Origin of the sequence: Corynebacterium ulcerans, from assembly GCF_000767685.1 — a bacterium.
Classification (GTDB): domain Bacteria; phylum Actinomycetota; class Actinomycetes; order Mycobacteriales; family Mycobacteriaceae; genus Corynebacterium; species Corynebacterium ulcerans.
Genome location: NZ_CP009622.1, coordinates 2,304,367 through 2,419,709 on the forward strand (window position 1 = coordinate 2,304,367; position 115,343 = coordinate 2,419,709).

General features: G+C 53.3%; 92 protein-coding genes, 3 rRNA genes and 3 pseudogenes (2 of these 98 only partly in view). 45 read left to right on the top strand and 53 right to left on the bottom strand.

Translation table 11 applies throughout. The features are described from left to right. Together CULFRC11_RS10335 and msrA are read right to left on the bottom strand one after the other, a co-directional pair. A protein-coding gene (locus CULFRC11_RS10335; RefSeq protein WP_014526399.1) for an L-lactate dehydrogenase crosses the window boundary here: on the bottom strand, positions 1 to 523 show its 5' portion. It extends 428 nt beyond the left edge of the window; the window shows 523 of its 951 coding nt (coding positions 1-523); the start codon lies at positions 521 to 523; the stop codon falls past the left edge of the window. Positions 524 to 797: 274 nt separating this feature from the next. Next, the gene (msrA, locus tag CULFRC11_RS10340) at positions 798 to 1,472 is read right to left on the bottom strand and encodes a peptide-methionine (S)-S-oxide reductase MsrA (protein WP_013912569.1); all 675 of its coding nucleotides are present in this window, start codon (positions 1,470 to 1,472) and stop codon (positions 798 to 800) included. Positions 1,473 to 1,846: 374 nt separating this feature from the next. Between msrA and CULFRC11_RS10345 the strand changes: the two genes are divergently transcribed. Further along, positions 1,847 to 2,449: a superoxide dismutase gene (locus CULFRC11_RS10345; RefSeq protein WP_014526400.1), complete on the top strand. Its 603-nt coding sequence runs from the start codon at positions 1,847 to 1,849 to the stop codon at positions 2,447 to 2,449. A 332-nt stretch (positions 2,450 to 2,781) separates the two neighbouring features. After that, a complete protein-coding gene (locus CULFRC11_RS10350) occupies positions 2,782 to 3,366 on the top strand; it encodes an NADPH-dependent FMN reductase (protein ID WP_023636494.1) in 585 nt (194 codons plus the stop codon). Here CULFRC11_RS10350 and CULFRC11_RS10355 read toward each other — a convergent pair. Next, positions 3,341 to 4,300, bottom strand: coding sequence for a LysR family transcriptional regulator (locus CULFRC11_RS10355; RefSeq protein ID WP_181878572.1), 960 nt, complete (start codon positions 4,298 to 4,300; stop codon positions 3,341 to 3,343). The genes CULFRC11_RS10350 and CULFRC11_RS10355 overlap by 26 nt on opposite strands. Before the next feature lie 57 nt (positions 4,301 to 4,357). On the opposite strand from CULFRC11_RS10355, the gene CULFRC11_RS10360 reads away from it, so the two are divergent. Beyond that, positions 4,358 to 5,578, top strand: coding sequence for an MFS transporter (locus CULFRC11_RS10360; protein WP_023636496.1), 1,221 nt, complete (start codon positions 4,358 to 4,360; stop codon positions 5,576 to 5,578). On the opposite strand, the gene CULFRC11_RS10365 is transcribed toward CULFRC11_RS10360, so the two are convergent. Both CULFRC11_RS10365 and CULFRC11_RS10370 read right to left on the bottom strand, forming a co-directional pair. Beyond that, positions 5,575 to 6,945 carry a glycosyltransferase 87 family protein gene (locus CULFRC11_RS10365; RefSeq protein WP_023636497.1) on the bottom strand — a complete coding sequence of 457 codons (1,371 nt, stop codon included), beginning with the start codon at positions 6,943 to 6,945 and terminating at the stop codon, positions 5,575 to 5,577. The genes CULFRC11_RS10360 and CULFRC11_RS10365 overlap by 4 nt on opposite strands. A gap of 42 nt (positions 6,946 to 6,987) precedes the next feature. Then, positions 6,988 to 8,535, bottom strand: a complete 1,548-nt coding sequence (locus CULFRC11_RS10370) for a TM0106 family RecB-like putative nuclease (protein ID WP_023636498.1) — start codon at positions 8,533 to 8,535, stop codon at positions 6,988 to 6,990. 163 nt (positions 8,536 to 8,698) lie between these two features. On the opposite strand from CULFRC11_RS10370, the gene CULFRC11_RS10375 reads away from it, so the two are divergent. After that, complete coding sequence (locus tag CULFRC11_RS10375; protein ID WP_014836927.1) at positions 8,699 to 9,331, top strand: DUF6474 family protein; 633 nt, start codon at positions 8,699 to 8,701, stop codon at positions 9,329 to 9,331. 540 nt (positions 9,332 to 9,871) lie between these two features. After that, positions 9,872 to 10,192, top strand: a complete 321-nt coding sequence (locus tag CULFRC11_RS10380) for a histone-like nucleoid-structuring protein Lsr2 (protein ID WP_013912582.1) — start codon at positions 9,872 to 9,874, stop codon at positions 10,190 to 10,192. 55 nt (positions 10,193 to 10,247) lie between these two features. Here the strand turns inward: CULFRC11_RS10380 and CULFRC11_RS10385 are convergent, their stop codons facing one another. Together CULFRC11_RS10385 and CULFRC11_RS10390 are read right to left on the bottom strand one after the other, a co-directional pair. Beyond that, positions 10,248 to 10,886 (bottom strand): response regulator, encoded by a 639-nt coding sequence (locus CULFRC11_RS10385; RefSeq protein ID WP_013242864.1) that lies wholly within the window; start codon positions 10,884 to 10,886, stop codon positions 10,248 to 10,250. Positions 10,887 to 11,021: 135 nt separating this feature from the next. Continuing rightward, complete coding sequence (locus tag CULFRC11_RS10390; RefSeq protein WP_023636499.1) at positions 11,022 to 12,347, bottom strand: sensor histidine kinase; 1,326 nt, start codon at positions 12,345 to 12,347, stop codon at positions 11,022 to 11,024. Between CULFRC11_RS10390 and CULFRC11_RS10395 the strand changes: the two genes are divergently transcribed. Then, entirely contained in the window at positions 12,346 to 12,918 is a 573-nt protein-coding gene (locus CULFRC11_RS10395) for a DUF2020 domain-containing protein (RefSeq protein WP_013912584.1), read from the top strand. The genes CULFRC11_RS10390 and CULFRC11_RS10395 overlap by 2 nt on opposite strands. A 75-nt stretch (positions 12,919 to 12,993) precedes the next feature. On the opposite strand, the gene CULFRC11_RS11330 is transcribed toward CULFRC11_RS10395, so the two are convergent. Both CULFRC11_RS11330 and CULFRC11_RS10405 read right to left on the bottom strand, forming a co-directional pair. Further along, entirely contained in the window at positions 12,994 to 13,146 is a 153-nt protein-coding gene (locus CULFRC11_RS11330; protein WP_023636500.1) for a hypothetical protein, read from the bottom strand. Next, on the bottom strand, positions 13,147 to 14,034 hold the full coding sequence (locus tag CULFRC11_RS10405) for a class E sortase (protein ID WP_031270702.1): 888 nt from the start codon (positions 14,032 to 14,034) through the stop codon (positions 13,147 to 13,149). A gap of 176 nt (positions 14,035 to 14,210) precedes the next feature. Between CULFRC11_RS10405 and yidC the strand changes: the two genes are divergently transcribed. Beyond that, positions 14,211 to 15,422 carry a membrane protein insertase YidC gene (yidC, locus tag CULFRC11_RS10410; protein ID WP_031270703.1) on the top strand — a complete coding sequence of 404 codons (1,212 nt, stop codon included), beginning with the start codon at positions 14,211 to 14,213 and terminating at the stop codon, positions 15,420 to 15,422. Here the strand turns inward: yidC and CULFRC11_RS10415 are convergent. After that, positions 15,419 to 16,045, bottom strand: coding sequence for a TetR/AcrR family transcriptional regulator (locus CULFRC11_RS10415; protein ID WP_095076252.1), 627 nt, complete (start codon positions 16,043 to 16,045; stop codon positions 15,419 to 15,421). The genes yidC and CULFRC11_RS10415 overlap by 4 nt on opposite strands. Before the next feature lie 179 nt (positions 16,046 to 16,224). Between CULFRC11_RS10415 and CULFRC11_RS10420 the strand changes: the two genes are divergently transcribed. Further along, complete coding sequence (locus CULFRC11_RS10420; RefSeq protein ID WP_023636503.1) at positions 16,225 to 16,953, top strand: queuosine precursor transporter; 729 nt, start codon at positions 16,225 to 16,227, stop codon at positions 16,951 to 16,953. A gap of 58 nt (positions 16,954 to 17,011) precedes the next feature. Here the strand turns inward: CULFRC11_RS10420 and CULFRC11_RS10425 are convergent, their stop codons facing one another. The 3 genes from CULFRC11_RS10425 to CULFRC11_RS11335 form a co-directional block, all read right to left on the bottom strand. After that, entirely contained in the window at positions 17,012 to 17,269 is a 258-nt protein-coding gene (locus tag CULFRC11_RS10425) for a GlsB/YeaQ/YmgE family stress response membrane protein (protein ID WP_013912590.1), read from the bottom strand. A gap of 351 nt (positions 17,270 to 17,620) precedes the next feature. After that, positions 17,621 to 18,520: a universal stress protein gene (locus CULFRC11_RS10430; protein WP_023636504.1), complete on the bottom strand. Its 900-nt coding sequence runs from the start codon at positions 18,518 to 18,520 to the stop codon at positions 17,621 to 17,623. Positions 18,521 to 18,734: 214 nt separating this feature from the next. Next, a complete protein-coding gene (locus CULFRC11_RS11335) occupies positions 18,735 to 18,878 on the bottom strand; it encodes a hypothetical protein (RefSeq protein ID WP_014836934.1) in 144 nt (47 codons plus the stop codon). Here CULFRC11_RS11335 and CULFRC11_RS10435 point away from each other — a divergent pair. Next, a complete protein-coding gene (locus tag CULFRC11_RS10435; protein WP_038620872.1) occupies positions 18,871 to 19,854 on the top strand; it encodes a pseudouridine synthase in 984 nt (327 codons plus the stop codon). The two genes, CULFRC11_RS11335 and CULFRC11_RS10435, sit on opposite strands and share 8 nt — an antisense overlap. A gap of 156 nt (positions 19,855 to 20,010) precedes the next feature. Here the strand turns inward: CULFRC11_RS10435 and rrf are convergent. The 3 genes from rrf to CULFRC11_RS10450 form a co-directional block, all read right to left on the bottom strand. Further along, positions 20,011 to 20,127: ribosomal RNA gene (gene rrf / locus CULFRC11_RS10440) — 5S ribosomal RNA — on the bottom strand. Positions 20,128 to 20,241: 114 nt separating this feature from the next. Continuing rightward, positions 20,242 to 23,327 (bottom strand): 23S ribosomal RNA (locus tag CULFRC11_RS10445). Between the two features lie 370 nt (positions 23,328 to 23,697). Further along, a 16S ribosomal RNA gene (locus CULFRC11_RS10450) occupies positions 23,698 to 25,218 on the bottom strand. Together the 16S, 23S and 5S rRNA genes form the textbook arrangement of a ribosomal RNA operon. A gap of 939 nt (positions 25,219 to 26,157) precedes the next feature. Here CULFRC11_RS10450 and CULFRC11_RS10455 point away from each other — a divergent pair. Further along, the gene (locus CULFRC11_RS10455; RefSeq protein ID WP_038620874.1) at positions 26,158 to 31,098 is read left to right on the top strand and encodes a DEAD/DEAH box helicase; all 4,941 of its coding nucleotides are present in this window, start codon (positions 26,158 to 26,160) and stop codon (positions 31,096 to 31,098) included. Between the two features lie 18 nt (positions 31,099 to 31,116). Here the strand turns inward: CULFRC11_RS10455 and CULFRC11_RS10460 are convergent, their stop codons facing one another. Next, on the bottom strand, positions 31,117 to 31,491 hold the full coding sequence (locus tag CULFRC11_RS10460; RefSeq protein ID WP_023634705.1) for a GntR family transcriptional regulator: 375 nt from the start codon (positions 31,489 to 31,491) through the stop codon (positions 31,117 to 31,119). Between the two features lie 250 nt (positions 31,492 to 31,741). Here CULFRC11_RS10460 and CULFRC11_RS11490 point away from each other — a divergent pair. Together CULFRC11_RS11490 and CULFRC11_RS11495 are read left to right on the top strand one after the other, a co-directional pair. Next, a pseudogene (locus CULFRC11_RS11490) lies at positions 31,742 to 32,311 on the top strand (NYN domain-containing protein); the annotation flags it as partial. Between the two features lie 471 nt (positions 32,312 to 32,782). Beyond that, positions 32,783 to 33,124, top strand: a pseudogene (locus CULFRC11_RS11495) (NYN domain-containing protein); the annotation flags it as partial. Between the two features lie 105 nt (positions 33,125 to 33,229). Here CULFRC11_RS11495 and CULFRC11_RS10470 read toward each other — a convergent pair. Then, positions 33,230 to 34,102 carry a PspA/IM30 family protein gene (locus CULFRC11_RS10470; RefSeq protein ID WP_023634707.1) on the bottom strand — a complete coding sequence of 291 codons (873 nt, stop codon included), beginning with the start codon at positions 34,100 to 34,102 and terminating at the stop codon, positions 33,230 to 33,232. 618 nt (positions 34,103 to 34,720) lie between these two features. Then, positions 34,721 to 35,089 (bottom strand): thioredoxin, encoded by a 369-nt coding sequence (gene trxA / locus CULFRC11_RS10475; protein ID WP_013912598.1) that lies wholly within the window; start codon positions 35,087 to 35,089, stop codon positions 34,721 to 34,723. 225 nt (positions 35,090 to 35,314) lie between these two features. On the opposite strand from trxA, the gene CULFRC11_RS10480 reads away from it, so the two are divergent. The 4 genes from CULFRC11_RS10480 to CULFRC11_RS10495 all read left to right on the top strand — a co-directional run bounded on the left by CULFRC11_RS10480 (position 35,315) and on the right by CULFRC11_RS10495 (position 40,502). After that, positions 35,315 to 35,518 carry a heavy-metal-associated domain-containing protein gene (locus CULFRC11_RS10480; protein ID WP_013912599.1) on the top strand — a complete coding sequence of 68 codons (204 nt, stop codon included), beginning with the start codon at positions 35,315 to 35,317 and terminating at the stop codon, positions 35,516 to 35,518. Between the two features lie 134 nt (positions 35,519 to 35,652). After that, positions 35,653 to 37,944: a heavy metal translocating P-type ATPase gene (locus tag CULFRC11_RS10485; RefSeq protein WP_023634708.1), complete on the top strand. Its 2,292-nt coding sequence runs from the start codon at positions 35,653 to 35,655 to the stop codon at positions 37,942 to 37,944. Positions 37,945 to 38,169: 225 nt separating this feature from the next. Then, entirely contained in the window at positions 38,170 to 38,844 is a 675-nt protein-coding gene (locus CULFRC11_RS10490) for a hypothetical protein (protein WP_038620877.1), read from the top strand. 305 nt (positions 38,845 to 39,149) lie between these two features. Then, the gene (locus tag CULFRC11_RS10495) at positions 39,150 to 40,502 is read left to right on the top strand and encodes an MFS transporter (RefSeq protein ID WP_014526418.1); all 1,353 of its coding nucleotides are present in this window, start codon (positions 39,150 to 39,152) and stop codon (positions 40,500 to 40,502) included. 7 nt (positions 40,503 to 40,509) lie between these two features. Here CULFRC11_RS10495 and dnaB read toward each other — a convergent pair whose 3' ends face one another. From dnaB to CULFRC11_RS10540, 9 genes are all read right to left on the bottom strand, one after another. After that, positions 40,510 to 41,988 carry a replicative DNA helicase gene (gene dnaB, locus CULFRC11_RS10500; protein WP_013912603.1) on the bottom strand — a complete coding sequence of 493 codons (1,479 nt, stop codon included), beginning with the start codon at positions 41,986 to 41,988 and terminating at the stop codon, positions 40,510 to 40,512. A gap of 82 nt (positions 41,989 to 42,070) precedes the next feature. Next, positions 42,071 to 44,044, bottom strand: a complete 1,974-nt coding sequence (locus CULFRC11_RS10505) for a glycoside hydrolase family 15 protein (protein WP_023634709.1) — start codon at positions 44,042 to 44,044, stop codon at positions 42,071 to 42,073. 644 nt (positions 44,045 to 44,688) lie between these two features. Continuing rightward, entirely contained in the window at positions 44,689 to 45,141 is a 453-nt protein-coding gene (gene rplI, locus CULFRC11_RS10510; RefSeq protein ID WP_013912605.1) for a 50S ribosomal protein L9, read from the bottom strand. A gap of 100 nt (positions 45,142 to 45,241) precedes the next feature. Beyond that, a complete protein-coding gene (locus CULFRC11_RS10515; RefSeq protein ID WP_014526422.1) occupies positions 45,242 to 45,808 on the bottom strand; it encodes a single-stranded DNA-binding protein in 567 nt (188 codons plus the stop codon). Between the two features lie 145 nt (positions 45,809 to 45,953). Beyond that, complete coding sequence (gene rpsF, locus CULFRC11_RS10520) at positions 45,954 to 46,241, bottom strand: 30S ribosomal protein S6 (protein WP_013242888.1); 288 nt, start codon at positions 46,239 to 46,241, stop codon at positions 45,954 to 45,956. A 306-nt stretch (positions 46,242 to 46,547) separates the two neighbouring features. After that, positions 46,548 to 46,730, bottom strand: a complete 183-nt coding sequence (locus CULFRC11_RS10525; RefSeq protein WP_023634711.1) for a hypothetical protein — start codon at positions 46,728 to 46,730, stop codon at positions 46,548 to 46,550. Continuing rightward, positions 46,730 to 48,271 (bottom strand): glycosyltransferase family 87 protein, encoded by a 1,542-nt coding sequence (locus tag CULFRC11_RS10530; protein WP_023634712.1) that lies wholly within the window; start codon positions 48,269 to 48,271, stop codon positions 46,730 to 46,732. The genes CULFRC11_RS10525 and CULFRC11_RS10530 overlap by 1 nt, the downstream gene beginning before the upstream one ends. A 224-nt stretch (positions 48,272 to 48,495) precedes the next feature. Further along, entirely contained in the window at positions 48,496 to 50,769 is a 2,274-nt protein-coding gene (locus CULFRC11_RS10535) for a transglycosylase domain-containing protein (protein ID WP_023634713.1), read from the bottom strand. A 193-nt stretch (positions 50,770 to 50,962) separates the two neighbouring features. Continuing rightward, a complete protein-coding gene (locus CULFRC11_RS10540) occupies positions 50,963 to 51,349 on the bottom strand; it encodes a DUF5318 family protein (protein ID WP_023634714.1) in 387 nt (128 codons plus the stop codon). Between the two features lie 230 nt (positions 51,350 to 51,579). Between CULFRC11_RS10540 and CULFRC11_RS10545 the strand changes: the two genes are divergently transcribed. From CULFRC11_RS10545 to CULFRC11_RS10560, 4 genes are all read left to right on the top strand, one after another. Continuing rightward, positions 51,580 to 52,041, top strand: a complete 462-nt coding sequence (locus CULFRC11_RS10545; protein ID WP_023634715.1) for a MarR family winged helix-turn-helix transcriptional regulator — start codon at positions 51,580 to 51,582, stop codon at positions 52,039 to 52,041. Between the two features lie 83 nt (positions 52,042 to 52,124). After that, complete coding sequence (locus CULFRC11_RS10550) at positions 52,125 to 53,102, top strand: universal stress protein (protein WP_023634716.1); 978 nt, start codon at positions 52,125 to 52,127, stop codon at positions 53,100 to 53,102. Positions 53,103 to 53,146: 44 nt separating this feature from the next. Then, positions 53,147 to 53,815 carry an SDR family oxidoreductase gene (locus CULFRC11_RS10555; RefSeq protein ID WP_023634717.1) on the top strand — a complete coding sequence of 223 codons (669 nt, stop codon included), beginning with the start codon at positions 53,147 to 53,149 and terminating at the stop codon, positions 53,813 to 53,815. Between the two features lie 31 nt (positions 53,816 to 53,846). Next, the gene (locus CULFRC11_RS10560; RefSeq protein WP_023634718.1) at positions 53,847 to 54,320 is read left to right on the top strand and encodes a hypothetical protein; all 474 of its coding nucleotides are present in this window, start codon (positions 53,847 to 53,849) and stop codon (positions 54,318 to 54,320) included. Between the two features lie 9 nt (positions 54,321 to 54,329). On the opposite strand, the gene trhO is transcribed toward CULFRC11_RS10560, so the two are convergent. Then, positions 54,330 to 55,259: an oxygen-dependent tRNA uridine(34) hydroxylase TrhO gene (gene trhO / locus CULFRC11_RS10565; RefSeq protein ID WP_038621038.1), complete on the bottom strand. Its 930-nt coding sequence runs from the start codon at positions 55,257 to 55,259 to the stop codon at positions 54,330 to 54,332. Between the two features lie 245 nt (positions 55,260 to 55,504). Here trhO and CULFRC11_RS10570 point away from each other — a divergent pair, with 245 nt between their 5' ends. Together CULFRC11_RS10570 and CULFRC11_RS10575 are read left to right on the top strand one after the other, a co-directional pair. Next, positions 55,505 to 56,164 carry a DedA family protein gene (locus CULFRC11_RS10570; RefSeq protein ID WP_013912616.1) on the top strand — a complete coding sequence of 220 codons (660 nt, stop codon included), beginning with the start codon at positions 55,505 to 55,507 and terminating at the stop codon, positions 56,162 to 56,164. A 234-nt stretch (positions 56,165 to 56,398) separates the two neighbouring features. Further along, entirely contained in the window at positions 56,399 to 58,606 is a 2,208-nt protein-coding gene (locus CULFRC11_RS10575) for an HtaA domain-containing protein (protein WP_038620880.1), read from the top strand. Between the two features lie 98 nt (positions 58,607 to 58,704). On the opposite strand, the gene dps is transcribed toward CULFRC11_RS10575, so the two are convergent. Next, positions 58,705 to 59,196: a DNA starvation/stationary phase protection protein Dps gene (gene dps, locus CULFRC11_RS10580; RefSeq protein ID WP_023634721.1), complete on the bottom strand. Its 492-nt coding sequence runs from the start codon at positions 59,194 to 59,196 to the stop codon at positions 58,705 to 58,707. 74 nt (positions 59,197 to 59,270) lie between these two features. Between dps and CULFRC11_RS10585 the strand changes: the two genes are divergently transcribed. Together CULFRC11_RS10585 and CULFRC11_RS10590 are read left to right on the top strand one after the other, a co-directional pair. Continuing rightward, positions 59,271 to 60,080 (top strand): Fpg/Nei family DNA glycosylase, encoded by an 810-nt coding sequence (locus CULFRC11_RS10585; protein WP_235424592.1) that lies wholly within the window; start codon positions 59,271 to 59,273, stop codon positions 60,078 to 60,080. A 63-nt stretch (positions 60,081 to 60,143) separates the two neighbouring features. After that, complete coding sequence (locus CULFRC11_RS10590) at positions 60,144 to 61,646, top strand: bifunctional ADP-dependent NAD(P)H-hydrate dehydratase/NAD(P)H-hydrate epimerase (protein WP_023634722.1); 1,503 nt, start codon at positions 60,144 to 60,146, stop codon at positions 61,644 to 61,646. Here CULFRC11_RS10590 and CULFRC11_RS10595 read toward each other — a convergent pair. Both CULFRC11_RS10595 and CULFRC11_RS10600 read right to left on the bottom strand, forming a co-directional pair. Further along, on the bottom strand, positions 61,643 to 62,164 hold the full coding sequence (locus CULFRC11_RS10595; protein WP_031269778.1) for a VanZ family protein: 522 nt from the start codon (positions 62,162 to 62,164) through the stop codon (positions 61,643 to 61,645). The two genes, CULFRC11_RS10590 and CULFRC11_RS10595, sit on opposite strands and share 4 nt — an antisense overlap. Before the next feature lie 177 nt (positions 62,165 to 62,341). Next, positions 62,342 to 64,285: a YhgE/Pip family protein gene (locus tag CULFRC11_RS10600; RefSeq protein ID WP_023634724.1), complete on the bottom strand. Its 1,944-nt coding sequence runs from the start codon at positions 64,283 to 64,285 to the stop codon at positions 62,342 to 62,344. Positions 64,286 to 64,822: 537 nt separating this feature from the next. On the opposite strand from CULFRC11_RS10600, the gene CULFRC11_RS10605 reads away from it, so the two are divergent. Further along, a complete protein-coding gene (locus CULFRC11_RS10605) occupies positions 64,823 to 65,332 on the top strand; it encodes a hypothetical protein (protein WP_023634725.1) in 510 nt (169 codons plus the stop codon). Between the two features lie 69 nt (positions 65,333 to 65,401). On the opposite strand, the gene leuS is transcribed toward CULFRC11_RS10605, so the two are convergent. The 5 genes from leuS to CULFRC11_RS10630 form a co-directional block, all read right to left on the bottom strand. Beyond that, positions 65,402 to 68,254 (bottom strand): leucine--tRNA ligase, encoded by a 2,853-nt coding sequence (gene leuS / locus CULFRC11_RS10610; RefSeq protein WP_038621042.1) that lies wholly within the window; start codon positions 68,252 to 68,254, stop codon positions 65,402 to 65,404. 308 nt (positions 68,255 to 68,562) lie between these two features. Further along, positions 68,563 to 68,841: a hypothetical protein gene (locus CULFRC11_RS10615; protein ID WP_023634726.1), complete on the bottom strand. Its 279-nt coding sequence runs from the start codon at positions 68,839 to 68,841 to the stop codon at positions 68,563 to 68,565. Positions 68,842 to 69,553: 712 nt separating this feature from the next. After that, the gene (locus CULFRC11_RS10620) at positions 69,554 to 70,237 is read right to left on the bottom strand and encodes an ABC transporter ATP-binding protein (protein WP_023634727.1); all 684 of its coding nucleotides are present in this window, start codon (positions 70,235 to 70,237) and stop codon (positions 69,554 to 69,556) included. Beyond that, on the bottom strand, positions 70,234 to 71,286 hold the full coding sequence (locus CULFRC11_RS10625) for an ABC transporter permease (protein ID WP_023634728.1): 1,053 nt from the start codon (positions 71,284 to 71,286) through the stop codon (positions 70,234 to 70,236). Before CULFRC11_RS10625 ends, CULFRC11_RS10620 begins: the two co-directional genes overlap by 4 nt. A 190-nt stretch (positions 71,287 to 71,476) precedes the next feature. Beyond that, complete coding sequence (locus CULFRC11_RS10630) at positions 71,477 to 74,023, bottom strand: choice-of-anchor M domain-containing protein (protein WP_038620886.1); 2,547 nt, start codon at positions 74,021 to 74,023, stop codon at positions 71,477 to 71,479. 218 nt (positions 74,024 to 74,241) lie between these two features. On the opposite strand from CULFRC11_RS10630, the gene CULFRC11_RS10635 reads away from it, so the two are divergent. Both CULFRC11_RS10635 and CULFRC11_RS10640 read left to right on the top strand, forming a co-directional pair. Beyond that, positions 74,242 to 75,489 carry a sensor histidine kinase gene (locus tag CULFRC11_RS10635; protein ID WP_031269783.1) on the top strand — a complete coding sequence of 416 codons (1,248 nt, stop codon included), beginning with the start codon at positions 74,242 to 74,244 and terminating at the stop codon, positions 75,487 to 75,489. Next, a complete protein-coding gene (locus CULFRC11_RS10640) occupies positions 75,486 to 76,085 on the top strand; it encodes a response regulator (RefSeq protein ID WP_014836967.1) in 600 nt (199 codons plus the stop codon). Before CULFRC11_RS10635 ends, CULFRC11_RS10640 begins: the two co-directional genes overlap by 4 nt. On the opposite strand, the gene CULFRC11_RS10645 is transcribed toward CULFRC11_RS10640, so the two are convergent. Both CULFRC11_RS10645 and CULFRC11_RS10650 read right to left on the bottom strand, forming a co-directional pair. Beyond that, a complete protein-coding gene (locus tag CULFRC11_RS10645; RefSeq protein WP_031269785.1) occupies positions 76,082 to 77,116 on the bottom strand; it encodes a hypothetical protein in 1,035 nt (344 codons plus the stop codon). The genes CULFRC11_RS10640 and CULFRC11_RS10645 overlap by 4 nt on opposite strands. A gap of 76 nt (positions 77,117 to 77,192) precedes the next feature. Further along, on the bottom strand, positions 77,193 to 77,687 hold the full coding sequence (locus tag CULFRC11_RS10650) for a VanZ family protein (RefSeq protein ID WP_046096675.1): 495 nt from the start codon (positions 77,685 to 77,687) through the stop codon (positions 77,193 to 77,195). 541 nt (positions 77,688 to 78,228) lie between these two features. Here CULFRC11_RS10650 and CULFRC11_RS11405 point away from each other — a divergent pair. Next, positions 78,229 to 78,414: a hypothetical protein gene (locus CULFRC11_RS11405; RefSeq protein ID WP_230478228.1), complete on the top strand. Its 186-nt coding sequence runs from the start codon at positions 78,229 to 78,231 to the stop codon at positions 78,412 to 78,414. Positions 78,415 to 78,752: 338 nt separating this feature from the next. Here CULFRC11_RS11405 and CULFRC11_RS10660 read toward each other — a convergent pair whose 3' ends face one another. The 6 genes from CULFRC11_RS10660 to CULFRC11_RS10685 form a co-directional block, all read right to left on the bottom strand. After that, positions 78,753 to 82,055 carry a choice-of-anchor M domain-containing protein gene (locus tag CULFRC11_RS10660; protein ID WP_038620891.1) on the bottom strand — a complete coding sequence of 1,101 codons (3,303 nt, stop codon included), beginning with the start codon at positions 82,053 to 82,055 and terminating at the stop codon, positions 78,753 to 78,755. 379 nt (positions 82,056 to 82,434) lie between these two features. Next, positions 82,435 to 83,214, bottom strand: a complete 780-nt coding sequence (gene nagB / locus CULFRC11_RS10665; RefSeq protein ID WP_014526444.1) for a glucosamine-6-phosphate deaminase — start codon at positions 83,212 to 83,214, stop codon at positions 82,435 to 82,437. A gap of 12 nt (positions 83,215 to 83,226) precedes the next feature. Next, positions 83,227 to 84,378, bottom strand: a complete 1,152-nt coding sequence (locus CULFRC11_RS10670; protein ID WP_023634734.1) for an amidohydrolase family protein — start codon at positions 84,376 to 84,378, stop codon at positions 83,227 to 83,229. A 12-nt stretch (positions 84,379 to 84,390) separates the two neighbouring features. Next, positions 84,391 to 85,080 (bottom strand): N-acetylmannosamine-6-phosphate 2-epimerase, encoded by a 690-nt coding sequence (locus CULFRC11_RS10675; RefSeq protein WP_031269787.1) that lies wholly within the window; start codon positions 85,078 to 85,080, stop codon positions 84,391 to 84,393. Positions 85,081 to 85,118: 38 nt separating this feature from the next. Beyond that, positions 85,119 to 86,033, bottom strand: a complete 915-nt coding sequence (locus CULFRC11_RS10680) for an ROK family protein (protein ID WP_023634735.1) — start codon at positions 86,031 to 86,033, stop codon at positions 85,119 to 85,121. Beyond that, positions 86,030 to 86,803 carry a FadR/GntR family transcriptional regulator gene (locus tag CULFRC11_RS10685; RefSeq protein ID WP_013912637.1) on the bottom strand — a complete coding sequence of 258 codons (774 nt, stop codon included), beginning with the start codon at positions 86,801 to 86,803 and terminating at the stop codon, positions 86,030 to 86,032. Before CULFRC11_RS10685 ends, CULFRC11_RS10680 begins: the two co-directional genes overlap by 4 nt. 374 nt (positions 86,804 to 87,177) lie before the next feature. On the opposite strand from CULFRC11_RS10685, the gene CULFRC11_RS10690 reads away from it, so the two are divergent. From CULFRC11_RS10690 to CULFRC11_RS10710, 5 genes are all read left to right on the top strand, one after another. Then, on the top strand, positions 87,178 to 88,800 hold the full coding sequence (locus CULFRC11_RS10690) for an ABC transporter substrate-binding protein (protein ID WP_013912638.1): 1,623 nt from the start codon (positions 87,178 to 87,180) through the stop codon (positions 88,798 to 88,800). A gap of 413 nt (positions 88,801 to 89,213) precedes the next feature. After that, on the top strand, positions 89,214 to 90,179 hold the full coding sequence (locus CULFRC11_RS10695; RefSeq protein WP_013912639.1) for an ABC transporter permease: 966 nt from the start codon (positions 89,214 to 89,216) through the stop codon (positions 90,177 to 90,179). After that, positions 90,179 to 92,212, top strand: a complete 2,034-nt coding sequence (locus CULFRC11_RS10700) for a dipeptide/oligopeptide/nickel ABC transporter permease/ATP-binding protein (protein WP_013912640.1) — start codon at positions 90,179 to 90,181, stop codon at positions 92,210 to 92,212. The genes CULFRC11_RS10695 and CULFRC11_RS10700 overlap by 1 nt, the downstream gene beginning before the upstream one ends. Beyond that, a complete protein-coding gene (locus tag CULFRC11_RS10705) occupies positions 92,209 to 93,042 on the top strand; it encodes an ABC transporter ATP-binding protein (RefSeq protein ID WP_013912641.1) in 834 nt (277 codons plus the stop codon). Before CULFRC11_RS10700 ends, CULFRC11_RS10705 begins: the two co-directional genes overlap by 4 nt. Positions 93,043 to 93,068: 26 nt before the next feature. Then, a complete protein-coding gene (locus CULFRC11_RS10710; protein WP_023634736.1) occupies positions 93,069 to 93,992 on the top strand; it encodes a dihydrodipicolinate synthase family protein in 924 nt (307 codons plus the stop codon). A 114-nt stretch (positions 93,993 to 94,106) separates the two neighbouring features. On the opposite strand, the gene CULFRC11_RS10715 is transcribed toward CULFRC11_RS10710, so the two are convergent. The 3 genes and pseudogenes from CULFRC11_RS10715 to CULFRC11_RS10725 form a co-directional block, all read right to left on the bottom strand. Continuing rightward, positions 94,107 to 94,523 carry a hypothetical protein gene (locus CULFRC11_RS10715; protein WP_023634737.1) on the bottom strand — a complete coding sequence of 139 codons (417 nt, stop codon included), beginning with the start codon at positions 94,521 to 94,523 and terminating at the stop codon, positions 94,107 to 94,109. 449 nt (positions 94,524 to 94,972) lie between these two features. Continuing rightward, a pseudogene (locus tag CULFRC11_RS10720) lies at positions 94,973 to 95,691 on the bottom strand (aromatic amino acid transport family protein); the annotation flags it as partial. A 153-nt stretch (positions 95,692 to 95,844) separates the two neighbouring features. Further along, positions 95,845 to 96,564 (bottom strand): aldose epimerase family protein, encoded by a 720-nt coding sequence (locus CULFRC11_RS10725; protein WP_023634738.1) that lies wholly within the window; start codon positions 96,562 to 96,564, stop codon positions 95,845 to 95,847. Between the two features lie 113 nt (positions 96,565 to 96,677). Here CULFRC11_RS10725 and CULFRC11_RS10730 point away from each other — a divergent pair, with 113 nt between their 5' ends. Continuing rightward, complete coding sequence (locus CULFRC11_RS10730) at positions 96,678 to 97,316, top strand: hypothetical protein (RefSeq protein WP_023634739.1); 639 nt, start codon at positions 96,678 to 96,680, stop codon at positions 97,314 to 97,316. Between the two features lie 119 nt (positions 97,317 to 97,435). Here the strand turns inward: CULFRC11_RS10730 and CULFRC11_RS10735 are convergent, their stop codons facing one another. From CULFRC11_RS10735 to CULFRC11_RS10755, 5 genes are all read right to left on the bottom strand, one after another. Then, positions 97,436 to 98,929, bottom strand: coding sequence for a DUF1846 domain-containing protein (locus CULFRC11_RS10735; protein ID WP_013912655.1), 1,494 nt, complete (start codon positions 98,927 to 98,929; stop codon positions 97,436 to 97,438). Positions 98,930 to 99,122: 193 nt separating this feature from the next. Beyond that, positions 99,123 to 99,302 carry a YegP family protein gene (locus tag CULFRC11_RS10740; RefSeq protein ID WP_013912656.1) on the bottom strand — a complete coding sequence of 60 codons (180 nt, stop codon included), beginning with the start codon at positions 99,300 to 99,302 and terminating at the stop codon, positions 99,123 to 99,125. A 161-nt stretch (positions 99,303 to 99,463) separates the two neighbouring features. After that, positions 99,464 to 100,570 carry a DUF4272 domain-containing protein gene (locus CULFRC11_RS10745; RefSeq protein ID WP_023634740.1) on the bottom strand — a complete coding sequence of 369 codons (1,107 nt, stop codon included), beginning with the start codon at positions 100,568 to 100,570 and terminating at the stop codon, positions 99,464 to 99,466. A gap of 94 nt (positions 100,571 to 100,664) precedes the next feature. Then, positions 100,665 to 101,576, bottom strand: a complete 912-nt coding sequence (locus CULFRC11_RS10750; protein ID WP_038620896.1) for a DUF4862 family protein — start codon at positions 101,574 to 101,576, stop codon at positions 100,665 to 100,667. A gap of 160 nt (positions 101,577 to 101,736) precedes the next feature. Beyond that, on the bottom strand, positions 101,737 to 103,059 hold the full coding sequence (locus tag CULFRC11_RS10755; RefSeq protein ID WP_023634742.1) for a dicarboxylate/amino acid:cation symporter: 1,323 nt from the start codon (positions 103,057 to 103,059) through the stop codon (positions 101,737 to 101,739). A gap of 514 nt (positions 103,060 to 103,573) precedes the next feature. Here CULFRC11_RS10755 and CULFRC11_RS10760 point away from each other — a divergent pair. The 11 genes from CULFRC11_RS10760 to CULFRC11_RS10810 form a co-directional block, all read left to right on the top strand. Further along, positions 103,574 to 104,707: a squalene/phytoene synthase family protein gene (locus CULFRC11_RS10760; RefSeq protein ID WP_023634743.1), complete on the top strand. Its 1,134-nt coding sequence runs from the start codon at positions 103,574 to 103,576 to the stop codon at positions 104,705 to 104,707. Between the two features lie 57 nt (positions 104,708 to 104,764). Further along, positions 104,765 to 106,396 (top strand): phytoene desaturase family protein, encoded by a 1,632-nt coding sequence (crtI, locus tag CULFRC11_RS10765; protein WP_031269793.1) that lies wholly within the window; start codon positions 104,765 to 104,767, stop codon positions 106,394 to 106,396. A 51-nt stretch (positions 106,397 to 106,447) separates the two neighbouring features. Continuing rightward, complete coding sequence (locus tag CULFRC11_RS10770) at positions 106,448 to 106,921, top strand: SdpI family protein (protein WP_031269796.1); 474 nt, start codon at positions 106,448 to 106,450, stop codon at positions 106,919 to 106,921. A gap of 206 nt (positions 106,922 to 107,127) precedes the next feature. Continuing rightward, on the top strand, positions 107,128 to 108,747 hold the full coding sequence (locus CULFRC11_RS10775; RefSeq protein WP_038620899.1) for an anthranilate synthase component 1: 1,620 nt from the start codon (positions 107,128 to 107,130) through the stop codon (positions 108,745 to 108,747). After that, entirely contained in the window at positions 108,744 to 109,391 is a 648-nt protein-coding gene (locus CULFRC11_RS10780) for an anthranilate synthase component II (RefSeq protein WP_023634747.1), read from the top strand. The genes CULFRC11_RS10775 and CULFRC11_RS10780 overlap by 4 nt, the downstream gene beginning before the upstream one ends. Before the next feature lie 44 nt (positions 109,392 to 109,435). Next, entirely contained in the window at positions 109,436 to 110,461 is a 1,026-nt protein-coding gene (gene trpD / locus CULFRC11_RS10785; protein ID WP_023634748.1) for an anthranilate phosphoribosyltransferase, read from the top strand. Further along, positions 110,451 to 111,941: a bifunctional indole-3-glycerol-phosphate synthase TrpC/phosphoribosylanthranilate isomerase TrpF gene (gene trpCF / locus CULFRC11_RS10790; RefSeq protein WP_023634749.1), complete on the top strand. Its 1,491-nt coding sequence runs from the start codon at positions 110,451 to 110,453 to the stop codon at positions 111,939 to 111,941. Before trpD ends, trpCF begins: the two co-directional genes overlap by 11 nt. A gap of 423 nt (positions 111,942 to 112,364) precedes the next feature. After that, positions 112,365 to 113,615, top strand: a complete 1,251-nt coding sequence (gene trpB, locus CULFRC11_RS10795) for a tryptophan synthase subunit beta (RefSeq protein ID WP_038620902.1) — start codon at positions 112,365 to 112,367, stop codon at positions 113,613 to 113,615. A 2-nt stretch (positions 113,616 to 113,617) separates the two neighbouring features. Continuing rightward, on the top strand, positions 113,618 to 114,457 hold the full coding sequence (trpA, locus tag CULFRC11_RS10800; RefSeq protein WP_023634751.1) for a tryptophan synthase subunit alpha: 840 nt from the start codon (positions 113,618 to 113,620) through the stop codon (positions 114,455 to 114,457). 245 nt (positions 114,458 to 114,702) lie between these two features. Then, positions 114,703 to 115,053, top strand: a complete 351-nt coding sequence (locus tag CULFRC11_RS10805; RefSeq protein WP_031269800.1) for a Rieske (2Fe-2S) protein — start codon at positions 114,703 to 114,705, stop codon at positions 115,051 to 115,053. A gap of 54 nt (positions 115,054 to 115,107) precedes the next feature. Further along, positions 115,108 to 115,343 carry the 5' end (the start) of a bile acid:sodium symporter family protein gene (locus tag CULFRC11_RS10810; protein ID WP_023634753.1) on the top strand. It continues 733 nt past the right edge of the window, so the window shows 236 of its 969 coding nt (coding positions 1-236); it begins with the start codon at positions 115,108 to 115,110; its stop codon lies off the right edge, out of view.

Consider the following 115,343-nt stretch of genomic DNA (forward strand, 5'->3'; position numbering starts at 1 on the left):
TATAAGCGTGGATCGAGCTGGGCGCGACTTCATAGCGCTCACCAAGCATGTAGCGGAAGCGTGCGGAGTCGAGGACCGTGCCCGAGCCAATCACGCGGCGCCAATCCAGCCCCGAGTACTTCCATGCAGCGTAAGCCAGGATATCCACAGGATTAGAAGCCACAAGAAGGATGCCATCGAAGTTATTGGCCATGATCTCGTCGACGATGGACTTCATGATCTTCATGTTCTTGTCCACAAGCTGCAGGCGGGTCTCACCGGGCTTTTGTGCAGCTCCCGCGCAGATCACAACCATGGCTGCATCTTCACAGTCCGCATAGGTGCCCTTGGTAACCCTGGTGCGGGAGGAAGCCCACACAACGCCATGGTTGAGGTCCATGACGTTACCTTCGAGCTTCTTTTCATCAATATCGATGATGGCGAGGTGATCTACCGTACCCTGGTTGACCAGTGCGTATGCGTAGGCGACTCCCACGTCGCCCGCTCCAATGAGAACGACCTTGTTTCCGACGATGTTCTTCATGGCCACCTTCCTTAGCGCCCCCACCAGAGGCGAATCGTGTGAGTTTCTCTAGCCTTCCACTGCCAATTATGCCCGATATTGTGAGATCATGCCCGGTATGATACTTATTTCACACTATTGAGTTCCGTTCGAGTTCCGTTTTCACCCATTTTCATCGAGCTTGCAGCCCCACCCTAACAAGCTTCTCGACGCCCCTCCAGACCCAACACCTCCATAGCAAAAGCCACCCCGACATCTTTTTCTATCGGGGTGGCGACAAGGCAAAACTCAGGATTTATGCCTGTGGAATCCCACAGGCAACACCCGTGGAATGATGCGGGCAATAACCTGCCGGGTTTTTGTATAGGTACTGCTGATGCTCATCTTCAGCCCTGTAATATGTGCCGGCGGGAGTGTCCGCAAGCGGGAGGATCTCTGTGGTGATACGTCCGAGGCCGGCGTCGGCAAGCTTGCGGGCGTAGTGTTCTGCGATCTCCCGGGCGCGCGCGGCCTGCGCAACAGCGTTGGGCCCGGCCGTATAGATGGCAGACCGATACTGCGTTCCCACGTCATTCCCCTGGCGATAACCTTGCGTAGGATCGTGGGCTTCCATTGCTTTGACCACGAGCTCGTCAAAGCTCACCACGGCCGGATCATAAACAATTTCCACGATCTCGGTGTGGTTGGTGCGCCCGCTACACACCTCGCGATAGGTGGGATTCGGGGTAATGCCGCCGGCAAAGCCTACAGACGTGGACTCAACCCCTGGGGTCTCCCAGAACATTTTCTCCGCGCCCCAGTAACAGCCGATACCTACGTAAACTACCTCTTGCCCCTCTTTCCACGGACCGGTGATGGGGGTGCGTAATACCGCATGTGGGCGCGGACGCGACAGCACAGGCTGCGATCCACCCTTGAGAGCCTCGTTATCAGCAACCATCTTCGGTGCGGAACCAAACAACCAACCCATCTTCTTCTCCGTTTCTTTCTGTATGTACACCGCGCAGACCACGTCGCCTTCGACGACATTCTTCCCGCCTGCACGGTTATTTATTTATACGGTGCACAACCCCGAGTTGGATTGCTTTATTTCCTACCAGGAAGTTTTTGGTCAGAATTCCATGCCCCCAGCTGCACACCTAGCCATACCCCACTCACACCCTTCCACACACCCGCAGTGTTCACCCGTGGCAAACTTATTGGAATTTCAATAGATTAACGTTGCGATAATCCAGGTTTGTCCTATCATGGGGTCAAGTCGTCTCACGCGCATGACCAAGTTTCTTTGGTCCGATCACACCTCGAAGTGCGCGTGGCGCTCACCTCAACGAAAGGACCACGGCAATGGCTAAATATGAACTGCCCGAACTTGATTACGCTTACGATGCTCTCGAGCCTCACATCGCTGCCGAGATCATGGAGCTACATCACTCCAAGCACCACGCTAACTACGTAAACGGTGCTAACGCAGCCCTGGAGAAGCTTGCCGACGCCCGCGAGAACGGTTACATCGGCGTCGCCGTTACCGCCCTTACCAAGGACCTCGCTTTCAACCTCGGTGGCCACACCAACCACTCCATCTTCTGGAAGAACCTCTCCCCGAATGGTGGCGGCGAGCCAACCGGCGCACTCGCAGAAGCAATCAGCGCTGAATTCGGTTCCTTTGACAAGTTCAAGGAGCACTTCTCCGCAGCAGCTCTCGGCCTGCAGGGCTCTGGCTGGGCAGTGCTTGGCTACGACCACGTTGGCGAGCGCCTAGTCATCGAGCAGCTTACCGATCAGCAGGGCAACATCTCCGCCAACCTCACCCCGCTGCTCATGCTTGACATGTGGGAGCACGCTTTCTACCTGCAGTACAAGAACGTCAAGGCTGACTACGTTAAGGCAGTATGGAACGTCTTCAACTGGGAGGACGTTGCAGCACGTTACGAGGCCGCAACCAAGTAATCCACTCGTGCAGTAGTGCACAGACTACCGTCTTCACGCTTCTGCCAGTACAAAAACGTGAAGACGGTAGACAACATCGCCGTCGCGATGCCGCGCCCCTAGGCATGAGCCACACCGCTCGCCTAGGGGCTTCGCATATCTCAACTAAGGAATAGACCAGACAACTTTGAGCGCTACAAGCCTCCTCATCTGCTTGGCGGAACATGAAAGAGTGGAAAGAACTAAGTCAATGGAACACTATTGTTCAATGGCTTGAACTTGAAGATACTACGCGCATAGACTCGCTGCAAGTATTATTTTTAGTTTTTCTATTCGGGAGGTTTTGTACCACCATGTCCACTGCATCAACCAAGGTCAGCGTCCTCGTCGGCAGCCTCCGCGAAGGCTCTTTTGCCCGCAAGATCGCACTCAATGCCATCGAGATGCTCCCCAGCGATTGGGATGCCAACATCCTAGAAATCCGCGATCTACCGCTCTATGACGCTGATTACGACGACCCATCCATGACTTCCAAGCCACTGCCAGAGGCCTACACGACCTTCCGTGAAGAGCTCAAAGCCTCGGACGCAGTCCTCTTTGTCACCGCAGAGAACAACCGCACGATCCCCGCCTGCCTCAAAAACGCCATCGACGTCGGCTCCAAACCCAATAGCGACGTTGCATGGACAGGCCTGCCAGGTGGAATCATCAGCCATTCGGTCGGACGCATGGGCGGCTACAGCTCCCACAAGAACCTCCGCCTCGCGCTTTCATACTTTGCAATGCCACTCACCGGCCAGCCAGAGGCATTCATCGGCCAGTCCAATACGCTTATCGACGACAACGGTGCCATCTCCAACGAAGACACCCGCGCGTTCATCCAGCGCTACCTTGACACCTTTGTGGAACTAGTTAAGACAAACCCGCGTAAGCGCTAGCCACAAGCGCAGGACTGCGGTCGAGGATAAATGCGCGGAATTGCTCGACCGCAGGCGCTGGCTGCGATTCTTTTCGCCACACCATGCCAAGCTCCCGCTTGACCACCGGAGTAAGGGGACGCAACACCACATTCTTGGGCACCAGGTAGGGGTCATCTAGGGGCACCAGACCAACCCCCAATCCCGCCCCAACCAGACCTATCACCGTAGTAAGCTCCATCGATTCAAAAACTAACTGTGGCGTAAAACCGGCACGGTGGGCAAGGTCGTCGAGAAGCATACGAGTGCCAAACCCCGGCAGCATTCCCACAAAGGGAACATCGTGAGCTTCCTCCATCCTGATGGGTGAGTTCTTCCTTGCGAGTGGATGGTCGAGCGGGATTGCGAGGGCCAAGCGCTGCGAAAAGAGAGGTGCCCAACCAGAGGGGGCGTCGAGAAGCTTAGGACGTGGGGCTATGAGGGCAAGATCAGATTCTCCGGAAAGTACGCGGCTCGTGAGGTCCTGCGCTGCACCTTGGTGCAGCTGAAAGTCCACGTGCGGATGTTCCGCTCGGTAGGCGCGAAGAAAATCTGGCACCATCCAAGTACCCAAAGAATGCATGAAATCGAGGCGCACCGTACCATGCTCCGGATCCAGCAACCTCTGCACCTCTTTGCGCGCATTCACAAGTTCTTGATCCGCCCGGCGCGCATGCAACAAAACCACGTGGCCTCGCATATTGAGTTCAATACCCCTGCCATTGCGCTCAAAAAGCGTGCCACCAAAAGCTCGTTCTACGCGGGCGATCCTGCGCGAAAGGGTGGGTTGCGACACCCCAAGCGCATCAGCCGCTGCGCTCACATGCCCCATGTCCGCAACGGCAATGAAACTGCGAAGATCCTCACTATTTATATTCACAGAGGCCTCACTATTCGGATCATGTAAATAATGCATGAATTCGAGTTATTTTTGTCATTTTACACATATACAAAGGTGAGCAACCATAGATGTATGTCTTTGCCAGAGCCATCGCATACATCCGGATCGGAAGGGCTACGCCAAGGCAGCACTGATTACCGGCGCGCCGTAGTCGCCTCCCTAGCTGCAGGCCTTGCTACCTTCAATGCTTTGTATTGCACGCAAGCTATCCTCCCCAGGCTTGTGACAAGCTTTGACGTCAGTCCCACAACAGCAGCACTCACCATCTCTGCAACAACAGGGGCCCTAGCGATCTGCATAGTTCCTGCTTCTATCCTCTCGGAACGGTTCGGGCGCAGCCGGATCCTCATCATCTCTGCACTTTTAGCCACCGCGCTGGGCTTGTGTCTTCCACTAGCGTCCTCTATGTGGGTTCTTATTGTCCTCCGCGCGCTCCAGGGCGTTTTCATTGCCGGAGTCCCAGCAGTGGCAATGACTTGGCTCAGCGAAGAGATTCATCCCGAAGACCTAGCCAAGGCCATGGGAATTTATATCGCAGGCAACACAGTAGGAGGCCTCTCAGGCCGGCTGATCCCCGCACTTTTCCTTGAAGTCACCACATGGCGATGGGCCTTGTTTGTTACAACCCTATGCGCCTTAACCATGGCGATAACCATGGCAGTTATGCTGCCCAAACAACGCCGATTCCAACCACGAACGTTGAGCATTAAAAACGAAAGCTCAGCGATGCTCGCCCACTGGACCACACCCTCCCTGGCGCTATTATTCGCCACTGCTTTTATCGGCCTCGGCGTTTCCGTATCGGTGTATAACTACATCGGATTCCGTATGATCCATACATTCAGGCTCTCCGAGGCCTTGGTGGGCATTGTATTCCTCATGTATCTGGCGGGGACGTGGAGTTCCGCTCGCGCAGGCGCATGGACTGGACATATAGGACGCGGTCAGGGAATGATGTACGGTGCCCTTGCCATGCTTTTGGGCCTGATCCTCATGCTCTGGGAGTCCCTCGCGCTCACACTTATAGGACTGTTCGTCTTCACAGCAGCGTTCTTCCTCATCCATTCCATCGCATCCGGCTGGGTGGGATTAATAGCCACATCGCACCGCGCCGCGGGTGCAAGCATGTATCTACTCAGTTATTACGTTGGATCTTCCGTCGTGGGATGGATGTCTGGATACGCTTTTGATTCACTGAGTTGGCTTGGGTTTATCGGTTGGCTCAGCCTGTGGACCTTAGCACTTTTAGGCATAGCAGTTGCTTTACGACGCTTCGCGGCGTCCACCCGCTAAAAAGGATACGACGTAAAAAGCACGTACGCGCTCACCACAGCCCATCCCACAGCCACCGCATATGTGACGTTCCCTAGCGCTTTTCCGGCGGTCATTCCCCATGGCTTGATAAACCAAACGCTCATAGCCACGAGCACGAGGATCGCCATAAGCACGTAGGAGTCACCGAATAGGTGTTGGGCGAGGTTCCAGCGCATAGGTGCGCCGCCGTAACGCGGCAGTAGCCAGTGCCCACTGCAGACGGTGATAACAACAGCCCAAACACTGCCAGCCATCAATGGGTAAGCAGCGGCAGACGCTCCCCAGCTGCGGGCGGCCACCACGATAGCCACGGCAACAGCTACCACAACCCACACCCAGTGATGCGACCATGATACTGGGGAGCACAGAAGCGCCAACAGGGAATTGACGCAGAGTGCTGCGGCTGTATGGTCGCGGCGCAGCAAGGCCCACATCAACCATGCGAGTACCGCAAAAACGAGGAGGCTTGCTACCGCCCACAAGCCGGTGTGCGATTCCTGCCCAAAGAAGCGGGCGATCACGCCTCGGAAGGATTGGTTACTTGGCCAGGTCAGGTCTCCGATGCGCCCTGGGTCGCTCAGAGTCTCAAACCAGTAGGTTGTGGAGGTCTGCGGCGCGATCAGCCAGGTGAGGAGGGTAACACCGATGCCAGAGGCAACACTCCACGCTGCGGCTTTGTAGTCCTTTTTCACCAGGAAGTACAGGCCAAAGACCGCAGGTGTCAGTTTGATAGCAGCTGCGATTCCTACCAGGCTGCCGCGTGGGAGCATCGTGCGACGGGCAAGAACATCAATGATAACGAGCAACATAAGAAGCACATTGACCTGTGCAAACCCCATGGTGTCCCTGACGGGTTCCATGAGAAGTGCGATGCTCAGAATCACTGCGGCAAAGCCGTACACTGATGTTTTGCCCCACTCGGGCATAACGCTGCGCGTTGCCAGAACCACACACCACCACAGCGCAAGTGCAGACGTTAAGCATAAAATCGTGGCACCAAAGTTGACGCTGAGCAGCGTAAAGGGCACGAATACGAGTGCTGCAAAGGGCGGATATGTGAATGGCAGGGAGACGCCACCAACTGAGTAACCGCGGGTGTAGAGGTTATCGCCAGCAAGGAAGGCCTTGGCGCCTTCACGATAGACGTCGAAGTCGATGTGGTACCGGAAGTACGCATCAAAGTTTTGAGGGATGGCTCGGAAAAACAGGATGTCTTTACTGATCAGCCACAGGCCTAGGATAATAACGCTAAGCACTATCGACGTCGCCCAGGTCGAGCGCCGCGCCGACACTCTGGCGAGGGTTGCCGCTAATTGTGGGCCGGAACTGGGCGTTTGTTTACTCACAGCAGCAACAGTATTCAGGGCACCAAATTCAAGGCAAATTCTTTAGAAATCTTCCAATGCAGGAACACCCGGTGCGCCCTCAGCCAACCAATGACGTACGGCGGCTGTGGCACGGCAATCGTCGCCGTTATAGCTCAGGAGGGTAGCCTGCGCGGCCTCAAGATCGGCCCCGGCAACGTCTCCCGTGGCTTCCCTATAAAGATGCACGCTTGTCTCGCCGTCGACGTCGTCGGCATCCCAGTGGAACCCCGCCGCCGGAGCAACCACTTTGAGCCCTAGCCCTTTGGGGCCAGCCAGCTGCTTCTTGACCGCAACAAAAACATCCTGCCATTCGCCGGAAGCAATAAACTCAGAGACCTCGGCTTCACTAGGAACTCCTTCATAGCGCCCGTGGAAGCGACGCGCGGAGAACCTGAGCCAGTGATTTTCCCCGTGAGCGGAATAGCAAAACACGCCTACAGTTTTACCGGCTGCAAGTGCGGCTTCACGACGCTGCTTGAGCCACGCCCACATCCGCGCGAAGGCCTGCGCTTCAGCCTCGCCGCCAAGCCCTTCCCACGTAACAAAGGGACGATACTCTTCCCCATCGTATGTACCCCACAGGTAGGCCCCCTGGTCCAGGTACGCCTCCACATCAATGTCGATCTCTACATCAAAACGCGGGAAAGTTACCTCGGGCGACTTCCGCACTATGTCCACTCCATCACGCCATGCCCGCGCCAGCTGCGAGGGTGCCCCTAGGTTGGCGTCGACAAGCCCATTCACAGTAGTAATTCCACGTTCCCGATAGGGATCACCGCGATCGCCAGAAAGGAAAAGGCTGAGGTCATCGGAGGCTTTGAGCTCTTGCTCGCAAAACTCCCAATACCTACAGCTCGCGCATTCTTTCACGCGACGAGCATGATCCGGGTTCGGAACAGCAAGAGCAACATCAAGGCCCTGCTGGAAGAAGTCCGTATTCAGAAGGAAAACTAGCTCACGATCCTGCCCAATCAGCCCGGCGCGACTGCTCCCCACCCCAAGGCGATCAAGCGCACGTGCCGCCAAACCCAAGGCATAGGAATCTGAGGCATGGTGTTTGAGCTTGAAGTGGGCGGAGTAGGGGGTTCCCAAGCCCAGACGCGCCGTGGCCATGACCTTGATCGTTTTCTGAGGGTGTGGCCTGGCCACTCGGTGGTTAGAGATAAGAACAGGCATGTAGGTTCCCTCGGGCCTACGCACGAGCGCATCCAGGCGCACTCGCCACGCCCGCCCGTTGTCTTTCCCCAGGAGAACGGGATTGGTAATGATAGTGGCCTGGGCAGCAAGAGCTTCCAATGTGGCAAACCACGGTGCATCTGGATCCGCGTCAGTAGCGTCCGCGTCGTCCCTCCCTTGCGGGGGGATATCAATGCGCAGGAAATTCCGGGGATCTCCCAGGCTCGGGACCGTGGGGAAAAAGGCGCGCGCCTCTTCCTTTGCTTGCACACGACGCTCATACCTGAGCTGGGAATTGTGCGTTGGTGATACACCTGGGTGCCGGCTAGCTTGCACGAGCCGGTAGCGGCAGCCCACCAAGTCAGAAGGCTGCAGGCATATATCGGTGTTCACAAGTACACCAGCCTATTGCACGAGTACGGGTACTGTGGAATTTGACTGGGTTCTGGTGCGGATCACCGGACATGCCGCTACGTAAGCGAGGTATCGTCTCCCGCCTCCCACCGATCCCCTTAGAATCGAGAGACGAGCATACGCACGAGTGAAGGAAACAACCATGGGATTGTTTGAATCTATCCGTAAGGCACGCGCCAAGACCAAGGCAGAGATCAAGGCCGCTAAGGTTCGCGCCCGCCAGGAGGCCAAGGAAGCAGCCAAACTCGAATACAAACGCGATAAGTTCCTTGCCCGGCAGGAAAAGAAGCTGCTGAAGGAAGAGAAGAAAGGCCTCAAGGCCAAGCGTAAGCACGACGAGAAAATGGCCAAGAACACTCTCGAGCAGCTCAAAGCCGGCAAGTTTAACAAGAACAACGTGCTGCGCTATGCGGGAGCGGCCCGAGCAGTCATCCCGGTTGCACTCCCACTCATTTACCGAGGCATCACAATGGCAAAGGAAGAGGCGGCCAAGCGTCGTGCGATGAAGCTGGGAGTCAGCGCAGACGATCTGGGACGCTTCAGTGGGCACGGTGCAGAAATCAAGGCCCGCATTGCTGGAATGCGTAGCTCCGTCAAACTCTCTTCCCTACCCAAGGGCTTTGTTACCGACGTTGAACAGCGTCTTCAGGACCTCGACTTTGCCGTCGATAATGCAGAGTTCATGACCCCAGAGCTGCGTCAACGTAGTCACCGCAGCATCCATAAGGATCTGGACCAACTCGGACGCCAAATTCAAAACAAGATTGAGGGCTAAAGCACCTCGTTAGCGTCTCGCTATCTCTTCGCTTAAAACAAATCGAAAAGCCGAATGAGCCAAATTAGTGATTTGGCTCATTTTTTTATTGGCATATCGTTCATATCTCAGCCACAGAAGCTAAATTCCATAATTTTTATATTGCTTCTTTCCGATACTTAAAGTAAGTAAATCAAAACTCTTACTTTGGAATATTTCAGCCATCACGAGAATCCCTATAAAGTTCGCCACATTCACATACATCCAACCTCGCATTAATAATGAAAATGGCCACCACAATATTGAAGGAATAAATAAATAGAAATCAAACCCAACTAGGAAGATCTGCCGAAAGTAAGATTCTATTAGAAAGATACAGATAGTAATTACATCTTTTGAGGGATAATATACTGAATTAGTTCATTCCAAAGTACATTCTTTGTTACCCGTATGCCTTTGAGTTTGAATTTAGCAATGATGGCAACTGTCTCTTTGTTACAACAAACGCTTACCTGCAGATGGTTAAGCACATTGAGCGATTAATAGTAAAGGGGCACTAACGTGGCACGCCGAGAAATCACCCAATTTTTTGATGATCTAGATAACAGTCCACTCGAGGAATCCGAGGTTCACGTTATCTCTTTCAGCTTTGATGGAGAAGACTTCATCATCGATCTCTCAGAGGAAAATGCAGAAAAGTTCCGCGAGGCTATCCGCCCATATATGGACAAAGCCACAAAAACTGTCAGCCAACGCACCCCTGTGGGACACGACCCTAAGGACGTACGCCAATGGGCTAAGTCTAAAAAACTAGACGTTGCAGCACGCGGCAAAATCCCACAAGAGATCATCGACGCCTTCATCCAGGCACATAAGCGATAGACAAACAAGTACACGCGCCTCTCTTCAACAAGAGAGGCGCGTGTTGTCTTTTACGCTATAAAACGCCCTGTTCACGAGCAATAGCAACAGCCGAAGTCCGGGAACGGACACCCAGCTTGTCATAAATATGCACAAGGTGGCTCTTCACTGTTGCCTCAGAAAGCAACAGAACACGCCCGATATCCCGATTGGAAGAGCCTCCAGCAACCAATTTCAAGACCTCCAACTCGCGCGGAGTCAGTGAGGTACGAGGAGTCCGCACACGGGTCATAAGCCGGTTGGCTACCGTGGGGGAAAGCGTGGAGTCGCCTTCCGCCGCAGAGCGAACAGCAGCAAGCAGTTCCTCCGGCGGAGCATCCTTAAGCAGATATCCCAGCGCCCCAGCTTCAATAGCCCCCAAGATGTCTGCGTCGGTGTCATAGTTGGTCACAACCAACACATGAGGTGATTTTTCCATGGTGCGCTTTATTTCAGCGGTAGCATCGGCACCATTGGTCAGCCGTGTGCCTTCCACTCCCGGCCCAAAACGTAGGTCCATGAGGATCACATCGATTCCACCTGCTTGGGCTGCCGCTATAGCGCCTTCTGCGGTGGCTACTTCCCCGATAACCTCGATATCGTCCGCGCTTTCCAGGACTGCGCGCAGGCCTAGTCGAACGATCTCGTGGTCGTCGGCAAGCAAAACTCGAATCATGTGATGATCACGCCTTTCTTTTTCCTGCTACGCCACGCGCTGGCGGGGCAGACACACAACTAACTTAGCCCACCCTTGTAACTAATTCTATATCGTGTCACCTGCCGCTTTACCCCATCCATAAGCAAGACCACATTATGACTCTGCGCGTATGGGAAGCGCCACCGATACAGCAGTTCCATCGCCCGGCGCAGATTCCACTTCCAACGTTCCGCCCTGTTCCTCTGCGCGCTGTCTCATCGCATTAATCCCAATGTGTCCTAAACCTGCTGGACGATTAGCCACCTGTTCAGGGTCAAATCCTTGCCCGTTGTCCACAACATCCAGACGTACTTCATCATCCGCATACGTGAGCGTTACTTGGCACCTCTCCGCCTGTGAATGCTTTGCGACGTTACCCAGCGCCCCCTGACCAATACGCAGCAATGCAGCTTCTGTGCGCATGGGCAGCTGTCGCTCTACCCCCTCAACCAGGATAGAAATCTCTGGTGAAACAATCTGTTCTGCAACACGGTGCAAAGCCCCCTCCAACGAGGTTTTACTCAACGCCGCCGGCTGTAATGCAGCGATCATCGCGCGTGCCTCACTCAGATTATCTGCCGCAGTAGTGCGGGCCAGCTCCATTCGCTTTAGAGGAACAGCTTGTTCTTCTTCACTCATGCTGGAGTTTTTAATATCTTGTTCTGATACCCGGAGCAACATCTGGATGCTCGATAATCCTTGTGCCAACGTATCGTGAATTTCATGGGCAATGCGCTGCCGCTCGGCCGCCACTCCTGCTGCTCGCTCGGTCTCCGCCAATTGCGAACGCGTAGAAATAAGCTCCTGTATCAATAAATCGCGTTCCCGCGCGCCTTTCCAGATTGCCTCAAAGGCAAAGTGGATTGCGATCACCACAAGAGCAGACACAAGCGGCCCCATGACTGCACCTAAAGTCAGATCAGGCATCTGACTAAAGATCGCTATGATGGTTGCCCCTATAACTGCGATGATCCCTCGTATGTCTGGCAATACGCGTAGGTACAAGAAAAACAGTGGAAACACCATGTACACAGACACTGGAACGATGGGAAGCATGAGCACCCACACCAGAGTCAACGCCCCGAGGAACAGCAGGATCTGCCATAGCTTGGTGTATTGACCAAGCACGATGAGCGAGTAAATAAGAGCAAAAAAGGCACTAAGCACTACCGCGATCATCGCTGACCGGGTATCTAGCCTCACAACCCCACCCACGGAAACGATCAACAAAACCATGGTCAAAATGTTCATGGCACGGTAATAAAGCGCCGCACCAGGTTGTCCCACGTGCTCTTCTAGATGAACGTCCATGAGATCTCCGCCTGTGACGTCGAAAAGCCCCGATAGTGTGTCCCCTGCAAAATTTTCATCGCCATACTGCCCTCTCTCGCGGGGGAAACGTACACTATTAGGGTCTTGAGGATCTAGGCTTAGTCGCATGAGACGTACCTTACTGCCTATAGCTCTTATTGCAGTGACACTGACGGCAGCCGGATGTGGAAGCAACACAACTTCGTCATCTAGCGCCGCTTCCACCGCCGCAACCGGGGGCGCTAACGAGGCCCCTCTTCCCGATTCGGGGCTCCCCGCAGAAGCCCTCCCGGAAGTCCCCGAGGGGAAAAATGGTTGGACAGAGTGCCCTTATCTCGACTCAAACTGGGTTGCAGACACCAACGGACAGCGCATGGTCGGCCAAGGCATAGATTCTCGCTTTGACACCCCTGCCTGTGTTTTCTGGTCTTATCCGGAAGACCCCCAGGCCACTGTGATGGTACGGCACATGGCTACCGAACAAGACGCCATCAAGGTCGTCGATTGGGCCGCCCCGATCGATACCACCGAGCCTGCCGAAGAACCTGCAGGTTGGTCAGGCGGACGCATCGGCAACGAGAAGGGCGCCACCTACGCGGTACAAAAGGGCAACGTAGCGGTAGTGGTTTTTAGTAATCAGCCGCAGTCACTCAAAGCAGAGCTGATTGCCAAAGAGACCATCTCCCGGTTGGCACTGTAAGCGTCGTCAGAAAAGAAAAGAGGCTACCGGTTAGCTCGGTAGCCTCTCGCGCTATTCTGCATGCAACTCACATGCTTAGACTGCCACGTCGTTATAGGGCATAAGAGTAGATACCCAGGGGAACACAACCTCCATGAGGAGGAAGAAAACCGCTACCGCAACAACGAGGGCAAGAAGAACTTTTATCGGCCAAGGCCCCGGTAGACAGCGCCAAAATAATCCATACATTTACTTTTCCTCCAATGCGGCGGGTTTCTCCCCGGAGCCATTCTTAGGGATCGTCTCAGTAAGCATTGCATGGACGATCATGCGTTCTGCGTTAGAGAACTGCGGGTGGCATGTAGTCATCGTCATCACGCTCTCCATGTCATCGCCAGCTGTGGTGATATCTGTCCCAGGAAGGGAACTAATCGTATTCACGTCGCCGGGGGTGGTGATGTATCGACCACTAATGCTCGAATAGTCGCCGTGAGCAACGCGCTCGATCTGCTCTGGAGTTAGGCAGCGCTCGGCCTCAGCACGGCGCTGTTCTCCAAAGGAATCGATGGGGAGAACTCGATACACATTCCATGCGTTTTGGGTTTCCACCACGACAGCATCGCATGCGCGTAAGTTACCCAAATCATTAAAGGGAGCACCTTTACCCACCCGGTGGCCCGCGACAGCAAAGTTGCCTTTTTCTCCCGGCAACTGAGTGTCCTGATAATGTCCGGGGCCTGCCTCTAGATCCGTGTCCGATGTTCCCTCGACGATCGCAAACTGAAAGTCGGATCCAAAGGCCGGTATGTACATTCGAGCAAAAGCCGCACCAAGCTCAGGGGTGATCTTCTTGCGCGGATTCACTCGCTCGTTGTCCCACTGGTTTTGTAGCTGGTTATTAGCCTCATTCTGAGCCTTCCCAGATGCAATATTGGTCCAATAAGACTCGTAGAATGCAAAGAGGAAGAAAAGGATGCCGGCGGTCAACAGGATCTCACCCAAGATTTGGGTAAAGGTCACGCGTGGGCGCTTCTTATGGCTTCCGGTTTTCGACTCAGACGCGCTGTGTCGGCCGACTCCATGTCTGTGTTTCGGCTCTCCCCCAGAGGGAGCACCTGGGGCTGTAGAACTGGTCATTGCTTCCTTAACTTCTGTAATCCAGGTAGGTAGAAGTAGTGTAGCCCGCTTTTTCACGTCGTCCACTACTACGCGTACTCTTTTTATTGTTCTTTTATTACGCTGAGCTTGTAACCAGAGCTGCCGCACCGGTGTATTCATAGCTCGTCGATGCGCATATGCGCACGCAGGTTGGAATGGAGACAGTACCGCTCGTGATAGAGATATTTATCTACCCAGTGTCTGGGGTGATGAAGCTTTGGCACCTCTTCTTGGCCAACATGCTCGGTATGCCAGCTTCGCTTGCATGGGCTTTATCCCTGTTTGCTCTTGTTATTACGGTACGAGGCATTGTGGCACCGTTTACGTGGATGCAGCTTAAATCCGGTCGCGCAAGTATTCTCATGCGTCCTAAGCTCAAGCGGTTGCAAGAAGAATACGAGGAAAAGACTGATAAGGAATCAATCCTTGAGTATCAGCAGAAGCAAAAGGACCTGCGCAAAGAGTACGGCTACAGCGTGCAAGCTGGTTGTGTCCCTGCTCTGATCCAGATTCCGGTCTTCCTCGGCCTTTATCAAGTGTTGCTGCGTATGGCACGGCCGGTTGAGGGATTGGACGCAAACGAACATGCTCCTATTGGATTACTCTCGTCGGATGACGTCAGCGCTTTCCTCAATTCCCGAGTCTCCGACGTGCCGCTTCCAGCGTATAACGCCATGTCTGCTGAGCAGCTCGCTCGACTTAACACCACATACGATGCCGTCCATGCTTTTGTGACCCCGCTCATCATCGCGGCGTGCGTTTTTACCGTGATCAACCTGATCATTTCTGTAGTACGCAATAACTATGCGGTGGATCATGACTCGGGCCTGGCAGTACAACTCAACCGCTTTTTGATCATCATGATCTTTTTCACCCCGCTGACGCTGATCGGCTTGGGTCTAAGATCTCCTATTCCCGCAGCTATTTGCATGTATTGGGTGGCTAACAACCTGTGGACGTTGATACAAAATGCACTGATGTACCTTGTACTTCGCATCAAGTATCCGTTCGACGAGGAGCACCAAGCCTTTCAAGCCCATCGACGCCACCAGCGTCGTCAACGCGTTCAGGAGAAAAAAGCTTGCACCCGCGCTTTACGACGCAAGCGTCTTGCCGCGATCATCATGCCTTGGCATTTCTCCCGCTATCGAGCAGAGATAGCGGAGATCAAAGAGGAGCGTCGTAAAGCTAAAGCAGAAGAAAAAGCCCGCAAAAAAGCCCTTGCTCAAGAACGGAAAGCAGCTCGCGATGAGATAGACAAGGAACGAGCTGAGGAGCGAAAGCAAGCAGCGGAAAAAAAGCGTGCTGAGCGGGCTGCCGCACGTGCCAAGAAGTCAGCTGAAAAATCTGCTGAGGAAACTACCTAAATCGAGTAATCGGCGGGGGGCGCAGACAAAAGCTGTACGGCTAACTCTCGAGCGGTTTTGAGTGATTCCAGCGAATGATTCAGTCGCCCGCCTGCGAGACCTCCATCAAGGAAGATCATCAGCTGCTGTGCCTGGGTGGTTCCGGGATAGCCGTTCTTCTCTGTAAGCAGATCGGTGAGCGTTGTCAGACACCAGTCTCGGTGTTCTTTCACCGCTAGCACGATCCCCTTTTCCATATCTGTTTCTGGACGAGGGTACTCATTAGCAGCATTTTGGAAGTGAGATCCTCTGTAATGTTTCTGAGGTTCTTCTTCAATGCATTGGTCAAAAAAAGCCAGAATTTTATCCTCGGGCTGCACCATATTTTTTGTGCGCTCGTAATAAGATGCACGCCACTGCTCATCAAGGTTTTCTATATAAGCGATGACCAGGGCATCTTTGGAGCCGAAAAGTGAGTACAGACTGGCTTTTGCTACATCCGCTTCCCTCAGGATCCTATCGATACCGATGACACGAATGCCCTCGGTGGTAAAAAGGCGTGTAGCGCTTTCTAGGAGGCGTTGTCTTGGACTCGGGCGGTTACGACGCCGCCCCGCAGTTTTCGCACTCTTCGCCTCGGCCAAAAGAGCCACTTCCTTCCTATGGGAGCTAGTAACAACGAATGTAAAGGGTACTACGTGCAACTACTGTCAGCCCATTCCAGTAGACATGCACAGACTAGTCTACTCACTTCGCTCAGGGAAACCGACCCCATAGGTAGCCAGCTATAATTTCGCCCCTCTGTTATGGCACGATACGATCCATGACTATTTCAGATCCCCTCAACTCTGGGCAGGGCGCAGCCGATGATTCCGCTGCGTCCGTCACTACCTCAGACCCTTCCAAACCGGCACGCTTCATCGCCGTGCAACGTAGCTATTATCCGTTGCTGCTCACGTTATTCGTGGCTATCTTCCTCATCTCTAATATCAACGCCACCAAAGGCGTGGCCCTCGGCCCCATCATCACCGACGGAGCCTTCTTCCTATTCCCCGCCGCCTACGTCATCGGCGACGTACTCTCCGAGTGCTACGGATTTCGCGCTACTCGACGCGCCATCTGGACCGGATTCTTTGTCATGCTTGTGGCCGTGATCTCCTTCTATGTGGCGATCTGGCTACCCTCTGCAGACTTTTACACTGGACAAGAAGCCTTCGTTGCCACTCTAGGATTAGTGCCACGCATCGTCTTAGCTTCGCTTGCGGGTTACCTCGTTGGACAGCTTCTCAACTCATACGTACTCGTGGCTATCAAAAAGCGCACTGGAGAACGTTCTCTGTGGGTCCGGCTCATAGGTTCAACCATCGTCGGAGAATTCGGCGATACGCTCATTTTCTGTATCATCGCGGCCCCGGTCATTGGCATCACTACTTTTGCTGACACCGCAAACTACACTCTCGTCGGATTCTTCTGGAAAACGGCAGTGGAAATCCTTGTTCTTCCCATCACCTATGCGGCTATCGCTTGGGTGAAAAAGAAAGAAGACTACTAATTTCATAGAAAGAAGGGCGGACGAGAAACCTCGTCCGCCCTTTCTTTTTGTTGGGTCGCTACTTGCGAACCATCTGAACAATACTGAGCAAGATCACCGCGCCGAGCAAGCAGGTAAGGAAGCTAAAGATAAGGCCGCCGCCAGCAACATCTACGCCGAAGAGTTTCAGGAGCCAGCCACCCAAAAGGCCGCCGACAACACCGACGAGAATGTTGAGGCCAATACCTTGCTGAGCATCAGTGCCTTTGATCTTGGAGGCAATCCAGCCAGCAAGACCACCAATAATGATCCAACCGATAATTCCTAGACCTAGCATGTTGACTCCTTAAATGATGTCTATTCGAGCTCCGTCTCCGGACCCTACGTCCTGAAAGTCCAGCGCTCACTTGCTATCTTCCACGCTAGGCCGAAAACTACGTGTGCGTGGGTCTCCCTTCTCCAAAAGCCTTGCACACACCCATAGTTTGCCGATTTGTAACCCAAAGACTGCCACACCGATCCGCATATATTCATTAAAAATAACAATTGAACAAAGAATAACTAATCTGTGAAGTTTTCCAGGGTTTTTCGCTGATTAGCTTCAACGAAGGTCGTTTTTCGGTGAAGCAGAACACAAAAAAGCCAGCCTCCCTATTCAAGAAGGCTGGCTATGCACGTGAGAAACCTATTAGGCGTTATCAGTCGGGCGTACTACCACCATCGGACACGGAGCCGACTGGAGGAGTGCACGAGAAGTGGAACCCAGCAACATGCCGCGGAACCCACCGCGTCCGTGAGAACCAACGACCAACAACTGTGCATCCTTCGCAGAATCTTCCAATGCACGAATCGGACGGTCCCTAGTAATCACCATGTCCACATCCACGTCTGGGAAGCGCTCCAACAACGGCTGAATGCGGTCGTGGAGAAGCTGTGTCTGCTCATCCTCAATCACATTCCATTCCTGCTGTGCTGCTGCCAAACCGGCCAGGGAAGCCTGAACCTGCATGTCCATCCACGTGTGGATAGCCACTAGCTTTGCACCACGAGCCTGAGCCTCTTCAAAAGCGAACTCTGTTGCCCGCTGAGAAACTTCCGAGCCATCCACGCCGACCACGACGGGGCCGTACTTGTTGGTGTCAGTTACCTGGTTGTCCTCGCGAACCACCACTACTGGGCACTTGGCGTGGCTCACCACAGCGGCAGAAACGGATCCCATAACCATGCCAGACAGGCCTCCCAAGCCACGAGATCCCATCACGATCATGGTGACGTCACTAGACATCTCCAGGAGCATGTCGATGGGGCTTCCCTCTGCAATGGTGTAGCCAATCTTGATGTCCGGTGCCACCTCGTGCGCGATGGTTCGAGCGGCCTCGACGGTTTCCATGGTCTCCGTCTGGAGCTCGTCGAAAAGCTCCTGCGGCGGGACCATTCCCTCAGCGTAGAGGAACTGGGGCATGGTGTAGCTGGCGGCCAAGCGCAGTGGAACACCACGCTTGTTTGCGGTGTTTGCCGCCCAGCGAACCGCATTATTTGATGCTTCAGAGCCGTCAACTGCGACGACGACGATGTTCTCGGCAGTCATTTTCCTGAGCCTTTCTTCACGGGGCGACACGGAATCTCCGCATCCACTGTGGCCTCACAACCAAGGCCGATTCAACCACCATAGGTGGCCAATCACACTTTCCATGTTAGCGCTCGACGGCGCCACATACTACCGGTTGTAACCAGTCTGAGGGTAGCTGCGGACTAATCCAATAGAAAACGGCACTCACTAGCGATTAGTCGCTATGGAATAACTACTTCGCTTCAGGAAGCGTCGCTGCTGGGGCGTTCGCAGGGTAGAAGAAGGAATAGATCGCCTGAAGAATATTCGCAATAACTCGGCCAATTCCTTGGCTAAAGAAGTCCATGACCGGAAGCAAGATAGCATTAATGTCCATGGAAGATAGGGTAGTACACGTTCCCCGTGGCCAAGCACCTTTACCGGTAAAAGATGGCCTCAACCCCACCAGAGTGAGGGTACCCGAAGAATGCGCTGGGGTGAGCGCCTACGAGTTCGCATGGGAGCTTATAGCGTCGCAACGCCGCCGGCATCCCGATGACACTCCTGAAGCACTCCTTGCGCGCTTTCAGCAGGATCAGGTGATCATCGGCCCTAAGTTCCGCATTGCTGCCCCAGATACGCCGCTCAAAGCCAACGAGGATATCTGGTTCTACCGCACCCCCGCTCCGGAAACGCCGGTCCCCTACAGCTGCGAAACTATTTACGAAGATGAGAACCTTCTTGTGGTGAATAAACCGCCATTTCTGGCCACCATGCCCCGAGGAAAACACATCACGCAGACCGCCACCGTGCAGATGCGTCGCGCGACTGGCAACGGCGAACTCTCGCCCGCGCACCGTCTCGACCGCCTCACCTCTGGCATTTTGGTTTTCACTAAAAATCGTAAAGTTCGCGGCGCCTATCAAAGTCTCTTTGCCGAGCGAAAAGTAACCAAAACCTACCACGCAATCGCACGCTTCAGAGATGATCTAACCGGCAACACCCTCTGGCGCGACCACATGACCAAAACACCAGGCGACATACAAGGACACATCGTCCCAGGTCCCCCAAACGCCGAGACTTTGCTTGTCGACGTCACCAAGCTCAGCGCACAAGAAACAGCCCAGTTACAACAACTTCACAACGTCACCACGCCCCTGGCACGCTACACGCTTCAACCACACACAGGACGCACCCATCAGCTACGGCTCCACATGTGGGCAGCTGGTGTTCCCATCCTCGGTGACCCTGCCTACCCCACTATCCTCCCAGAAGAGGAGGAAGACTTCCGTGTTCCTATGCACCTTATGGCTTATCGGTTAGCCTTCTGCGACCCCATCAACAACACCCCCCGGTGTTTTACTACGGAATAAACCCCACACCCCACACACCCCCTTTCACCCAAAAAAAGGGGTGATCTATGTGTGGGTACACAAAAAGAAGGAGAGTCTAAGCACCACACCCACCCCCACAGGGTAAGGCATCATACCTAGACTCTCCATAATTTTTTTGTTTGTATCAAATTTTTTGGTTGGCGGCGACCTACTCTCCCACACCCTCCCAGGTGCAGTACCATCAGCGCAATCGGGCTTAGCTTCCGGGTTCGGAAAGGGACCGGGCGTACCCCCGACGCTATAACCACCAACACATCCTATATAACACAACACACACGTGTCATGTCAGACACTGCACAGTGAACACAAGCAACAAAACTCTTCTTCTTTTTAAACGCTCCAGGCACAACACATTCACACCACATAAGGTGGTTGTTTATCGGTAAATTAGTACCAGTCACCTCCAAGTGTTACCACTCTTCCAGATCTGGCCTATCAACCCCCTCGTCTAGAGGGAACCTCAAAAGAAACCTCATCTTAAAACAGGCTTCCCGCTTAGATGCTTTCAGCGGTTATCCCTTCCGTACGTAGCCAACCAGCCCTGCCACGGGCGTGACAACTGGCACACTAGAGGTACGTCCGTCCCGGTCCTCTCGTACTAGGGACAGCCTTCTTCAAGTTTCAACGCGCACGGCGGATAGAGACCGAACTGTCTCACGACGTTCTAAACCCAGCTCGCGTGCCGCTTTAATGGGCGAACAGCCCAACCCTTGGGACCTACTCCAGCCCCAGGATGCGACGAGCCGACATCGAGGTGCCAAACCATCCCGTCGATATGGACTCTTGGGGAAGATCAGCCTGTTATCCCCGGGGTACCTTTTATCCGTTGAGCGACACCACTTCCACAAGTAGGTGCCGGATCACTAGTCCCGACTTTCGTCCCTGCTCGACCTGTCAGTCTCACAGTCAAGCTCCCTTGTGCACTTACACTCACCACCTGATTGCCAACCAGGCTGAGGGAACCTTTGGGCGCCTCCGTTACATTTTAGGAGGCAACCGCCCCAGTTAAACTACCCACCAGGCACTGTCCCCAACCCAGATCATGGGCCAAGGTTAAGGTGCTCAATCCGATCAGAGTGGTATTTCAACTTGCGACTCCACCACACCTAGCGGCGCAGTATCACAGTCTCCCACCTATCCTACACAAACCGAACCAAACACCAATACCAAGCTATAGTGAAGGTCCCGGGGTCTTTTCGTCCTGCCGCGCGTAACGAGCATCTTTACTCGTACTGCAATTTCACCGGGCCTGTGGTTGAGACAGCAGGGAAGTCGTTACGCCATTCGTGCAGGTCGGAACTTACCCGACAAGGAATTTCGCTACCTTAGGATGGTTATAGTTACCACCGCCGTTTACTGGGGCTTAAATTCTCCGCTTCGACCCCACAAGGGATCTAACAGGTCCTCTTAACCTTCCAGCACCGGGCAGGCGTCAGTCCGTATACATCAACTTCCACGTTTTCGCACGGACCTGTGTTTTTAATAAACAGTCGCTTCCCTCTATTCTCTGCGACCACCGTCAGCTCCATCAGTCTGTCACCAACAATGGTCCCCCTTCTCCCGAAGTTACGGGGGCATTTTGCCGAGTTCCTTAACCACAGTTCACCCGATCGCCTTAGTATTCTCTACCTGACTACCTGTGTCGGTTTAGGGTACGGGCCATAATGACACTCGCTAGAGGCTTTTCTCGACAGTACAGGATCACCAACATCAACCAAAAAGGTCTACGCATCACGCCTCACCCTATATGCAGCACGGATTTACCTATGCCACGGGCCACACGCTTACACCACAATCCAATAAGTGGCTCGGCTACCTCACTGCGTCACCCCATCACTTGGCTACTACCAACGAAGGTCCCACGCACAACCACACACACCCACACAAAGTATGAACACATGCAATTAATGGGCGGTTAGTACCACTGATTCACCACTTGTCGCATCACCACGGGTACCAGAATATCAACTGGTTATCCATCGACTACGCCTGTCGGCCTCGCCTTAGGTCCCGACTCACCCTGGGAAGATTAGCTTAACCCAGGAACCCTTAGTCATCCGGCGGAAAAGTTTTCCACTTTTCATTCGTTACTCATGCCTGCATTCTCACTCGCACACACTCCACACCCGGTCACCCAAATGCTTCACCACATGCACGACGCTCCCCTACCCAACCAACAAAAAATGTTGACTGCCGCGGCTTCGGCGGTGTACTTGAGCCCCACTACATTGTCGGCGCAGAACCACTCGACCAGTGAGCTATTACGCACTCTTTCAAGGATGGCTGCTTCTAAGCCAACCTCCTGGCTGTCTTCGCGATCCCACATCCTTTTCCACTTAGTACACGCTTAGGGGCCTTAACCGGCGATCTGGGCTGTTTCCCTCTCGACCAACGGAGCTTATCCCCCGCAGTCTCACTGCCACGCTATAACATTACCGGCATTCGGAGTTTGGCTGACATTGCTAAGATTGTAGTCCCGCTCAACCAACCAGTAGCTCTACCTCCAGCAAGAAACACGCAACGCTGCACCTAAATGCATTTCGGGGAGAACCAGCTATCACGGAGTTTGATTGGCCTTTCACCCCTACCCACAGCTCATCCCCTCAGTTTTCAACCTAAGTGGGTTCGCGCCTCCACAAAGTCTTACCTCTGCTTCACACTGGCCATGGGTAGATCACCCCGCTTCGGGTCCAGGACATGCCACTAACAACACCCTCGTTAGGATTCGCTTTCGCTACGGCTACCCACCAAAAGGTTAACCTCGCGACATGCCGCTGACTCGCAGGCTCATTCTTCAAAAGGCACGCCATCACCCCACAAAAGAGGCTCTGACGGATTGTAAGCACACGGTTTCAGGTACTATTTCACTCCCCTCCCGGGGTACTTTTCACCATTCCCTCACGGTACTAATCCGCTATCGGTCATTACAAGTATTTAGGCTTACCGGGTGGTCCCGGCAGATTCACAGCAGATTCCACGAGCCCGCTGCTACTCGGGGACATGCACAACCAGCGCACACATGCTTTCACGTACAGGACTCTCACCTTCTACGGCAGGCGTTCCCACACCACTTCCGCTAACACATGCACAAACCAGCAAAAAGATGGCAGCCTTTTTAACGCACACACCCCACAACACCACACACGCAACCCCTGCCAGGTATCACACGCACATGGTTTAGCCTCATCCACGTTCGTTCGCCACTACTAACGGAATCACAATTGTTTTCTTCTCCTACGGGTACTGAGATGTTTCACTTCCCCGCGTAAACCCCCACAACAGCTATGAATTCACTGAAGGGTAACCACACATAACTATGGCCAGGTTTCCCCATTCGGACACCCTCGGATCAACGCTCTATTGGCAACTCCCCGAGGCCTATCGCGGCCTTACACGTCCTTCATCGGCTCATAATGCCAAGGCATCCACCGTGTGCCCTTAAAAAACAACACACACAAAATATGCAAACAAAAAATACCAAGAACTAAAAAGAATAAAGATTATTACTCGCGTCCACTATACAGTTCTCACACAACACAACCACCCCCACACCAACAACAACCCACACAGGCCATCACCAGCACAAAAGCAGCCACAAGAATCAACACAACAGTGCATCATCCCAGACACCCAACAGCATGCCAACACAACAAACAAACAATCCTACAACCAACACAACACAACAACACACCATCACACAACCATGCACAGCCACCATCTGATTAGCAGCACACAATCACACACAACTTTGCTCCACCCGGATTTACAAATAAACAACAACAAACACCAACCAGTGAATGCTGGAAAAATAAAACTCCTTAGAAAGGAGGTGATCCAGCCGCACCTTCCGGTACGGCTACCTTGTTACGACTTCGTCCCAATCGCCGATCCCACCTTCGACCACTCCCCCCAGAAAACTGGTTGGGCCATGGGCTTCGGGTGTTACCAACTTTCATGACGTGACGGGCGGTGTGTACAAGGCCCGGGAACGTATTCACCGCAGCGTTGCTGATCTGCGATTACTAGCGACTCCGACTTCATGGGGTCGAGTTGCAGACCCCAATCCGAACTGAGGCCGGCTTTCAGCGATTCGCTCACCCTCACAGGCTCGCAACGCGTTGTACCGACCATTGTAGCATGTGTGAAGCCCTGGACATAAGGGGCATGATGATTTGACGTCATCCCCACCTTCCTCCGAGTTAACCCCGGCAGTCTCTCATGAGTCCCCACCATAACGTGCTGGCAACATAAGACAAGGGTTGCGCTCGTTGCGGGACTTAACCCAACATCTCACGACACGAGCTGACGACAACCATGCACCACCTGTATACAAACCACAAGGGAAAACGTATCTCTACGCCGATCTTGTATATGTCAAGCCCAGGTAAGGTTCTTCGCGTTGCATCGAATTAATCCACATGCTCCGCCGCTTGTGCGGGCCCCCGTCAATTCCTTTGAGTTTTAGCCTTGCGGCCGTACTCCCCAGGCGGGGCGCTTAATGCGTTAGCTACGGCACGAAAGTCGTGGAAGACCCTCACACCTAGCGCCCACCGTTTACGGCATGGACTACCAGGGTATCTAATCCTGTTCGCTCCCCATGCTTTCGCTCCTCAGCGTCAGTTACTGCCCAGAGACCTGCCTTCGCCATCGGTGTTCCTCCTGATATCTGCGCATTCCACCGCTACACCAGGAATTCCAGTCTCCCCTACAGCACTCAAGTTATGCCCGTATCGCCTGCACGCCCGGAGTTAAGCCCCGGAATTTCACAGACGACGCGACAAACCACCTACGAGCTCTTTACGCCCAGTAATTCCGGACAACGGCTCGCACCCTACGTATTACCGCGGCTGCTGGCACGTAGTTAGCCGGTGCTTCTTATACAGGTACCGTCACAAAAGCTTCGTCCCTGTCGAAAGAGGTTTACAACCCGAAGGCCGTCATCCCTCACGCGGCGTCGCTGCATCAGGCTTGCGCCCATTGTGCAATATTCCCCACTGCTGCCTCCCGTAGGAGTCTGGGCCGTATCTCAGTCCCAATGTGGCCGTCCACCCTCTCAGGCCGGCTACCCGTCGACGCCTTGGTAGGCCATTACCCCACCAACAAGCTGATAGGCCGCGGGCTCATCTCGTACCGAAAAAACTTTCCACCACACACACTAAAGTGCGGTCCTATCCAGTATTAGACCCAGTTTCCCAGGCTTATCCCAGAGTACGAGGCAGATCACCCACGTGTTACTCACCCGTTCGCCACTCGAGTACCCCCGAAGGGGCCTTTCCGTTCGACTTGCATGTGTTAAGCACGCCGCCAGCGTTCGTCCTGAGCCAGGATCAAACTCTCCACAAAAAATCAGTCCAATAAAAGACCAACCAGGCTTCGTGAAAAGCCCAACCAAAACTGGCAAAAAAACAAACAACCAACAAAAAATAATCCATTGATCATTCATCAAAAAAATAATGAAAAAAGTAAAGCAAAAAACAGTGATCATCGATGCCTTGACGAGACAACACAACAACCACCCAACACCCACACACTGTGTGACTATTGTTTGTTCACATGGAATCCCACACCACAACCCACACAGGGCCATAAGCATGAAACACAACCATGTTTCGCATAAACAACTCATTTCCTTAGCACAACATTTTTACAAGCAAGCCACACTTGCCGGCCAAAACTGTGTACACCGTGATCATCACATAAAACATCATGTGATAACGCATCATTGTTTAACTACAAAACGTAGCTATCACCATGTCAACCATAAAATATATTTATAAGTACATTGGCACACTATTGAGTTCTCAAACAACACACCCACACCCCACACACCAACGATATTGGCGTGTACTGAGATGTAAGAATAATTTTTGTTTATCGCCTGCTTGTTTTCCTCTCGCCTTACACTCACTGATTCACAACCACCTTCGTGGTGTTTGCCTCTGTGAGGGGCGCTGTCGGTCGCGGCGACTCACATAAAGTTACACACCACATAAAGAACACACAACTCCCCAGGTCAGAACATGTTTTTTAAACAAAGAGTTAACTACTTAATCCGAGAAAGCGTTCCACCGTGCCCTGTTGCGGCTCCGCACAACGCATCCATTTATCCACGGCAGTGATTCTCTAATGCGTTCCGCAATGCTTGAGCGTCTTTCTTGAGAACACGCCCGAGCCGCTCGAGAGACTCAAGGGCATAAACCAGCGTTGACAACACATCGAATACGGGGGGACGATTTCTAACTCCTTTGGTTTCGTCTCTGCGCTCATAAGAAAATAGAAACCATGGCTACTTTCGATGAGGTCCTCGATCAACTGCGTGACAACCAACCACAAGGCAAGTATGGAATTGCCTTTGAGAAGTTGATGGTTAATTTCTTCAGGACTGACCCCACCCTGGCGAATGAGTTTGATGAGGTTCATCGTTGGGTTGACTGGAAATGCAACGGTGGAAAAGCAGACACCGGCATTGACCTTGTCGCGCGCCGCAAAGAGGACTCTCGTTGGGTAGCAATCCAAGCAAAGTTTTATCTCCCAACAACAAGTATCCAGAAGCGGAATCTAGATTCTTTCTTTGAAGCCTCCGGCCATTCTTTTGAGACCGAGAACGGTAAAGAACATTTCGCCCACCGCATTGTCATCTCCACAACGGACAAGTGGGGTAAGAATGCAGAAGAAGCATTAGAGAACCAGCAAATTCCAGCAAGTCGTATCGGCTATTCCGACATTGCACGCTCCCCTATCAACTGGGAGATAGTGTTCCCAGGATCTGAAATTAACGTGCATCTGACTCGTCGAGAAGCGTTCGCGCCGCGCAAGCACCAGCAGCAAGCTATCGACAAAGTCATTGAAGGCTTTGAGACGCACGATCGCGGCAAACTCATCATGGCATGCGGTACGGGTAAGACGTTCACCTCGCTGCGACTAGCCGAACAGATCGCAACCAACAATGGCGGCAAAGCTCGCGTACTTTTCCTCGTCCCATCGATCGCTTTGTTGTCGCAGACCCTGCGCGAGTGGACTGCCCAGACAACAATGGACCTCAAGACTTTTGCAGTGTGCTCGGATAGCAAAGCTGGCAAGCAGGCTGAAGACATCGCAATCCATGATCTTGAGGTTCCCGTCTCCACCACGGGCGCCGATATCGCTGCGCGTTTCCAGCACGGCAAGCGCGCAGCAGGGCTGAATGTGGTGTTCTCCACCTACCAGTCAATCCAGGCTGTCCACGAAGCTCAGCAAGCGGGTCTAGAAGAATTCGACCTCGTTATCTGCGACGAGGCACACCGCACCACCGGCGTCACCTTGGCTAATCAAGACGCCTCCAACTTCGTACGTGTGCATGATGCTCACTACATCAAGGCCGCCAAGCGTTTGTACATGACTGCAACCCCACGTCTGTACGACGACGCGACCAAGGGCAAAGCAAAAGATCACTCCGCAGAGGTCGTCTCCATGGACGATGAAGCAATCTACGGTCCAGAATTGCATCGCCTAGGCTTCGGTGAAGCAGTCGACAAAGGCCTGCTTACTGACTACCGCGTCCTGGTCATGACCGTGGATGAAGACGTCGCTGCCGAAGCAATGACACGCCACACCCAAGAAGGTATGAACCTCACAACCGCATCCGCAATGATCGGTGCTTGGAATGGCCTGGCCAAACGCAGTGGCAAACTCCAAGGCAACAAGGGAGGCTTTGAGAAAGACGCAGCACCGATGAAGCGCACTGTTGCGTTTGCAAAAGACATTAAAACCTCGAAGCTCATCTCGGAGTCCTTCCCAGCGCTCATCGCCAGTCATCAGGACACATTGCGCTCACACGCTGCCGTCAACGATGTCTCCCTACACAATGTTGATGTCGGCGTTGCTGCAGAGCACGTAGACGGCGGCATGAATGCCATGGTGCGAGGCAAAAAGATCTCGTGGCTGGAAGCTGATATCGACGATGATGAGACTCGCATCCTAACTAATGCCCGCTGCTTGTCTGAGGGCGTGGACGTTCCAGGCTTAGACGCTGTTATCTTTTTTAATCCACGAAACTCCATGGTGGATGTTGTCCAGTCCGTGGGGCGTGTGATGCGCAAGAAGGAAGGTAAGGACTACGGCTACATCATTTTGCCGGTTGCCGTTCCTCCTGGAAAATCTCCATCGGAAGCACTCAATGACAACACCCGCTTCAAGGTTGTGTGGCAGATTCTCAATGCACTTCGCGCGCACGACGATCGTTTCAACGCAAAGGTCAATTCCATTGGTCTTAACGATGGGCAAGCACAGGAACTTCCCATCGATATTGATCACGTTGAGGCCCACAAGGAAAAGCTGGACAAGAAAGACACTGAAGCTTATAAGACTGACTCTGAGGTCACTGAAGTCCTTACCCTGTTTTCCTTAGAACAGTGGCAGGAGGCAATGTACACCAAGCTTGTGGACAAAGTAGGCACCCGCACCTACTGGGAGGACTGGGCTGATGACGTTGCTGTTATAGCGGAGAACCAGATCACCCGTATCAAAGCGATTCTTGATAACGCCGATAAAAAGATGTCTGCGGAATTCGAGGCGTTCGTCGAGGGGCTGCGCAACAACCTCAACAACGGCATCACCCCTGATGATGCGATCTCGATGCTGTCTCAGCACCTGATTACCGCACCGGTGTTTAACGCGCTGTTTGATAACTACAACTTCACCCAGCACAACCCTGTCGCCCAGGTCATGCAACGCATGGTCACAGCGCTTGAGAAGTACAACCTTAACGACGAGGCTGAAGGCCTGGAGAAGTTCTACGAGTCTGTGCGTGTACGCGCGTCTGAGGTTGCCACTGCGTCCGGCAAGCAGCAAGTGATTAAGGATCTCTACGAACGTTTCTTCCGTAAAGCATTCAAAAAGCAGGCCGAGTCCCTGGGCATCGTCTACACTCCCGTCGAAATCGTGGACTTCATCTTGCGTGCCGCAAATGATATTTCTCTCAAGCACTTTGGTAAAGGGCTAACCAATGAGGGCGTGTGTATCCTCGACCCATTCGCAGGTACCTCCACGTTCATGGTTCGTTTACTGCAATCTGGCTTGATCAAGCCAGAAGACCTCGCACGCAAGTACGCGAACGAACTCTTTGCCACCGAGATCATGTTGCTGGCGTATTACGTTTCTGCCGTAAACATCGAGACCACCTATAACGCGCTACGTGAAGAAGAAGCACTCCGTAATGGCCAAGAACCACCGGAGTATCAGCCTTTCATGGGCATTGCCTTAGCTGACACGTTCCAGATTCATGAAGACGGCGACATTCCCGACCTAGAGATCTTTGCTGACAATAATGCGACCATCGAGCGTCAAAAAGAAGCGCCGATCAACGTTATCGTCGGCAACCCTCCATACTCTGCCGGGCAGTCTAGCGCCAATGACCTCAACGCGAACCTCAAGTACCCATCCTTAGACACGCGCATTGCAGAAACCTATGCTGCAAATTCCACTTCCACCAACAAGAACTCCCTTTACGACTCCTATCTCCGTGCCTTCCGTTGGGCTACTGATCGGATTGGACACCAAGGAGTCGTAGCTTTTGTCACAAACAATGGCTGGATCGATGGGAATACTGGCGCCGGCGTGCGTTTATCCATGGCTGAGGACTTTACCGACGTCTACGTGATTAACCTACGAGGCAATTCCCGAACTTCAGGTGAAACTGCAAAGAAAGAAGGCGGAAACGTCTTTGACATTCGCGTAGGTGTCAGCGTGTTTGTTGGTGTGAAAGATCCAGCGCTTTCGCAGTTCACAATTCACTATTACAGCGCTGGAGACTACGAAACCAAAGGCGACAAACTAGCGTTTGCCAACACAGCACGACTTGAATCCCTTCCCTGGTCTCACATCGCTCCCAACGATGCAGGTGACTGGATTAATCAACGTAGCGAAGACTTCAACACCTGGCCAGTTATCGGCGATAAGAAATCCAATAATCTCAAGTTTTTTGAGACATTTTCTGCCGGCTTAAAGACAGGTCGCGACAGCTGGGCTTATGGGCGAACAAGAGAAAAGCTCCTCCAGAACCTCGAAACTCTCACCGCTACCTATCAACTAGCGACAAAAGAACTACAACGCTGGCTTACGCAAGAGGGAATAACAAATCCAAAAGAAGCGGATGTCACTGAGTTTCTTCGTTCCCACCCTCAGTTTGCAGATACAACCAAAATTTCGTGGAATCGGACGCTAAAGAACCTAGCTGCCAAAGGTACGGCGATTTCTGTTCAGCGGTCGAGAATCTACCGCTCACTTTACCGTCCCTTCACCGGTATGACTGCATACTTTGATGCGCCGCTGAACGATATGACCTACAGACTTCCATCAATATTCCCGACACCGGTGCATAAGAATGTTGGCTTCTACCAAGTTGGGGCAGGGTCTGCCGTTCCGTTCTCTGTTCTCTCAACCGACTTGCTTCCGAATCTTCACGTTACGGGCGCTGGATCTGGAGGCCAATACTTCCCTCGCTTCACCTGGGAGCCAGTCTCCACCGATGACGGTGGTTTGTTCGGCGCGGTGGACGTGGACAAGCAAGGCGAAACATCGATGTATGGGCAAGTTGGTGAAGTTGTTGACGGGTACGTACGCGTGGACAACATCACAAGCGAGATCCGGAAGCTGTATCGAGATGCTCTGGGAGCTGACCTCACAAGCGATGACATTTTCCATTTTGTGTACGGCAAGCTACATGATCCCGCTTACCGATCCACTTACGCGGCGGACCTGAAGAAAATGCTGCCTCATATCCAAACTCCAGCGTCACGCTCAGAGTTTGACAAGTTCGTGATAGCAGGCGAGAAACTCATGTCACTACATGTCGGATATGAAGATCTCGAGCCATACCCATTAGATATTCGCGTCAAAGGCGATGAACATGATCGCGAAACCTGGCGGGTAATCAAGCCTAAGTGGGCTAAGAAGAAAGATCCCGAAACCGGCAAGAGCGTCAACGATACAACCACCATGATCTACAACAGCAAGGTCACTATCGCCGGTATTCCTGAGGTTGCCGAGAAATACATGCTGGGGTCACGCTCGGCGTTGGCGTGGATCATCGACCGTTACCAGGTAAAGAAAGATACCAATTCTGGCATTGTCAATGATCCAAACGATTGGGCCGATGAAGTGGGCAATCCTCGCTACATCGTCGATCTTATTGGCAAGGTGACAACCGTTGCGGTTGAGAGCATGAAGATCGTAAGCAAACTTTAATAACAGTGTCTTGATAAGTCATGCGTAGAGTCCTCGGCTTTCAGCCACTCGGTCGATCAAGTTGTGCAATTCAGCTCTGGGAATATCGAGTTTGACGGCCTCGTCCACCAACGGAACAAGAAAGGCTGCCGCAAATTCATCCCGCCTTCGCGCTCGGATGAGGTCGGCCGCCCCTTCCGTAACAAACATCCCCAGGCCGCGGCGCTTCTCCAGAACGCCCTCTTCCACCAGAATCGTGAGCCCCTTACGGGCAGTCGCGGGGTTAATGGAGTGAAACGCAGCAAGCTCGTTGGTGGATGGTGCACGCTCACCCGCGGCAAGAGAGCCATCCACAATCGAATCTTGAATGAGCACGGCTATCTGCTTAAACAACGGTGCCGTTGTCTCGTCCATCCAACCCCCTCCTCCCCAGTTAGTTAATTACTCATGTAACTAACCATAGAACGAACCGCCGGCCGCCACAACCCATACACGTTTAAAAGCAACGACAGCGTAAAGCGACATCGCGCGAAAAAATCCCACACTACACCGCGATAACCTGGACTTTTGCAAAGTTGTATCGACTAATGAGGTCGGCATGATGCACACTAGAAGCACAAGACTTTTAGATTTTTAGAACAATGAAACGGATAAAACAGGAGCCATGCTTGAACGCACACAGGTCTTCGTCGATACCTCTTATCTACTCGCGAGCTTTTATAACTCGTGGGAAATCGGCGCTAGAGCCCAATTAGAAATCGATCTTCCCGAGGTAGTGGCAACCCTGGGCAATATGATCCAAAGCCAGTTAGGACAACCCGTACATCGCCAACTGTGGTACGACGGCATTCCCGATTCCGGCCCACATCGCTACCAGCGGGCATTACGAACATGCGATGGCGTCCAGTTACGTGCTGGCCAGCTTATTGAGTGGGGTGAGCGTCGTACGCAAAAAGGCGTGGATACTCGCCTTGTAGCAGACATGGTGCTTGCAGGGGCGCGTCGTGAGTTCACCGACATAGTTCTCGTCTCTGGCGACGCCGACATGATTCCAGGTGTACAAGAAGCCGTAAATGCCGGCGTTCGCGTCCATCTATATGGGTTTGGCTGGGACTCCATGTCCTCGGCGTTGCGCCACTGCTGCGACTCCACGACCATTCTCGACCCCCGCGAAGACTTCACCGACTGCATGCAGTTGGAGATCCTCGAGGGTCCCCTGCCGCCTGTTGTTCGTGCCCAGAACGACGAACTGCCGGATGAAAGCGACGAGCACGCGGATGGCATGGCAGCTCGCGACGATAGCGCAGACCCGGTTTTCTCAGAAAAAACTCCCGAGCCCAGCGACCTCGCGGACACCGCAACACCACCGCCATTCCCTACAGGCTCCGCACTACCGCACCGTCCCGGCGAGCCAGTATTGTCCGTCGAAGATTGCCTTGCAGAGACTCCAGAGAATCACGGCCAGTCCGCAGATCGTACCAGCTATACGCCCGCCAAAGACCTTGATAACGACAGCCCTGAAGACAAGGTTATCGGCAAACCAGAAGTCATAAACGCTGCGCCAACAGAGCCGCCAAAACCCGGCGCGCACCTTGTCGGCGATAATACTTCCGTCACAATAACCTCCACCGTGGAGGAATCCGTAGAGGTTACGCTCGAGCGCACGTCCACGGAATCCGAGGAGAAAGGTTCCTCTCCTCGGCCGACTCCCAGCCCATCTATGATGGCACCACGACGCAAGCTCCGCTCCCGATACGTCCCCCTCCCCAACGAGGTATGGTCTTCTGCTGGCTACCAGACCCCCTACGACGTGGGACGTCAGTACGCCATATGGTGGTATGACAATGCCGCGACACCTGAACAACGCGATTCCGCCCACCTCTTGTCCGGAGGTGGGCTCCCCCCAGAGATCGACCGGCCGCTTCTGCAATTCGCATGCGAAACGCTCCACGAGTACACGCTCACAGAAGCTCAACGTGTGGGCTTACGCGACGGATTCCATTCCGGCATACGGGGGCTTCTGATTAACAACCAGAAGGAAAGCTAACGGGATAAAAGAACAAGGGGCTCATACTCCTGCAGTGAAATTCTGTCAGAGTATGAGCCCCTTGACCGTACCGAGAAGGGTTACACCCGATGAGCTTGATCAGGATTACTCAGCGGTTTTTTCTTTCTTCTCGCTTTTTTCATCTTTTTCACTCGCGGGAGCTGCGGGAGCCACATCATCCTTGGGAGCCTCGTCCTTAGCCGACTCCCCTGCTTCAACTTCACCGGGCTTCAGCTCTTTTGCCGGCTGCTCTGCTGCATCGAGCTGTCCACGCATTTGTGCACGGATCTCCTCTAGCTTGGCAGAAGCACGCATATCCGCCCCGGCAGCATCAATTTCCTGGATACGGTCTCCCATGGTGTTGTGCATGAGCTCTTGAGCACCAAGCGCGTCAGCGTAGCGTCGTTCGATCTTCTCCCGAACTTGATCCAATGATGGAACATCGCGATCCGGATCGAGCGCCGTGATCTGATCCATCGCCTTGGTTGACGCTTCTTGCATCTTGGTCTGCTTGACCTGGCTCGAGAGCTGATCAATCTGCCCAAGCTGCTCGTGGAGGCGTGCCTCAGATTCCTTGACCTGCCTGGTCGCTTGCTCAGAGGCGGATACTGCCTGGGAGTGTAGCGCTTTAGTTTCTTCTATCTGCTGCTCAACGCTTACCAGCTGAGTTGCATAGATCTCTGCGACATTGAGTGATTCTTGCTTCTTTACCGGATCGGCTTCATTATCGCTTACCTCAATAGCGTTGCGAGCCTTCTGCTGGAGATCTTTTTGATCCGCAAGCAGACGGTTAAGCTTCATTTCCAGCTGGTTTTTATTGCCTATCACCGAGGCAGCTTGCTCACTGATCTTCTGGTGCTGCTCCTTAGCAGCATCGGTAGCCTGCTTAATTTGCACCATTGGATCAGCATTTTCATCGATCTTCTGGTCCAAGGATGCAGTCAAGTACTTCCAACCTTTAGCGAATGGGTTTGCCATGGAATGCTCCTAGTCTGTTCCTCGAGTAAAAGAATCGCTTGTGAAAATGTGTACGCCTTCAGCGAAGGCACAGATCATGTAGACCTTATGCTTATCGACGTCCACCAGCCGTACGTTACGGCCAGCTCGTCCCCGTCCCGCAGGTTGGGTACACCCCACAATTCTAGGTAATTCTCAGCGCAGCCGCTGGTAATTCGATAAGAGAAACCATCCGTATATCCCCCAATAAAAGACATCTTTTCGGATAAGTCCTCAAAGGTAGCAGGCCTTCTCCGGCAACTACCCTCCCAATCTGGGTTTTAGGTTAAAAATGCCAACAGCCCTAAAGCCATGGATTTTCATCGTTTTAAGCCCCTCACTCCCCTTTTAAAAAGAAATATTTCTATAACAAATAAAGGCGATTTAAATTAAAATTTATAATTCTGTAAGTTTGGTGTCATTTCTCAAACAACAAGTGACATTCGCCTCTACACCAGCCAAAGTTGGGTTCCGGAAGCTATGGCAGCCACGTAGCAAAAACAAAAGGGTCTGATTACACCGAACTACCGGAATCAGACCCTTATTTTCCCTGCCATAACACGGAGGGATGCACACACTTATAGATGCGCGCCCTTTCGCTTAAGCGTTATTATTCTGCTCAGCGATCTGACGCTTCACGTCCTCCATGTCAAGACCCTTGACCTGGCCAATAAGGTCTTCCAAAGCGGCAGCCGGAAGTGCACCAGCTTCGCGGTACACCAAGATTCCCTCGCGGAAAATCATGAGTGTAGGGATCGACTGAATCTGCAGAGCAGCCGCCAGCCCCTGGTTCGCCTCAGTGTCAAGCTTGGCAAAGACAACGTCAGTGTGGTTCTCGGAAGCCTTTTCAAAGGTCGGTGCGAATGCGCGGCAAGGACCGCACCACGATGCCCATGCATCGACGATAACGATCCCGTCCGTGGTAACTGTCTGCTCGAATGTGTCTTCCGTTACATCAATCGTTGCCATTGCAATAACTCCTCACGGTTATTTGTCGTGTTCTAATGAAAGCCAACGAGTATCAATTCAACAATATTCCCTTGGGGTCTTGTTGGAGCAAAGCGCAGTAATGGCAACACAGTTACTAGCTCAGAACTCACGGCACTACTTCTTGGGTAGCGTAGAAAGAGTGGCGCAACCTCTGAAGCAGACCACTAAAGATGCGTTTTATTAAAAGATAAGGGTGAATATTCAATGACTAAGAACTATTTTGTTGAAGGCATGACCTGCGCACACTGTGTTGCCTCTGTTACCGAAGAGGTCAACGAAGTTCCAGGTACCCAGGGCGTGGATGTTGATCTTGAGACCGGCCGCCTTATTGTGACTGGCCAAGATTTCACCGACGCTGAGATAGCAGCAGCAGTCAAAGAAGCTGGTTTCTCCATCAAAGAGCAGTAATTCTGCGACACCCCCGGCGATGTAGCACTCACCACCCGCTACGTCGCCGGTTTTAGTGTTTATAGGAATAGGTCAGCCTCCCCAATCGTTGGATAAAAGCATTAGGGCACAGAAGCGAGGTTAAGCATCCGGAAATGACTAACACCACTCCCATTTCACCCGTCACCATCGAGCTTGGTGTCACCGGTATGACATGTACGTCCTGTTCAGGACGAGTGCAACGCAAGCTCAACAAGTTGGACGGCGTGGAAGCCAGCGTGAATTTTGCCACGGAGACAGCCCAGGTGAGCTTCGACCCCGCTGGTGTGACGTCGACACAGCTTATCGACGTCATCCGCGGCGCCGGATACGACGCTTTTATACTCGCCGACGAGTCACAGGGCGACGTCGATAATGCCCCCGAGACCGCCGTAGATGCTACTGAAGCAGCCCGCGACCACCACGCTGAGGAGCTGAAGAACCGGCTCATCTACTCCGCCGTGTTAGCCATCCCCGTGTTCGCAATGTCTATGATCCCCGCCCTGCAGTTTGATAACTGGCAGTGGCTCTCCTTCGCGCTTGCCTCGCCAGTTTTCTTCTGGGGCGGGGCCCCCTTCCACAAGGCGACTCTGGCAAACCTCAGACACGGTTCCTTCACTATGGACACGCTCATTACCCTCGGGACGAGCGCGGCGTATGCATGGTCTGTATGGGCCCTCTTTATAGGCAACGCTGGCGAGCCTGGAATGCGGATGTACATGAGCTTCTCCGCCCATGCTCACGGAGGCATGGATGAGATTTACCTGGAATCCGTTGCGGTTGTGATCGTGTTCTTATTACTAGGACGCTGGTTTGAAACACGCGCAAAGGGCCAGAGCAGCGCAGCCTTGCGTGAGCTGCTCTCCATGGGAGCAAAAGATGCAGCGGTGCTTCGCGACGGGCGCGAGATACGCGTACCCATCGGAGAACTCGCAGTCAACGATGTCTTTGTGGTGCGACCAGGGGAAAAAGTCGCTACAGACGGCGTAGTCGTGGAGGGCCACTCTGCCGTTGACGAGTCGATGCTCACCGGCGAACCCATCCCTGTGGAGGTTATTCCAGGGGCAGCGGTGACGGGGGCTACCCTCAATACCTCGGGCAGACTGTTGGTTCGTGCAACTCGTGTGGGCTCGGAAACCACTCTGGCCCAGATGGGACGGCTCGTTTCCGACGCTCAGGCTCGCAAAGCCCCTGTCCAAAAACTCGTAGACCGCATCTCCCAGGTTTTTGTCCCCGTCATCGTCGTCATAGCCTTGATCACCTTGGGAGTTCATCTGTGGCTAGGAAATCCCACGGCGGATGCTTTCGGCGCAGCGGTCGCGGTCCTCATTATCGCCTGTCCCTGTGCGCTGGGGCTAGCCACGCCTACTGCATTGCTAGTAGGTACTGGCCGGGGCGCACAACTCGGCCTGCTCATTAAAGGCCCAGAAGTCTTAGAGTCCACACGCAAGGTGGACACAATCGTTCTGGATAAAACCGGAACGCTGACGCAAGGAACGATGACGGTCACTCAGGTCTCTCCGGTAGACCACTGGACCTCCCCCGAGATTCTGCGATTTGCTGGCGCCGTAGAACATGCTTCAGAGCACCCCATCGCCCGAGCAATTACAGCCGCTGCCCGTCAAACCGCTGCAACGGCACTCCCCTCCGTTTCCGGATTCAGCAATACACCCGGCGCGGGAGTCCAAGGTGTGATCCTCGATGAAGAGGGAGTCGCACATGAGGTGAGCGTGGGCCGGCTTAACAACGTAGCCTCCCAAAGCCCCCAAGAGATCATTGATCTCGTGACAACGGCGGAATCCGCTGGCGGGACTGCCGTGGTGGTCACTGTGGATGGAAAACCCAGTGGAGTTATTACCGTCCAGGACGAGATCAAGGAAAGCGCAGCGGAGGCCGTCGAAAAGCTACGAGGGCTAGGGCTTACTCCCGTACTCTTGACGGGAGATAACCAGGGGGCAGCCAGTGCAGTCGCAGATCAGCTCGGCATTCAGACGGTTATCGCTGGGGTGCTTCCCGAGGGCAAAGTGACAACGGTTCGCACACTGCAGGAACAAGGCAAGGTCGTGGCCATGGTAGGTGACGGCATTAACGACGCCGCCGCCCTCGCACAGGCCGACCTGGGCCTTGCCATGGGCACCGGCACCGACGTAGCCATCGAAGCCGCCGACATCACCCTTATGAATGGCGATCCCCGCACCATTGTCGATGCAATCCTGCTATCCCGTAAAACGCTTGCCACCATCAAAGGCAACCTGTTCTGGGCGTTTGCCTACAACGTGGTGTTGGTTCCAGTTGCAGCATTGGGACTACTCAATCCGTTATTCGCGGGAATGGCGATGGCGTTCAGCTCAGTGTTTGTGGTGAGTAACTCGCTACGATTGCGTTCCTTCCGAGGCAGCGTGCACTGACTCCTGATCTAGTTGAGCCCTGTGTGAGATACATCCTGAATCTGTATTTCACACAGGGCTTTTGTCTTACAAAAGGTTCGCCCTGGCGTTTTCATCCATGCAATCGTTACCAAAAACAGGCCGTTCTTACTTTAATATTAAGCATAATCTTCACTATTGCATTACTTTTCCTCATGTATTTATTATGTTAGGGAACTTTTATCGTTTTCGTTGACAGGAATCGTGATGCACTTGAAGAAAATCCAATCAATAGCACTCGCCGTTGCCGTAGCCGCAAGCAGCTCCGTGGTACATGCAGGGGCCGCACAGGCCACCGAAAAAGAACATTCCAACGGCAACTGCATCCCCGTAGCCCAAGGTGTCAGTGCCCAGTCCGCAGCCAATACAGACACTTTCTGCAATCTGCCCAAGGACATTCGGGTTGCTCATGAAAGCAACTCCTCGTCCTATGTACTCGAAAAAGGAAAAGACGCCAATGGGAAGTACTACTACCTCATCGAGGTAGTCCTCAAAGACAAGGATGGTCTTCCCGTTACCCGCAGCTGGTTGGACGAGGATGATCGATTAGTTCGCTATCTTGAGTTAGACAAACACAACCCCGGCCAAAACTTTACCTTTGAACGTTTCCGTAACGGTATAGACGGAGAAGGGCTTGTCTTCAAAGCGTCCTTTGACAAGCCCAATGAAGACGGCGCAAAACCAGTCAAACTTAAGTACCGCGCTGCACAGGCAAACACCGTAATAGTTCCCGGCACCGAAGGTCCCTTTGAATCAAGGTTCCCTCACGGTTCATCCTCACACGGACACGGCTTCCTCTCATGGCTCCTCGGCGCCGGCGCAGGCATCCTGGCACTGACCGGCCTAGGCTGGCTCTTCACCCATAAGATCTTCCATAGATAAACCCACGTTTCGGCTTTTGCCCTGTTAAATAGGGGATTTCACCAAAAATCCCCTCCCAGACAACAGGGCAAAAGCCGCTACTTTTAGTAACGTTTACATATTTATCTATGTGAAAGGCACAATAAATTTTAGGGAAAGTGGTAAAAATCTCCGGTCTGTTTTTCTTATAAAACTTGTATCGCTCCTCACACTGTGGTGTTGTTGGGGAATAAAGCGACCGCTGCATACTTCCTGGATGCAGCGATCATCCTTTTTTAACAAAAGTGGATACCCCTCTTTTCTTCACGCTCCTGGAGAACACACTTATGCCCAGTTCAGCTTCCGTCTCTGCAGATCGTCTGACTAGGAACGACAGACTTGATCGGCTCCCGTTCACTCCAAAACACCGCCGGTTGCTATGGGGATCTGGCATTGGTTGGGCCCTTGATGCGATGGATGTGGGCCTCATCTCGTTTATTATGGCTGCTCTCGTCGCACATTGGGGGCTGAGCCATACTCAAACATCATGGCTGGCATCGGCAGGGTTCATCGGGATGGCGATCGGCGCTACCTTGGGCGGTCTTCTAGCAGACCGCTTTGGACGTCGACATATTTTTGCGATCACTTTGTTGATCTATGGACTTGCTACTGGCGCTTCAGCGCTATCCATGAGCCTCGGTGTTCTGATCATCTTCCGATTTATCGTAGGACTGGGGCTTGGTGCGGAGCTACCTGTTGCATCCACGTTGGTTTCTGAGTTCTCCCCGCGAGTTATTCGGGGCCGCATGGTCGTAGCTCTTGAAGCTTTCTGGGCCCTTGGTTGGATTGCCGCCGCGTGTATCGGCGCCTTTGTTATTAGCGGTTCATCCAACGGCTGGCGGTGGGCGCTAGCCCTGGGCTGTATCCCTGCGCTTTACTCTCTTTATGTCCGTCTAGGACTGCCGGAATCGGTTCGCTTCCTCGAAGCTAAGGGACGCCACCAGGAAGCCGAGCAGGTTGTGCGTTCTTTTGAACAAAGCGCCGAAGCTGATGGTTGTGACGTATCCAAGCTCACAACGCTCTCTCCCACCGAGAGAGAAGACGACGCGGGAGAAAACCAGGGAATCTTTTCCGGTATGTATCGGAAGCGCACCATTGCGTTGTGGGTTATTTGGTTCTGTATCAATCTCTCCTACTACGGCGCCTTTATCTGGATCCCGTCGCTGCTTGTTTCTAGCGGTTTTCCGCTGGTTAAATCCTTTGAGTTCACGCTGATCATCACACTGGCTCAGCTACCGGGTTATGCGGTGTCCGCATGGTTGATCGAAAAATGGGGCCGTCGCTCTACGCTGGTGTTCTTCCTCATTGGTTCTGCGTGTGCCGCAGGGTTCTATAGCGTATCCAGCACAGAGACCATGATCATCATGGCAGGATGCTGCTTGTCCTTCTTCAACCTTGGCGCTTGGGGTGCTCTCTATGCCATCGGGCCCGAGCTGTACCCGTCTCGTATGAGAGGCGCTGGTACCGGGGCTGCTGCTGGCTTTGGCCGCATCGCGTCTATCATCGCGCCGCTCATCGTTCCGCCCGTCGTAGCTATCGGTGGAACTATGGCCCTCTTTGGTCTTTTCGGCGCGGCTTTTGCCATCGCAGCTGCCGCCACCCTTTTGCTACCGGAGCAAAAGGGTAAGGCACTTACTTAAGCGTGGACTAACCGCGAGCCATATCCACAAACCGCGAGTAATGCAGCTGGTGGGCCACCTGCACGGTATCAATCGGCCCGCCACGATGCTTGGCCAGGATAATGTCGGCTTCCCCGGCGCGCTCATTTTCCTTGTCCTGTGAGTCTGGGCGATAGAGAAGCATAACCATGTCGGCGTCCTGCTCCAGAGAGCCCGATTCACGGAGGTCCGCGAGCTGGGGGCGTTTGTCGGTACGCGACTCAGGGCCACGGTTGAGCTGGGAGATAGCGATCAGGGGAACATCGAGTTCCTTAGCCAATAGCTTTAATTGACGGGAGAACTCCGAGACCTCTTGCTGACGCGACTCCACCCGACGGCCGGAGCTCATGAGCTGAAGGTAATCCACCACGATCATCTGCAGATCGTATTTCTGCTTCAGCTTTCGCGCCTTCGAGCGAATCTCCATCATGGTGAGGTTGGCGGAGTCGTCGATAAAGATAGGCGCCTGCTCAATCTGGCCGACGCGGATTGCCAATTTAGACCAGGCGGCGTCGTCAAGCTTGCCCGAACGCATGTCAGAGAGCCGAACCTCGGCTTCCGCCGAGATCAAACGCATAGCGATCTCAGACTTTGACATTTCTAGGGAAAAAATCACTGCGGCTTTTTCGTTCTTAATCGCACAAGAACGCACAAAGTCCAACGCCAGCGTGGATTTACCCACACCAGGTCGAGCCGCAACAATGATCATCTGTCCGCCGTGTAGACCGTTGGTGAGGTTATCCAGATCGATGAATCCGGTGGGAACGCCCATAGCCAAACCACCGTGGGCTGAAATATCATCCAGCTCTTCCATCGTGGGCCCAATGATGTCCCCCAGCACCGCGTAATCCTCAGCGCTGCCTTTCTTATTGACCTTGAAGACCTCTTGCTGCGCAAGATCAATCACGGATTCAATCTCAGCACCCTCAGTACCTTCATAGCCCAGCTGTACAACGCGCGTTCCGGCGTCGACAAGCTGGCGTAATAAGGCTTTCTCCGCGACGATTTCCGCATAATAGCGGGCGTTAGCGGCGGTGGGGACAGAAGAGATCAGCGTGTGCAGATATGGTGCTCCGCCTACGCGCTCCAGATCATTGTTGCGGTCAAGACGCGCGGCAACGATAACCGGGTCGATCTCCTTGTTGTCGGAGAACAAATCGATCATCGCAGAGTAAATCAGCTGATGCGCCGGGCGATAAAAGTCTTCTGGAGTTAAAACCTCCACAATTTCTATCACCGTCTGGGGACTCAACAGCATAGCCCCCAGCACGCCTTGCTCAGCCTCCACGTCATGTGGGGGCTGGCGGAATTCGCTCGTAGGAGCAGCTTCTCGACGCCGAGGGGAATAGGATCGCCCCTCTCCATCCGGCATACGCGGCGCATAGACCTCTACGTCGTTTGGGGCGTCCTCATCACTAGGAGGAACGTAGGCATCATCATCAAAACTTGGCGAGATTCCCGAGGTCATGGAGTCATATCACCTATTTCCCTGCTCGTTTTTACCATCGCGCGCGTAGACACGATGCTCACCTACTCTACCCCCAAGTACCTCAGCGCTCGTCACCCCTGCCCTTCTTATGCCGCTCTATGGCATCAACAGCCCGGATAAGCCCAAGATGGGAAAAAGCTTGCGGGAAGTTTCCGGCCAGTCTCTGTGCCTGCGGATCATATTCCTCACTGAGAAGCCCTAGGTCATTGGCATATGCAGCCACGCTATCCAAACGTTCCTGAGCTTCCTCTATCCGGCCAGACATGGCGTACTGCTCAATCAGCCAGAACGTGCAAATAAGGAACGGATACTCATGGCCGGAAAGACCATCAATCCCATCGTCGGTGCGATAGCGATACACCAGACCGTTGGAGTCAACCAGCTGCTTCTCAATCTGGGCAACCGTGCCCAGCATGCGCGGATCATCTGCGGCCAAGAAACCAGTGTGCGGGATCTGCAGCAAAGACGCATCCACGTGCGTGTTTTCGTAGGCCTGAGTAAAAGATCCCAGCTCCTCGTTATATCCACGCAGCAATAACTCATCCCGCAGGCTGTCGCGGTGATAACGCCACACGTCTGCATCACCGTCTAGCCCGTATTCTTCTACTGCCCGAATCCCCTCATTAAAGGCAGCCCACATCATGACCCGACCATGCGTGAAGTAATGCAGGTCTCCGCGCATCTCCCAGATGCCGTGGTCTTTCTGATGAATATTGGTGATCGTATAATCCAGTAGTTTCTTTTGCAGCCCCCAAGAAAACTCATCCTCGGAGTAACCGGCGTCGCGTAGCTTAGCGAGCGCAAGCATTACTTCGCCCACCACGTCGGCCTGATATTGCCCCGCTGCCCCGTTACCGATGCGCACCGGACGCGAGTTCTCATAGCCCGCGAGATGGTCGAGTTCACGTTCCTCTAGCTCGCGTTCTCCGCCCAAGCCATACATAATTTGTAGATTTTCCACATCGCCCGCGACGGCTCTCAGAAGCCAATCTCGCCAATTCATCGCGCCTTCTACAAATCCATGCTCGACCATCACTTCGACTGTGAGTGCAGCATCACGCAACCAGGTATAGCGGTAATCCCAGTTACGCTCCCCACCAAAGTCCTCGGGTAACGATGCAGTAGGGGCCGCCACGATGCCACCAGTATCTGAGTGAGTGAGCGCTCGCAAAACTAAAAGCGAACGCCGCACGAGTTCGCTACGCGTATCGCCTACATCAAGATTCCCAATCCAGTGCTGCCAGAATTCTTTGGTCACATCAAAAGCGGTATCTGTTTTGACTGGCACTGGTGTTTCCTGCCATGAGGGAAACCAGGTCATAGACCAATCAAGTTTTTCTCCAGCTTTCAGGGAAAAGTCTCCGACCAGACGAGGCGCCACAGAACCTTGTCCAGAATGATCGTGGTCCTCATCCGGCTCAGTGGTGTCGTAGAGCAGAGGGCCAGCGATAAGAAGACCATCGGGGCCCGCAACGCAAAGCAACGCAGGGTCCTCGGTTTCAGGGATAGTTATCTGCCTAAACCAAGGCAAAGCACGGGCATAGCTAAAACGCACGCGGAGATCATGGGAAACCGTTACTTCGCCTTCCAAGCATTCCACGCTGCGGATGAGATCCGCTTGCACTGTCGACGGCGGCAAGTAGTCGAGTACGCGCGCTTTCCCTGTTGGAGTCTCCCACAGTGTTTCCAGGATAAAGGTATCTGGGATATAAGAACGCGATGCGACTACACCATGGCGCATAAACAACTTCCAACGGCCATCATCTGGGGTTCCCAACAACGCCGCAAAAACTGAAGGGGAATCAAACCTGGGTAGACACAGCCAGTCCACACTTCCATCGCAAGAAACCAGCGGGCCAGTCTGCAGATCGGAAAGCAACGCGTAGTCCTCAAGAGGTGTGGAACGGTGTCTATTTCCGCTTACCGTATGGTGCTCCTCCGCAAGATGTGGCGTAGCTTTCAACGCCTTCAACGCTTTATCGTTTGAAAAATCGTGCGTGTCTGAATCGTTGTTGTCTTCCTTAGCAATTCCCATATTTCCTTTTTACCTATACCTCTTCTCCTCTGTTGGGGCATTGACTTGTCTCATAGAAAATTTCTCTCAGGTTTCACTTCTCGCTCTATTCCCACTACCCCCGCTCATGGTGACGTACACAGCATCACCACCAAGTTATCCACAGGGTTATACACAGCCTCTGTGACTAGAGAAAAAAATCACTGCTCAGTTATCCACAGGCCTTGTGAACAAGTTGTGGATAACCTCGCATCCACCCTGAAGGTTTTTTAAAAAACACCAGTTCAAAGCACCTTTTTGAGCCTGTTAATGTTTTACATATCAAAAATAAATCCGGTGTATAACTCACTTAACCTGCACGTTTGACATGGGTTATCCACAGCATATAAAGCACCTTTATGGCGCTGAGCTGGCAATTTGCTGTGAATGTTTTTCACACCCATCAACAGAGCAGATAAGCGGGGGTAATTTCACGCACCGTGCAAGCTCAATGAGTCATCTTTCAGGCGAATAAATATCTATAAAGGCCACCAACGGCAGCACCTGTGCTACCTGTGAAATCTAAAAAGCCTGCGGGCCCCGTCTCATCCGTATGGATGAAGCGGGGCCCGCAGGTTGCTGTTGTCGTTGGGCTAGTCAAAGCTAGCCGTCGTCAGGCGCGCTTGTTAGGCGGCGACGACCTCGAAGTTAACCGTTGCTGCGATGTCGGAGTGCAGCTTGACGTTCACAGAGAACTTGCCGATGGACTTAACCAGTCGCTTCGACAACTCGATGGAACGCTTGTCCAGGTTCGGACCGCCAGCCTTTTTAACGGCAGCGGCAATATCCTCGGCGGAAACAGAGCCGAAGAGCTTACCCTTCTCAGAGGTCTTCACTGCTACGGTGACACCCTCAAGTGCCTCGAGCTGTGCTTTGACCTCACGTGCATGGTCCAGATCGCGAATAGCGCGAGCTTCCTGGGCACGCTTGATGCCCTCAATCTGCTTCTCTGCGCCGCGGGTGGCTACGATGGCCAGGCCGCGAGGAAGCAGAAGGTTACGTCCGTAGCCGTCCTTAACCTCAACGATGTCACCAGGGACACCGAGGTTTTCAACGGCAGCGGTGAGGATCAGCTTCATGATCCCTGCCTTTCGTGGTACTAACCGAGACCCGATCTCAAGAGACCGAAGCGGCTCGGTGAAGTGTGGTTAAAGTTGATATGTGGTGTTGAACTGGCCGTTAGAATGGCGGCTCAGCGTCAGCACCGCCGAATCCACCTGCTGGCGGGGCACTGCTCCACGGGTCATTAGCCGGTGCGGAGTTTTGGCCGCTCTGCTGACCGCCGAATCCACCCTGGGATCCGCCGTTGCCACCAAAGCCACCGCCTGAGTTTCCACCGAAGTTTCCGCCACCATAATTTCCGCCGTTACCGCCCTCACGAGGGTTACGGTTAATGCTTGCCGACGCGTACCGCAAGGATGGGCCGACCTCATCGACCTCAAGCTCCATAACGGTGCGCTTTTCACCCTCACGAGTCTCGTAAGAGCGCTGGCGCAAGCGCCCGGTAACAATCACGCGCATGCCCTTAGTAAGGGACTCTGCGACGTTTTCTGCAGCCTGGCGCCACACGTTGCATTGCAGGAACAAGGCCTCACCATCTACCCACTGGTTTGACTGAGAGTCATACCGACGCGGAGTCGAGGCGATACGGAAATTGGCAACCGCTGCACCAGCTGGGGTGAAGCGAAGTTCCGGGTCAGCAACTAAGTTGCCAACGACCGTAATGTTGACGTCTCCTTGAGCCATTGTCAGCCTTTCTTTACAACGTCAGCGCCATAAAATTATGTGTGACGTTTTGGTGTTCTTCTGTGGAAAGCGGGATTCGCTTGCGCTAGATGAAACTTTCTGCGCGAAGAATAATCTGCTCAGCGACTAGCAGCCGCCAACCGGATTACTTATCGCCACGCAGAACCTTGGTGCGGAGAACGCCATCGTTCAGGTTCAACACGCGGTCGAGCTCCAGAACGGTTGCAGACTCGCAGTTGAGGTTGAGAACAGCGTAGATGCCCTCTTCCTTCTTGGCGATCGGGTAGGCCAGACGGCGCTTACCCCAGATATCAACCTTTTCCACGGTGCCGTTTTCTTTGCGGACGATCTCGAGGAACTTGTCCAGGGACGGGGCAACAGTGCGTTCATCCTGGGAAGGATCCAGAATGATCATGACTTCGTAGTGACGCACGGACCTCATCACCTCCTATGGTCTTGTATTTTTAAGTTCGGCCACACCCCGGTTGGATGTAGCAGGAGGGTCGTTGCGTCAGCAACCGTTCAAAGATACCCCACCGACTACCAAAAGTCGATTCTTTTCAGCACATTTGTGGCCGAGGCCATCGCTAAAAGGGAAACGTGAACAGAAAATGATTGCTGGGCACAACGAGCCTGTCGTTAGCAAGCACTCCTCAGTGCTTAAGCCAACCGTCACAGCGTAGCCTCTCTGGAGGCTTTACGCAGAACTCACCACAGCTGGATTCGTTTTATCCGTGACTTACACGGCAACAGAAATCGCAAGAATCACAGGAATAACAGTGATGAGGAGGACCGCGACCGCAAAAAGCGACCAGGTCAATCTTCCTGGTTTTCCATAGGAATAACTAGCAAAAGCGCCGGTAAAGAACGCAAATCCTAGGAACACGCTCGACATAGTGGCAATCATGACGGTAGTAGACATCAGCTCTTCATCGCCTCTCGCTCAGTTGTATTGTCCAGTTGGGAGCGCTTTGAGCTCAATGTCCATCTGTCGTAGCAATCAAACGGCCCCGCGAGCGGATCGCACCCACCATGATCGCGGCTTACCTTATCCACCGTCTTTCCAAGCATCTGGCGAATCACCATGACCGCGATAATAAGAATCAAACCATCTCGACCAAGAATAAAAAGATCAAGCAGCCCCGCCGGAGCCCCCTTGTTCTCAGCGCCAAGAAGATGCCACATGAGGATGGGCCAGGTGGCGGCGTCGATAAGCCCCCAGGCAAAAATCAGCCGCCAACGAGGCAGAGCAAGAACCGCAAGCGGAACCAGCCACAACGAATACTGCGGGCTCCACACCTTATTAATTAAGAGGAATGCTGCAACTATAAGGAAAACAAGCTCCGCGACTCTGGGCCTTCTGCGCGCGCACAGCCCTAAAACAGCAATACCCACACATGCTGCAACAAACAACAGCAAGGTCAGTATGTTGAGGTTCACCGGGGCCTTCCCCGCAGGGTCTAAACCAGACCATCCAAATTCCCGAGAAAGCACAGCATAAATGGTGGTCCACTCCCACCCGCGCTGAGAGTTAAGCCTCAAGAATTCGCTCCAGGCGTTGGGATAAGCAAGCATCACCGGAACGTTAATAATCAGCCAAGTGACTAATGCCCCCGCAGCTAAGACGAGCCAAGCCCGTAATTTTTTGCTCCGCAACGCCACGATAAGCAGTGCACCGAGGAGGAACGCCGGCCACAGTTTGAAGGAGGTGCCCACTCCAATCAATACGCCCGTGATAACCAGATGGTGGCGTCGAAAAGCTACGAGTGCCCCTATAGCAGCAGCGATTGCAAGAATATCCCAGTTGGTAAAAGCATGAATAGCAACAAGTGGTGACGCGGCAACCAGCACCACATCCCACACGCGATTTCCCGCCAACTCCGCAAGCATCGCCACCACCGCTCCCCACACCAATGCCATGGTCAGCGCAGTAACGGTGAAGTAGAAAGAAACTTCAGGAACACTGGGGAACATCGCATGAATGGCCGGGTATCCCAAGCGAGTGATAGCTGCCATGATCCACTGGAAGATTCCCGTCAACACGGGATATTCCATGTACCTAGTAACGCCACCCTCTTGCCAGGAATACGCATAGGGAAAGCCCGGTTGGTCTAATCCGCGCCCGCTATAGAGCGGAATGATATCGGTGTAGCAGGCGGAAACATACTGTTTGTTACCAGACCAATCCAGTTGGGCCGTACCGGCGACCTCGTTTCCGTGAAGGCAGTTGGCTTTTGTCATGTACGCGAGACTGAGAAAGCTCAGGGCAACGGTCACGAGCAGGCGCAGAGGCGTCCACCATCGTTGTGTCCCTACCTGAGAGAATCTCCCCAAAGGTCCACCCAGAAACTCTGTAAAACTACGCGCTATGGGTTCAGTGCGGCCGGGGGAAATCCGATAGCGTGGGTCGCCAAGCTTAATGCCGCCTTGTCTGGACCTAGCGTGTTGTCGCTCCTTAGTCATCGCTGGTATGGATTCCCTTCGGAAAGAGTGTTCTGCGCACAACGCGGCCTATGCCACGCATATCTATATAAATAATCGTGATTATCCCACCAACGGTAGTGCATTTTCGACGTACACCGGCATGCGTATAAGAGCTACCTACATAAAATAACTCTCCACCGCAGATCTGCACGCGTTGTGCGGACCTTTGCGATGGAGAGTCGACCCTGCGCATTATTCAGGACTTAACCGCCGAGCAGTGGAAGCAGGAGGTCAGGGAGAAGACCTCCGCCGCCGCCTGGAGCCGCCGGAGCTTGTCCGTCAGGGGTCCCTGGTGCTGCGGGAGCCCCAGGAGCTTGCCCGTCAGGAGTCGGGGCTTCTTCTGGCGTGGGCTCGTTGCGACGAGTAGTGGCCACAGGCGGCGGTGCATAGGTGTACTTGCCACTAGCCCAACCGATGGATTCTGCAGCCTTGAACTTCTCCACGCTCTTGCCTTGCAGAGCGTTATCCTCAATGTCTTTCCACAGCTCCGCCGGAAGGTTCGAGCCATACATCAGACCGCCCCACGAGTTAAGCAGCGGGGAGTTGTCAGAGGTTCCAGCCCACACTGCCGTAGCTAGTTGTGGAGTGGCGCCGAGCATCCATGCGTCTTTGTTGGAGCCGGTGTCCCCGAGCTGCGTGGTACCCGTCTTGGATGCAGAAGGACGTCCCCCTGCGAGGTTATTGCCGTTGGACCACGCTGCAATCGGCGCCATGGCGTCAAGGACGTTGGTCGCCACTTTTTCGGAGACGCGGCGCTCGCCCTCAGACTTTTCGTGCTGATACAAGACTTTGCCGTCGACGGTCTCGATTTTCTCCACAAAATATTCTTTGTGCCAGACACCGTAGTTAGCCAAGGTGGCCATCGCGTGAGCCATGTCCAGAGGACGCGACTGATACTGGCCCAGAATGACGCCCTCGTAGGGCTGGTTTCCGTTCTCAGTCAGAGTCTTTTCAATCCCCGGTAGCGAACGCGCCACGCCCAACGCATGGGCCATATCGGCAGTGTCCTGGCTACCGTTTTTCAGATCCGCCTGCAGACGAAGGAAGCTAGTGTTGTAGGACTTCTTCAGGGCTTCCTTGATAGTGCAGCTACCGCAGCCCTGGTCAACGTTTTTCACGGTGATGCCGCCAGGCAGAGTAAAGGGATCTGAGCTGTAATAAGCCGACGTTGGGATGCCTTGCTGCAGCGCTGCTGCGAGGCCAAAGATCTTAAAGGTTGAGCCGGTTTGCAGCGGAGCGTTGGCGTAATCATATCCACCGGCGTCTTCTCCACCGTAGTAGGCACGCACTGCACCAGTGCCTGGCTCAATGCTCACGGTAGCCACGCGAGTCTTTGCCTGCTCGTCTGCCAAGTTCTTCTTGACTGCATCGACGGTGGCCTCCTGGGCCTTTTGGTCAATGGTGGTGGTGATGCGTAAGCCTAGTGTTTGGACCTCATCTTCCGTGATTCCCAGGCTTGTCAATTCCGCCATAACTTGGTTCTTGATCAAACCGTTTGTTCCGTCAGCCTCGGTATATGCTTGGTTGAGAGCAGGATCAATAGTGTCCGGGTAGATCAGCCCGGCGCGCTCATGAGGGTCGAGCCAACCGGAGCTCACCATGCCATCGAGAACATAGTTCCAACGTAGTTCAGATTCTTCGCGGTTGGTCCAGGGGTCCAGTTGACTCGGGCGCTGGATAGCCGCGGCGAGGACTGCAGATTGCGCAACATTGAGATCGGAAGCAGGGATCCCAAAGTAAGCACGTGCCGCAGAGTCGATGCCATAGGCGTTACGTCCAAAGTAAATGGTGTTGAGGTATGCGCTGAGGACTTCGTCTTTACTCCATTCATTAGCCATTTTGACGGAATAGACAAGTTCCTTCACTTTGCGCATATAGGAATAGTCGTTACCCACCACCATGTTCTTCACGTATTGCTGGGTAATCGTGGAACCGCCACCGGCCGATGGATTTCCGGTGAGTTGGCCGATAATAGCGCGCCCAAAACCAGTAAAGGAGAAACCTGAGTTGGTATAGAACTCACGGTCTTCTGCTGCTAGGACAGCGTGGCGTGTTACTTCTGGCACCTGTTCAATGGGCACTTGGGTGCGGTTGCCGTCTGGTGGGACGATTTTTGCAAGCTGAGTTTCACCGTCAGAGGCAAAGATCTGAGAAACCTGTTTGGTTACCAGTTCGCTTGGCTCTGGCACGTCGGTAACTATATAGGCTGCCGCAAAAGCCACGAACGGTGCGATGACGAGCGCCGCGATGGTGGTGAGAATCGTGGGCTTCACCCATTTAGGGCGAGCTTGCGGCTTGGATTTTTTAGGTCGGGTACGCGCGCCAGCAGCAGCCTTGCTCGCAGGGCGTCCAGGCTTCTTTTTTTGCGGCTGGCCAGAGCGGCCTGCGGGGCGCTTGGCTTTAGCGTTTCCCTTGTTAGCATCTGATGAACCGTTGTTCGGTTTTCTCGATGCCTTGTCCTTATCTGAATCTGCCAACTGACTTGTGCTTCCTTGTCATTTATCTTTGTGCAGTGAAACTGTTAGTCACGTTATTCAAACTTTACTGCGCATTCCCCACTATCACTAGGTCCCACGCGTGCAGAGTCCCAGCAGTTTCACCTAGTAGGTTCGTGAACGTGCGTATCGACGCCCACCAAGCTTTGTTACACACCCATAGCTAAGGAACAGGTCACCGGCTTTTATCCATATCTTCGCCGTTGTCTACAGCAGTCACAGAGCGCAATAGATGGTTCCATTTACACACAGCGCAAACTTCCACGGTATGCACCGTGAATTCTTTCCCTTGCGCAGCAAATTCACCTATCTCTTCGAGGCTTCGTGCGCTACCGGAGGCGCGCCCCAGTTCATCACCATAAATCCAGTAGACGGTCCTCAGGTCTGCGTCTTCACAAATCGGGCATGGGCGGTGTGCCGGCTCTCCGTGAAATCGTGCGGCGGCAACGAGGAGGAAGTCCGCGTCGCAGAGCGAATCTGTGGTGATCGCGCCTTGTTTCCACAGGCCGAGACTGTACCGACGATCCCATTGATGCGATACTTCGTTTTTGAAGACGAGCATCGCGCAATTCTAGCGCAGTTTTCTCACCCCTCACGGGTATCCTTCTCTTAACCCTGCACTTCCGCCTCTGAGCTTGGGAATAAAGCCACTTACGTGCGTCGATAAGCTCCTTATTCCGCGTGCTTCCATGGCGCCAGGCCGCCTAGCGGGTGTGGACTAGTGCATTTGTTGCACAAAGTATTTGGTGCTTATTACCACCAAACTATTTTCTAGTAATTAGAATACTTTTTATGACGTCGCAGACTCCTTACGAACTTGCAGAAAAGATCCGTCCGGCTCTTACCCAGCTTTATGTGTTGTACTTCCGGGTCGCAGAGCAGTCTGACCTGACGCAGCCTCAGCTCACCATCATGACGCGCCTGGCAACCTCGGGACCTGCCCGCATTAGCCACATTGCACAGGCTGAAGGCATCCGTATGCCCACTGCATCTAATGCCCTTCATCACTTGGAAAAGCGCGGTATCGTCGAGCGCATTCGTGACGAGTCCGACCGCCGCGGCGTCAAGGTGCAGCTCACAGATTTCGGGCAAGCTGAGCTTCTGCGCGTGGGAGAAGAACGCACTAAACACCTTGCAGACATGCTCGCTACTCTGCCGCCCGAGGAATACGACCAGATGGACAAGGTGGCTGACGTCATCAACAAGCTCTCCACGACGTATACGTCATCCATGTTAGAAAGCGAGAAGGACTAGCCTCAACGTCTTAGGCATAGGAAGATTCGCTTTCCGCTCATATTCTCAGCGAATCTCTCATGCTGCGGTAGAGTTTTGAGCCGATGGCAAAGAAGTCAGATAGTTCTAAGAAGTCGTCCGCCACAGGCTTCGCGCACGACCCAGTCCGCGTCCTTGTTGCATGGACTCCTAATTCCACAGGATCGGCAGCCCTTGATTGTGCCGCGTGGCTTTCTCGAACCACTAACGTGGAAGTCCGTTGCGTGACCACTTTCCTCCGACCCTGGCCCTCTCGCACGGGCAAGAAAATCGGAACAAAATACAAAAAGTGGTTCAAAAAAGAAGCTGCTGCCTGCGAAGAAGCCGTAAAACGGGACCTTACCCGCGCGGACATCGCTAAAGAATGTTGGAACTCAACAGTCTCAGTTTTCTGTGATGGAACCAATGAAGCAGCACTTCTCTCAGACGCTGCCGCTGACTTCCGGGCAGACATAGTCATACTGGGTTCCGATGCTGCAGCACCCAAGGGCCGTTTCCTTGCAGGATCAACCGCGGACGCTTTGCTGCATTCCTCCCCTAAACCGCTTGCGCTCACGCCACGGAAACCTAACCTTTCCAAACGAGGCGTCACCAGGGTCAACTTTGCATACACTGGCGACGATACCGATAACCAAGCACTCATCCGCGCCGCAGCTCTTGCCGCAGCCTGGAACGTACCATTGCGCGTTCTCGCGCTTTCTCCTAGCGGTTTTGGAGTCCCCCCCATTTCAGACTCCGTGGAGTTGCCTCGCGACATCGCCCTTGAATGGCGAGAAAATACTCTTGCGGTACTAGATCGAGCCAGAGATACTGTGCACAAGGAACAACCCGAAGTCAACGTAGAAACATATATTGGTTCGGGGGCCGGTTGGCAGGGTGCGATAGACGCAGTGAAGTGGAAAAAGGGCGATCTTCTTTGCTTCGGCTCCACCCCTCTTGGTGCTTTTGAGAGAGTCTTTATCGGGTCTCAAGCAACAGAGATTCTCCCCTACGTTAGTGTGCCCGTTTTGATGATCCCGGCAACGAGCAAGTCATCAAAGTAACCTCGGATCTACAGCATCAGCACTAGGCAAGGAAGTGTTACGTCATGAGTCGCTGCGCAATCGTTACAGGAGCTAGCCAGGGCGTGGGTTTAAGCGTTACCCAATTGCTTTTGGAACACGGCTGGACCGTCTATGCCCATTATCGGACCACCCCCGCCGCCATCAATCACCCTAATATTCACTGGTGGCGCGCTGATTTTGCGCAATCCCTCCCCACTGATGTCGTGTCGGAACTGGCCCAGATCGGCCCTATCGACGCCCTCATCCACTGCGCCGGTGTCGCTTCCTTGGGAAGGGTCTCCGATGTTGAGCGTTCCAACTGGGAACTGCACATGTCCGTCAATCTCCACGCTCCGGTAGAACTCACCGCTGCACTGCTCCCCCAGCTGCGCTCTGCTTCTGGTCATCTTGTGTACATCAACTCAGGAGCCGGAATGCGGACGAACCCACAGTGGGGGGCCTATTCTGCCAGTAAATTCGCTGCACGGGCCTGGTGTGACGCACTTCGTCATGAAGAGCCTATGATTTGTGTTACATCCGTGTTTCCGGGAAGAATCGACACAGGGATGCAACGAAGCATCGTCGAACAAGAGGGTGGCGTCTATGACGGATCTGCATTCATCGCCCCTGCTTCCGTAGCAAAACTTGTGCTCACCTCCCTAGAAACCACCCCGGATGCCCACATACCCGAGATCATTATCCGGCCTCGTTAATGCGTAGTGCCGGAAGGACAAAGAGTTCTTTATGGCTAAGCACCTCGAACACCCAGAAAACGACCTCCAGTCCGACGCAGACTATGCTAATCGGCACCGTCCGGAGCCTACGAGCTTTGATGAGCTTGCCGACGCCCCCGACCCGCTCCACCAAGCAACGCTCAACCAGCGTTCTACAAAACAGGCTGTGGCCTGGGCGATTGGCACTCCGATTGTCACCGGAATCGTCGCATTCATTCTGGCGGTTGTCTCCCGCACACTTGGCGGCCCACTCTGCGATTCCGGTCACGCCACCTGGATCTGTAGCCGTTCCGCTGAAATCTGGTGGCCACTGCTAACCAGCCTTGTCCCCCTTGCCGGCACTTTAGGTTGTGGCATCATCTTGTGGCGTAAATACATCACGTACACCCGGTGGCGCCCATGGATGGGCACCTTCTGGGTTCTTGTGCCTTGGATGATGCTGTGGATGGTCACCGTGTTCCAGATGACCATCGTGGGGCATTAAATCTCGTGGTTACGTGAGAGCCGCTTCCTGCGCGACCTCCACACAGTGGTCCCGGCCGCAGTTCCTGGTAGCAGGATTCTCGTAGCATTCTGAACACATCAGTACTAGATCGCGGCACTCATCTTCATTAATGCAGTGCTCGAACTTATTGGTGGCTTTACCGCACTGAACGCAGTGTCCTAGCTGGATAAATCCTGGGTCTTGTACGCCGTTGCCAAACTCCATATGCATGCGCTTGTCAAAGACATACAAGGAACCTTCCCACAGGCTCTCGTTTCCATATTTTTCGCCATAACGCACGATGCCGCCATCGATCTGATACACCTCTTTGAACCCGCGGTTCTTCATTAACGAGGAAAGGATCTCACAGCGGATGCCGCCAGTGCAGTAAGAGACGACCGGCTTGTCTTTCATCCAATCGTACTTGCCGCTCTCCAGCTCACGAATAAAATCGTGTGTGGTATTTACATCTGGCACCACGGCATTTTTAAACTTACCGATCTGGGCTTCCATCGCATTACGTCCATCGAAGAAGACGACATCGTCGCCACGCTCTTCAACGAGCTTATTGACTTCCTCCGGCTTCAAGTGAACACCACCGCCGATCACACCGCGCTTGTCCACTTTGAGCTCACCAGGCGCGCCAAAAGCCACAATCTCATCGCGCACCTTCACGCTGAGCTTAGGGAAATCTTCTGCCCCGCCATCAGACCACTTGAATTCTGTTCCGCGGAAGCCAGGATATTCACGGAACTTCCTGATGTAGCGCTTGCAGGCTTCCATGTCACCGCCCACGGTTCCATTGATTCCATGCTCAGAAATGAGAATGCGGCCTTTAAGGCCAAGCAACTCACACATATCGCGCTGCCATAGCATCAATGCCTTGGGATCAGCGATGGGGGTGAACTTGTAATATAGGAGGATTTTGCTTTGGGACACAAAGGTCATCGTACTCTGTAGAGCATAAGGAGAAAAAGCGAAAATAGGGCTTCATGAGGCGTGATATGCCATACAGGCCACCAAGAATCCTTGATTAGCAGCCAAGAGGATCGATTTTCACGATTATTCCACAGGATATTCCCATGGCTTTACCTGACAAAGAGGGCTAGAGTTTCCAAGGCTGCTTGTTTTGATGACATCTCAGCAATCTCAACTATCTTTCTTTAGTCACCGAGAGGCTCGTCGTGACCGAATTTCTACACATGCTCCAAGACACACAGGGGCTTCTTACCAGCGTTGGCCTGATTGGTCTAGCACTGATCGTCTTCGCAGAAACCGGCATCTTGCTGGGATTCTTCCTTCCTGGAGACTCGCTCTTATTTGCAGCTGGAATGCTCGCCAACGGCGACAAACCTCTCGCTCCCCTATGGGTAGTGTGCCTCACCGTAGGCATCGCCGCGTTCGTAGGCAACGAAGTCGGTTACTTTGTGGGAAAGAAAGTCGGACCGGCCGTCATGAATAGCTGGGCAGGCCGAAAGATTGGAATAGAGCGATTGCACTCCGCCGAAGAATTCTTTGTGCGCCGTGGATCCGCAGCTGTCTTCTTGGGTCGATTCATCCCCATCGTGAGAACCCTTGTCCCAGTACTAGCAGGCATGAACAAGATGAACTACAAAAAGTTCTCATTGATCAACCTAGCCGGCGCCATCGTATGGGGCATGGGGGTTCCTGTCCTTGGCTATTTACTCGGCGGCATTCCTTTTGTGCGCAACAATATTGAAATCCTGCTCCTCGCCGTGATTTTTGTTTCAGTCATTCCAGTGTTCATTGAGTTCCTGCGAGGCCGCAAAAATCGGGTGAAGACCATCGCTTCAACCGAACCCGTGGAGCGCACTCAGGCATAAGCTAACCTTCCCCAACGACTTGCCAACCCGCTTCCTGCGGGTTTTTCGTCTTTCTGTGGGTCTTTAAACCTTGCATTTTTGGGGGGTCAACCATTAGTCGCATCACCAACTAAGTAGCACCTAACTTAGATAAACCTTACCCCCACCAGAATAAAGGTTAGGCATCCCTTCCTTGGTTGATTATATTTAGACCCCGACATAACAAGTTTTCCCTCATGCGCAGGAAAGAACCCCGTGAAGAACAAATATTTCTACCGCTCGCTCATTGCAACAACCACCCTCGCCGCACTACTTCCAGTGACCGGAATACAAGCGGCTGCAGAAGAAAGCACCCCAAGCAGTGCCGTAACCGCCCCCAACACTGCAGAAGACAGCACATCCACATCAGAAACCGCTGAATCTGATGTAGATAGCACCTCTGACGACTCCAAAGAATCCACCGCACCGGATTCAAGTAATGACAAAGAGGACACCAACAAGGTCACAAAACCAGATGCTGCCCCCTCCCCAAGCAGCAACAATAAGCCAGCGGCAACGAAAGCAAAGGAATCCGTAGCAGAGCTAGCAGAGGGCATCGTAAACACCGGGTCGCTAACGTGGGGAATTCGGACCTCTTTCAACAACTACACTGGTGGTCCTACGTCGGTTTTTGATGGTGCAAGTCAAAATGAAAACAAAAACGAGTTCACTTTCCCACTAGAATCAACTTCTTATGATTCAGAAACCGAAAAGTTTGAAGCAAAGTTTAAAGGTGGACTGAGATATCAAAAATATTGCGGTCTTAATGCAGGAACCGCAACACAATCCGACTACGAAAAGGCAACGTGCGAGCTGGACTTAAAAATTGAGAACCCTAGGATCGTAATTGCAAAAGAAGGATCTTATGTATATGCCACGGTTTCCTCAAAGCAGTATCGAAAAAGCAGCACATATACTAATAATGGCAACGAGAGCCCTTTGGCGGAATTGATAACTGCTAGTGCAGAATTCACCAAGACAGAGAAAACTGTTACCTGGAGCGGAATCCCCACAGTTTTGACAGAACATGGAAACAAGATGTTCTCCGAGTTTTATTCAGTCGGAAGCGCTCTTGCTCCCATTACCTTCACATTTGATGCATCAAAACACCCTCAGTTAAAAAGACCATCTTTTGACAACACAAAATATCGTGTATCCACGCAAGAATTTAACAATCAGGTTCCCTACGAACATCACCGCAACCTTTTTAAAGTTGGTAACCACGTCCTAGTTTCAACAGCAGGCTACCGATTTAAGCAGTACGAAGGTGCCGGCCTTGCATTACTTAATCGCAACTTAAAGCAAAAATATTTTAGCCCGATCAAGATTAATGAATATGGTGCAGTTGCTTTTGATGAAAAAAATAACGATTTCTACTATGTTGGAAAAAAGCTTGACGGAAAGCTTTATATGGATGATAAAAACACTCTTTATAAAGTACATGTCGATGTTCACAGCGGTTTCGGCGAACCAGTAAAAGTCCATACCTTTGATAAAGCAATAACTAGCATTGGATACCATCCAGCAACCCATACAGTTGCCGTAGTAACACTGAATCAGCTAGGCATCATCAAGAAAGGGAAGATAAATACACAACCACTTCCCGACAGCACAGATCTCTTAAAGGAAGCAGGATTTGAAGATAAGTCCAGCGAGAATATCTACGGTCGCCTTTACAACACAAGCAATGAACCAAGCGAACTCTTGCCTATGGATGATGGAACCTTTGTCTTAAATGCCGACGGACAAGGAATAAAAGGAACCGAAAAACTCTATGGCCTCATGGTCTCCATAAACCCCGAAGGCCAAGAAAAACCACTCGCGAAAATTCTAGAGAATTCTGGCACCAATGAGGTTTCCCTAGGAACTTCAGCAGCTCACGCAAACGGAAAAACTATCGTTCGTGTTAACAAGAATTCGCACCATGATCACTCATATGCACAATCACTTCAGTATGAAGCAGGGAAAATAACCACCGCCAATACACCAATTAAAACTGATTTCATTTCCGGATGGGGCAACCTCTTTGTCACAGAGGACAATAAGGTACTTGCGCTAAATGGACAAAAAGGAAAGCTCGAATGGCGAGATCCCGATACTTTTACAGAAATTGAAGGCGAAGCATCCATCGCCATTCCGAATGGAGGAAAGACATACGAGCGAATCCATGGTCCAATTCTGCAGCTTGATGAGGGAACATTCTACGTCCCTTCTTATGACGCCTCCGAAGGCGAAACCAAGGAAATGTATTCTCTCCGTAAGGTCTACGTTCCAGAAATCGACGAGCAGCTCAATAACGAATCCGATATCGAAGACTCCAAGCCATCCACACCAATTTGGCAAATCGTGCTTAGTGTCCTTGGAGGCCTTGGATTAGTTGGCGCCTTAGTAGGGTTCCTCTTCCAGACTTTTATCGCTCGTTAGCTCAGCTCGCGAAGCCAGATTCTATGTATCTGCGCTACAAACAAAGCTAAGGGGTTTCCCACCACAAAATAGGTGGGAAACCCCTTAAAAAATTTTCTTTACAAGTTCCCGTTGTCATCGACGATGTGCTCGCGCACGAACCATTGGAACTTCTCCAGCTCAGCCGCTTGGCCGATGTACATATCTTCGGTCACTGGGTCGAGGTCGCCGGCGCTAGCCATGGATTCGCGAACTCCCTCCAGAACCTTGGTGTATACCTTGTTCAGTTCCGTGAGGTGGTCATGGGTGCTTGCGCTGTTGATCGTGTACTCCAGTGGCTTGCGGTTTTCCACATGGCCGGCTGGTGTGCCAATGGGGGAGCCGCCCAGGGTGGCAATCCGTTCTGCTACTTCATCGGCATAGCCGCGCACGATGTCGACCTGGGGGTCGATCATCTCGTGGACCGCGATGAAGTTTTGACCGTGGACATTCCAATGGGCGTGCTTGAGGATGAGATGAAGATCGTTATAGTCGGTGAGCCGCTCCTGCAGGTGATCGATAAGCTGCTTGGCGTCTGCTTCATTGATTCCTGGAACAGTGAAATTCTTCATGAGCCCTATAATACACTCCGCTTTTTAATAAGCAAGGTTTGTTAGGGTTTCCGTATTTATCTATGATGGATGGTATGCCAGAAGGCCACGTCATCCATAGGCTCGCCCACGAGCTCAATAAGCATTTCCAGGGAAAAGCGCCACGCGTCACGTCTCCCCAAGGGAGATTCGCCGCAGAAGCCGCCCTTATCCACGCCACGCCGCTTCATCAGGCCCATGCATGGGGCAAACACCTTTTCCTTGAATTCGATGCGCCCACGCCAGAACACATTGTGCACATTCATTTAGGACTTATTGGCAGCCTGCATTTTGACCCGATTGATGAGCTCAAAGGGCAGATCCGGCTGCGAATAGAGAACGATGGGGTAGCAGCAAATCTACGGGGACCGCAGTGGTGCCGCCTCATTACGACGGAAGAGATGGAGGTAGCCGTCGGCAAGCTTGGAGCAGACCCGCTGCGCCCAGACTCGGATCTCAACGTCGTACGGCAACGTATCGAGCGTTCACGGAAATCAATTGGATCATTACTCATGGACCAGCATCTTTTTGCTGGGGTGGGGAATATCTACCGTGCGGAATCGCTCTTTCGACTAGGGATAAGCCCCTTCTTACCCGGCCGAGAGGTGGAAAATCTTGACGCCATCTGGGAAGACTTGGTGTATCTCATGCAGGAAGGAGTGCGGGTAGGGCGTATCGACACCGTCCGACCTGAGCACACTCCTCAAGCCATGGGCCGAGCACCCCGTAAAGACGATCACGGTGGGGAAGTGTACGTGTATCGCCGACTGGGTCAGCCCTGTTATGTGTGCGGTACGCCGATCAGCGGGCAGGTGATGGAAGGGCGAAACCTCTTCTGGTGCCCCACCTGCCAGCCTCAGCCATAGCCCCACCCGCAATGGCACCGAAATCGCCACAGACCCTACAGCGCGCGGGTTATCCTATGGAACATGCATGCTTATTCCGTCGCAGACATTCGTGCAGCCGAGAATCCCCTTATCCAAGCCGCCGAACCTGATGCACTGATGAGGCAAGCAGCGCAGGCAGTCGCCGAGGCGGCCCTGTGCATGCTTCCTCATGCACCAGCAAAAATACTAGTTGTGGCGGGTAGCGGCGGCAATGGTGGCGATGGACTTTATGCCGGCGCGCTGCTCGCACAGCTCGGACACACGGTCCACGCGGTCTTCACATCTTCCTCTGCTCACGCACCAGCGCTTGCAGCCTTTGAGCAGGCAGGCGGCGTACTGGCACCACTCACAGACGCAGACCTTGTGATCGATGCAATCATCGGGCTGGGAGGCACCGCTGGGCTGCGAGACAAAGCCTGGAACATCTGGCAGGAAGCAGTGGCCCAGGGCCCTACGATACTCGCCGTCGATGTCCCTTCCGGCGTAGATTCCGATACCGGATCAGTCGGCCCCGACGCCGCCTGCGTGACCGCAGATGTAACCATCACCTTTGGAGCCGCCCGCATTGCACATGCCATCTCCCCGCGTTGCGGCGAGGTCCTCGTCACCGATATAGACGCTGGACAGTCACTTACACAGGCTCTTTCCACAAAGAACCCCGCGGTCGAGTTCTTCCAAACACTCCAGCGGAGTCGTTTCTCTTGGCCAGACCACTTTCTGCGCGCTGAGCCTCTGCACATCACGGAACTCTTGGAGCCAGCGGCTGACCACAATAAATACAGCGGGGGAGTAGTTGGTGTTATTGCTGGCTCGGAGACGTACCCCGGCGCGGCTGTTCTCACCGCTACGGCGGCGGTGCACGCCACGCCTTCGATGGTGCGCTTCGTCGGTTCGTGCGCGCGAGATGTGGTTCGTGCGCGTCCCGAGGTAGTGGCTACGGAAATGCTTATCGACGCCGGCCGCGTCCAAGCCTGGGCCTATGGCCCCGGCGCGGGCGACACGGATTGGTTATCTGATCTACTCCAGCGACCTGAACCGCTCATCATCGATGCCGATGGCATCACCCACGTAGCTCAAGAATCCGAACTACGTAAACTCCTAACTCGTCGTAGCGCCCATGGGTGGCAGACCTTGCTTACTCCCCACGAGGGAGAGTTCTTGCGACTAGCAGCACGGTATACCACCATCCGAGATGTTCATGAGAATCGGATAGGCGCAGTTCAGGATCTGGCAGAGGCGTTAGGGTGTCAGGTGCTCTTGAAAGGTCGGGTCACCATCATCGGATCAGCCGATTCCGTGGTGTGTATCAATGCCGGGCACTCCTGGGCTGCAACCCCCGGCAGCGGCGACGTGCTCACTGGTCTCATAGGCGCCTGGGTCGCCCATTCCGGCATGGATGTTGTTCCTCTTTGCGTGTCCATCCACGCCCTGGCTGCGTGGTTATCTGCGCAAACAGACTATGGCCCAGCTCCCACGTGGGCGGCAAAAATCGCTGATTTCATTCCGCAGGCAACGGCCGCTTTACTGAGCCAGCACAGCAGTTAGAAGACAACGGAGAGCACCATTTCCGCAAGGATACACAGGGCGCCCACTAAGAAAAGTGTGACCACAAAACCGCGTCCACGGCACCCCAGGATCCGGGCAAAGCATGCACCCAAAAAGGCTCCGACTGTATTGCACAAAACATCGTCTACGTCCGTGTATCCGATAGCGTAGACATATTGAGCAACCTCTATTCCCACGCTCACGAGGAACCCGAGCAGCGTAGACAAGACTATGGGTATCCGCCAGCGCCCAGCGACGATGGTGACCAGGAGGAAACCAAAGGGGATAAAGAGCGCCACGTTTCCCACGGCATCCAACCAGGGCGCGTACCACAGCGTGGGATTGCTCCAGGCGTCAAAAAGCTGGAGATCAATGGAACGATTCCGGTGCGCCTCGGTGCTCCAGAAACCACCGAACGAATAGGTTCCTTTCATCAAAGTCAGCGCAAATACCACAGCTAGCGCCGCCACAAGCGTCGCTGACGCCACCTTCACAGAACCCATTCGTTGCAAAACCATGGTGGCCACCCTAGGCAGGGAGTCTGGCAATAGACTGGCCGTTTCCTTGCCACAACCTTGGTGCTATGCCTTTACAGCTTTAACCTCGACCAATGCGATATGCAAACGTTCCTAGCTCTCTGAACGCAAAAGCTGGCAGGGCTTGTGCCCTACCAGCTTGTTGGAACCTCGCCTACATTAGACCAACGTAGGTTCTTGGGTCTCAGCAGAAGAGTCGTTGCCGTGTTCCTCGCGCAGCTTCTTCACTCGCGCAGCCCGAACCACAAGGGTAATGGCTAGCGGAATGAGGGTGAAGGCGAGAAGAACCAGAACGGCTACTACATAGGAACCGTTGACTTCTCCCTGTGACGCCTGAACAAAGGCGTTACGCGCATAGGTCATCGGGGTGATCGGGTGGAACACCTGGAAGAAGGACGGGACCGTAGCCAGCGGCCACACACCACCGAAGGAGAACATCCCAAAGGCAAAGGCCGCGAGGATCGCTATACCACCAGTAAAGCGACCGAGCAGAGCCCGCAGCATCTGGTTTGTTGCGGCAGCTGCAGTGGCCGTGAGCAAGAAGCCCAGGGCGATACCCGCAACAGAAGCCGGCTTCCAGCCCACGAGAGATGCTCCCGCAGCGAGCACAGCAAGGGTGATCACACCGATTCCAGCAAGTCCAGCGAAGGACTTCAGCGTCGGGCCAACAAAAGCGGAACGACGATCAGTACCAAAGACGTGGGGGATAAGGATCGCAGCCATAGCCATGAGGAGGAAGCCGAAGACCATAACGATCAGCATCGAGGCGCCACCCGATAGTGACTTGACCGTCGGGTCATGAGAGTCCACCACGGTTTGCACCGGGTTGGAGTTGTTCTCTTTATAAACGATGGGCACGGAAACCTGCTTTGCGGATGCTTCCACGTTCTTGGCGCTTGGTGCGGTGGAAGCACCCTCGCCGAGCTTGCCGGCCAACTGCGAGGTTCCATCTTTCAGCTTCAGGGAGCCGTCGTGGAGTTGCTGGGTGCCGTCGGCAAGCTTGGTGGTGCCGTCGGCAAGCTTGCCTGCACCCTCATTGAGTTTGACAGCGCCGGTGTTGAGTCGTTCGATGCCGTCTTTGAGCTTGAGAACGCCACCGTAGTACTCGGAGTTAGGGTCGCTGAGCATAGTCGCTAGGGTAGCGGTGCCGTTTTTCAGTTTGTGCAGCTGAGCTACCTGATTATCAGGATTATTGGCATCAAATTTAGTGGCCAATTCCTGCACCTTGTTGGCTTGCTCCACAGCTCCGATTGCGCGGAGTGCGTCTGCCGCCTGTTGCAATTGTGGTGCCGCGTTCTGCGCGGTGGTCAGTACGGGGATGAGGGTATCCGTAAGCTTGCCGACGCCCGCATCAATCTGCTGTGCACCATCACCCAGGCGAGCGGTGCCCTGTGCCAGACGACCAGCACCAGCAGCAAGTTGGGAGCTACCGTCTACGAGTTGGGAGGTGCCGTCGGAAAGCTGATGAGCGCCACCGTTAAGTTGCTGCGCGCCAGACATACCCTTAGCCAAACCCGCCTGCAGCTTGCCGGCGCCCTCATCGAGCTTTGCGGATCCATCAGCAGCACGGGTCAGACCGCCACCGAGGTTATTCACACCGTTGAGGAGCTTCTTGGCATAAGACTCCGAGATTGAGGCAGATACAGCTTGCTGAATCTTAGGTACGAGTCCACCGGTAAGCACCGAACCATTGGTTCCGTTGAAGTCGTTATAGGAGATCGTGATCTCTGGATTGGTGGGCTTCTCTGCCAACAAAGTGTTGACGTTAGCGGAGAAAGACTCCGGAATGGTCACCGTGAACAGGTATTTACCGCTGTCCAGGCCCTTCTTAGCCTCGTTGGCATCAACTTCACGGAAAGCCAGATAGTCGCGAGCCAACAGTCCCTTGACCACCTTGTCGCCATAGCGTTCAAATTCACCGTTACGAGTCGCACCAGCATCCTCATTAACCACAGCGAGGTCTACTGAACGCAGATTTTTAGTGGGATCCCACATGGCCCACATATAAACAACTGAAGCAACCACGGGGAGAAGCAGGAATATCACGGCGCACAGCCGCTTCCAGCTGAAGTGCCTCGTGGCCTGAGACGTAAGTTGAGACATGAGGGAATCCTCCGGTTTTAGAATTAAATACCGGACAATTATTGCCTATGCGGTTTTGTATCTAAAACCAAAACAGCGTGGCGCAGTCAAAAAAGCACCCCCGTAATACCCCTATACCGTTGGGAAATAGCAGGTCCGCCAGCTTTAAAACTTAAGAAAAATTAGTCTTAAGCTGCAGAATCATTCCCGTCATGTTGATGTGGACCCCTTATTTGCAAACCAATCACCACCCTCTATAAGTGATCGCAATTACACTCCACACAACGTGCAAAACGTAGCCCAAATATAAAATTTACCGTCACATGAGAAACACATCAGGGTTCTTCCCAATCCACATCCCCGTCCGTGTCCCCCGTTGGACAAACTACCCGAACCACAAACCCAGTTGACCCTACTAATGCAGCCCTGCCGTCATTGTTCAACTGAGAAATACCCTTTTCGCGCTCCCGTCACATGAGACATTAGAGGAGCAGAAATTTTAGGAGCCCCGCCAACTGCAGTCACTACGACACGCTGCAACAACTTTGAGGAGCATATATGGTGACCAAACCAGAATTCTTCTTTGATCAGTTCCTATGGTCGACCTTTATTCTCGTCTTACTTCCCACTGCGATAGCCCTATCACGTATTTCCACGCTGGAATCACGGCACCATCGATCGAATGTGAAATCAATCTTTTTTATCGGATTTTTAACAGGCTTCCTCACTGCTGCGATATGGCTGTCATGGAGTCCCAGCACTCCGATAAGCAGCGTCTTCACCTACGGCGCGCCCGTAGATTTTGCTGCATGGCAGGTTATGGGATGTGGTATGACACTCATAGCTCTCAATGCACTGTTTCTTAGCCGCACCGTGCGAACGCCCTATAGCCCACTAAGTTTCTCCGTCTGCACCGCTGCCGGATTTGCCACTGCCTTTTCACTAGGTGTCTCTTTCGGAGTATCTACTCAAGAAGGGATCGGCATTCTTTTTTCCTATGTTGGTGTGGGAGTACTTCTCTTAATCACCAATTCGATCTCCATGAGGTTCCTCTCCCAGACCCGGTAATCGAACCCTAGATAGGCCAAAGAACAAGGCCGGGCTCCTTCACAGAGCCCGGCCAGTTGCATGTACGTGCTACTTGATCACGAGGTTAACCATACGTCCCGGCACAACGATCTGCTTGAACAGGTTTTTACCCTCAAGGTGGCTTTGCACAGTAGGTTCCGCAAGCGCGATCTCTACAATCTGATCCTGGGTGGCGTCGGTAGGCACCATAATGCGGGCGCGCACCTTACCGTTGATCTGAACAGGAAGCTCTACCTCATCGTCTTTGAGCCATTTTTCCTCGTAGGAAGGGAACTGCTCAAAGGTGATGGTCTCCTCGTGGCCGAGGCGCTTCCATAGTTCTTCTGCGATGTGTGGCGCAACAGGCGCAACCATAATCGCCAGCGGCTCCACAGCCTCACGAGGCGCACCCTTGGAGTAGGTCTTGGTCAGGTAGTTAACATATTCAATAGCCTTAGCCACTACCGTGTTAATCCGTAGACCCTGGTAATCATCGCGAATACCTGCAATGGTGCGGTTGAGTGCCTTGAGATCATCATTGGTGAGCGAAGCATCGGTGACCGAAAGCTCGCCAGTCTCCTCGTTGACAACCAAGCGCCACAACCGCTGCAAGAAACGATGCGCACCGATAACGTCCTTGGTAGCCCAGGGGCGAGACGTATCCAAAGGACCCATCGCCATCTCGTAGACGCGGAGGGTATCTGCACCGAAATCAGAGCAGATCTCATCCGGCGCCACGGCATTCTTCAGGGACTTGCCCATCTTGCCATATTCCTGGTTTACCTCTTCACCGTTATAGAAGAATGTTCCGTCCTTTTCTTCTACCTCAGCGGCAGGAACGTATACTCCACGACTATCGGTGTAAGCAAAGGCCTGGATATAGCCCTGGTTGAACAGACGACGGTAAGGCTCACCAGACGTGACATAGCCAAGATCAAAGAGAACCTTGTGCCAGAAACGCGAGTAGAGCAGGTGCAACACCGCGTGTTCCACGCCACCAACGTAAAGGTCCACGCCACCGAGATCGTTCTCTCCGCGCGGGCCAGTCCAATAGCGCTCATTTTCTATGTCGCAGAACTGCTCGCTGTTGGTGGGGTCGATATAGCGCAGCTGGTACCAAGAAGAACCAGCCCACTGCGGCATAACGTTCGTATCGCGGGTGTAGGTCTTTGGGCCGTCGCCTAGGTCGAGTTCCACGGTGGTCCACTCCGTGGCTTTAGCTAGCGGTGGCTGCGGCTCAGAATCGGCATCGTCTGGATCAAAAGACACAGGCTTGTAGTCTTCAACCTCAGGCAGTTCCACTGGCAGCATGGACTCGGGCAGTGCATGAGCGACACCATCCTCGTCATAGACCACGGGGAACGGCTCGCCCCAATAACGCTGACGGGCAAAGAGCCAATCTCGCAACTTGTACTGGATCTTTTCCACTCCAGCACCCTGTGCTTCCAGCCATTCAATAACCCGAGCTATAGCCTCCGCTTTGTCCAGGCCGTTGATATCCAGGCCACGATCATTGGCGGAGTTAATCGCAGTGCCAGGCTCTACATAAGGCCCAACGTTCACGTCACCACCCGCTACAACCTCGCGGATGGGCAGGCCAAACTCGGTGGCAAACTCGTAGTCACGCGCATCGTGTGCTGGGACAGACATGATTGCGCCCGTGCCATAACCGGTCAAAACATAATCTCCGATAAATACCGGGATCTGTTCACCATTTACAGGGTTCGTGGCATATACACCCAAGAAAACGCCGGTCTTTTCTTTGTTCTCCTGGCGCTCAAGGTCACTCTTTGCTGCGATCGAGGCGCGATACGCAGCCACAGCCGAAGCCGGATCAGCTTCGCCGAAGGTCCACCGGGCGTCAATCCCCTCATAGGAACCGGTACCGGCAGCAACGAGGGCGTCGACAAGCTCATGCTCCGGAGCAAGCACCATGTAGGACGCACCAAACAGCGTATCGGGGCGGGTGGTAAAGACGGTGATGGTCTTGTCGGCTACCTCAAAGTCAACCTCCGCACCGCGGGAACGACCGATCCAGTTGCGCTGCATGCTCTTGACCTTCTCCGGCCAATCGAGAACCTCAAGATCATCGATCAATCGGTCAGAGTACGCAGTAATGCGCATCATCCACTGGGAAAGATTCTTGCGGAATACTGGGAAGTTACCGCGCTCCGAGCGACCGTCGGCAGTGACTTCCTCGTTGGCCAGAACCGTACCCAGACCAGGGCACCAGTTCACCGTGGAGTTAGAACGATAGACAAGGCGGAAAGTGTCCACGACCTTGCGTTGCGCCACAGAATCCAGCTCGTTATACGGCGCGCCAAACTCTGAGGGGGTTTCAATCTGGCCAGACTCAAGCAGCGGAATAAGCTCAGAGATCGGGCGGGCCTTGTTGAGGTCCTTGTCAAACCAGGCGTTGAAGATCTTCAGGAAGATCCATTGCGTCCACTTGTAAAACTCCGGATCTGTGGTTGCCACGCTACGACGCGTATCGTGGCCCAGCCCTAAAGCCCCGAGCTGGCGACGCATGTTCTCAATGTTGGCCATGGTGGTGGTCCGAGGATGCGCTCCTGTCTGGATTGCATATTGCTCAGCCGGCAGACCAAAGGCGTCATAGCCCAAGGTGTGCAGAACATTTTTGCCCAGCATTCGGTTAAACCGTGCATATACATCCGTAGCGATGTATCCCAGGGGATGGCCCACATGCAGACCAGCGCCAGAAGGGTAGGGGAACATGTCTTGAACGAAGAGTTTGTCTTCCGGAAGTTCCTGCCCCGTAACGGCTAGATCGCCGACAGGGTTAGGCGCATTAAACGTGCCATTGTCGATCCAGAATTTCTGCCACGTACGCTCAATATCGCCGGCTAACTGCGCGGTATACCGGAACGCAGGACCAGTAGTGCTCTCGCTCGGATTAGTCATGGAAAACAGTGTAATAGCACCTCGCAGCGCTTCCCCCATCAGAGCCATCACTGAGTGCTTAACGACGCCTCCGAGACTCTCCCCTACGCACAATCCAGAGATCCTCGACACAATCTATCCCCGTCTAGTCGACCACTACACCCTATTGACCCCATTCACCCCTTTAGGCACACCTAATATATTCCCTGCTCATCTGCCACAAGCGAACAAAGCAGTAAAAAAATTTTTATTCTTAGCCACAATCTCTCGCGAACTTACCCAACCCTTGCTACTTTATAAGTACTTCTTGTCACTTCTACCGATTGGATTTATCTATGTCTCCTGAGCTTCTGTCTAGCGTATCCAGCCTTCCTAGCCTGTCCAGCGCCTTCCAGATCTTCAAGCCAATCCTCACGGTTATAAAGCTCATCCTCAAGTTCAAGGGCCTCTTCTCCTCCTAAAGCCCAAACTTTATGGCGCTTTTTTCTCATCGCACATAATAGAAAAATCCCACTACAGTCCGTGTTTCCTGTAGTGGGATTTTTAGTCTCCCATGTAGCAACAGACCCTAGCCTGCCAAGCCGGAGCCCGTCGAGAGCCGAGAACATGTTAATCCGCTAAGGCGGCGGACCGGAGAACCCCATTGGTTCCGGTTTAGAACACTCAAATTCCCGCCACCCATCAGAACCCCATCCAGGCAAGCAGCACTCTCGGCTAACCTTAATGTTTCTCATGAGCATGGACCTTCTTCTATGTCTTCCTTAGCACATTAGGCAGTCTTGACACCCTGCTCCAGGTATGGAACTAGTTGCAGCGGGCCATCAAGTGCCTCAAGTTTGTGGGAAAAGTTTTCACATTATCTACCAGGAGCAGTTCGGAACTACCCCGCATCTACCAACAGGAATTCCCCGTTGCTGGACTTTTATACGCGATAGCCGACTCCTTTCACTGATCTCCGTCTAGATCTAACAGCCCCTCGCTGCCGATAATTTGAAGCTAACCCCACACGCAGTTTCAAACAAGCGCGCAAGCATCGCAAAAGTCACCTTTTTCGCAATGATATGAATTTACTGAGAAAACATACATCCAAAAGAAGCAGGTCAACCTTGCGATACGATCACTATAACAACAAAGAGACCCTAATGTAAGTAAATGCTGTGAATAATCTCAATATTTCATATTTGCAGGTCGTTTTCACGGTTCTCGTCCCTTGCAGTTCGCCTGGGATCTCTAGCATGCGTATCGCGTCAGCCAAGCGAAAACCCCACGAGTGAGAGGCTCACTCGTGGGGCAATTGTGGTTTACGTGATATTGAGGTGCTTAGTCTTTACGGGCCCCGTCGATAAGCTCCACGACGGCATCAGCATAGGAGAGCTGGCTCAGATCGTGGGTCACCATCACTGTGGCCACGTCAAACTCTTTAGTGATCTCAGAAAGCAAAGACACGATCTCCACGCTCATGCGACGATCTAGTGCGGACGTGGGCTCGTCGGCAAGCAATAGCGAGGGGTTTCCCATGAGTGCACGCGCAATGTTCACGCGCTGGCGCTGACCACCAGAAAGTTGCGCAATTCGACGGGTCTCCTTGCCTTCAAGGCCCACACGCGCCAGCAACTCATCCGCACGATCATAACGAGCTCGCAGCTCTGCACCTCGTATACCGCGAACGTGATCCGTTACCAGAAGCTGTTCCCGGGCGTTCAACGAGCCCAGAAGGTTCGCCTGCTGGAAAACAAAACCGATCTCCTCACGACGCAACTTCGCACGACCTTCATCATCTAGATCGCGGACGTCTTGACCTGCGATTGTTACTGTGCCGGACGTCGGAGTTTGAAGCGCACCCGCTACAGAGAGCAACGTGGACTTACCAGAACCAGACTCACCCACTAGCGCGAGCAGCTCACCAGAGTGAACTTCTAGGTCAACGGCATCCAAAGCCGTAACCGTAGACGAGCCATCGGGATAGACAACACTGGCTTTTTTAAGAGAAAGAACGGGAATCATGCTGCAGCTCCTAGCGCAATATGTGGATCAACCTTAGTAACATTTCGGACCGCAACAAACGATCCCACTAACCCAAGCAGCCAAATCCCTACTGCCGGACCAAGAACACTCAACACAGACACTTCAAACGGTACAGCCTGAGAAACAATCAGCCCCAGGATCGCGCCAACAGCAGCACCAGCAGTAACGCCTATCGCAAGGACGATCGCAGCTTGGCCAATCGCGTCTTTAAGCAAGTAGCGCTTAGATGCACCCAAAGCCGTCAAGACTGCGATGTCACGGGTGCGCTGCAGCGTCCATACGGTAAGGAAGGAAACAGTAACCAGAGCGGAAATTGCGTAGAGGAATCCCTGCATACTCTTCAGCGATGATTGCTCAGACTTGTAAGAGGCAAGGGCAGCAAATGCTCCCTTAAGGTCAGTGACCTTCTCATTCTTCAGGTCCTGTGGCTGGGCATCGCCGCGCACCAGAAGCACCGTGGCAATTCCAGGGCTGTGGCTTTCTTTCTTCCACACCTCAGAATTTACCCACACAACAGAGGAGTGGCTGTAATAGGTATCGTCCACCACGCCATCCACCTTTACGGCAACACCACCGATGTTGAGTGTGTCTCCTGCATTGATCTCGATCTTGTCCGCGACGGACTTAGGAACAAGAGCACCCTCACCTATCGTCGCAGATGTTCCTTCTACCGAGGTCCCTGTGGGAAGTCCCATCACAGCAGCCGCATCGGCTCTATCATTTGATTCGATTCGCGTCTGATTCACGCCTAGTGGCGTCACATTCTCTGCACCAGCTGCGTCTTTCCACTTATCCAGGATCTCCTGGCTGATCTCCGAAGAGCTAAACGAGGCCTCTCCCGTAGGTGCCGTAAAAACAAACTTGGCACCATCTTTACCCAAGGATTCCAACGCCGCAGTGTTGCGCGCCCCTAGCCCCTGCGTCAAACCAGTGAGCATCACGATCAAAAGGGTGATCAAGCCCACCACAGAGGAAATCAAAGCGAAGCGACCGCCCGCCGAACGAATATCACGTAAACCGAGAAACATTTTTTCTCCTTTCTGCTATTAATTCTCGGCGTTCCGGAGACATTTTCCATCGGCGGCTCAGGCGAAACTCGAATCAACCATGTGGTTGATCGTAGATCCATGAGTTGCTTGCTGAGTTGCCTGCATTTCCATAGACATTGCACCGCCCTCAGAAGATTTTTTCGAGCTTTGTCTATGGAAATGCAGGATGCTAGTGAGCTTCTCGACGCAACTGCGCCCATCCCAGCACGGCAAAACCAACACCAAACGCGAGCATGGCAATAGGCACAACCCACTCGGCATCTGCTCCTGTCTGCGCCAGGAATTTCCTTGCAGGATTCTTGGACTCCGAGCGTTTCAGAGCCTCAGCTTTGGAGGATGCGTACACAGCATTAGACCGACGTGGAGAGTCGCTCAAACTACGTGCAAGATTCTTGAGCTTTATCGGCTCATTAGGTGTACTAGTGCGGCTCGTCGTCCTAGACGGCGCCTTAGAGAGCGTGGAGACCTTCGCCTCTTTACCCACAAGGAAGGTCAACGGCTGGGCCTCAGTCAGAATCTTTTCCTTCCCGTCCTTCCCTGTACCTACTGCTTGAAGATACAAACGATACGTGCCCGGCTTGGTAAACGACCAAGATCCATGCAGGTGCATATGCTTAGTAGTCTTCATCTCCTGATGCTCGGAATCATCAGTATCAAAGTAGCGAGTAGGCGACCCACCGATATCTCCCGTAAAGAACACAGCCCGCCCACCCTCAGGGACCTCCGACTTCACCAGCTTGAAAGAAACACCCTTGGCATAGTCTGGCTTCTTATAATCAAGGTCTTCCGTGCTAAAACCTGGCCATGGCTTTTGCGGTGCCTCAACCTGCGGCAGAAGATAGAACTCCTCTCCCATCTTTCCCAAGAAATCCAGCTCAGTATCCTTGAGCTTCTGAGTACGCGTCATCTTGGCGTTTTCACCCACCCGAATAGCCGTCTTTTGGATAGGGCGCACAACCGAGGGGCTAGGTTTATCTGCTTTGAGAGCAACAAACGGGTCTCCCGAGCCGTCTGCCAAACGAATATCCATATGCCCCTCAGAGAGCTCAACGACTTCCGAATCAACATCAGGACGCTTAATCAGTCCAGTATCCGAGTTCGACTCGCCTCGCGATGGGGGAGGAGCGGAAGGCGATTCATCCTTTTCCCAATCGTCTTCCTCGTCATCCTCAGGCTTTTCGGTTTCAGGATCTTCGTTCTCTTCATCCTGATAGGAGTCTTGAGGGTAAGGATTCTTGTCTTCGTCGCCCGGTTTATAGCCGTTGAATTCTTCGACGGTTGGCAGCTTTTCTTTATCCTCAGTGATAGAAACTTTAAACTGCAGTTCAGAGCCCTTTGTCAGATCAACCTCTTTGACCTCATCCAATGGCTCCGCGTTCACTACCGGGTGCGGGGTGATGCGCAGTCTTAGAACTTTGTCGTCTTTGCACACAGAAAGATCGACTTCTTTCTCGTATTTCCCTTCTGCATCAAATGCACCTTCAACACTGCAATCGGCATACCCTGTTGCTTTGTCTTTGCTGCTGTATAAACCGACGACAAAGTCTCCTCGCATGTTTTCGTCTTTGGCTTCAATGGTTAGCTTTGTCATGGAAGAATCCGTTGACTCAGCTTTGAGAATGACCCCACCGTCACTCAGCGACACCGGATCAGAAGAAGAAAAGTTCTTGGGATCACCTGGCTCAACTATGGACTCAGACTCTTCACTCACGGTAACGGTCTCGCCGCCGGTCTGATATTCGATTTCTTCAGAGAGCCATGGGGCCGCATTATCCGACTCATCGGGGATAAAAATAGCCTGGTAAGTGGAAATATCGGAGGCTAGATACGTTTTAGTGGTTGCTTTACCGTCTTTCACTTCCAACTCATCAAGGAAGTGCCCTTGGTTGATCAAAACAAGACGCCCGTTGCCCTTACCGGTAAACGTGATGTTGGTAAAGACCCCGTCGGGCTTAAAAGTTATCGATGCCTCTTGTGACCCCTCGTTTTTCTCCTTGGCTGCTTCATAGCTCTTGGCAAAGTCCAGAATTTTTCCACTCTTTGGATCTTGTCCACCCACTTGCCATGCCACCTTCATAGGCATGGTCGGAATGGGAGTCCCGTCTTCTTTGTATCCCACTGTTTGATAGGTAAAGACGTATCGCCCAGGTTTGGAGAAAGTGGTGTGGAAGTGCGAGTGGCGCGGCTGAATAAAAGAGCGCAAAGAGGTATCAGTACTTGAATAAACCCTTCGCACGCCCGTAACAGTTTTTGTAAATACCTCCACGTCACCGGGACCTTCTACACCGAGTAGGTCGAGGGAATAGTTCCCATCTTTGAGCATGTCAGTATGAGACTTGAGCGAACTATCTGTGTTGTATCCAAAATAAAGAGGAAGCTGGCTCGTATCAACGTCTTGGGGAGCCTGCCACACACCCTTATCGTGTTTACCAAGAAACTGCGTGTCATCGGTCGGGTAGAAGTAGTAGTTTCCACCCATCGGGACCCACATGACGGTGGCTTGCGCTGGGATTGCTTTTGAGCCCGTTCCGGTCACCACACCCAAGCTTTGAATATCGTCCCCTTCTACGCTCGCTGCTGGAGATAAGTCTACGTGCGTTCCGTAGACGAGTTTCTTATTTTGGTCCGGGCCCGCTAGTGCGGGGCCTGCACCAGTCGCAGCGATAACAAAACAAGTTGCAGCAATGCCAAGGATTCTGCGGGAGGGGAGACGCATGGAAGTAACTTCCTTGTTGATATTGGGTTTTATTTTCATAAGGTAAACCCGAATATCTCGTTTAGCAAACCCTCAGTTCACTATGACGTAGAGCACTCTCACAATGCACTGAACTTTCTCAGAAATCCCGAACAAATCACCACGTCAAACCGATTTTCAGTGTCCAAGGGGAGAGTTCGGGGGTACCAATGTTGACGTCCCGTATTAGATTCAGAAGCATGAAACCCCATGTGATTCAGATCCTTACGTTGCTCCGCGTCAGTCTGCACCTCATGTTCGCCGCGCTGCTTGGTTTTGGAATCATCAGGTTCGCCCTTAACCCGGAGTCCGAATCACCGTGGAAACCGTCGATCATCGCCCTAGCGCTAGTGCTAGGAGCCTTTTACATGTTTGGGACCGCCTGGGAAAATCGTTTTGCCCGTGGCGATAACATCAAAGATCCCATGCCTCTGAGCGGTTGGTGGATGCTCGCGATCACATTAATATGGGCACTTTTGATGGGAGCGTCGGGTGGCTTCACATGGCTAATGTTTCCGCTGGTGTTTATTGCGCTCAACCTGCTACCCGGAATCCGTGGTGCGCTAGGAGTACTAACACTGCTAGGGATTGCCACCGTTATTCCCTGGATAGCCAGACCAGAAGACTGGACGCTGGGGCAGCTATTTGGCCCCATAATCGGCGCTTGTTTTAGCGTCGCGGTCTATTACGGTTACTACATTTTAAACCAAGATGCGATGCATTATCGCCAAGTAGCCGCCGAATTACTGGCCGCTCAACGAGACCTTGCGGCATCAGAACACCAGTCGGGTCGCCTTGAGGAACGCGAACGATTATCGCGAGAAATCCACGACACCGTAGCCCAAGGGCTTAGTTCTATCGTTCTTTTATCCCGCGCCGCCCACGGGCACCTTGAGCGCGGAGAACTAGAAAACGTTCACCGGCAGCTTGCCGTCATCGAAAAGCAAGCAGGGGAGAGCCTCGCTGAGGCACGACGATTTGTTCGCGATCTCGCGGCTCCATCATTGGGCGACTCACTTTCTACAGCTCTTCAAGGTGTTATCAACGGCATCCGCGAGAAGCAAGCAGCACTTGGCTGCCCCATTGACGCTCACCTTGAGCTCGTAGGCGATGCAGAGACAAGCCTCCCCGAACCAGTTACCCGCACTGCACTACGAGTAGCCCAAGAAGGGCTCAACAACGTTGTTAAACATGCCCAGGCTAGTAAAGCAGTGGTCACGCTTGGGATATGGGAGGATGAAGTCAGCATTGATGTTGTAGACAATGGATTAGGATTCGACGCCACACGCCTTGACGCCTCCGGAGAACAAACCGAAGGTGGATTTGGACTCGGAGGCCTCAAAAAACGTATATCCACCGTTGGTGGCACTCTCGTGATTGAATCAGATGAGTACGGTACCGCATTGGCGTGCCGTATCCCGCTCACCAGCCGTAGGGAGACTCAATGATCCGCGTCATGCTTATCGACGACCACCCCGTCGTCCGAGCCGGATTACGCACAATACTCGACAGTTTTGAAGACATCTCCGTTGTCGCGGAAGCCAGCAATGGCGCCAACATAGACACCGAGGGAATCGACGTCGTTGTCACAGATATCCAGATGCCTGGAACCGACGGCATCAGCCTTACCCGTGCGCTTGCCGCCGCCGGAGGACCTCCTGTGCTCATCCTGACCACCTATGACACAGAAGCAGATATTCTCGCAGCGGTTGAGGCCGGTGCCATGGGCTATCTTCTCAAAGATGCACCTGAGGCGGCACTGCATGATGCAGTGGTGGCAACATTCGAAGGCCGACGCACACTGGCCCCAGAAGTAGCCAACGCGCTCATGCAACGCGTGAGCAAACCGCGACAGGCTCTATCCACCCGAGAAATCGAGATTCTTCAGAACCTAGAGCAAGGTCTATCCAACCGACAGCTGGCAGCAAAGCTCTTTATTTCTGAAGCAACGGTGAAGACACATCTCGTGCATATCTACGCCAAGCTAGGCGTAGATAACCGAACAGCAGCCATCACCGCAGCTCGACAGCAACGACTCATCTAGCTCAGTGCTATCTTTCCAATAGCAATCGGACCAGCAAAGACGTCCTGCACACCATGAATACCGTGGACAATCCCCACCTCCCGGCGCTGCATGACGTCTTTGCCCACGTTGGCAGACGTCGATACATCAAGGGTGAGGGCCCATGTCCCATTACCCCGCGGCTCTAACCATGGGTTTGCTGCAGCTATCTCTACTACGTTATATTTCGCGGTCGCCGTTATAGTTCCACGGAAGCGAATAATACCGTCGTTGCTCTGTGCCTCATTTTTGCTAAAAGCCACGTCGTTACCGGCAAACAGTGCGCCGTCGGCAAGCGCTATGCCTCCACCCGCCGCGGTTGTGATTTGCTTGAGGAGCTCAGCAGAAAAACGCAGATCAGGGGTAGGTGCTGCCGGAGTGTTCGGCCCAGGTTCTGGCGAGTAGGGAATCGGAACGTAAAATTCCTCCGCCGGATTGACTGACCCCGCGGCAGCATACACATACACTCCCCAGTTTTTGCCGGGAACAGTCTCGGGAGGATCCACAACCAGACGAGCATGGAAACTCCCATCCGGGTTCATCCGTTGGGATTCCCTTGCAATGGAACGACGAAAATCAAAAGGAATAGTCGGTATAGCGTCAAGCGTCCCATCGGGCATAACCCAAGCCATCCGGTTATGAGGATGTTTACGCGCGCTACTGGGAGCACCTTCGCTTGGCTTCCACACGTCAGGGAAAGCGCTGTACACAGCATAGACACCATTAGGAACACCTGGCGGTATAGGAATTGGGAAGCCTCCACGGTTAGCGTGCGGGCTAAAACCAGTACCGTGCACAACGATGACGTCACCCCGATGAACAGGACCACGGAGTGGTTTTCCTGCTTCATCGGTCACAGTAATACGCGGTGACTCTACAACTGGCTCCGAGGAAAAGAGCGAAGGATTGTCCGGAATTGTAGGCATCGCCACAGCAACCCCATGGGAAGAAAAACAGAGACATGTTGCCACGCCCACAAGGAGGGCTTTTCGACGACTATAGGAGGGGATCATATTTTTAGGATAGCCAAACCTATAGGATGGAAATTATGGGATTGGCAACACCTGCGCCTTGCCAACGCCTCAATCCCTACGTATTTTTCACAATCTTGTCTGGGTCGCCCAAACGCTCTCCCAAACCCACCAGCACTGCAAAGACTAGGCCTAACAGGATCGCTAACCAGACCCACAAACGGAAAAATCTTGGACCCAACATCTTGGCAAATAGCGCCCCTACGAAAGCCCCCAGGGTATTCATCAACAGGTCGTCAATATCCGAGTAGCCAAGCGAAAACAGGAACTGGCTCACCTCGATAGCAAGGCTAACGAGAAATCCTGTAAGCGTAGACCACAGCACCATACGCGTACCAGCACCACGCGACTGGTGGAACCACACATAGGCCAGCATTCCAAAGGGCACAAAGAAAGCAATGTTTCCCCCGTAACCAAACACCGGGATAAACCAATTAGAATTACTCATGACCTCGTTAAACGGCACCAATTCCACAGACCTATTGCGATGTGCCGCGGGATCCCACAAGTAACCAATGCGATAGAAAGCCTTCAACATGGTCAATGAGACCATGACCGCCGAATAAACAACCAGCGCAACAAGAGCGAGTTTTCCCGGACCATGGCGTTGCGCAACATCCTGTCCAGAAAAATTTTCACGTAGAGGCATGCTTTTAAAGGTACGCAACCTACAAGAAAAGGGGAGCACTGTGAAACACACAGCACCCCCACGCAAGTCCGAGAACTGACTCCGAATATCCGCTTGAAACGAGTAAGCAGCTCAATCGGTTAGCTGCAATAAAAGCGAAGCCTTCAATATGCTCGAAAATTGAGGTATTCCCGATTAAGGAACCTAGTGCAGCACAGGACATAGTGACCCAGCACCCAATAACCACCATGCAACCCTGGGATATTTGGCTCATTCCTGTGACAAATAGCTAGTCCAAGACATTCACAACAACCGAGGAACACGTAAAAGAACAGAAGAAGGGAAAGGCATGGACGCGGTAAGAGAAGAAAGACGTTGGCTTTGGGCCAAACCGGCCTCAATCTTGCTCTCAATATGTACTATTGCGTTTCCCTATATCTTTCCTTCCATTTTCGCAGAAGGAACGATGCCGTATTACATCATCACTATGCCTCTAGGGATTGTCGCTGGAATCTTTGCTTATCGTATTCGCTCATGGTGGCTTATCGTCCTGGCCATCGTTGCAGGGTTATCCCCTCTATTGTTTGCTTGGATACTCTGGTTCGGCATCAACCTCATCGACCTAATAACAAACGTGTCCCTAAGCAGTTAGCTCCTAAAAGCCGGCCTGCCTTCATACCCTCGCTGCTCTAGTGATTTGGCGCCTCAATAACTTTCTCCTGTCTGTTAATTCGTTCGAGTGTGTCCTCGGAAATACGGCGCTGACGATGTTTATGGCTGTGGACTAAGGAAGTCATACGTACCGGCGAATAGGAGAGCGCATGCCCGGGGCTGCCGTTTGGATCACAGCCCTTACGACCAAGTACAAAGGCCGGTGAATTTTCGCTCACCGACCTTCTCAAGTCATGCTTTTGAAGTACGCCAGGTTGTCGTTTTCAAAGATCAAACTACTCTTGACAAAACACCTGAGCACCCCCTTTAACTCATAATTTAGAGTTCTTCTGCACCTTTCATCCGGCGGTAACCAATCGCCGCGAACCCTACGCCAACAAAGAGCATCGCCAACGCAAGCGCTATCTCAGGAGAAGCACCCGTGTTTGCCAGCAAGCTCTTCACACCTTTTTTAGGAGCGTTATCGTTCTTGGTTGAAGCAACTGTTTTAGAGCCCTGGGTTCCTTTAGACGATGATGAAGTGCTCTGCGCACCTGTGGAGCTACTGCCGGACGTAGCCCGAGTGGCCCCTTCACCGCCTACCTCAAAGACAATCGTCTCCCAGTTTGTCGCAGTTTCTCCGCTTGCAACCAAGCCAATGTTGATCGTCTTGCCATCAGAGGTCATGGCTTGCGTAGAGATGCCCGACCCATTGGCCACTGCGCGCATCTTGATTTTGTACGTGCCAGGCTTAGTAAAGAACCAATCAGCATGCTCATGGAACGGTTCTCCACGATCAATCACTGCTTTGCCACTAGAATCCGCAAGCTTAATCAGATCATTGGACAGGCTCGGAAGATGCCCAGCCCACCACTGTGCACCGTCTGGCATCGACTCTGGCTCAATCTCAATGTTCATTCCCTTGGGGAACGCATTGCGCACCTTGTTGGTGTCAAAACCCGGCCACACCGCGTTGTGATCTTGAGTGTTGGGCAAGTAATAAACGTGGTCGCCCTTCTTTCCTAGGAATGCGGTGTCATCGTTCTCAGGGATGCCACGATTACCCTTTTCACCGATGGTAAATCGGCGGTTTTCTCCGACAACCAGCGCAACCTTATCTGGGTGGTCAAGATTATGCCCGCCATCAGAGGTGGCGTCGTGTTCCCGCTTTACATCGTCGCCAATGTAGAAGCCCAGTTTTCCGTCAACAAACGCCGGGCCGAAGTCTAGGTGGCCGTCGACAAGCTCACGACGTCCATCGCTTCGATCCTTCTTAGCGACAGGTTTGGAGGTAGGACGCGCCGAGGAATCCTGCTTAGGGGAGGTCGTGTTCGAGTCGCCGGTCGCGCCCTTATCCGGCTTACCTGGTTTCTGAGCCTCAGACCCTGGGGGGTTGCCAGCAGAGGCGTTAGAATCGCGCACGTCAAAGGTGAGAGTTACCGGCTTGCTCACCTCATCCCAATCGTCTTTGACCACCACGTCCATCGTGTACTTGCCTGGCTTGGTAAACACCCAGTTGAGGTGACGATGAGTCGACCCCTCCGCCTTGTACACACGCTTTCCTGTGTAGTCTCCGATCCGGTTCTCGGACGAGTGAGCATCGCCGCTGTATGCGACCCATTTTCCGCCTTGAGGCGTGGACTTCGGTGTTATCGTGAACTCGTAATCGCCCTCAGTCTCACCGTAGATCTCCTCGGTGCTAAAGCCCGGCCATACAAGACCGGTTTTTTGAACCTCCGGCAAAACATACACACGCTCGCCCTTCTTGGCGATGTCTTTTATGTCTTCTCTCAGTGCAGTTTTTGCCGATTGCGGCACCACAAACGTCACCGAATTGGGATCACGCAGAACGGCTTTGGAACTGTGCTGACCGCTTTCGTCTTTCACCACCACGGCCAAGGTGCCGTCGATCTCCTTGGGTGAAATATCCACGTGTCCTTTGGAAATTTCGACCTTTTTCTCACTCAGAGTTCCCGATGAAGCCTCAGATTCTTCATCATTTTCAGGCTTCTTGGGGTTCGGCTTAGACGGCTGCTCCGTCTTTGATTCCTCAGAGCTTTCATCGTTCTCATCGGGGTCTTCATCTTCCGCCGAGTCCTCAGAATTCTCCGTGGTTTTTCCACTACCAAACTTAACGGTAGTCTCCTCAAGCGGCCGATACTTTCCTTTGTAGGAATCGATGAGAGTTGCTTTGCCTGGAGCTTCAGTGCGCGAGCTTGGAACAATATCTAATAGCAGCTGGTAGTTATCGCCCTCACATCCATCAACATCCTGCCAACTGGTTCGGTTACCGGGCGCGCTAGTAAACGTGATGGGACATTCGGCGGCGCGATCCTTAGGTACGCTCGTGAATTCTTTCCCAGATTCCTTCTCATAGTATCCACCCACCGCATTGACAGTCAGGGTGTCATCTTGAGGCTCTACCGTGAGGTCCATGCTCACAGTATCTTTGTGAAGCTCGCTCGTTGAGACTGCAACATCCAGGCTCGTCGGCTTGATGTCCTTTAGATCGAACTTCTCAAGCTCCTCGTCCTCCTGGGGTTCAGGGAACTCACCTTTTCCTTCCGTTGAGTGCGATTCATCGCCGGTCGCATGCTCAAGCTCTCCGGATACCCACGCAGGACTCTGAGAACCTTCACCTGGAATATAAACAACTTGGAACTTAGATGTGAGGCTGCCGATCATCTCAGACCACGTAGCCTTGCCCTCTTTCACGGGAACTTCAGCCAAGTAGTAGCCGTCGATATAGAAAACGGCATGTCCGGAGTCTTTGGTGTTTCCAGTTGTAAAGTCCAGCTTGGTTAACAGCTTTTCTTTTGCTCCATAGGTGCTACCGGTATCAGGAGACATCGTGAACCCAGGCTTGAAGCTCTCCGACGCATCGTCGTCCGCAGAGTCCGAAGCCTCATAGGCCTCTTTTATATCCCCCAACTGCGCATCAGCCGGATTTGAGCCACCCACCTGCCAAATAAGTTTCTGCGGTTCAGAGGCTATAAATTTTCCATCTGTTCCCCGTGCAGAAGCTCGGTAGCTAATCTCATATCTACCAGGCCGGGTAAAGGTGGTGGCATTGTGCGTATGCGTTCCTTTTTCTACCCATGTGGAACGGTACCCAGCATCATGTGAGGACCATAAGCGTTGGACTGGAACGTCCTCACCGCTGTACATGAAGAGTTCCATCTTGCCCGGGCCGTTAAAATCTACGATGTCCAGGTTGAAGGACTCATCACGGAATTTCTCAGTAGGAAGCTCAATCGAGGCTCCAAAGCCTGCCCAAATAGGCATGCCATCTGAAGGGGAGCCGTGCGCGGGTCCCCCGTAGTACATGAGCTGGCCTTCTTCCCCTAAGAATTTTAGGCGCTCGTCATCTGGAACATTCCATGCATAGAGTCCGCGATCAACTTTTCCTTTACTAACCCAGTTGATCGTTTTCTCTATCGGAATCATTCCGCTGCTCTTTGAGACCAGAGAAAAATTGTCGTCTTTCCACACTGCGTGCGGTGAATCAACATGCACTTGGGTACGAACGGTGAGGGAATCGTTCGAGTCCGCGTTCGCGGAGGGAACGGGGATGACGCTTGAAGCGATAAGCCCACCGACGGCTAAAAAGCCCAGGCAGGCTGCCGATATTCTTCTAGGCACGGGGGATCCTTTGTTAAGTTATTGAAAACAACACCCTTTAAGCTAATGAGAATCGTTTTCTACGTCAACATGCTCCCCATAAGAGGGAGAGAGCACCTAAAACATCAGCTCTCGCTAACCCTCGTAAGACAGCTCCGCACGTGAAGCCATCTCATTCCACCCCTTGTAAAACACCAATAATTGACAACACAACGGCCCCGCTCCGCCCCCCACATCTTGCAAGCCTAAGCGTGACGACGTCTCCGTCCCCACTACCGCCACGTTTCCTCCATACCCGCCGTCACCGCCTCCTTATACAGAGGCGGCTTCTACGGATAAACGAAGAAAACGGTTCTAGGTTCTCGCGCCAACTAAACCAACTCAGCCAAGCAGATACGGCTTAAAACTTCTGCCATTCTGGCTTATTGGCCAATGCATAGTTGTAGTACTCAGTGTTTTCAAGCTTGCTAGCAGCTGCTTCATCCAAAAGCACGGTTACATGCTTATGCATTTGCAGGGCCGAAGCAGGGACCATTGCACTGACAGGTCCCTCCACCATCGCCTTGACTGCGTCGGCCTTGTTCTCGCCAAAGGCCAACATGACAAGATGTCCAGCTTCACAGATTGTGCCGATACCCTGAGTCATCACATGATGCGGCACTTGAGATTCATCGTTATCAAAGAACCGTGAATTGTCTCGTACGGTATCCGGGTGCAAGGTCTTAATGCGGGTACGACTTACCAAAGATGATGTCGGCTCATTGAACGCAATGTGACCGTCGGTTCCGATACCCAGTACCTGGACATCTACACCGCCTGCATCGCGTATCGACTGGTCGTAAGCGTCAGCGGCAGCACTTGGGTTTTCCGCTGTGCCATCGGGGCTATGAACGGCAGCGTCGTCGATATCCACATGAGACGTGATCTCCCGACGAATAGTCTGGTAATACGTCTGCTCGTGGTCGCGAGGCAAACCCACATACTCATCCAAAAGGAATGCCTGGCATTGAGCAAAGGATAATCCTTCCTCCCGGTGCCTGCGCACCAGCTCAGCATAGGTGCTGCCCGGCGTTGAACCAGTAGCCAGTCCTAGGGTCTTTCCCTGCCTGATATATCCCTCAAAAATGTCCGCAGCGATAATTGCCGCTTCTTTGTGGGTGGGAGTAATGACGATTTCCATGGTTACTGTCTCCTAAAAGTCGAGCTTTTGCCCGTTTTCATAAACCGCAACCACATCAAAGTCGTTGCGGCACACAACAAAGTTTGCTTTCTTACCCACGGCAATATCACCGCGATCATTGAGCCCCAAAAGGCGATGTCCGCTGGTAGAAGCCCGAACCACATCAACCACGCTATGGCCCGCGGCTACTTGTCGCCGTACCTGGTCGATTACTCGTGACGTTCCTCCCGCGATAGCGCCCTGCGAGCCATCCTCCGTGCTTAAGCGCGCGACGCCATCAATAACCGTGACAGCGAGTGCTCCGAGAATGTAGTCTCCATCCGCTTTACCTGCGGCACCCATCGCGTCAGAAACAAAGGTGACATTCTCCGACCCCACAGAATCCAGAACCATACTCACGGTATGGTCATTCAGGTGCACCCCGTCCGCAATCAGCTCAACATGAGCCAAGGAACGCGCAGCAGCACTAATAAATGCGGCCGCAGGTCCCGGCGCGCGGTGATGAATAGGCGGCATGGCATTGAACAGATGCGTTGCAGTAACTACAGCCCCACGTTGTTCGGCATAGCGGATCATGTCCATGGTGAGCTCAAAGTCGGCATCTGTATGCCCCAGCGACACGACCACGTTGTGTTCCGCGCACATATCAACGAGCTTCCGCGCATGAGGGGTTTCCGGCGCAAAGGTCATCGAGCGCAAGAAACCGCGTGAGGCTTTGATCATCTTTGCAAATAGTTCTGGGTCACCCCCCATAATCGCGGCGGGATCTTGCGCACCACAGCGACAACTATTAACAAACGGTCCCTCCGCGTGGATACCTGTTATCTCTCCGTCGCTAGCCAGCTCAGAAAGCAAGCTAAGCTGCGGCAACAACACTTCTTCCCTCATGGAGACGGTGGATGCGAGCAGCGTAGTAGACCCATGTGCACGGTGATGCCGAGCAGCCGTCACACAACCCTCGATTCCTGAGGTAGGAAACGATTCTCCAGCTCCTCCGTGGTTGTGAATGTCGGCGAGCCCCGGAAGGATGATCAGCTCGTCGTCTAGCTTTCCATCCGGCGCTGGGACAATCGCGGTGATTACTCCCGTTGCGTCATAGTCGATGCGATGCCCTTCTAGCACGCCGTCAGCCGTGACTACGGTTCCTATGATGGATGCGGTCATGAGTTCTTGCCCCTACTGAGCTGCCGCGGCAAACTGCGTAGTGATCCACGCAGTATCGGTGATCGCGGTGCCTACAATCAAGGCGTCGGCTCCAGCTTTCCGTCCCTGCTTCACATGCTCGGGGGAGTGGAATCGGCCTTCGCCGATGAGGAATACGTCTGGACCTAACTTCGCACGGATTTCCCGAATCAGCTCCAGATCTGGCCCTTCCGTTTTCTCGCGATGCTCCGTATATCCGGCCAACGTTGTAGAGATAATGTCAGCGCCTGCTTCATGGGCTGCCACTGCTTCCTCGGCAGTCGCAATGTCCGCCATCGCCAGTCCACCCAGCGCATGAACTGCAGCCACTTGATCAGCAAAGGTAGATCCGTCTTGACGTGGTCGGAAGGTGGCGTCGATAGCTGCAACCGTCGCGCCCGCTTTAATCACATCTTCCGCAGACTTCACCGATGGGGTGATATAGACGCCCGTATCGCCTTCTTTGGTCAAGCCAATAACGGGAACGGACACAGTATCCACAATCGCCCGGATATCTTCGAGTCCACCGTAACCACCACAGCGTATCGCTGCAGAACCTCCTTGCTCAGCAGCTTTAGCAAGAAACGCCATCGTACGGGTGTCCCGTAGTGGGTGACCGGTAGGCGCCTGAGCAGAAACGATAAGTTTGTTGTTGACCTGTTGGATGAAGCTCTTAAGGTCCATCATGAAAAATTCCTTACTTATGTAGATATTTTGTTGATTCAGCCCTGGGTCTTACCCAGGTATGCGGCGCCCACGATGGGAGCATGAGTACCTAATTGCGCCTGGATAACCGGCACCTCATTGATCGGCGGAATAGCGCCGTCTCTGACCCCACGGGCAAAAGGATTGATGATGGCATCGCCAATAGTGCCCACGCCGCCGCCAACGATCACCGCGTCCACATCAATGGCGCTGATAAACCCGCCTATCGCAACCCCGCAGGCAAAGAGGTGTTCCTCAATCACATCCCGTGCGTATTTCTCGCCGGCATGGTACCGAGACATGATCTCGTGGAGGTCTACAGCTGGGTTCTCCGCATGTGCGTTATAACAGGATGCAAGTCCAGGTCCGGAAGCAAAAGACTCTAATAGGGCTGCGGAACCATCCGGGAGCCGACCCCACAGGCAGCGCAGCTCTCCGGCGGTAAAATGCGGCGAGGCAACAAGCTCACCATCACGCACGAGCGCCCCTCCGACACCAGTACCCAAGCTGACAAACAAAACGTTGTCAAAGTCGTGACCAGCACCGTAGATGGATTCACCCAACCCCATAACGCGGACGTCGTTATGCACCGCAATGGGAAGCGGGAATTGTCCCCTCAAAGTATCTGCGATCTTAGTCCCCGCCCAACCCTGCATGGTCGGCCCCGAGGACACCACCTCACCCGCTATGGGATCAATAACCCCCGGCGCACCGATCCCTATGCTGGATACCGCAGTGGGGGAGGCGTCGATAAGCTCTTGGATAACGCCCGCAACCTCGTCTATTACGTTAATTTTGGGGGTGGGTCGGCGGCGGTACTCAATAACGGTGGTGGGGTCCGAATCTGCAACAATGCCAGCCGCTATCTTGGTCCCGCCGATGTCCACGCCGATACGCACGGCCGCTTGCGTTTCACCGCTTTTGTCAATCATGATGCTTGTTCCTTATGCGCGTCGTCGGAACCGGTGGCGTTACCACGTCGAGCGAGATCTTGCTGCTCTCTTTTCTTCCTAATCACACGAAGCAATGGACCGTAATGTTCACAGATCAGAGCGCAATAACCGTCTGCGTCACCGCTATGAAGCGCTTGAATCATTTTCGAGTGCGCCTCCACGGTGTCTTCCATGTCCTCCGGATCACCGAGGCCAAGGACTGGAACCACTTTGGTGTGTATCTCCCAGAGAGCCATCGACATTTCCCGCATCAAAGGGTTGGAGAGTTTTTCAGAAATCACCTTGTGGAACTGCCAGTCTTCTTCCACAAAAGACTCCTGGCGCAAATACTTTTCCCGCATTGCTTCCACGATCCGGTCTAATACCTCAGTGGACTGTCCCTTGTAGGAATTGACCAGTTCATCGGCATTGGCAAGGTCCAGTGCAATGCGCATGTCTACAACATACGAGAGATTTTCCAGGGCGAGTTCCTCGTTCAAGGTCAGCCGTAGCACCATTCCATTAATCAGAGGGGCCAGCGACATATTTCCTACAAAAGTTCCGTGCCCATGACGGATCTCAACAACATCAAGAGAAGCGAGCGTTCGCATGGCCTCGCGGACGGAAGAACGTGATACTGACAGGCGTTCACAAAGCGCCGCTTCCGAGGGGAGGAGGTCCCCCGGAGAGAGATTATTATCACGAATGTAATCTTCAATTGCCGCCGCGGTAGGGCTCTTTCCCACCGCCGGACTCACGTGTGAATTCATCTTTTCTCCTGTTCGTCTGCGACCAACCGAACGTACTGATAGGCCGATAAACACGCCTCTTGACTACCAAAAATAGCTCGTATCTGCAGTTATTCAGCGTGAGAGAATATTTGAGTGCTGGTTTCTGTGTGCTGCGGTTTTCCTAGCAGCAGAGGATCCGCATCCTCCCACACATGGGGTATACAACGGGGGAGAAACAGGCATGATCACAGTGCTGTTTGGCAACTTCTGTTGAAATTCTAACACAAAACCTAGCGGACGTCAGACGTCTGATGTATTCTTTGGAATGACCCGCAACACGGCAATTGCCACCTATCCAAGCTGGTCGCCGCAGCAAGACATCTTGTACGCACACTTGGGGAAAGGAATAACCCATGAGCAATGCTTCAGAAAAAAAGTACACTCGCCGTGATTTCTTTAAGATCACTTCCGCTTTCGGCGCAGCGGCTGGTTTTGCAGCCACCCTCTCCGCTTGTGCTCCTAAGGGGAATGACACCTCGAGCCCCTCAACAGGCGCGAGTGCCGGTTCGCTGAATAAGGATGGCACCATCACGGCAGCCATCTCTTACGAGCTCGGAACCAATGGCTACGACCCTATGTCCACCACTGCAGCACTCACCGTTGCAGCAAACTGGCACACCATGGAGGGCCTCACAGAGCTCAACCCAACCAATGGCGAGCCCTACGCAGCATTGGCAAAGGAACTACCTAAGAGCGAAGGTAAGTCGATCGACGTTATGCTTCGCGACGGCGCAAAGTTCCACGACGGAACCCCCGTCACCGCCGACGACGTTGTCTTCTCCTTCGAACGCGTCCTCGATAAAGCAAATAAGAGCCTGTACGCATCCTTTATTCCTTTCATCGAGAAGGTTACAAAGAAAGACGACAAGACTGTCACCTTCACCCTTAGCGAGGAGACCGGTGTCTTTGCTAGCCGTCTCGCAGTAGTCAAGATCGTCCCCAAGGCCGCAGTCCAGGCAAACCTGGACAAGTTCGCTGCTAACCCCATCGGGTCCGGCGCCTACAAGATGACCGACAACGGCGGCACCTCCAAGACCATCAAGTTCGAGCGCTTCGAGGACTACAACGGTCCAAAGCCAGCACTTGCTAAGAACATGGTCTGGCAGATCATCCCGGATGCGTCCACCCGTACCAATGCCATCCAGTCCAAGACAGTTCAGGCTATCGACTCCATCCCTTACCTCTCCATTGAGCAGCTGAAGTCTAGCTCCTCCGTGGAATCTGTTCAGGGCTTTGGTTTGTTGTTTGCAATGTTCAACAACGATAAGTCGAATCCTTTCAGCGATGTAAAGAACCGCCAAGCATTCCTCTATGGCGTGAATATTAACCAGATCATCGAGACCGCTCTCTTGGGTCAAGCAAGTCCGGTCACCTCGTTCCTGCACAAGGAGCACCCGCAGTATCACGAGGCCAAAGTTCAGTACGCTTATGACGCAGAGAAGGCAAAGAAGCTCTTCGCTGAGACCGGGCTCAAAGAACTACGCATGCTGTGCACCGACCACGACTGGGTAAAGAAGTGCACCCCGCTGATCCAAGAATCGCTCTCTGCAATCGGCATCAAGGTTGACTTCACCGAGAAGAAGTCCTCCGATGTTTACAACACCATCGACGGCAAGCCAGAAGCATACGATGTGGTCATCGCCCCCGGCGACCCCAGCGTCTTCGGCCTCGATCCCGACTTGCTCATGCGCTGGTGGTACGCCGGAGACACATGGACTGAGTCTCGCATGCACTGGAAGGGAACTCCTGAGTACACCAAGCTGCAGGAAATCCTCGACGCAGGTCTCAAGTCCACAAATGCCACTGAACAGAAAAACAAGTGGAACGAAGCCCTCGACCTCATTTCTGAGAACGTCCCGCTCTACCCGCTGTTCCACCGCAAGGTGCCAACCGCATGGGATGCTTCCTCACTCGTCGATTTCAAGCCAATCTCTCTGACTGGCCTGAACTTTGTCGGCGTTGGTTCCACCAAGTAAAAGCACCTTCTTCCTGTCCCAGCCAGCTGCGCTCAATCCATAGATTTCCCTATAGAAAGCGCGCTGGTTGGGAGGGGAGAACTCCCACGTTGCCTAATACATTTGACGGCAGCCGTACCTTGTACGCTCTGCTCAACATCTCATTAGGCGCACAATAACTACATAGCATTCCTCATGTTGAGCCCACTGCTCACAGGGCACAACACGCAAGGCCTCATACTCGAATCCCACGGGCTGAGATCTTATGTGGCCCACCCTTAGGCCACTATCGGCCGCAAAGAACAACGGCGCTACCTATAAAGACTCTCTCCGAGCACCTACCTTTCCCGCGCCACCCCCTGTAAAGATGAGGCTCCCTCCTACCCGGTTGAGCCTTTGTACACGTACATCGCACGAAAGTCAGGACATTTACTATGTCTAACCTGCTACGACTGATCGGTCGGCGTTTGATTGCGCTGCCCATCATGATCCTTGGCGTGACCTTCTTGGTGTTCTTCATCATGTCCTTCAGCCCTGCCGACCCCGCTCGTCTGGCGCTAGGAGAGACGGCTTCTTTGGAAGCACTTGAAGAATACCGTGAGTCCCACGGCCTCAATGACCCCCTGTTGGTGCGGTACTACCACTTCCTTATGGACATGCTCCACGGTGATCTTGGTACCACGACTGGTAGCGCCCCCGTTACAGACGTCGTCGCAAAGGCATTCCCGATTACGCTGCAGCTCACCTTCTTAGGTTTGATTATCGCTGCCGTATTCTCTCTCGTCTTTGGCGTCATCGCAGCTCTTTATCGCGACAAGTGGCCCGATCAGCTCATCCGCATTGTCTCTATCGCAGCACTGGCCACCCCGTCTTTCTGGCTGGCTATCCTGCTCATCCAGTGGTTGGGAACGATCCCTGGAGCCTGGGGATTCTTCCCCGCGTTGATCACCTCATGGGTAAAGTTCACTGAGGATCCCGGCGTCTACTTTAATAATCTGTTCCTCCCAGCTGTGGCCTTGGCTGTCCCCGTTGCAGGATCGCTTACTCGCGTGGTGCGCACCGCTATGGTGGAGGAGCTCGACAAGGATTATGTGCGTACTGCCATCGGCTCCGGTATCCCTAAGGCTGAAGTCATCTCCCGCAATGTTCTCCGTAATGCGCTCATTACCCCTATCACGGTTCTGGGCCTCCGCGTTGGTTACCTCATGGGTGGCGCGGTGATCATCGAGATCATCTTCAACATCCAGGCTATGGGTCAGCTCATCCTCGACGGCGTTACCCGCAACGATGTTTACCTCGTTCAGGGCGTTACTCTCACCGTCGCTATCACGTTCATCATCATCAACATCATCGTTGACATGCTTTATGTGCTCGTCAACCCACGCATCAGGAGCATCTAATGCGACGCAACCTGACTGAAAAACTCGAAAATCGCGCAGGACAGCGGTTCGCCGGAATTCGTTCTTTGCCTGTTACTTCTAAGGTAGCGCTAACGTTCCTTACGTTGGTCGCGCTCATGGCCATCTTTGCGCCACTCATCACTGCATATGATCCGTTGGCTTCTTCCACTCCAGTTCAGCCGCCAAGCAGTGAACACTGGTTTGGTACCGATGCCATCGGCCGTGACATCTTTGCCCGCGTGGCCTACGGTGCCCGCGCATCTCTGATTATCGGTCTGTGCGCTACTGGCGCAGCGCTCGTCGTTGCTGCAGTCATTGGCTCTATAGCAGCGACTGCTGGCAAGGTCGTCTCTGAAGTTCTGATGCGCATCTTGGACATCATCATGTCCTTCCCCGGTATCGCTCTTGCAGCTGTGTTCGTTGCCGTCTTTGGCACGTCCATCCCGGTCTTGGTCTTTGCTATCGGCTTCCTCTATGTTCCACAGCTTTCCCGTATCGTGCGAGCTAATGTGCTCAGCGAATTCGGCGAGGATTATGTCTCTGCGGCCAAGGTTATGGGAGCTCAGATCCCCCATATCCTGATCAAGCATGTTGCTCGCAACACGATCGCCCCGATTGCCGTTTTTGCCACGGTGCTGGTTGCAGACGCCATCGTGTTCGAGGCTTCCTTGTCCTTTATTAACGCTGGTGTGAAGCCTCCTTCACCATCATGGGGCAACATCCTCGCCGATGGTAAGCAGCTCCTCCTTACCGGTTCCTGGTGGCCTACATTCTTCCCTGGCCTCATGATCCTTGTCACGGTGCTCGCGCTGAACATCCTCTCCGAGGGGCTTACCGACGCCATGGCGTCCCCACGTATCAAGCTCACCGCAAAGGTTTCCGACAACGACCCCAGCATCGATACCCGCAATACCCTCGGCCAGTCCACAGAAAAGGAAGCAGCTCACTCGCTCAATACTTCTCTCGCGGCTCTCCGAGATGCGGAAATGAGCGAAGATCGCCGGCTGGTTTATACCCGCGGCGAGGCACCACTGATTGAGGTCAAGGATCTCTCCATTGCTTTCCCTGCAGCGCACGGCGACGTGAGCATTGTGGATAAAGTGAACTTCACCGTGTCACCGGGCCAGACAATGGGGCTCGTAGGCGAGTCCGGCTGTGGCAAGTCCCTGGTCTCTATGGCCATCATGGGTCTACTTCCTCCCACCGCCAAGATCACTGGTGAAATCCTCTTTGACGGCAAGAATCTTCTCGACCTCAAGCCAGAAGAGCACAATGCCCTCCGCGGACATGACATGGCCATGATCTATCAAGACGCCCTGAGCTCTTTGAACCCGTCGATGTTGATTCGCACGCAGCTGCAGCAGCTGATCCGCCGTGGCGGAAAGCGCACTGCAGAAGAGCTGATGGAGCTCGTTGGTCTTGATCCGGTTCGTACCCTCAAGTCTTATCCGCATGAGCTTTCCGGTGGTCAGCGCCAACGTGTGCTCATCGCCATGGCTCTTACACGCAACCCGCGCCTGCTTATCGCCGACGAGCCGACAACAGCTCTCGACGTGACTGTGCAGCACCAGGTCGTCGATTTGCTCAATGACCTGCGTGAAAAACTCGGCTTCTCCATGGTCTTTGTCAGCCACGACCTTGCCTTGGTGGCCAAGCTAGCTCACAAGATCACAGTTATGTACGCAGGTCAGGTTGTCGAGCAAGGCAATACCCGCGAGCTTCTTTCTAATCCGCAGCACGAGTACACCCGCGGCCTCCTGGGCGCAGTGCTGTCCATCGAAGCTGGTGCGGATCGTCTTTACCAGGTACCGGGAACCGTGCCGAGCCCCCGCGAATTTGTTATCGGCGACCGCTTTGCGCCACGCTCCAGCCACCCAACCATTGGTTTGGATCAACGCCCACTTCTCCGACTTGTTGATGGTTCAGAGACCCACTGCTTCGCCGCCACAGATGCATTACTTGCACTACGCCGCGAGGAAGCAATCGCTAGCAGCAACCTCGATATTGAAGGTTTGGAAGGTGAAATCCGATGAGTAATCCCCAGATGCAGCAGCGCAACAATCTCACGGGTCGCGACAGCGATGCTCCCATCATTGAGCTTCGCGACGTCAACGTGATCCACAAGACGCGCACAGGGAAGCTCTTCCGCCCTGAAACCCTTCACGCAAACAAGGACATCAACTTCCACGTTGATCGTGGCCAGGTTGTTGGCATCGTTGGTGAGTCCGGCTGTGGTAAATCCACGCTAGCCCGCGTCATGGTCGGTTTGCAGAAGCCCACCAGCGGCGAGGTTTACTTCCGTGGGGAGAAAATGACAGGACGCGGTCACCAGCGCAAAGAGTTGGGTCGCGCCATCTCCGTAGTTTTCCAGGATCCAGCCACTGCGCTGAATCCCCGTATGACGGTCAAAGACCAGCTCCTCGACCCCATGCGAGTGCATAAGATTGACGACGAAGCCGGTCGACTCAAGCGCGTCCGTGTTCTCCTGAGCCTCGTGGGCCTCCCACAATCCGCTCTTGATGTTCTGCCCCGTCAGATCTCTGGTGGACAGCGTCAACGCGTGGCTATTGCCCGTGCACTTGCGTTGGAACCGGATGTGATCATCGCTGATGAGCCTACTTCTGCACTTGACGTCTCGGTGCGCGCACAGGTTCTCAACCTACTCACCGACCTACGCAATGAATTGGGACTCGGCCTCGTGTTCATTTCGCACGATATCAACACCGTGCGTTATGTCTCCGACCGCATGTGCGTGATGTACAAGGGCGAGATTATTGAGGAGCAACCCACCGAACTTCTCTTCTCTCAGCCTCAGCAGGAATACACAAAGACGCTACTTGCAGCAACGCCGTCCCTCCTCTAAATACGTTTTAAGAATCGAGTTTTACCATGTCTTCCATTGTTTCCGGTATCGTCCCACCAGTTCTCACGCCGCTGCATGCTGATCGCAGCCTTGACCTGGAATCGCTAGCACGTCTTGTTGAACACCTCATTGGTGCTGGTGTCGACGGATTGTTCGCACTGGGTTCCTCCGGCGAAGTCGCATTCCTTAGCGATGAAGATCGCGGCATCGTGATCAACGAGATCGTGAAGCTGGCTAAGGGGCGCGTACCCGTGTACGCCGGTGTCATTGATACCCAGGCCAACCGTGTAATCAAGCATGTCCGCCAGGCAGAGGCAGCTGGCGTAGACGCTGTAGTCGTCACGGCTCCCTTCTACGCCATCTGTGGTCCTAACGAGATCGAAGCACACTTCCGCGCTATCGCCGAGGCTACCGATCTCCCCATTATCGCCTACGACATCCCCGTCTGCGTGCATTCCAAGCTGTCTTCAGAAATGCTGGTCAAGCTTGGTAAGGACGGCGTTCTCGCAGGTGTCAAGGATTCCTCTGGTGACGATGTTTCCTTCCGCCGCTTGGTGATGCTCAACAAGGCAGCCGGATCACCGCTGACTCTGTTGACTGGCCACGAGGCAGTCGTTGATGGCTCTTTCATTGCTGGTGCCGACGGTTGCGTTCCCGGCCTAGGCAACGTCGACCCCGCTGGCTACGTCCGTATGTGGAAGGCTGCTCAGTCCGGCGATTGGGAGACTGTACGCACTGAACAGGACCGTCTCGCCGCTCTCTTTGAGATCGTCTTCCAGCCACGCGGCAAGGTCGGACCAGCTGCCGGCGTCGGCTCGTTCAAGACCGCCCTTGAGCTCATGGGCGTGTTCTCTTCAAACTTGATGTCCGCACCACTCGCGCCTATCGACGACGTCGAGTCCCGCGATGACATCGCAGCAATCCTGCGCACTGCAGGTTTGCTGGGCTAATAAGCTCCGCCCTTACCAGGCGGAAACCGGAAAACAAGCTCACCGCCTCCTTTCCTGAAGATTCCACACAGATATCAGGCAGGGAGGCGGTGAGCCTTTTATATTCTCAAATTTTTATTTCACGGTCGCATTTCGAGCTACGGTGAAATCGTCATTAGCAACTACATAAACCACAATCTGTCCTGGCTTGACCACTTGCCCTGAGGGAAGCGTCAAAGTCTGCGTTCCCAGCTCAGTTTCTCCGGTAGGGGAGAATGCGGAACCCTTAATCCAGGCATTAATTGCATCTGCAGACTTCTGGGTTCCGTAGAACTTATAGCCATAGCTAAAAATGTGGTGATCTCCCGCAGGACCAGCATCGCCTAGAAAGTCTGGCTTAGCATTTCGGATTTGTGCGTTAACCTGATCCTCAAGGGTAGCGATGGTGGTGATGGGCGTACCGGTGAACTCAGCTGCCATAGCGGTGGCGGGGACTCCGAATGCAATGCCTAGTGCGAGAGCGGCAGGTACGATTCTGGTGAGCTTTTTCATAAATCAAAAAACCTTTCTGGTAAAAATTCAGGGCCAGTCTTTCACACGTGGCCCTCATGGAGAAGCGTGTTGTGTAAGAACTCTTTGCGAGTGACAACACTGTAACCAGAGGTTTTGCCTTACGTACAGCCTTAAAACCTGTGTGTTTTCCTGTGAGGGACCCTGAACCTAAGCCAAAAAATAATAGGTTTCTATATAAACGAGAATTGTAGACAATCAGAATAAGCTATTTATTGAATACAATCGTTTGCCCAACCATAGGAAACTGTATTTTTACTGGAAGAAGTCTGGCAAAAGGTTGGAAAAATATATCATTTTTCTCCTTGAACCCTACAGATAACTAGCAGGAAAAATTTTCCTTGGAAGATCACACCATATCGACATAAACATGCAGCTCAAAGCAGTTTTTTATGGAATTTTGTCCAAGGAAAATTTTTGACCCCATCCTGTCAGATTCCCACCAAAGACCACAAGGAATAGGCAAACGCCGCACAATAAACCACCACAATGGCCAACTGAATCAACGGGTAAGCCTGCCACGTAACCTGCCATTCAGGGTTACAATTACCGTTTTTCCTAGCAGCTCGGAGTAACAAAACCGGGATGATAGACATGATCGCACCAGCAAAGCCGCCTGCATATGTCAGGGCAGCCACAAACCCTGTAAACCCGGCGAAGAAGACCATAAGCGGCGGAATCACAGTAAAGAGCAAAGCGGTAATTCTCTGCCAACCCGTTTCCTTCCAGTGGAAGATATTCAAGACATTGCGCATCGTCGTAAAGCCAATCGCCAGAAACGATGTCAGCATGGCGCACAAGGCAAAGATATTAGCCAGATAAAAAGCCACGGTACCTAGGGAGTCGCCCCAAGCGATGGTGATCACCATCCCGGCCACTACAGCGTACGGTATGGCGTTCGGGCTATGGTCACGCAATCCGCGAGCGAGTTCCGGCACCACATATTGAGCGAGAAACGTGAAAACCGCGAGATTCATGATGGGAATGATGAATGTCCCCGCAGCCAATGAGAGTCCAAAAGATTGCACACAATCAAAACCCGCTCCGAGGTACATGCAATTAAGGACTCGATCCCGTTCATCATAATTGCCACGAACACAAGCCATCGACTAACTTGTCCGAGGTACTTTTCTGCGAGACCCGAAGACTGGAAACACGTGGGGCAATACGGTGGTGGGATAAAAATAACCAGGGTCATCGGGAACCACGCCACCGCACTGAGTATCTACGCCGAAACCCCCTTCACAGTGGGCCTCAACGCCTTGCTCGCAGACCTCTAGTCCCGCCCACAACCTCACACGCTTTACTCGGGAGTCGCTTCAACCTGGACAGTCATACCAATATGAACCCAGTCCCACGGTGCCACCGACACACCCTCAGAGTCTTCTCCCAAGAGAGCAGGCTCAACGCAGACAAAATTCCGCCATTCCCCAGCGCCCATATCAGACATCTCGTTCGCCAGTTTTTCGCCAGGATTCCACACAATAAAGTGGTCAGTTCCTTGCCCTTTGACCGTGATGCGTCGCTGGCCATCGTCGATAAGCAAAGGTGCGGGAGCTGAAAGGCGGAATTCCTCCAACAGACCACCGTCCGAGGTAAAGGTCTCATGAGGCGCTGTCACGGTAGTGTTCAGTACATCAGCGACGTAAAAATATGGATGAAAAGCCAACTGAAGATTCCGACGAACACTAGAAGCATTCCTACACTTCAGCATCATGGCAAAGCCGCGAGACGTCGACTGAACAGCCAAGCGCAGATCCCAATCGTCGTGATTCATTCGAGCATCGAGCCCACCCGAGGTCTCCAACACCTCCCATTCCCTTCGGCGCGCCCACCCATGTTGAAGTTCATCGTGCCCCATAAGCTTGCCAAACCACGGGGCAATAATGGGCACGCCGCCGCGAATGGAACCACCTAATGCCATATCCGGAATGCTTGACATAAAGAGTATTTCTCCACATCCGGATGCATTGGCGGAGATAAGATGGCCGCGGTCTTCAGGCATGTTAAGAGTCGTTGTCATGGTTTCTCAGCCTACCGCTGGACAACGAGCAAAAACAGCCCGCGTTTCACGTGAAACTATGAATTTCCACCAGCACCACCCGGAAGGTTTCCGAACATGGCAGACTATAAAGCATGAATATTGCCGTAGTCACCGGCCGCGTACTCGCCCCTCAATCCCTCCCTGGGCTCCGCTTTAGCCGAGCTTTTGCCCCCTCCACCGATTATCGCGCCGCACGAGTTGCACTTCTCACCGGGCAATATCCCCAACGGCATCCCCTCACACGCTTTGCATCGCTTATCGACGACGTGGCCGACGACTTCTCCCATTCCGGCATCCCCATCATTGAACGCGCAACTATCGACGACACCCTCATCGCAGAAGCCCTGGCCTCCAAACGCGCTGTCTTTTTTGTCGGACACCCCGAGGGACAAGAACAGATTGCTATGTCACTCCACTGGCCAGGGGTTACCGATTCCAATCTGCCCCACACCAAGATTTCCGCCACCTCATGGGAATGTTCTGAACTTGTATCCAGCCTGGATGTTGCGCCAACCCTTGCAGCTATTGCCGGATACGACGTGCGCCCCAACGCTCGGCTCTCCTTTGATGGAATGAACCTAACGCCAGTTATTCGCTATGGAGCCACCGGACATGGGGGACTTTTCTTTGACGACGGCACCATCATCACTCCCACAGAAACCAGGCAAGACACATCCGACCCGGAATGGCAGATGTGGAAGTCAATCATGGAGATGGGACCCCTCCAATAATCATTATTCTGGATTACATTGCACACAATTATTGTGCGCAAATGTAATCCAGGTTCTTTATACGGAAACAACAAAAGGCCCAACCGAAGTTGGGCCTAGGGAAGACACTAATCAAGAGACTAGCGCTTTTGATACAGCTTATTCTTTTGGAATTTGGGGTCCGAGGTAACCAAGACACCAAGGTTGCGGAAGATTCCCTCATCCACAGAACCCAGGATCGTGGTGGTGTGCACGTCGCAGCCTCGCAAGTTCTTCAACTGGTCAAGAGCCTTCTGTGCGTTCTGATCCGTAGCTGCAGAAACAGAGAGGGCAATCAAGACCTCATCCGTATGCAGACGGGGATTAGTACTGCCCAAATGATGTGTCTTCAACGTCTGAATCGGCTCGATAGCATCGGGGGAGAGGAGATGGACTTCATCATCAATCCCAGCCAATACTTTCAACGCGTTCAGCAGCATTGAGGAGGAACACCCTAGTAAATCTGACGTTGCCCCAGTGACTATTTGGCCGCTAGGAAGCTCAATGGCGCATCCCGGAAGTGAGGTGCGCTCTGCAACGGCACGAGCAGGCTGCACCACAACACGCGCATCAGACTTGATGCCAGCTTTAGCCATAACAACTGCAGCACGATCCGACTGTATGGAGTCTGAACCCATGCGGGCCTCATCCACGAGTGCCTTGAAATAGCGTCGAATGATTTCCTGCTCAGAGGCTTCGCGGCATGCGTCATCATCAGAAATACACTTACCCGCCATATTGACGCCCATATCCGTGGGCGACTCATAAGGACTTTTACCTAGTAGCCGTTCCAGCAGCGTCTTAAGCAGAGGGAAAGCTTCCACGTCACGGTTGTAGTTGACGGTTTGCTCGCCATAGGCAGCAAGGTGGAAAGGATCAATGATATTGGCATCGTTGAGATCCACCGTGGCGGCCTCGTAGGCCAGGTTAACAGGGTGTTCCAGGGGAAGGTTCCAAATTGGGAAAGTTTCAAATTTGGCATAACCAGCCTGAACGCCACGCTTATGCTCGTGATACACCTGCGAGAGGCACGTCGCGAGCTTTCCCGATCCAGGCCCCGGCGCGGTAACAACAACCAAGTCCCGTGTGGTGTCCGCGTATTCGTTGAGTCCGAATCCTTCTTCGGAGACGATGCGATCTGTGTCCATCGGATAGCCAGGAATAACCCGGTGCTTGGATACCTTGATTCCCAAACGCTCCAGACGCTCAATAAAGGCGAGGGCAAGACGGTTTCCGTCCTCTAATTGAGTGAGTACCACATGCTCAGCCAAGAAGCCACGGTCCCGGAAAACGTCTACGAGCCGCAGGACATCTTCCTCGTAGGAGATGCCGAGATCGGCACGAATTTTGTGACGTTCCAGGTCTTTAGCATTGATGCAGACAAGGATCTCTACTTCATCTTTGATGCGGTCAAGCATCGCGATCTTGTTGTCTGGAGTGAATCCCGGAAGGACACGGGAGGCGTGCATGTCGTCGAAAAGCTTGCCGCCCATCTCCAGATAGAGCTTCCCGCCGAGAGCTTCCCGCCGCTCCCTGATGTGCTGGGACTGCATCTCGATGTATTTTTCGCGGTCGAAGCCGATCCTATTAACCATGGAACCTCATCGTAGCAAGCCCATAAACTCTGCCGCGATTCCGGCAGGTCATTCGAGTTATCCTCACGTTTTAATTCACACGCTAAAGGTCTTGCCGTGGCCCGATATCTCACACGACCTCACGCGAGACCTTCAGTGCTTTCTGCGGCCCTGTTCCACCGGGACTCCCCAGTATGAAACTGGTGCGGCAAAACTAGGTCAGATCTTTCAGTTTTGCCCCTGCGGCGGCACGCTGTACGGCTTCCGTCCCTTTAATGGCACTTGCTTTAGATTCGTATGCCTCGCCGCTAGCAACGATCTCACCGTTTCCTGCCTTCAAGCGAAAGCGGAATTTACCGGCTCTGTCTTCATAAACTTCGAATGTTCCAGCCATGGGGGTCATCCTTTCAGTATGCGCAAGGTGCGAATAACTGAATTGTCCCACGTTAGACCCTATAAAAAACCCTTCTCAGTAAAAGACTATCTTTCATTTATCCTTTATAAAAGCAGGTAGCCCCCGATATAAGAAAATAATCTCTTCCCCACATCTCAACGTTAGCTCAAGCGATTGGAACGCTCGACCAATTCATCCCACGATGCATAGGGGAGGGTGAGCCATGTAAAGGCCAAAGCCCGCATACGCACTGTTGCCACTTGGGATTCTCCTAAAATTTCGCCCTTGACATCGTCCCCACCCGCCAAGGCCTCGCGTTGCGCCAGGGCAAGCCGATCTAAGGTGCTGATGTATTCATGCGCCTTACAGATCTCTTCCAGAGTTCGATAGCTGGCCACCCGATACAGTTCCTCAGGAGAACGCTCCAGGAGTCGTTTAGGCACAAACAAAGCCTTGGGATTAACCAGGTTGACGGGATGCGCATGAGCAGTGCCGATACGATCCTTGGGAATATCTTCATCGCCAAGCAACCCCACACACCACGCCAGAGTTTCCACCACGATCGCCTGATCCAGGACCTCCGCCACAGCCATCATTCCCGAGTGTCGCTGCTCTCTATCAAGCGGAGCAATACGAGAAAAGAGCTCAAAAAGACGTTGTTCAGAATCGGTGAGCGTGACCAGAGCCAAATCATAGCGGTCAGCAACCGCCTGAACGTCGGGATTCTTTCCTCGCCAGAGTTCCCTCGCGATATCTACGAGCACAGCAAGACACACAATGCGATCAACAACATCACTAGCCGCCGGCAGTAGCATTTCTGCCACATCCGGAACCGGAATCGCAGAAAAATCTACCAAGAATCCCTGCTTAGACAGAGTATTTCTAATAGATTGTGCACGATCTAATGCACGGGTGTTAAGGATTGCCGCAGGGGACTCCCCGGCAAGGATATTGCGGCGGTGGACGTCGTAAAGCTCTCCCTGCTCATCCAAGAACAAGACGCTCGCCCCGGACGCCCACGATTCAGCGTTGTCGGGAAAATCCTCAAAATCATAACGAGTAAGACTCCGCCCCAACTGGCTCATATAGCGTCGCATGGCAAAAGGATCGATAGCCGGGTCGTCTGCAATACGTTGGTTGAGATTGCCCGCAGCACTAAGAAACTCCTCACGCAATGCCCGCGACTCCGGAGTTCCTGCATACAGCGGACGCGGTTCAGGTCCGCCAGGCAGGGGAGTGTTCTGCGCAGAATAAGCAATGAATTTCATAAGTTCCTCAGAAGCAGGGCGATAACGCACGGGGACAGTGACAACATAAGGATTCTAGCCACTGCCACCCGCCACCGCTGCTACGAGGAACGAGTCACTGTAGCCCCATAGTCGCTTTTGTTCGCTCCAGAATATCCAGACGTTCAGAGACGCTGCTGGTTGGTGGAACTTGCACCTTGACTCCGTAGTAGGAAGCATGGCCCCGTGCCGCTTCCACGCATTCGGCGACCCTCTCAGGAGTCAGCCAGGAAATCGGCTCAATCTCCGCTAGTGGCAGGTGAGTATCTGCCCAGCCGGGCCCATAAACGCTATCTTCATCGCCAGCACCTGAGATCATCACGCCCCCAAGCACTCCAGCAGCAACAAGCTTGTCGACGTGCTCACGTGGTCGTCCAGCATCTCGACTTTCAATGACGCTACGTCCCCAGTTCACGGTTATCTTGAGCCCCAGCTCCTGAGCAACGCGGATCTCTGTCTCAATATCCAAGAAACGCTTCTCTCCGGGATACTCCGGCACATACGCATCGCAATGTTCGATCACCAGATCCAGACCCAGGTCGCGATCCTGAAGCGCGCTCAGCGACTGAGCAAACATGTCCTCTTGAGCAGTCACAGAAGGTGCGGAATGCACGTGAAGCGTGGATATGGTTCGTTGACCAGTGAGGTCATTAAGCTGATGTGCTTTCTCCACAGCTACCAGCACATGGTCGATAGCAGCTTGCCTTCCTTCAGAATCAGAAGAGCCCAGTCCAAAAGTGGGGGAGGAGCCTAGACGTTGCATGGTTCCTGGAATCAACGTAAGAACTGAATCCTCAAACCTATGGGCAAAATGTTCCGCCTGCCACCCAATGGGATCAAAGAGATCATCACGGAAAGGGATTTCCAGAGCATCTGCGATTCCGCGCTCCGCCAGCCCTGCGTAAAACTGTTCTTGTTCTTGTCTCGCAGAGGGCACTGCTGCATAGGCGCCGACCAAGAAGCGACGCATGGTTTCCTCGATTGCCATACCCGCATTTTAGTTCACAAACTCAAGACGTAGGACGTCTGATGTTAACTTTTTTAGAGATGATTACCACGCTCAGAGCCCGCATCGCAGCCACGAAATGAGGGGCTGCACCAACCACACACGGTCGGCACAGCCCCTTATTTAGCAGAAGAGATTGTGCTTAATTCTTCTTAGTTGAATCCACTCCGGAAGCAGACACAGATACATTGTTATCTGCATTATCTACGGCATTATCTTCCGATTCTTTTGCATCGATACCGGCAATAGCCGCAGCAAGACCAAGGTCATCGGCATCATCCAGATCGTGGCGAGAAATGGATCCCTTTGCAAACTTATCCACCACCATCGCAATAGCCCCATCGCCCGTAACGTTGCAAGCGGTGCCAAAGGAATCGATAGCGATATAAGCAGCGATCATGAGTGCCACCTGATCGTCGTTAAAGCCAAGGCTTGAGGACAAGAGGCCGACAGCGGCCATGATCGCGCCACCCGGAACGCCCGGCGCGGCAACCATCGTAACGCCCAACATCAAAATGAATCCGAGTGCGGTTGCCAAAGGAATATCCATGCCATCCATGAACATGATGGCAAACGCAAACAAGGTAATTTTCATCATCGAACCGGACAGGTGGATCGTTGCGCACAACGGAATTACAAAGCCGGCTACAGACTTGCTCACGCCATTTTTCAGCGCAGACTCATAGGTCACGGGGATCGTCGCAGCAGAAGACGACGTTCCTAGGGCCGTAAAGTAAGCCGGCATCATGTTCTTAAGGGAGGCCAGTGGATTCTTGCCAGCAACAGCTCCTGCAAAGAGGAACTGCAGAACAAGAAGCACAAAGCTCATAAAGATCGCCAGAACCAAGACTTTGGCAAAAGCAGTAAGGACATCAGCAAGGTTTCCGTTCATCCCCAAGGAGAGGAACATGCCAAAGATATAAATGGGCAACAGCGGCACGATAAAGGATGAGATAACCTTCATCACCACTCGACGCAGATCTGCAACGCCAGAATAAAGCGTGTCAGACTTAACCGTTGTCATGGCCACACCCACCACAAAGGCGAGAATCAAGGCGGTCATCACGGCCATCGGGGCAGGCATTTCCACACTGATATAAGGAGCCAAAGCACCTTCTTCAATATCAGCCGCGTGAACATTTTGCTGCCCGGCCAAAAGTTTTGGATAAATCGAGTTGGCCACGCCCCAGGAAATCAGACCAGAGATCAGTGCAGAACAATAAGCAATGCCGGTTGTAATCGCTAGCCACTTACCGGCACCTCGACCAAGGCCGGCAATGGCGGGAGTAATGAGCGAGAAGATCAAAACCGGGATAAAGAATCCCAGGAAGTTTCCAAAAAGGCCATTGAAGGTTACAAAGATCCGGGCTAACCCATCAGGAAAGAAAAAGCTGCACACAATGCCCAGGATGATCGCCACGATGATCCTGAACAGCAGCGAGGAAGAAAGACGCTTTATGTTCATTAGTTTGCCTACACTATGGAAGGAGGTACGAGGGACATACTGTTCCCTGCGCGACTGGCATGCCGCCTGGGTTGTGAACTAACTTACGCGGTTACCAGCGGAATTCATATTTTCCATGGATCTCATATATCGGCATTTTCTTCCGTCGTTCCATTGGAAAAGCCCACACAGGCCCACGACCTGCCCCTTTTATACAATCCTTTTTTAAAATACCGCAGTGTATCAGCTATCATTTTCAGCCTTCAACTATGTTTCACGTGAAACACAGCCTCCCATTGCCCCTAGAAGAGGGAAGGGAAAGGGTTAAGAAAAGCTCTCATGGTTGCCACTGTGGCCACAACGCACGCAATACAGTCGATACGTTAATGTGCACCAGATGTAACCAACACTTTTAGCCACCGTCGCATACCGAATACACATGCCGGGTTCACATGCACGACAAGAAAGCGCTATATCTTTTAAGAAGACACAGAGCAGAGAACCAAAGTTAGCGTTTCACAGGAAGGAGCCGTGTATGCCCCGTTGGCCCCTCCCCAAAAACCATCACCGTTTAAAGGTAGAAGCTTCCGCATCTCGCCGCCCACAAGGCTCGGCTATAAGAGCAGTTTTAGGGGCGGTGACAACTCTAACTAGGTCCCGAGGTGAGGCCTCGGGAGAGAAAAAGACGTCTCGTAACTCCACCCATAAAGCCCCCAATAAAACCTTAAACAAGGAAACGACAGCTACCGCTTCGCTTGAAAACTTCGATCGCATGTCGATCAAAGCCGCCGAAAAAGTCATTACGTCTTATTCCACAAGTTTCTCATTTGCCACCCAGGTCCTTGAGCCAGAACTACGCACCGATATCCGAAATCTCTATGCCATGGTGCGCACCGCAGATGAAATAGTCGACGGCACTGCTCACGCAGCCGGACTTACCTCCACCCAAACCGCAAAGCTTCTCGCAGACTACGAACGTGAGGTGCTCCTAGCCCCCACCCAGCGGCTGCACGTGGATCCTGTCATGCATGCCTACGCCATCTCGGCTCGCCGATGCCGATTTAAAGAAGAACATGTGCGGGCTTTTTTCGCTTCCATGCGTAGAGACGTCACCAGCCTTACATACGATGCCGACAAAGACTACCGCGACTACATCTATGGCTCCGCTGAGGTCATTGGTCTTATGTGTTTATCCGCATTCCTGGTAAAACGTCCCAGCTCACCTCATCGGGGAGAGGCTCAATCCACGCACGCCTATTCCCAGAGAGAACTCGACACAATGAGCGAAGGGGCACGTGCTTTAGGCGCAGCGTTTCAAAAGGTAAATTTTCTCCGCGATTGGCAGGAGGATGCGGCGCATTTGGGACGGCATTATTTTCCCGGCGCCCCTCACCACCTCACCGACTCCTTCAAACACACAGTCATTGTAGATATTCGCGCCGATCTAGCAGCAGCTCTCCGAGCCATACCACTCTTGCCGGGCTCCGCCGCAGTGGGAGTAGCAGCAGCTGCAGAATTATTCACCGAATTGACCAATATCCTTGATGCCATGAGCGCAGCTGAGATCATGGAACGTCGCGCGAGCGTTCCTACCACCACAAAGGCAATAATCATGGCTCGTGCACTTATCAAAGCCAGAAAGTTTCATCCGCTGGCGTATGACCGCTAATACATGTGTGCTTTTGCCTCGGAAGAGGATCCCACCGTCTGATTGGAAAAGACAATGATGCCGAGTACATTCCCTAAGAAAGCCGTTGTTATCGGAGCGGGCGCCGCGGGTTTAGCCACCGCCGCTTTATTGTCCTGCGAAGGCTACGAGGTAACAGTGGTAGAGAAAAATGAGGGGATCGGCGGGCGTGCTGGGGATCTCTATCACAAAGGTTTCCGGTGGGACACCGGCCCGTCGTGGTACCTCATGCCCGATGCCTTTGAGCATTTCTTCGCTTTGCTCGGTAGTACGGTTGAGCAGGAGTATGGGCTCGAAGATGTGCAGCCAGCGTATCGACTTTTTGCAGAAACGCACCCCACCCAGGCCGCCGAGCGTATCGACGTCCCCAGCGATCCCATCGCCCTAGCCAACTATTTTGAATCGGTAGAACCCGGCGCGGGAGAGAAACTTAATAAGTATCTTACCAGCGCCAGCACTGTCTATCGCATCGCTGTGGAAAGGTTTCTTTATACCAACTTCACGTCCCTTGGCCCGTTGTTACACCGAGATGTTCTTGGACGTCTCTCCATGTTGGCTAAACTACTCACGCAGTCTCTCCACACGATGGTGAACAAGCGTTTCCAGGATCACCAGTTAAGACAAATTTTGTCTTATCCAGCCGTCTTCCTTTCCTCTCGACCAGAGGAAACACCGTCGATGTATCACCTCATGAGCCATACCGACATAGTCCAGGGAGTACGGTACCCGACTAAGGGTTTCACTGGTGTCATGGAGGCGATATATCGCCACGCCCTCATAAGAAATGCTCGTTTCCTTTTCAACACTACCGTTTTAGAGATCACTACCAGCAACGTGCGCCGTAGTCTGCTACAGCGAAAAAAGATCGCCCGCGCCACTGGAGTGTTAGTTCGGCACAGTGATGGTTCAAAAGAGCATCTTCACGCAGACATTGTGGTTTCTTGTGCCGACCTGCATCACACTGAAACACAGCTGTTACCACAGCATCTTCGCAGTTATGGTTCCGACTATTTTTCTCGCCGCAATCCCGGCGTAGGCACGGTGGTGGTGTTAGCAGGGGTCAAAGGATCTTTGCCGCAGCTTAAGCATCACAATCTGTTTTTTAGTAAAAACTGGACAACCGATTTTGATGCTGTTTTCCGCCCCGACGTCCCAGATGTAGCCTCAGAATCTATCTATGTCTCTATGCCTTCCCATACAGACTCACACGTTGCACCACCGGGTCACGAGAATCTTTTTATTTTGATTCCTGTCTCAGCGCAACTAGATATTGGGCATGGCAATGCCTATGGACATACCGAGTCCGAGTCCGTACGCGCTATTGCCGAGCACGCTATCGAATCTATTGCACACAAGGCTGGCATACCCGATTTGTCCTCGCGCATAGTTGTGCACAAAACAATCGGTCCCGCTGATTTTGCTGATCGCTATCATGCATGGCTTGGCGGTTCCATCGGTCCGGCACATACACTCAGGCAGTCTGCGTTCTTCCGAGGGCGCAATGTCTCTCAAAAGGTAAAAAATCTGTACTATGCGGGCGCGACTACCGTCCCTGGGGTTGGTATCCCGATGTGTCTTATATCGGCAGAAAACGTTATCAAGCGACTGCGGGGCGATACCAGCGCAGGGCCTCTGCCGGAACCACTCAATCCACGCCGTACTTCGCTATAAAATCCACCTAGTTATTTAGTTGATAAGCAAACCCGGACTACAGTGATCGGCATGACTGTCGTCGGCACGCTTTTGGCTATCGTAGCTATTGCTCTTATCATCATCGGCGCCTTGGCATGGGCTCGCCGCCTCCCCGGAAACTCTTATGTGGGAATCCGGGTACCTGAGGTGCGTAAATCTCAAGAGCTGTGGACCACCGCGCATCACGTCGCTGGCCCCTTGTGGGTCGTCGGTGGCATTGCTGTGGGTATCGCTGCATCACTGTGTTTTGCCCCCTCCGGGTGGTTACATCTGATGTCCATCGTCGCGGTGCTCGCGGGCATAATGTTTGTGAGTATTGGAGCTAATGTGGGCGCGCGCGCTGCATCGCTTCTCGACGCCCAAGCGGATGTCACAGCGGCTTCAGAATCCACGTGCTGCAGTGCCGGGGGAGCTGAGGAGGCAGACGATGAGGGGCAGACGTCGACAAGCTTTACCCCCGATCTGGAAGCATTACGACGTGCGGCGCAGGCCTCCGATAACTGATTGCCCTTGCGCTCATGCACGCTCATGCGTATGGTTCATTTTTATGAAGAACATGAATGCACAGTGGTGGTGGCTCGCATAACAGCGAGCTACTAAATTGTGCATCCCACAGCTCGCTTGAACATTCCCAAGCGGGCTTTTTTGTATCTATAAGTTTTCAGCCACAAAGCCCGCAGCGGGAAAATCCCGACAAACGCAAAGGCATTATGGCTACTACAAAAACTACTTTTCACGTTGAAAGGCGATCAGTCCGTTACCACGAGGACGCCGCCGCGCTTTTTGCAGCGCTGGGAGGGACAACTGCTTCCGATTCCGTGCTGTTGGAATCTGCAGATGTGGAATCCAAGAAGAACACAATGTGCATCGCCACACTCACCGGCGCGGTACGTGTTACATGCGTCGGACAAACGGTCACCGCCACTCCTCTGACGCCCACAGGAAGGAGCATTATTGATCGCTTATGCAGCCAGCTTGCAGAGTATCTAGTAAAACAACAGACCGATGGGGAAGCAACCTTTGCTTTCGCCAGAGCTCAAAAACTTAACGAGCGCGAGCGGTTAACTGCCGTAAGCAATGCAGAAGTGCTCCGCACGCTCCAGCTTGCGGCCGGCTACAGCGGAAAAGAATTGCCGCTCCTTTCCGGTGGCTTTGCCTTTGATTATCTAGAAACCTTTGAGGTGCTCCCAGAGGTTGGATCGGGGGAGAATACCTATCCAGATTATCAATTCCTGGTGGCAGAGACTCTGCTTGTTATCGACCACCTGAACCGTGAAGCATTTATCGAGGCTGTGGGTATTAATGCAGAAGAGCTAACCAGCAGACTTGACCACCTTGTGGAGAAAATTTCTTCTGACATACCCGCGCTAGGGATAGCCGCAACGCCATCGGATACGCCGTCAGAGGTCCTGCACGTGCAGACCTCTATGAGCGATCCCCAATTTTGCACGCATGTAGAAGAACTCAAAAAGAGTATTCATAACGGCGATATCTACCAGGTGGTACCGGCACGATCTTTCTCTACCGCATGCGATAACGCCTACGCGGCCTATCTCCAACTTCGTGCATCTAACCCAAGCCCATATATGTTTTACGTGCGAGGACAGATAGCATCAAACAATATTGCGCACAATAATAGTGAAGTCCCTACTGAGACGTATGAAATTATTGGAGCCTCTCCCGAATCCAATTTAAAGTTCGATGCAGCAACGCGTAACATTCAGCTATACCCAATCGCCGGCACCAGACCCCGAGGACTTAATCCTGACGGCAGCGTCAACCATGAGTTAGATGTCCGTGCAGAACTGGACATGCGTACCAATGCCAAAGAAATTGCCGAACACACTATGCTCGTTGATCTTGCGCGCAATGATCTCGCTCGAGTAGCAGTGCCGGCCACAAGGAAAGTGTCCGACCTCCTAAGCGTGGATAGATATTCCCGGGTAATGCATCTTGTAAGCAGGGTGAGTGCCACACTACACCCCGATTTTGATGCTATCGACGCCTACCGCGCCTGTATGAACATGGGAACACTCAGTGGAGCACCTAAATTGCGTGCAATGGAATTACTTCGCGGTACCGAAGGTGCCCGAAGAGGATCCTATGGTGGAGCGATTGGCTATCTGCGTGGCGATGGAACAATGGACACCTGCATTGTTATCCGATCCGCTTTTATCCACAACGGTACCGCCATCGTGCAAGCAGGAGCTGGAGTAGTGCGAGATTCCATACCCCAGGCCGAGGCCGATGAAACCCTACACAAAGCATACGCAGTGCTCAACGCCCTTGCGATGGCACAGAACACAACCCCAAAGGTGAACCGCTCATGAACCCCTCCAACACCCATGTAGTACTCCTTGATAACCACGATTCCTTTGTGTACAACCTGGTCGACGCTTTTGCTGCTGCAGGCTATCGCTGCACCGTCTTCCGCAATTCCGTAGACCTAAAAGAGATTCTGGCGGCTAAGCCAGACATCATCTGCCTTTCTCCCGGCCCCGGCCATCCTCGGGATGCGGGTTGCATGATGAAGCTCATCGATCACGTATTGGGTCGCATCCCAATCCTTGGCATTTGCCTAGGATTCCAAGCCCTCCTAGAGCACTTTGGGGGAGAAGTGCGCGAGTGTGGCCCAGTCCATGGAATTACAGATCTTATGCAGCTCAACGAACATGGTCTGCAAAGTTCACTATTTCACGGTCTAACCGTTGACGGCGGTCCAGGATCACAGGAAGGCAAACACGTCCCCGTGGCCCGGTACCACTCTCTTGGGTGCACGGAAGCGCCAAAGGAATTGAGGGCACTAGGAACCTGCCCCTCGAACATCGGGCCAGTGATAATGGCGGCTGAGACGCGCGAGCATGCTGCGGTGGGGCTGCAATTTCATCCAGAGTCGATCCTAAGCCCTTCCGGCCCGATCATTTTGCAACGCTGTATCACCCATCTATCTCAACTAACCAAAGCCTACAGTTAACGTCACGTGACGTTATTCTTAGGTACAAAAACCTTAGGACAATCATGACCAGTGAAAGCACAAAGAAAAAACTTATCGCTTATCTCGATAATCCACACCCAACGGTAGAAGAAGCTATAGAGGTTTTTACTCCTCTCACAATTGGCGACTACGACGATGTACACATCGCAGCACTCCTAGCCACCATACGCACCCGCGGTGAAACTTACGCAGATATCGCAGGCGCCGCGCATGCTTTCCTCGCAGCAGGACGACCTTTCCCCATCACAGGTTCCGGCTTAATGGACACCGCAGGTACCGGTGGCGACGGCGCAAATACCATCAACGTAACCACGGCAGCCTCACTTGTGGCAGCCTCTGGGGGAGTGCAGATGATTAAATGCGGCAACAGATCGGTCTCTTCTCAATCGGGATCGGCCGATGTTCTGGAAGCTCTCAATATCCCATTAGACCTAGACCCCGACCGCGCCGTTCGACAATTCAAAGCTTCCAATTTCACGTTCCTTTTCGCACCGGCCTATAACCCGGCAGTCGCCCACGTACAGCCCGTCCGAAAAGCCCTGAGAGTCCCTACTCTTTTTAATGTGTTGGGCCCATTACTTTCCCCGGCGCGTCCCGAATTTCAGCTTATGGGCATTGCTAATCCAGCGCTTGGCCCCGTCATTGCTAAGGTATTCCGCGATCTAGGCCGCACTCATGCATTAGTGGTTCATGGATCCGGCATCGACGAAGTCGCCGTACATGGCTCCACCACCATATGGGAACTCAACCACGGCACGATCACCAGTTATGAGGTCACCCCTGAAGAACTAGGAATCCAGCGCCATAGCCTCGCTGACCTAGCAGGCGGCGACGGTACGGAAAACGCTGCACTGATGCGCGCCACTTTTGCCGGGGAAGGTGCTCCTGCCCATCGAGATGCTGTCGCAGCTACCGCCGGCGCAATTTTTTATACTGCAAATCTGGTGGACTCTCTGAGTGAAGGAACAGACAAAGCAAAAAAGCTCATCGAAGACGGCCACGTTCAACAGTGGCTCGCAACCCACGAGGAGGCCAACTATGCACAATAACGCAGCGCTAATGCCTACAGTCTTAGAAGAAATTGTTCACACCCGCCGATCACATCTTCAAGAGATTCGTGCCCGCATTGCACATGTAGATCCTTTCCGGTTGCCACGCTCCACAAAATCTCTTTTTCAGGCACTCGGAGGTTCCGCGAGTGGGGGAGTGGCGCCGCGTCGTCAAGCACATTCTGACACCTCTACAAGGGCGCCGCACTTCATTATGGAGTGCAAATCCGCATCACCGTCATTAGGGGACATCCGAGCCGATTATTCCCCAGGAGACATTGCACAGATTTACTCTCGCTACGCTTCCGCGATTTCCGTTCTTTGCGAGCCCGACAAATTTAACGGCGATTACGATCACCTGGCCACCGTTGCAGCTTCCACGCATCTGCCGGTTCTATGCAAGGACTTCATCATCGATCCCGTGCAGGTGCACGCTGCACGCTACTTTGGCGCGGATGCAATCCTACTCATGCTAAGCGTGCTTGACGACGCCACCTACATCTCACTTTCCCATGAAGCCGAACGCCTCGGCCTGGACGTCCTCACTGAAGTAATCAACGAGGAGGAGGTCGAAAGAGCCATTCGTCTCGGCGCAAAGATTTTTGGTGTCAATCACCGCAACCTACACGACCTCAGTATCGACCTTTCCCGTTCCTCACAACTAGAAACCCTCGTTCCGGACACCGCTATACTCGTGTCAGAATCCGGCATCCAAACAAACGAGACTGTCCGCCAGTTGGCAGGCCATTCCGACGCCTTCCTTGTCGGCTCACAACTCACCGGCTGCATCGACATTGACTCCGCCGCACGTTCACTCGTTTTCGGGACGAATAAGGTGTGTGGACTCACCACCGCTTCCGGCGCCCAAACTGCGCGCGCAGTCGGCGCAACGCATGGGGGATTGATATTTGAAGACTCCAGCCCTCGCAATGTTTCACGTGAAACTGCCCAAAAAATCATGACGGCAGAGCCACATCTACACTACGTTGCAGTGAGTAGACGCACTCAAGGCTGGACGGAAATACTCCTTCCCGGTATTAAAACCCTCCAGATCCATGCCCCATATCAAGGGTCCATTGCGGGGGAGAGGGAGCTTCTCAACAAAGCCCGCACAGAACTCCGCAAAGCGGGAAGAGAAGACATCGCCGTCTGGCGAGCCGTATCCATGACAACCCCAGAAGGTCCCGACACTGCCATAGCGCTCATGGATGACGTAGATATGGTGCTTCTCGACGCCGGCACCGGCGGGACCGGAACGTCTTTCGATTGGGAAAAAATCCCTCAGGGCGTGACACCAAAGGCAATCCTGGCCGGGGGTCTTAATCCTGACAATCTTCCCGAAGCATTAGTAAGGGGGTGTGCAGGTCTAGACCTTAATTCCGGTGTCGAATACCCAGCCAACGCTGGGATCTGGGCGGGATTAAAAGATTCAGGGGCACTACGTCACGCTTTCTCCACTATCCGAGGGTTTCATTATTAACCCGGTTTTCCCACACCGGCCACACCCAACACAGAAAACATACCCCCACCCCTTGCGCTCATCACCCAAGACGTTTAAGTTGTTGACTATGAGATATGCACTAAACATCTGGTGGTGGCGCGCTTACTAAGCGGGCCATTGAGTGCTATCTATTTCTCCGGCCCGCATCGCGCGGGCCGTTTCTTTTTGGGTGAACCCTAGGCCACGAGCCCGCGATCAATCACATATCTATCGCGCAAAGGCACCAACCATGTTCTCTCTTTGTTACCCCTACACCGCCCACACCGCAGCAGGCGCACACCAAGGCATCCCACCGCAATCACGAGCCATCATGACGTCGGCACGCGAAAAACGATGGCATGGTTTCACGTGAAACATTGACCTACAAAAAACGCCCTAAAACTCGCAACCTAAGGATGCATGATGACGCTCTCCCAGAACTCCACCGATCAGCACACACTCCTTCCTGCATATTTCGGGGAATTCGGCGGACAATTCGTCCCCGAGTCACTCCTGCCCGCACTCGATCAACTCGAAAAAGCGTTTGTTGAGGCACAAGAAGATCCACAATTCCGAGAGGAGCTCGCGGGCTATCTCAAGGATTATTTGGGGAGGCCCACCCCCTTAACCGAATGTTCCAAGCTACCTCTGGCCGGAAAGGGTAGGGGACATGCGCGCATCTTCCTCAAACGCGAAGACCTAGTCCATGGCGGAGCGCATAAGACAAACCAAGTGATCGGCCAGGCTCTCCTGGCTAAGCGGATGGGCAAAAAGCGCATCATCGCAGAAACCGGTGCAGGACAGCACGGAACCGCAACCGCCCTTGCGTGCGCCCTCTTAGACCTCGAGTGCGTCATCTACATGGGAGCAAAAGATGTAGAACGCCAACAACCCAACGTGTATCGCATGGAACTCATGGGTGCCACAGTGGTACCCGTAGACTCAGGATCAGGGACACTCAAAGACGCGGTCAATGAGGCGCTTCGGGATTGGACTGCAACCTTCCACGAATCTCATTATCTACTTGGCACAGCAGCAGGCCCCCACCCATTCCCGACGATTGTTCGAGAATTTCATCGTGTCATTTCCGAAGAGGCAAAAGCACAAATGATTGAACGTACGGGAGGCCTCCCCGACGTTGTAGTTGCTTGCGTGGGCGGCGGTTCCAACGCAATCGGTATGTTTGCAGATTTCATTGATAATCCGTCCGTAGAACTCGTCGGCGCAGAACCCGGTGGGGAGGGATTATCATCGGGCAAGCACGGAGCGACCATCAACAATGGACAAGTCGGTATTCTGCACGGCGCTAAGAGCTATTTGATGCGAAACTCTGATGGCCAAGTGGAAGAGTCCTATTCCATTTCCGCCGGACTAGATTACCCCGGGGTCGGACCACAACACGCGCATCTATCAAAATCTGGACGAGCCACATATGTAGCCATCACGGACGCCGAGGCTCTTGAGGCCTTCCAGCTACTCTCCCGCGAAGAGGGAATCATCCCGGCATTGGAGTCAAGCCATGCCCTTGCTTATGCGCTGAAGCGAGCCGCCCTCGCAGAAGAAGAAGGAAAAAATATCACCATATTGGTCTCCCTTTCAGGGCGTGGTGATAAAGACATCGACCACATCCGCAAAACTCTCGCTGCCAACCCCGAACTTGCCCTCAAGGACTAATCATGAAACGCTACCACAACCTTTTCACCCGACTAGAACAATCCGATGAAGGAGCCTTTGTTCCTTTCATTATGCTTGGCGACCCTTCCCCCGAAGCATCGCTCACGATCATTCGCACCGCCGTTCAGGCTGGAGCAGATGCACTTGAGATTGGCGTTCCCTTCTCAGACCCGGTCGCCGACGGCCCAACCATCCAACGATCTCATCTCCGCGCCTTGGATAATGGAGCAACCGTCGATTCCTCTCTGTCGCTCATTACTCAGATTCGTTCAGAGTTTCCAGACCTGCCCATCGGTCTTCTGATCTACGGCAACGTCCCCTTCACCCGCGGACTAGATACCTTCTATCAAGAATTCGCCACCGCCGGCGCTGATTCTATTTTGCTTCCCGACGTCCCAGTACGGGAGGGAACGCCTTTCATCACAGCAGCACAACAGGCGGGGATCGCACCCATTTTCATTGCGCCCGCGCAGGCATCGGAAGATACCCTCCGAGACGTGGCGGCACATTCTGAAGGCTACATCTACGCAATTTCTCGCGATGGGGTTACCGGCACAGAACGAGAATCTTCCACTAGTGGACTCAGTGACGTAATAGCAAACATCACGGCATTCGGCGGCGCTCCTGCGCTTCTCGGGTTCGGAATTTCCAACCCCCAGCACGTCCGAGACGCGATGGAAGCCGGGGCGAGGGGAGTGATTACCGGATCCGCTATCACAGCGATCATTGAACGACATTGTATTGGGACGCATCCCCAGCCCGCCACAATCGATGACATGTCTGCTCTGCAATCGGAAATTTCCGCTTTTATCACTGAGATGAAAGAAGCAACTCGTAAGTAAGCGACCCACACTGTACGGCCCGCACGGCACAGGAAGGTCTTCGCTAACTCCCGGTGGCGCGTCGATAAGCATATAGTCGCCGCATCCATCGGGCAGTGAATGTTTCACGTGAAACTTTCAAGCCGTGCTACCTTTTGTCACTGTGATGATTAGTGACTGATCCATAGTTTCGGTGTAATACTGGTTTTATGACTACCCATGACTCCACATCTTCAGCAAACCACAGCCCCAGGTGCACAAGGCGCATGTTCCTACTTGGCACAGCGACTACTTTTGCGGGAGCCGTGCTCGCAGCCTGCGGCGGCGATAAAACCAAAGCCAAAGAAATAGCACTATCCGATGTCCCTGTGGGGAGCGCAACCATCGTTGATGATTTCATCATCGCCCAACCGGTTGCGGGGGAGTACAAAGCATATTCGACTGACTGCCCCCATCAGCACGCAAAAATCACGATCGTCCAAGGCGACACAGTGAAGTGCCCAAAACATGGTTCGATATTTAACATCAAAGACGGCTCCGTCACCCAGGGCCCATCGCGAGATCCGCTCATGGCAAAGCCTCTTGAGGTATCAGGGGATAAAGCGAAGATCTCCTAACGTCTAGTGTGCGATAACAACCACACTGCGAGCATTCCGATCTAGACTCAAAGAATGCTCGCCAAAATCAAGAACCTTGACCCCCTCATCGTCCTCATAGTGCTGGCGGTCATCATTGCAATTTTCTTCCCAGCCAGCGGTGGTTTTGCCGATGTCTTTTCCACCGCAACCAAAATTGCAATCGCTTTACTCTTTTTCCTCTACGGTGCTCGGCTCTCCACTAAAGAAGCCCTCGACGGCCTGAAAAACTGGAAGCTGCACCTAACAATTCTCGCTTTTACTTTTGTGGT

What these genes read in the sequence shown, in the direction of transcription:
- rplI (WP_013912605.1), bottom strand. Translation starts at nt 45,141, where the DNA reads ATGAAGCTGATCCTCACCGCTGCCGTTGAAAACCTCGGTGTCCCTGGT.
- CULFRC11_RS10730 (WP_023634739.1), top strand. Translation starts at nt 96,678, where the DNA reads ATGAATATTGCCGTAGTCACCGGCCGCGTACTCGCCCCTCAATCCCTC.
- CULFRC11_RS10755 (WP_023634742.1), bottom strand. Translation starts at nt 103,059, where the DNA reads ATGAACATAAAGCGTCTTTCTTCCTCGCTGCTGTTCAGGATCATCGTG.
- CULFRC11_RS10710 (WP_023634736.1), top strand. Translation starts at nt 93,069, where the DNA reads ATGTCTTCCATTGTTTCCGGTATCGTCCCACCAGTTCTCACGCCGCTG.
- CULFRC11_RS10805 (WP_031269800.1), top strand. Translation starts at nt 114,703, where the DNA reads ATGTTCCTACTTGGCACAGCGACTACTTTTGCGGGAGCCGTGCTCGCA.
- CULFRC11_RS10420 (WP_023636503.1), top strand. Translation starts at nt 16,225, where the DNA reads ATGACTATTTCAGATCCCCTCAACTCTGGGCAGGGCGCAGCCGATGAT.
- CULFRC11_RS10745 (WP_023634740.1), bottom strand. Translation starts at nt 100,570, where the DNA reads ATGAAATTCATTGCTTATTCTGCGCAGAACACTCCCCTGCCTGGCGGA.
- CULFRC11_RS10525 (WP_023634711.1), bottom strand. Translation starts at nt 46,730, where the DNA reads ATGTCTACTACCGTCATGATTGCCACTATGTCGAGCGTGTTCCTAGGA.
- CULFRC11_RS10675 (WP_031269787.1), bottom strand. Translation starts at nt 85,080, where the DNA reads ATGGACCTTAAGAGCTTCATCCAACAGGTCAACAACAAACTTATCGTT.
- CULFRC11_RS10480 (WP_013912599.1), top strand. Translation starts at nt 35,315, where the DNA reads ATGACTAAGAACTATTTTGTTGAAGGCATGACCTGCGCACACTGTGTT.
- CULFRC11_RS10775 (WP_038620899.1), top strand. Translation starts at nt 107,128, where the DNA reads ATGGCTACTACAAAAACTACTTTTCACGTTGAAAGGCGATCAGTCCGT.
- CULFRC11_RS10600 (WP_023634724.1), bottom strand. Translation starts at nt 64,285, where the DNA reads ATGTCTCAACTTACGTCTCAGGCCACGAGGCACTTCAGCTGGAAGCGG.
- trpD (WP_023634748.1), top strand. Translation starts at nt 109,436, where the DNA reads ATGACCAGTGAAAGCACAAAGAAAAAACTTATCGCTTATCTCGATAAT.
- CULFRC11_RS10375 (WP_014836927.1), top strand. Translation starts at nt 8,699, where the DNA reads ATGGGATTGTTTGAATCTATCCGTAAGGCACGCGCCAAGACCAAGGCA.
- msrA (WP_013912569.1), bottom strand. Translation starts at nt 1,472, where the DNA reads ATGGGTTGGTTGTTTGGTTCCGCACCGAAGATGGTTGCTGATAACGAG.
- CULFRC11_RS10425 (WP_013912590.1), bottom strand. Translation starts at nt 17,269, where the DNA reads ATGCTAGGTCTAGGAATTATCGGTTGGATCATTATTGGTGGTCTTGCT.
- CULFRC11_RS10780 (WP_023634747.1), top strand. Translation starts at nt 108,744, where the DNA reads ATGAACCCCTCCAACACCCATGTAGTACTCCTTGATAACCACGATTCC.
- CULFRC11_RS10620 (WP_023634727.1), bottom strand. Translation starts at nt 70,237, where the DNA reads ATGATTCCCGTTCTTTCTCTTAAAAAAGCCAGTGTTGTCTATCCCGAT.
- CULFRC11_RS10555 (WP_023634717.1), top strand. Translation starts at nt 53,147, where the DNA reads ATGAGTCGCTGCGCAATCGTTACAGGAGCTAGCCAGGGCGTGGGTTTA.
- CULFRC11_RS10505 (WP_023634709.1), bottom strand. Translation starts at nt 44,044, where the DNA reads ATGGGAATTGCTAAGGAAGACAACAACGATTCAGACACGCACGATTTT.
- CULFRC11_RS10770 (WP_031269796.1), top strand. Translation starts at nt 106,448, where the DNA reads ATGACTGTCGTCGGCACGCTTTTGGCTATCGTAGCTATTGCTCTTATC.
- CULFRC11_RS10435 (WP_038620872.1), top strand. Translation starts at nt 18,871, where the DNA reads ATGTCCATGGAAGATAGGGTAGTACACGTTCCCCGTGGCCAAGCACCT.
- CULFRC11_RS10545 (WP_023634715.1), top strand. Translation starts at nt 51,580, where the DNA reads ATGACGTCGCAGACTCCTTACGAACTTGCAGAAAAGATCCGTCCGGCT.
- CULFRC11_RS11335 (WP_014836934.1), bottom strand. Translation starts at nt 18,878, where the DNA reads ATGGACATTAATGCTATCTTGCTTCCGGTCATGGACTTCTTTAGCCAA.
- CULFRC11_RS10725 (WP_023634738.1), bottom strand. Translation starts at nt 96,564, where the DNA reads ATGACAACGACTCTTAACATGCCTGAAGACCGCGGCCATCTTATCTCC.
- nagB (WP_014526444.1), bottom strand. Translation starts at nt 83,214, where the DNA reads ATGGAAATCGTCATTACTCCCACCCACAAAGAAGCGGCAATTATCGCT.
- CULFRC11_RS10550 (WP_023634716.1), top strand. Translation starts at nt 52,125, where the DNA reads ATGGCAAAGAAGTCAGATAGTTCTAAGAAGTCGTCCGCCACAGGCTTC.
- CULFRC11_RS10470 (WP_023634707.1), bottom strand. Translation starts at nt 34,102, where the DNA reads ATGGCAAACCCATTCGCTAAAGGTTGGAAGTACTTGACTGCATCCTTG.
- CULFRC11_RS10640 (WP_014836967.1), top strand. Translation starts at nt 75,486, where the DNA reads ATGATCCGCGTCATGCTTATCGACGACCACCCCGTCGTCCGAGCCGGA.
- CULFRC11_RS10530 (WP_023634712.1), bottom strand. Translation starts at nt 48,271, where the DNA reads ATGACTAAGGAGCGACAACACGCTAGGTCCAGACAAGGCGGCATTAAG.
- CULFRC11_RS10750 (WP_038620896.1), bottom strand. Translation starts at nt 101,576, where the DNA reads ATGGCAATCGAGGAAACCATGCGTCGCTTCTTGGTCGGCGCCTATGCA.
- dnaB (WP_013912603.1), bottom strand. Translation starts at nt 41,988, where the DNA reads ATGACCTCGGGAATCTCGCCAAGTTTTGATGATGATGCCTACGTTCCT.
- crtI (WP_031269793.1), top strand. Translation starts at nt 104,765, where the DNA reads ATGCCGAGTACATTCCCTAAGAAAGCCGTTGTTATCGGAGCGGGCGCC.
- CULFRC11_RS10560 (WP_023634718.1), top strand. Translation starts at nt 53,847, where the DNA reads ATGGCTAAGCACCTCGAACACCCAGAAAACGACCTCCAGTCCGACGCA.
- CULFRC11_RS10405 (WP_031270702.1), bottom strand. Translation starts at nt 14,034, where the DNA reads ATGACCAGTTCTACAGCCCCAGGTGCTCCCTCTGGGGGAGAGCCGAAA.
- CULFRC11_RS10455 (WP_038620874.1), top strand. Translation starts at nt 26,158, where the DNA reads ATGGCTACTTTCGATGAGGTCCTCGATCAACTGCGTGACAACCAACCA.
- CULFRC11_RS10540 (WP_023634714.1), bottom strand. Translation starts at nt 51,349, where the DNA reads ATGCTCGTCTTCAAAAACGAAGTATCGCATCAATGGGATCGTCGGTAC.
- CULFRC11_RS10395 (WP_013912584.1), top strand. Translation starts at nt 12,346, where the DNA reads ATGAGACGTACCTTACTGCCTATAGCTCTTATTGCAGTGACACTGACG.
- CULFRC11_RS10630 (WP_038620886.1), bottom strand. Translation starts at nt 74,023, where the DNA reads ATGCGTCTCCCCTCCCGCAGAATCCTTGGCATTGCTGCAACTTGTTTT.
- CULFRC11_RS10650 (WP_046096675.1), bottom strand. Translation starts at nt 77,687, where the DNA reads ATGGTCTCATTGACCATGTTGAAGGCTTTCTATCGCATTGGTTACTTG.
- CULFRC11_RS10760 (WP_023634743.1), top strand. Translation starts at nt 103,574, where the DNA reads ATGCCCCGTTGGCCCCTCCCCAAAAACCATCACCGTTTAAAGGTAGAA.
- dps (WP_023634721.1), bottom strand. Translation starts at nt 59,196, where the DNA reads ATGAAGAATTTCACTGTTCCAGGAATCAATGAAGCAGACGCCAAGCAG.
- CULFRC11_RS10485 (WP_023634708.1), top strand. Translation starts at nt 35,653, where the DNA reads ATGACTAACACCACTCCCATTTCACCCGTCACCATCGAGCTTGGTGTC.
- trpCF (WP_023634749.1), top strand. Translation starts at nt 110,451, where the DNA reads ATGCACAATAACGCAGCGCTAATGCCTACAGTCTTAGAAGAAATTGTT.
- leuS (WP_038621042.1), bottom strand. Translation starts at nt 68,254, where the DNA reads ATGACTAATCCGAGCGAGAGCACTACTGGTCCTGCGTTCCGGTATACC.
- CULFRC11_RS10345 (WP_014526400.1), top strand. Translation starts at nt 1,847, where the DNA reads ATGGCTAAATATGAACTGCCCGAACTTGATTACGCTTACGATGCTCTC.
- CULFRC11_RS10595 (WP_031269778.1), bottom strand. Translation starts at nt 62,164, where the DNA reads ATGGTTTTGCAACGAATGGGTTCTGTGAAGGTGGCGTCAGCGACGCTT.
- trpA (WP_023634751.1), top strand. Translation starts at nt 113,618, where the DNA reads ATGAAACGCTACCACAACCTTTTCACCCGACTAGAACAATCCGATGAA.
- CULFRC11_RS10670 (WP_023634734.1), bottom strand. Translation starts at nt 84,378, where the DNA reads ATGACCGCATCCATCATAGGAACCGTAGTCACGGCTGACGGCGTGCTA.
- CULFRC11_RS10390 (WP_023636499.1), bottom strand. Translation starts at nt 12,347, where the DNA reads ATGCGACTAAGCCTAGATCCTCAAGACCCTAATAGTGTACGTTTCCCC.
- CULFRC11_RS10735 (WP_013912655.1), bottom strand. Translation starts at nt 98,929, where the DNA reads ATGGTTAATAGGATCGGCTTCGACCGCGAAAAATACATCGAGATGCAG.
- CULFRC11_RS10355 (WP_181878572.1), bottom strand. Translation starts at nt 4,300, where the DNA reads ATGCATTATTTACATGATCCGAATAGTGAGGCCTCTGTGAATATAAAT.
- CULFRC11_RS10695 (WP_013912639.1), top strand. Translation starts at nt 89,214, where the DNA reads ATGTCTAACCTGCTACGACTGATCGGTCGGCGTTTGATTGCGCTGCCC.
- yidC (WP_031270703.1), top strand. Translation starts at nt 14,211, where the DNA reads ATGGAGACAGTACCGCTCGTGATAGAGATATTTATCTACCCAGTGTCT.
- trpB (WP_038620902.1), top strand. Translation starts at nt 112,365, where the DNA reads ATGACGCTCTCCCAGAACTCCACCGATCAGCACACACTCCTTCCTGCA.
- CULFRC11_RS10430 (WP_023636504.1), bottom strand. Translation starts at nt 18,520, where the DNA reads ATGACTGCCGAGAACATCGTCGTCGTCGCAGTTGACGGCTCTGAAGCA.
- CULFRC11_RS10700 (WP_013912640.1), top strand. Translation starts at nt 90,179, where the DNA reads ATGCGACGCAACCTGACTGAAAAACTCGAAAATCGCGCAGGACAGCGG.
- CULFRC11_RS10495 (WP_014526418.1), top strand. Translation starts at nt 39,150, where the DNA reads ATGCCCAGTTCAGCTTCCGTCTCTGCAGATCGTCTGACTAGGAACGAC.
- CULFRC11_RS10740 (WP_013912656.1), bottom strand. Translation starts at nt 99,302, where the DNA reads ATGGCTGGAACATTCGAAGTTTATGAAGACAGAGCCGGTAAATTCCGC.
- CULFRC11_RS10645 (WP_031269785.1), bottom strand. Translation starts at nt 77,116, where the DNA reads ATGATCCCCTCCTATAGTCGTCGAAAAGCCCTCCTTGTGGGCGTGGCA.
- CULFRC11_RS10460 (WP_023634705.1), bottom strand. Translation starts at nt 31,491, where the DNA reads ATGGACGAGACAACGGCACCGTTGTTTAAGCAGATAGCCGTGCTCATT.
- CULFRC11_RS10360 (WP_023636496.1), top strand. Translation starts at nt 4,358, where the DNA reads ATGTCTTTGCCAGAGCCATCGCATACATCCGGATCGGAAGGGCTACGC.
- CULFRC11_RS10585 (WP_235424592.1), top strand. Translation starts at nt 59,271, where the DNA reads ATGCCAGAAGGCCACGTCATCCATAGGCTCGCCCACGAGCTCAATAAG.
- CULFRC11_RS11405 (WP_230478228.1), top strand. Translation starts at nt 78,229, where the DNA reads ATGCCGTATTACATCATCACTATGCCTCTAGGGATTGTCGCTGGAATC.
- CULFRC11_RS10685 (WP_013912637.1), bottom strand. Translation starts at nt 86,803, where the DNA reads ATGAATTCACACGTGAGTCCGGCGGTGGGAAAGAGCCCTACCGCGGCG.
- CULFRC11_RS10625 (WP_023634728.1), bottom strand. Translation starts at nt 71,286, where the DNA reads ATGTTTCTCGGTTTACGTGATATTCGTTCGGCGGGCGGTCGCTTCGCT.
- CULFRC11_RS10615 (WP_023634726.1), bottom strand. Translation starts at nt 68,841, where the DNA reads ATGTTCTCGGCTCTCGACGGGCTCCGGCTTGGCAGGCTAGGGTCTGTT.
- CULFRC11_RS10605 (WP_023634725.1), top strand. Translation starts at nt 64,823, where the DNA reads ATGGTGACCAAACCAGAATTCTTCTTTGATCAGTTCCTATGGTCGACC.
- CULFRC11_RS10715 (WP_023634737.1), bottom strand. Translation starts at nt 94,523, where the DNA reads ATGAAAAAGCTCACCAGAATCGTACCTGCCGCTCTCGCACTAGGCATT.
- CULFRC11_RS11330 (WP_023636500.1), bottom strand. Translation starts at nt 13,146, where the DNA reads ATGTATGGATTATTTTGGCGCTGTCTACCGGGGCCTTGGCCGATAAAA.
- CULFRC11_RS10490 (WP_038620877.1), top strand. Translation starts at nt 38,170, where the DNA reads ATGCACTTGAAGAAAATCCAATCAATAGCACTCGCCGTTGCCGTAGCC.
- CULFRC11_RS10690 (WP_013912638.1), top strand. Translation starts at nt 87,178, where the DNA reads ATGAGCAATGCTTCAGAAAAAAAGTACACTCGCCGTGATTTCTTTAAG.
- CULFRC11_RS10350 (WP_023636494.1), top strand. Translation starts at nt 2,782, where the DNA reads ATGTCCACTGCATCAACCAAGGTCAGCGTCCTCGTCGGCAGCCTCCGC.
- CULFRC11_RS10635 (WP_031269783.1), top strand. Translation starts at nt 74,242, where the DNA reads ATGAAACCCCATGTGATTCAGATCCTTACGTTGCTCCGCGTCAGTCTG.
- CULFRC11_RS10680 (WP_023634735.1), bottom strand. Translation starts at nt 86,033, where the DNA reads ATGATTGACAAAAGCGGTGAAACGCAAGCGGCCGTGCGTATCGGCGTG.
- CULFRC11_RS10515 (WP_014526422.1), bottom strand. Translation starts at nt 45,808, where the DNA reads ATGGCTCAAGGAGACGTCAACATTACGGTCGTTGGCAACTTAGTTGCT.
- CULFRC11_RS10385 (WP_013242864.1), bottom strand. Translation starts at nt 10,886, where the DNA reads ATGATTCGAGTTTTGCTTGCCGACGACCACGAGATCGTTCGACTAGGC.
- trxA (WP_013912598.1), bottom strand. Translation starts at nt 35,089, where the DNA reads ATGGCAACGATTGATGTAACGGAAGACACATTCGAGCAGACAGTTACC.
- CULFRC11_RS10590 (WP_023634722.1), top strand. Translation starts at nt 60,144, where the DNA reads ATGCATGCTTATTCCGTCGCAGACATTCGTGCAGCCGAGAATCCCCTT.
- CULFRC11_RS10705 (WP_013912641.1), top strand. Translation starts at nt 92,209, where the DNA reads ATGAGTAATCCCCAGATGCAGCAGCGCAACAATCTCACGGGTCGCGAC.